The sequence below is a fragment of the Mycobacterium sp. RTGN6 genome (assembly GCF_033804605.1).
In the GTDB taxonomy this organism is placed as follows: domain Bacteria; phylum Actinomycetota; class Actinomycetes; order Mycobacteriales; family Mycobacteriaceae; genus Mycobacterium.
Genome location: NZ_JAPZKZ010000013.1, coordinates 1 through 115343, shown reverse-complemented (window position 1 = coordinate 115343; position 115343 = coordinate 1). Strand labels below are relative to the sequence as shown.

93 protein-coding genes (1 of these 93 running past the window's edge) are annotated in these 115343 nt (G+C 68.0%); 45 read left to right on the top strand and 48 right to left on the bottom strand.

Going from position 1 to position 115343, the window contains the following annotated elements; all coding sequences use genetic code 11:
- Together SLQ33_RS28075 and SLQ33_RS28070 are read left to right on the top strand one after the other, a co-directional pair.
- Positions 1 to 762, top strand: the 3' portion of a protein-coding gene (locus SLQ33_RS28075) for a sn-glycerol-3-phosphate ABC transporter ATP-binding protein UgpC (RefSeq protein WP_319457190.1). It extends 414 nt beyond the left edge of the window; the window shows 762 of its 1176 coding nt (coding positions 415–1176); its start codon lies beyond the left edge, outside the window; its stop codon occupies positions 760 to 762.
- A complete protein-coding gene (locus SLQ33_RS28070) occupies positions 759 to 1364 on the top strand; it encodes a suppressor of fused domain protein (RefSeq protein ID WP_319457189.1) in 606 nt (201 codons plus the stop codon). The genes SLQ33_RS28075 and SLQ33_RS28070 overlap by 4 nt, the downstream gene beginning before the upstream one ends.
- Positions 1365 to 1372: 8 nt before the next feature.
- Here SLQ33_RS28070 and corA read toward each other — a convergent pair whose 3' ends face one another.
- Positions 1373 to 2446, bottom strand: coding sequence for a magnesium/cobalt transporter CorA (gene corA / locus SLQ33_RS28065; RefSeq protein ID WP_413467722.1), 1074 nt, complete (start codon positions 2444 to 2446; stop codon positions 1373 to 1375).
- 185 nt (positions 2447 to 2631) lie between these two features.
- On the opposite strand from corA, the gene SLQ33_RS28060 reads away from it, so the two are divergent.
- Entirely contained in the window at positions 2632 to 3801 is a 1170-nt protein-coding gene (locus tag SLQ33_RS28060) for an NADP-dependent malic enzyme (protein WP_319457187.1), read from the top strand.
- Between the two features lie 7 nt (positions 3802 to 3808).
- A complete protein-coding gene (locus SLQ33_RS28055; RefSeq protein WP_319457186.1) occupies positions 3809 to 4639 on the top strand; it encodes a glycine betaine ABC transporter substrate-binding protein in 831 nt (276 codons plus the stop codon).
- A gap of 6 nt (positions 4640 to 4645) precedes the next feature.
- Here SLQ33_RS28055 and SLQ33_RS28050 read toward each other — a convergent pair whose 3' ends face one another.
- Complete coding sequence (locus tag SLQ33_RS28050; RefSeq protein ID WP_319457185.1) at positions 4646 to 5476, bottom strand: SDR family NAD(P)-dependent oxidoreductase; 831 nt, start codon at positions 5474 to 5476, stop codon at positions 4646 to 4648.
- A gap of 105 nt (positions 5477 to 5581) precedes the next feature.
- Between SLQ33_RS28050 and SLQ33_RS28045 the strand changes: the two genes are divergently transcribed.
- Entirely contained in the window at positions 5582 to 5947 is a 366-nt protein-coding gene (locus SLQ33_RS28045; RefSeq protein ID WP_319457184.1) for a DUF732 domain-containing protein, read from the top strand.
- A gap of 12 nt (positions 5948 to 5959) precedes the next feature.
- Here the strand turns inward: SLQ33_RS28045 and SLQ33_RS28040 are convergent, their stop codons facing one another.
- The gene (locus SLQ33_RS28040) at positions 5960 to 9616 is read right to left on the bottom strand and encodes a multifunctional oxoglutarate decarboxylase/oxoglutarate dehydrogenase thiamine pyrophosphate-binding subunit/dihydrolipoyllysine-residue succinyltransferase subunit (RefSeq protein WP_413467726.1); all 3657 of its coding nucleotides are present in this window, start codon (positions 9614 to 9616) and stop codon (positions 5960 to 5962) included.
- 226 nt (positions 9617 to 9842) lie between these two features.
- Positions 9843 to 10586, bottom strand: coding sequence for a hypothetical protein (locus tag SLQ33_RS28035; RefSeq protein ID WP_319457182.1), 744 nt, complete (start codon positions 10584 to 10586; stop codon positions 9843 to 9845).
- Between the two features lie 155 nt (positions 10587 to 10741).
- On the opposite strand from SLQ33_RS28035, the gene SLQ33_RS28030 reads away from it, so the two are divergent.
- Positions 10742 to 12034 carry a multidrug effflux MFS transporter gene (locus SLQ33_RS28030; RefSeq protein WP_413467721.1) on the top strand — a complete coding sequence of 431 codons (1293 nt, stop codon included), beginning with the start codon at positions 10742 to 10744 and terminating at the stop codon, positions 12032 to 12034.
- 189 nt (positions 12035 to 12223) lie between these two features.
- Positions 12224 to 14341, top strand: a complete 2118-nt coding sequence (locus SLQ33_RS28025; RefSeq protein WP_319457306.1) for an MFS transporter — start codon at positions 12224 to 12226, stop codon at positions 14339 to 14341.
- A 6-nt stretch (positions 14342 to 14347) separates the two neighbouring features.
- Here the strand turns inward: SLQ33_RS28025 and SLQ33_RS28020 are convergent, their stop codons facing one another.
- The 3 genes from SLQ33_RS28020 to SLQ33_RS28010 are packed head-to-tail and all read right to left on the bottom strand — an operon-like array spanning position 14348 to position 19734.
- Complete coding sequence (locus SLQ33_RS28020) at positions 14348 to 15715, bottom strand: FAD-binding oxidoreductase (RefSeq protein ID WP_319457181.1); 1368 nt, start codon at positions 15713 to 15715, stop codon at positions 14348 to 14350.
- Positions 15712 to 19137: a TM0106 family RecB-like putative nuclease gene (locus tag SLQ33_RS28015; RefSeq protein WP_319457180.1), complete on the bottom strand. Its 3426-nt coding sequence runs from the start codon at positions 19135 to 19137 to the stop codon at positions 15712 to 15714. The genes SLQ33_RS28020 and SLQ33_RS28015 overlap by 4 nt, the downstream gene beginning before the upstream one ends.
- Positions 19138 to 19185: 48 nt before the next feature.
- Positions 19186 to 19734, bottom strand: a complete 549-nt coding sequence (locus tag SLQ33_RS28010; RefSeq protein ID WP_319457179.1) for an LppP/LprE family lipoprotein — start codon at positions 19732 to 19734, stop codon at positions 19186 to 19188.
- 72 nt (positions 19735 to 19806) lie between these two features.
- On the opposite strand from SLQ33_RS28010, the gene SLQ33_RS28005 reads away from it, so the two are divergent.
- The 4 genes from SLQ33_RS28005 to SLQ33_RS27990 all read left to right on the top strand — a co-directional run bounded on the left by SLQ33_RS28005 (position 19807) and on the right by SLQ33_RS27990 (position 26009).
- Positions 19807 to 21483 (top strand): DEAD/DEAH box helicase, encoded by a 1677-nt coding sequence (locus tag SLQ33_RS28005; RefSeq protein ID WP_319457178.1) that lies wholly within the window; start codon positions 19807 to 19809, stop codon positions 21481 to 21483.
- 6 nt (positions 21484 to 21489) lie between these two features.
- Positions 21490 to 22626, top strand: a complete 1137-nt coding sequence (locus tag SLQ33_RS28000) for an acyltransferase (RefSeq protein ID WP_319457177.1) — start codon at positions 21490 to 21492, stop codon at positions 22624 to 22626.
- Positions 22627 to 22762: 136 nt separating this feature from the next.
- Positions 22763 to 23482 carry a siderophore-interacting protein gene (locus SLQ33_RS27995; RefSeq protein WP_319457176.1) on the top strand — a complete coding sequence of 240 codons (720 nt, stop codon included), beginning with the start codon at positions 22763 to 22765 and terminating at the stop codon, positions 23480 to 23482.
- A 148-nt stretch (positions 23483 to 23630) separates the two neighbouring features.
- Positions 23631 to 26009: an arylsulfatase gene (locus SLQ33_RS27990; RefSeq protein WP_319457175.1), complete on the top strand. Its 2379-nt coding sequence runs from the start codon at positions 23631 to 23633 to the stop codon at positions 26007 to 26009.
- Positions 26010 to 26012: 3 nt separating this feature from the next.
- On the opposite strand, the gene SLQ33_RS27985 is transcribed toward SLQ33_RS27990, so the two are convergent.
- Together SLQ33_RS27985 and SLQ33_RS27980 are read right to left on the bottom strand one after the other, a co-directional pair.
- Positions 26013 to 26588 (bottom strand): TetR/AcrR family transcriptional regulator, encoded by a 576-nt coding sequence (locus tag SLQ33_RS27985; RefSeq protein ID WP_319457174.1) that lies wholly within the window; start codon positions 26586 to 26588, stop codon positions 26013 to 26015.
- Positions 26588 to 27826, bottom strand: coding sequence for a cytochrome P450 (locus tag SLQ33_RS27980; protein ID WP_319457173.1), 1239 nt, complete (start codon positions 27824 to 27826; stop codon positions 26588 to 26590). The genes SLQ33_RS27985 and SLQ33_RS27980 overlap by 1 nt, the downstream gene beginning before the upstream one ends.
- Before the next feature lie 132 nt (positions 27827 to 27958).
- On the opposite strand from SLQ33_RS27980, the gene SLQ33_RS27975 reads away from it, so the two are divergent.
- The gene (locus SLQ33_RS27975; protein ID WP_319457172.1) at positions 27959 to 30511 is read left to right on the top strand and encodes an ABC transporter ATP-binding protein/permease; all 2553 of its coding nucleotides are present in this window, start codon (positions 27959 to 27961) and stop codon (positions 30509 to 30511) included.
- The gene (locus tag SLQ33_RS27970; protein ID WP_319457171.1) at positions 30508 to 32247 is read left to right on the top strand and encodes an ABC transporter ATP-binding protein; all 1740 of its coding nucleotides are present in this window, start codon (positions 30508 to 30510) and stop codon (positions 32245 to 32247) included. Before SLQ33_RS27975 ends, SLQ33_RS27970 begins: the two co-directional genes overlap by 4 nt.
- A gap of 89 nt (positions 32248 to 32336) precedes the next feature.
- Here the strand turns inward: SLQ33_RS27970 and SLQ33_RS27965 are convergent, their stop codons facing one another.
- Genes SLQ33_RS27965 through SLQ33_RS27950 form a run of 4 tightly spaced genes read right to left on the bottom strand, consistent with a single transcriptional unit; the run spans position 32337 to position 35331 of the window.
- Positions 32337 to 33701, bottom strand: a complete 1365-nt coding sequence (locus SLQ33_RS27965; protein WP_319457170.1) for an FAD-binding oxidoreductase — start codon at positions 33699 to 33701, stop codon at positions 32337 to 32339.
- A 16-nt stretch (positions 33702 to 33717) separates the two neighbouring features.
- Positions 33718 to 34107: a nuclear transport factor 2 family protein gene (locus SLQ33_RS27960; protein ID WP_319457169.1), complete on the bottom strand. Its 390-nt coding sequence runs from the start codon at positions 34105 to 34107 to the stop codon at positions 33718 to 33720.
- Entirely contained in the window at positions 34104 to 34583 is a 480-nt protein-coding gene (locus SLQ33_RS27955) for a DUF3237 domain-containing protein (RefSeq protein ID WP_319457168.1), read from the bottom strand. The genes SLQ33_RS27960 and SLQ33_RS27955 overlap by 4 nt, the downstream gene beginning before the upstream one ends.
- A 16-nt stretch (positions 34584 to 34599) precedes the next feature.
- Positions 34600 to 35331 carry a maleylpyruvate isomerase family mycothiol-dependent enzyme gene (locus tag SLQ33_RS27950; protein ID WP_319457167.1) on the bottom strand — a complete coding sequence of 244 codons (732 nt, stop codon included), beginning with the start codon at positions 35329 to 35331 and terminating at the stop codon, positions 34600 to 34602.
- A 78-nt stretch (positions 35332 to 35409) separates the two neighbouring features.
- Between SLQ33_RS27950 and SLQ33_RS27945 the strand changes: the two genes are divergently transcribed.
- Positions 35410 to 36060 (top strand): helix-turn-helix domain-containing protein, encoded by a 651-nt coding sequence (locus SLQ33_RS27945; protein ID WP_319457166.1) that lies wholly within the window; start codon positions 35410 to 35412, stop codon positions 36058 to 36060.
- A 3-nt stretch (positions 36061 to 36063) separates the two neighbouring features.
- Here SLQ33_RS27945 and SLQ33_RS27940 read toward each other — a convergent pair whose 3' ends face one another.
- Complete coding sequence (locus tag SLQ33_RS27940) at positions 36064 to 37299, bottom strand: MFS transporter (protein ID WP_319457165.1); 1236 nt, start codon at positions 37297 to 37299, stop codon at positions 36064 to 36066.
- A 74-nt stretch (positions 37300 to 37373) separates the two neighbouring features.
- On the opposite strand from SLQ33_RS27940, the gene SLQ33_RS27935 reads away from it, so the two are divergent.
- Positions 37374 to 38198 (top strand): uracil-DNA glycosylase, encoded by an 825-nt coding sequence (locus SLQ33_RS27935; RefSeq protein ID WP_319457164.1) that lies wholly within the window; start codon positions 37374 to 37376, stop codon positions 38196 to 38198.
- Positions 38199 to 38273: 75 nt separating this feature from the next.
- Entirely contained in the window at positions 38274 to 39326 is a 1053-nt protein-coding gene (locus SLQ33_RS27930) for an LLM class flavin-dependent oxidoreductase (RefSeq protein ID WP_319457163.1), read from the top strand.
- Here SLQ33_RS27930 and SLQ33_RS27925 read toward each other — a convergent pair.
- From SLQ33_RS27925 to SLQ33_RS27915, 3 genes are read right to left on the bottom strand one after another with little or no spacing between them, the layout of a single operon-like run.
- Positions 39323 to 39760 (bottom strand): nitroreductase family deazaflavin-dependent oxidoreductase, encoded by a 438-nt coding sequence (locus SLQ33_RS27925; protein WP_413467725.1) that lies wholly within the window; start codon positions 39758 to 39760, stop codon positions 39323 to 39325. The two genes, SLQ33_RS27930 and SLQ33_RS27925, sit on opposite strands and share 4 nt — an antisense overlap.
- 19 nt (positions 39761 to 39779) lie before the next feature.
- A complete protein-coding gene (locus SLQ33_RS27920) occupies positions 39780 to 40214 on the bottom strand; it encodes an HIT family protein (RefSeq protein ID WP_319457161.1) in 435 nt (144 codons plus the stop codon).
- Between the two features lie 21 nt (positions 40215 to 40235).
- Positions 40236 to 40703 (bottom strand): VOC family protein, encoded by a 468-nt coding sequence (locus tag SLQ33_RS27915; protein ID WP_319457160.1) that lies wholly within the window; start codon positions 40701 to 40703, stop codon positions 40236 to 40238.
- 27 nt (positions 40704 to 40730) lie between these two features.
- Here SLQ33_RS27915 and SLQ33_RS27910 point away from each other — a divergent pair, with 27 nt between their 5' ends.
- Complete coding sequence (locus SLQ33_RS27910) at positions 40731 to 41558, top strand: helix-turn-helix domain-containing protein (RefSeq protein WP_319457159.1); 828 nt, start codon at positions 40731 to 40733, stop codon at positions 41556 to 41558.
- A 16-nt stretch (positions 41559 to 41574) separates the two neighbouring features.
- Positions 41575 to 42960: an amidase gene (locus tag SLQ33_RS27905; protein WP_319457158.1), complete on the top strand. Its 1386-nt coding sequence runs from the start codon at positions 41575 to 41577 to the stop codon at positions 42958 to 42960.
- Positions 42961 to 42966: 6 nt separating this feature from the next.
- Here SLQ33_RS27905 and SLQ33_RS27900 read toward each other — a convergent pair whose 3' ends face one another.
- The 3 genes from SLQ33_RS27900 to SLQ33_RS27890 form a co-directional block, all read right to left on the bottom strand.
- The gene (locus SLQ33_RS27900) at positions 42967 to 43908 is read right to left on the bottom strand and encodes a hypothetical protein (RefSeq protein ID WP_319457157.1); all 942 of its coding nucleotides are present in this window, start codon (positions 43906 to 43908) and stop codon (positions 42967 to 42969) included.
- A 123-nt stretch (positions 43909 to 44031) separates the two neighbouring features.
- Positions 44032 to 44985: an alpha/beta hydrolase family protein gene (locus SLQ33_RS27895; protein WP_319457156.1), complete on the bottom strand. Its 954-nt coding sequence runs from the start codon at positions 44983 to 44985 to the stop codon at positions 44032 to 44034.
- Positions 44986 to 45045: 60 nt separating this feature from the next.
- On the bottom strand, positions 45046 to 45528 hold the full coding sequence (locus SLQ33_RS27890) for a DNA-deoxyinosine glycosylase (protein WP_319457155.1): 483 nt from the start codon (positions 45526 to 45528) through the stop codon (positions 45046 to 45048).
- 40 nt (positions 45529 to 45568) lie between these two features.
- Between SLQ33_RS27890 and SLQ33_RS27885 the strand changes: the two genes are divergently transcribed.
- Both SLQ33_RS27885 and SLQ33_RS27880 read left to right on the top strand, forming a co-directional pair.
- Positions 45569 to 46711 carry an adenylate/guanylate cyclase domain-containing protein gene (locus SLQ33_RS27885; RefSeq protein WP_319457154.1) on the top strand — a complete coding sequence of 381 codons (1143 nt, stop codon included), beginning with the start codon at positions 45569 to 45571 and terminating at the stop codon, positions 46709 to 46711.
- Between the two features lie 33 nt (positions 46712 to 46744).
- Positions 46745 to 47359: a GIY-YIG nuclease family protein gene (locus SLQ33_RS27880; protein ID WP_319457153.1), complete on the top strand. Its 615-nt coding sequence runs from the start codon at positions 46745 to 46747 to the stop codon at positions 47357 to 47359.
- A gap of 9 nt (positions 47360 to 47368) precedes the next feature.
- On the opposite strand, the gene SLQ33_RS27875 is transcribed toward SLQ33_RS27880, so the two are convergent.
- Genes SLQ33_RS27875 through SLQ33_RS27865 form a run of 3 tightly spaced genes read right to left on the bottom strand, consistent with a single transcriptional unit; the run spans position 47369 to position 50617 of the window.
- Positions 47369 to 49486: a heavy metal translocating P-type ATPase gene (locus tag SLQ33_RS27875; RefSeq protein WP_319457152.1), complete on the bottom strand. Its 2118-nt coding sequence runs from the start codon at positions 49484 to 49486 to the stop codon at positions 47369 to 47371.
- Positions 49483 to 49686, bottom strand: coding sequence for a cation transporter (locus SLQ33_RS27870; protein ID WP_319457151.1), 204 nt, complete (start codon positions 49684 to 49686; stop codon positions 49483 to 49485). Before SLQ33_RS27870 ends, SLQ33_RS27875 begins: the two co-directional genes overlap by 4 nt.
- A gap of 52 nt (positions 49687 to 49738) precedes the next feature.
- On the bottom strand, positions 49739 to 50617 hold the full coding sequence (locus tag SLQ33_RS27865; protein WP_319457150.1) for an AIM24 family protein: 879 nt from the start codon (positions 50615 to 50617) through the stop codon (positions 49739 to 49741).
- 110 nt (positions 50618 to 50727) lie between these two features.
- Between SLQ33_RS27865 and SLQ33_RS27860 the strand changes: the two genes are divergently transcribed.
- Positions 50728 to 50940, top strand: a complete 213-nt coding sequence (locus tag SLQ33_RS27860; protein WP_319457149.1) for a hypothetical protein — start codon at positions 50728 to 50730, stop codon at positions 50938 to 50940.
- Between the two features lie 69 nt (positions 50941 to 51009).
- A complete protein-coding gene (locus SLQ33_RS27855) occupies positions 51010 to 51576 on the top strand; it encodes a hypothetical protein (RefSeq protein WP_319457148.1) in 567 nt (188 codons plus the stop codon).
- A 66-nt stretch (positions 51577 to 51642) separates the two neighbouring features.
- On the opposite strand, the gene SLQ33_RS27850 is transcribed toward SLQ33_RS27855, so the two are convergent.
- Together SLQ33_RS27850 and SLQ33_RS27845 are read right to left on the bottom strand one after the other, a co-directional pair.
- Complete coding sequence (locus tag SLQ33_RS27850; protein ID WP_319457147.1) at positions 51643 to 53544, bottom strand: ABC transporter ATP-binding protein; 1902 nt, start codon at positions 53542 to 53544, stop codon at positions 51643 to 51645.
- Entirely contained in the window at positions 53541 to 55277 is a 1737-nt protein-coding gene (locus SLQ33_RS27845; protein WP_319457146.1) for an ABC transporter ATP-binding protein, read from the bottom strand. The genes SLQ33_RS27850 and SLQ33_RS27845 overlap by 4 nt, the downstream gene beginning before the upstream one ends.
- Positions 55278 to 55472: 195 nt before the next feature.
- Between SLQ33_RS27845 and SLQ33_RS27840 the strand changes: the two genes are divergently transcribed.
- The 7 genes from SLQ33_RS27840 (at position 55473) to SLQ33_RS27810 (ending at position 62552) form a co-directional block, all read left to right on the top strand.
- The gene (locus SLQ33_RS27840) at positions 55473 to 55997 is read left to right on the top strand and encodes a DUF3558 domain-containing protein (protein WP_319457305.1); all 525 of its coding nucleotides are present in this window, start codon (positions 55473 to 55475) and stop codon (positions 55995 to 55997) included.
- Between the two features lie 35 nt (positions 55998 to 56032).
- The gene (locus SLQ33_RS27835) at positions 56033 to 56554 is read left to right on the top strand and encodes a DUF3558 domain-containing protein (RefSeq protein ID WP_319457304.1); all 522 of its coding nucleotides are present in this window, start codon (positions 56033 to 56035) and stop codon (positions 56552 to 56554) included.
- Positions 56555 to 56711: 157 nt separating this feature from the next.
- Positions 56712 to 58013, top strand: a complete 1302-nt coding sequence (locus SLQ33_RS27830; protein WP_319457145.1) for an NtaA/DmoA family FMN-dependent monooxygenase — start codon at positions 56712 to 56714, stop codon at positions 58011 to 58013.
- Positions 58013 to 59314 carry an NtaA/DmoA family FMN-dependent monooxygenase gene (locus SLQ33_RS27825; RefSeq protein ID WP_319457144.1) on the top strand — a complete coding sequence of 434 codons (1302 nt, stop codon included), beginning with the start codon at positions 58013 to 58015 and terminating at the stop codon, positions 59312 to 59314. Before SLQ33_RS27830 ends, SLQ33_RS27825 begins: the two co-directional genes overlap by 1 nt.
- Before the next feature lie 2 nt (positions 59315 to 59316).
- Positions 59317 to 60468: a 3,4-dihydroxy-2-butanone-4-phosphate synthase gene (gene ribB, locus SLQ33_RS27820; RefSeq protein WP_319457143.1), complete on the top strand. Its 1152-nt coding sequence runs from the start codon at positions 59317 to 59319 to the stop codon at positions 60466 to 60468.
- Entirely contained in the window at positions 60468 to 61682 is a 1215-nt protein-coding gene (locus SLQ33_RS27815; protein ID WP_319457142.1) for an MFS transporter, read from the top strand. Before ribB ends, SLQ33_RS27815 begins: the two co-directional genes overlap by 1 nt.
- A gap of 93 nt (positions 61683 to 61775) precedes the next feature.
- Entirely contained in the window at positions 61776 to 62552 is a 777-nt protein-coding gene (locus SLQ33_RS27810) for a GntR family transcriptional regulator (protein ID WP_319457141.1), read from the top strand.
- Positions 62553 to 62572: 20 nt separating this feature from the next.
- On the opposite strand, the gene SLQ33_RS27805 is transcribed toward SLQ33_RS27810, so the two are convergent.
- Positions 62573 to 63889, bottom strand: a complete 1317-nt coding sequence (locus SLQ33_RS27805) for an NtaA/DmoA family FMN-dependent monooxygenase (RefSeq protein ID WP_319457140.1) — start codon at positions 63887 to 63889, stop codon at positions 62573 to 62575.
- A gap of 297 nt (positions 63890 to 64186) precedes the next feature.
- Here SLQ33_RS27805 and SLQ33_RS27800 point away from each other — a divergent pair, with 297 nt between their 5' ends.
- Complete coding sequence (locus SLQ33_RS27800) at positions 64187 to 64966, top strand: GntR family transcriptional regulator (protein WP_319457139.1); 780 nt, start codon at positions 64187 to 64189, stop codon at positions 64964 to 64966.
- Here SLQ33_RS27800 and SLQ33_RS27795 read toward each other — a convergent pair.
- From SLQ33_RS27795 to SLQ33_RS27735, 13 genes are all read right to left on the bottom strand, one after another.
- Positions 64938 to 68777 (bottom strand): ABC transporter ATP-binding protein, encoded by a 3840-nt coding sequence (locus SLQ33_RS27795; RefSeq protein ID WP_319457138.1) that lies wholly within the window; start codon positions 68775 to 68777, stop codon positions 64938 to 64940. The two genes, SLQ33_RS27800 and SLQ33_RS27795, sit on opposite strands and share 29 nt — an antisense overlap.
- A 75-nt stretch (positions 68778 to 68852) precedes the next feature.
- Complete coding sequence (locus tag SLQ33_RS27790) at positions 68853 to 69848, bottom strand: ABC transporter permease (RefSeq protein WP_319457137.1); 996 nt, start codon at positions 69846 to 69848, stop codon at positions 68853 to 68855.
- A gap of 16 nt (positions 69849 to 69864) precedes the next feature.
- Positions 69865 to 70749: an ABC transporter permease gene (locus SLQ33_RS27785; protein WP_319457136.1), complete on the bottom strand. Its 885-nt coding sequence runs from the start codon at positions 70747 to 70749 to the stop codon at positions 69865 to 69867.
- Positions 70750 to 70896: 147 nt separating this feature from the next.
- The gene (locus SLQ33_RS27780; protein ID WP_319457135.1) at positions 70897 to 72033 is read right to left on the bottom strand and encodes an MFS transporter; all 1137 of its coding nucleotides are present in this window, start codon (positions 72031 to 72033) and stop codon (positions 70897 to 70899) included.
- Positions 72034 to 72081: 48 nt separating this feature from the next.
- Positions 72082 to 73398, bottom strand: coding sequence for an NtaA/DmoA family FMN-dependent monooxygenase (locus tag SLQ33_RS27775; protein ID WP_319457134.1), 1317 nt, complete (start codon positions 73396 to 73398; stop codon positions 72082 to 72084).
- Between the two features lie 38 nt (positions 73399 to 73436).
- Entirely contained in the window at positions 73437 to 74753 is a 1317-nt protein-coding gene (locus SLQ33_RS27770) for an NtaA/DmoA family FMN-dependent monooxygenase (RefSeq protein ID WP_319457133.1), read from the bottom strand.
- Between the two features lie 36 nt (positions 74754 to 74789).
- Positions 74790 to 76100 (bottom strand): NtaA/DmoA family FMN-dependent monooxygenase, encoded by a 1311-nt coding sequence (locus tag SLQ33_RS27765; protein ID WP_319457132.1) that lies wholly within the window; start codon positions 76098 to 76100, stop codon positions 74790 to 74792.
- 139 nt (positions 76101 to 76239) lie between these two features.
- Positions 76240 to 78228 (bottom strand): ABC transporter ATP-binding protein, encoded by a 1989-nt coding sequence (locus tag SLQ33_RS27760; RefSeq protein WP_319457131.1) that lies wholly within the window; start codon positions 78226 to 78228, stop codon positions 76240 to 76242.
- 184 nt (positions 78229 to 78412) lie between these two features.
- On the bottom strand, positions 78413 to 80011 hold the full coding sequence (locus SLQ33_RS27755) for an ABC transporter substrate-binding protein (RefSeq protein WP_319457130.1): 1599 nt from the start codon (positions 80009 to 80011) through the stop codon (positions 78413 to 78415).
- 200 nt (positions 80012 to 80211) lie between these two features.
- Positions 80212 to 81537, bottom strand: coding sequence for an NtaA/DmoA family FMN-dependent monooxygenase (locus SLQ33_RS27750; RefSeq protein WP_319457129.1), 1326 nt, complete (start codon positions 81535 to 81537; stop codon positions 80212 to 80214).
- Between the two features lie 99 nt (positions 81538 to 81636).
- Positions 81637 to 82914 (bottom strand): MFS transporter, encoded by a 1278-nt coding sequence (locus SLQ33_RS27745; protein ID WP_319457128.1) that lies wholly within the window; start codon positions 82912 to 82914, stop codon positions 81637 to 81639.
- Positions 82911 to 84203 (bottom strand): MFS transporter, encoded by a 1293-nt coding sequence (locus SLQ33_RS27740; RefSeq protein WP_319457127.1) that lies wholly within the window; start codon positions 84201 to 84203, stop codon positions 82911 to 82913. The genes SLQ33_RS27745 and SLQ33_RS27740 overlap by 4 nt, the downstream gene beginning before the upstream one ends.
- A gap of 173 nt (positions 84204 to 84376) precedes the next feature.
- Complete coding sequence (locus SLQ33_RS27735) at positions 84377 to 85693, bottom strand: NtaA/DmoA family FMN-dependent monooxygenase (protein WP_319457126.1); 1317 nt, start codon at positions 85691 to 85693, stop codon at positions 84377 to 84379.
- 165 nt (positions 85694 to 85858) lie between these two features.
- Here SLQ33_RS27735 and SLQ33_RS27730 point away from each other — a divergent pair, with 165 nt between their 5' ends.
- The gene (locus SLQ33_RS27730; protein WP_319457125.1) at positions 85859 to 86341 is read left to right on the top strand and encodes an NAD(P)H-dependent oxidoreductase; all 483 of its coding nucleotides are present in this window, start codon (positions 85859 to 85861) and stop codon (positions 86339 to 86341) included.
- Complete coding sequence (locus SLQ33_RS27725) at positions 86338 to 86835, top strand: flavin reductase family protein (RefSeq protein ID WP_319457124.1); 498 nt, start codon at positions 86338 to 86340, stop codon at positions 86833 to 86835. Before SLQ33_RS27730 ends, SLQ33_RS27725 begins: the two co-directional genes overlap by 4 nt.
- 17 nt (positions 86836 to 86852) lie before the next feature.
- On the opposite strand, the gene SLQ33_RS27720 is transcribed toward SLQ33_RS27725, so the two are convergent.
- From SLQ33_RS27720 to SLQ33_RS27710, 3 genes are all read right to left on the bottom strand, one after another.
- Complete coding sequence (locus tag SLQ33_RS27720; RefSeq protein WP_319457123.1) at positions 86853 to 88481, bottom strand: ABC transporter substrate-binding protein; 1629 nt, start codon at positions 88479 to 88481, stop codon at positions 86853 to 86855.
- 137 nt (positions 88482 to 88618) lie between these two features.
- A complete protein-coding gene (locus SLQ33_RS27715; RefSeq protein ID WP_319457122.1) occupies positions 88619 to 89932 on the bottom strand; it encodes an NtaA/DmoA family FMN-dependent monooxygenase in 1314 nt (437 codons plus the stop codon).
- A gap of 98 nt (positions 89933 to 90030) precedes the next feature.
- Complete coding sequence (locus SLQ33_RS27710) at positions 90031 to 90543, bottom strand: SixA phosphatase family protein (RefSeq protein ID WP_319457121.1); 513 nt, start codon at positions 90541 to 90543, stop codon at positions 90031 to 90033.
- 31 nt (positions 90544 to 90574) lie between these two features.
- Between SLQ33_RS27710 and SLQ33_RS27705 the strand changes: the two genes are divergently transcribed.
- From SLQ33_RS27705 to SLQ33_RS27685, 5 genes are all read left to right on the top strand, one after another.
- Positions 90575 to 91102: a hypothetical protein gene (locus tag SLQ33_RS27705; protein ID WP_319457120.1), complete on the top strand. Its 528-nt coding sequence runs from the start codon at positions 90575 to 90577 to the stop codon at positions 91100 to 91102.
- 108 nt (positions 91103 to 91210) lie between these two features.
- Positions 91211 to 92617, top strand: coding sequence for a PepSY-associated TM helix domain-containing protein (locus tag SLQ33_RS27700; RefSeq protein WP_319457119.1), 1407 nt, complete (start codon positions 91211 to 91213; stop codon positions 92615 to 92617).
- Between the two features lie 102 nt (positions 92618 to 92719).
- The gene (locus tag SLQ33_RS27695; RefSeq protein WP_319457118.1) at positions 92720 to 93871 is read left to right on the top strand and encodes an exonuclease SbcCD subunit D; all 1152 of its coding nucleotides are present in this window, start codon (positions 92720 to 92722) and stop codon (positions 93869 to 93871) included.
- Positions 93868 to 96480: an AAA family ATPase gene (locus SLQ33_RS27690; protein ID WP_319457117.1), complete on the top strand. Its 2613-nt coding sequence runs from the start codon at positions 93868 to 93870 to the stop codon at positions 96478 to 96480. The genes SLQ33_RS27695 and SLQ33_RS27690 overlap by 4 nt, the downstream gene beginning before the upstream one ends.
- Positions 96481 to 96510: 30 nt before the next feature.
- Entirely contained in the window at positions 96511 to 98055 is a 1545-nt protein-coding gene (locus tag SLQ33_RS27685) for a GMC family oxidoreductase (protein ID WP_319457116.1), read from the top strand.
- Between the two features lie 58 nt (positions 98056 to 98113).
- Here SLQ33_RS27685 and SLQ33_RS27680 read toward each other — a convergent pair whose 3' ends face one another.
- Positions 98114 to 99328: an acyl-CoA dehydrogenase family protein gene (locus tag SLQ33_RS27680; protein WP_319457115.1), complete on the bottom strand. Its 1215-nt coding sequence runs from the start codon at positions 99326 to 99328 to the stop codon at positions 98114 to 98116.
- Positions 99329 to 99442: 114 nt separating this feature from the next.
- Here SLQ33_RS27680 and SLQ33_RS27675 point away from each other — a divergent pair, with 114 nt between their 5' ends.
- Complete coding sequence (locus tag SLQ33_RS27675; protein ID WP_319457114.1) at positions 99443 to 100693, top strand: alpha/beta fold hydrolase; 1251 nt, start codon at positions 99443 to 99445, stop codon at positions 100691 to 100693.
- Positions 100694 to 100697: 4 nt separating this feature from the next.
- On the opposite strand, the gene SLQ33_RS27670 is transcribed toward SLQ33_RS27675, so the two are convergent.
- From SLQ33_RS27670 to SLQ33_RS27655, 4 genes are read right to left on the bottom strand one after another with little or no spacing between them, the layout of a single operon-like run.
- A complete protein-coding gene (locus SLQ33_RS27670; RefSeq protein WP_319457113.1) occupies positions 100698 to 102368 on the bottom strand; it encodes an ABC transporter family substrate-binding protein in 1671 nt (556 codons plus the stop codon).
- A gap of 52 nt (positions 102369 to 102420) precedes the next feature.
- Positions 102421 to 104238, bottom strand: coding sequence for an ABC transporter ATP-binding protein (locus SLQ33_RS27665; RefSeq protein ID WP_319457112.1), 1818 nt, complete (start codon positions 104236 to 104238; stop codon positions 102421 to 102423).
- The gene (locus tag SLQ33_RS27660) at positions 104235 to 105119 is read right to left on the bottom strand and encodes an ABC transporter permease (RefSeq protein ID WP_413467724.1); all 885 of its coding nucleotides are present in this window, start codon (positions 105117 to 105119) and stop codon (positions 104235 to 104237) included. Before SLQ33_RS27660 ends, SLQ33_RS27665 begins: the two co-directional genes overlap by 4 nt.
- 44 nt (positions 105120 to 105163) lie before the next feature.
- Entirely contained in the window at positions 105164 to 106141 is a 978-nt protein-coding gene (locus SLQ33_RS27655; protein WP_319457110.1) for an ABC transporter permease, read from the bottom strand.
- A 245-nt stretch (positions 106142 to 106386) separates the two neighbouring features.
- Here SLQ33_RS27655 and SLQ33_RS27650 point away from each other — a divergent pair, with 245 nt between their 5' ends.
- Complete coding sequence (locus tag SLQ33_RS27650; protein ID WP_319457109.1) at positions 106387 to 106608, top strand: hypothetical protein; 222 nt, start codon at positions 106387 to 106389, stop codon at positions 106606 to 106608.
- A gap of 8 nt (positions 106609 to 106616) precedes the next feature.
- Here the strand turns inward: SLQ33_RS27650 and SLQ33_RS27645 are convergent, their stop codons facing one another.
- Entirely contained in the window at positions 106617 to 107069 is a 453-nt protein-coding gene (locus SLQ33_RS27645; protein ID WP_319457108.1) for a hypothetical protein, read from the bottom strand.
- A gap of 172 nt (positions 107070 to 107241) precedes the next feature.
- Between SLQ33_RS27645 and SLQ33_RS27640 the strand changes: the two genes are divergently transcribed.
- The 6 genes from SLQ33_RS27640 to SLQ33_RS27615 are packed head-to-tail and all read left to right on the top strand — an operon-like array spanning position 107242 to position 115243.
- Complete coding sequence (locus SLQ33_RS27640; RefSeq protein WP_319457303.1) at positions 107242 to 107946, top strand: response regulator transcription factor; 705 nt, start codon at positions 107242 to 107244, stop codon at positions 107944 to 107946.
- Entirely contained in the window at positions 107924 to 109564 is a 1641-nt protein-coding gene (locus SLQ33_RS27635) for a HAMP domain-containing sensor histidine kinase (RefSeq protein WP_319457107.1), read from the top strand. The genes SLQ33_RS27640 and SLQ33_RS27635 overlap by 23 nt, the downstream gene beginning before the upstream one ends.
- Before the next feature lie 23 nt (positions 109565 to 109587).
- Complete coding sequence (locus tag SLQ33_RS27630) at positions 109588 to 111465, top strand: glycosyltransferase family 39 protein (protein ID WP_413467720.1); 1878 nt, start codon at positions 109588 to 109590, stop codon at positions 111463 to 111465.
- A gap of 47 nt (positions 111466 to 111512) precedes the next feature.
- Positions 111513 to 112769, top strand: a complete 1257-nt coding sequence (locus tag SLQ33_RS27625) for a bifunctional glycosyltransferase family 2/GtrA family protein (RefSeq protein ID WP_319457106.1) — start codon at positions 111513 to 111515, stop codon at positions 112767 to 112769.
- Between the two features lie 22 nt (positions 112770 to 112791).
- The gene (locus tag SLQ33_RS27620) at positions 112792 to 114702 is read left to right on the top strand and encodes a glycosyltransferase family 39 protein (RefSeq protein ID WP_319457105.1); all 1911 of its coding nucleotides are present in this window, start codon (positions 112792 to 112794) and stop codon (positions 114700 to 114702) included.
- A gap of 49 nt (positions 114703 to 114751) precedes the next feature.
- A complete protein-coding gene (locus tag SLQ33_RS27615) occupies positions 114752 to 115243 on the top strand; it encodes a carbonic anhydrase (protein ID WP_319457104.1) in 492 nt (163 codons plus the stop codon).
- Positions 115244 to 115343 lie beyond the last annotated feature (100 nt).

The window sequence follows — 115343 nt, the reverse complement described above, 5'->3', positions numbered from 1 at the left end:
CAGCGGCAGCGGGTGGCGATGGGCCGCGCGATCGTGCGCAACCCGAAGGCCTTCCTCATGGACGAGCCGCTCTCGAACCTCGACGCGAAGCTGCGCGTGCAGATGCGATCGGAGATCGCCCGACTGCAGAATCGGTTGGGCGCCACCACGATCTACGTCACGCACGACCAGACCGAAGCCATGACGCTCGGTGACCGCGTCGTGGTGATGTTGGCCGGCGTGGCTCAGCAGATCGGCACACCCGACGAGCTCTACAACCGGCCCGCCAACCTGTTCGTCGCCGGTTTCATCGGTTCACCGGCGATGAACTTCTTCCCCGCGTCGCTGACCGACGGGGGCGTTCGGCTGCCCTTCGGCGACGAGATCCTGCTCTCCCCAGAGGCTCTCGAGACGCTGGCCAAGCACCCCAGGCCCGAGAACCTCATCGTGGGCATCCGTCCCGAACATCTCGAGGATGCGTCGCTCATCGACACCTATGCGCGGATCCGGGCGTTGACCTTCGGCGTCACCGTCGACGTGGTGGAGTCGCTCGGCGCCGACAAGTACCTGCACTTCCGCTCCGAGGGCGAAGGCGCGCGATCGGCGCAGCTGGACGAGTTGGCCGCCGACTCGGGTGTCGGTGAGAACGAGTTCGTGGCAAGGGTTTCCGCTGAGTCCACCGCGACCGTCGGGCAACAGATCGACTTGGCGCTCGACACCACCAAGCTGACGTTGTTCGATGCGGACTCGGGAGTGAACCTGTCGATCCCGCCCATCGAGTGAGCGACGTCCGGGCAAGGGTTCGCGCGCACCTGCTCGAGCACTTCGCCGGGGCGGGCATCACATCGGAGCCCGACGTGGCCAGCGTGACGTTCGTCGGAGTCGAGCCCATCGACGTCTTGCGCTTCGGCCCGGACGCGCGCCCCGGCTTGAAAGGCGTCCATCACCATGTGTCGCTTGGCTGTTCGCGCCATCCCATGATCGAGCCGACCGACTTCCTGGCCGATCCGCACCAGGGTCCGCGAGCCGAGGTGATGGTGTCGCTGCGCGGACCGACGCCGACGGGGCTGTCGCAGTCGATCGCCGTGCTCGCCGCTGCGCCGTCCGTCGAGGGGCTGGTACTGGTGGCCGACGCGCTGATCGACATGGAGGCGCCGTTGTGGCAGGGTTCGCCGTTCACCGCGATGTTGTTGGGGCCCAGTGACATCGAGGACGTCGCGCTATCGCCGCCCAATGACCCGGTGACGTTTCTCGCGGCGACGCCGATCACGCCGACGGAGGCCGCATGGGTGCGGCTCAAGGGGGCCGAAGCCATGCGTGAGGCCTGGCGCACCGATCGCGTCGACGTACTCGATCCTCGGCGCCCCGCGGCTCAGCCCCGCTAGGAGTTCGGCTACAGCCAGTGGTTGCGCCGGAAGGTCATGTACAGCACGGTGCACACCGTCGCCATCACCAGAAGCACTGCGGGGTATCCCCACACCTGGTGCAGCTCGGGCATGTGGTCGAAGTTCATCCCGTAGATGCCGGCCAACGCCGTGGGCACGGCGGCGATCGCCACCCAGGCGGAGATCTTGCGCATGTCGATGTTCTGCTGCATCGACACCTTGCCGACGGCCGCCTGAACCAGCGAGCTCAACACCTCGTCGTAGCTGGCGATCCGATCGGAAGCCTGCGTGTTGTGGTCGAGCACGTCGCGCATGTACCGCCGCACCTCCTTGGAGATGAGGTCGTTGTGGTCGGTGCCCATGCGTTGCAGCGCCAGGGTGAGCGGGCTGACCGCCCTGCGCATCTCGACGACCTCCCGCTTGAGCATGTAGATGTGCTCGATGTCGGTGGTGGTGGTCGGGGAGAAGACGTTCTCCTCCATGGAGTCGATGTCGAACTCGACGAGATCGGTGACCTCGAGGTACGAGTCGACGACGTGGTCGGCGATCGCGTGCATCACCGCGTACGGGCCGAGCGCGCAGTTGGCGGGGGTGCTGTCCATTCGCTTGCGCACCCCGGCCAGCCCGCCATGATCGCCATGGCGCACCGTCACGACGAAGTCCGGTCCGACGAAGATCATGATCTCGCCGGTCTCGACGATCTCGCGCGCCAGGGCGACGGATTCGTGTTCCACGTAGGTGATGGTCTTCAGCACCAGGAAGAGCGTGTTGTCGTAGCGCTCGAGTTTGGGCCGCTGATGGGCGTGCACCGCATCCTCGACGGCCAGTTCGTGCAAGCCGAAGACGTCGGCCACCGCCTGCATCTGGTGTTCGTCGGGTTCGTGCAAGCCGATCCACACGAAGGCGGTGACGCCGTTCTGCTCGAGTTCGCGGACCTTGTTCAGCGCGGCGGCGTGGGTGTATTTGCCGGGCAGGCGGGTTCCGTCGGCGTAGACGCCGCAGTCGACCATCGCGCGTGCGACGGGCACGTGGATGGCGGTGACGTTGGGCGTCACGTTGCGGCGGGAAGGCGCCCGGAGCATCGATGGTTGTAAGGCGCGGAACGACGGCACTTCGGACCTCCCGTCGACATGCGGAACAGCCTTCGGCGGGGCCCGAAGGATAGGCGAATGGTACGCCCAAAGGCTGGCAGTCTTCTCGTCGTCGAACTCCTCACGAGTGGGGAACCCGCGCGGGTGAGAAGTTGGTGTGACGTACTCTGACGCCCGTGGCTGAACTCGTACGCACACCCCAGGTCGTCATCGATGACGCCGAGATCTTCGCCGCTCACGAAGGCGGCAAGCTCTCGGTGGCGCTGAAGTCCCCACTGGACACCCAAAGGGCGTTGTCAATCGCCTACACCCCCGGCGTGGCCCAGGTGAGCCGGGCCATCGCGACGGACCACACGCTGGCCGCGAAGTACACGTGGGCCAACCGGTTGGTTGCCGTAATCAGCGACGGCAGCGCCGTACTCGGCCTCGGCGACATCGGGCCTGCGGCATCGCTGCCCGTGATGGAGGGCAAGAGCGCGCTGTTCAAGACGTTCGGCGGGCTGGACTCCATTCCGATCGTGCTCGACACGAAGGACACCGACGAGATCGTCGAGACGATCATCCGGCTGCGCCCGACGTTCGGCGCGGTCAATCTCGAAGACATCTCGGCGCCACGGTGTTTCGAGATCGAGCGCCGCGTCATCGAGGCGCTGGACTGCCCGGTCATGCACGACGATCAGCACGGCACGGCCATCGTCGTACTGGCCGCGCTGCTGGGTGCCGCCAAGGTGCTCGAGCGCGACATGCACACGTTGAAGATCGTCATCTCCGGCGCGGGCGCCGCTGGCATCGCTTGCGCGAACATCCTGTTGGCCAAGGGCATCAGCGACATCACGGTGCTCGACAGCCAGGGCATCGTGCACACCGGCCGCGGCGACATGAACCCGTTCAAGGCCGAACTGGCCACCAGGACCAACCCGCGCGGGCTCACCGGTGGCATGGCCGAAGCGCTCGCCGGCGCCGACGTCTTCATGGGCGTCTCGGCAGGGCTAGTGCCCGAGGAGTTGATCGCGACGATGGCACCAGGCGGCATCGTGTTCGCGATGTCGAACCCCGACCCGGAGATCCACCCCGACGTGGCGCGCAAGTACGCGGCCGTCGTGGCGACCGGGCGCAGCGACTTCCCGAACCAGATCAACAATGTGCTCGCCTTCCCCGGCGTATTCCGCGGGGCGCTGGACGCAGGCGCCCGCCGCATCACCGAGAAGATGAAGGTGGCTGCCGCCGAGGCGATCTTCTCAGTGGTCGGTGACGACCTTGCCGTCGACCACATCGTGCCCAGCGCGCTCGATCCGCGAGTCGGTCCGGCCGTCGCGGCTGCGGTGGCAGCAGCGTCCGAGGTCTGAGCCACCCATGCGCCGGTCGGCGGTGGCGCTTATCGCGCTGCTGATCGCCGGCTGTGGAGGTCAATCGGCAGCGGAGTCGATCGCCGTCGGCGCCGGTCCCGATCCCGAATCTGGGGTCTTGGCCCACCTGTACGCCGCGGCGCTGCGCTACTACGGCAGCGCGGCTCACGTCGAGCAGAGCAAGGATCCGGTCGGCGATCTGGACGACGCCGATGTCGAGGTGGCCCCTGGTTTCACCGGTCGGCTCTTGCAGCGCTTCGATCCGGGCGCCGTTGCCCGCGGTGACGAACAGGTCTACCGCACCATGATCTCCGCGTTGCCCGAGGGGGTCGCCGCGGGGGACTACGCGCAGTCCGCAGGCGACAAGCCCGCACCCGCGGTGTCAGAGCGCACGGCGGCGGCGTGGGGCGGACGCCAGGTGTCGGCCCTGGTCCAGCATTGCGCCGGGCTGAAGGTGGGGGCGGTGGCCGGTGCGCAGCCGCCGTCCGTGATCGGCACGTGCCGGTTGCCGGCCGTTCGCGAGTTCCCCAACGCCGCAGCGCTGTTCGCGGCGTTGCGTTCGGGCCAGGTGGACGTCGCGTGGACGTCGACGGCAGCGCCGGACGTCCCGGACGACGTCGTCGTACTTACCGACCGCACGTCGCTGATCCGGGCCGAGAACGTGGTGCCGCTGTACCGGCGCAACGAGCTCGCCGAGCGACAGGTGTTGGCGCTCAACGAGATCGCCGGTGAACTGGACACCGGGACGCTGGCCGACATGCGGCGTCAGGTCGCCGAGGGCGCCGATCCCGGTGCCTTGGCCGCCGAGTGGCTGAACGCGCACCCGTTGGGCCACTAGCCTGCGTCAGTGCACCGGCGGCATCAACTTCGACGTCGCCAAGGAGAACAGCTTCTGGTAGCCCGAGCCGGTGACCCGCACGATGAGGTCGAGTGCCTTGGCGTCGGCACCGACGAGCACGCGGGCCTTGTTCTTGTGGACCGCCTCGAGGATGATCTTCGCGGCGTCCTCTGGGGTGGTCCTGGTGAGCTTCTTATCGAAGAAGTCGGTCAACGTCGCGGTGTCCACGCCGTCGGCGGCCGTCGCGTTGCGCATGATGGCGGTCTTGATCCCGCCGGGGTGCACCGTCGTCACCTTGACGGGGTGCTTGGCCACGTCCATCTCCTGGCGCAGGGCCTCGGTGAAGCCGCGGACGGCGAACTTGGCCGCGTTGTAGGCGGCCTGACCGGGCACGGAGAACAGCCCGAAGACGCTGGAGACGTTGACGACGTGCCCGTCGCCGGACTCGATGAGGTGTGGAAGGAAGGCCTTGGTGCCGTTGACGACGCCCCAGAAGTCGACGTCCATGACGCGCTCGATGTCCTTGAACGGGGTGACCTCGACGTCGCCGACGTAGGCGATGCCCGCATTGTTGTAGATCTGGTTGACCTTGCCGAAGTGGGCCTTGACGGCGTCCGCGTAGAGCTCGAACGCCTCGCGTTCGGTCACGTTCAGCCGGTCGGCCTTCACGGGGGCGTCGATGGCCTTCAGGCGCTCCTCGGTGACCGCGAGGCCCTCGGTGTCGACGTCGCTGATCGCGACCTTCGCGCCCGACCGGGCCAGTTCGACTGCCAGCGCCTGCCCGATGCCCGATCCGGCGCCGGTGACGACGCAGACCTTCCCGGCGAAGCCCTCCATGGACACTCCCTTGTATCGTTATTCGACTCGTGTGGAGTCTAGCCAGTACCGGCGGTATCACGATCGGCGGGTAACGACTGGTCCTTGGACAGCGATGGGAACACCATGAAGCTAACGCGCACCGCGCTGCTTGCCGTCTCCACCGCCGCCGTAGCGGCCGCCACGTTCGGGGCCGCCCCTGCGCAGGCGGATACCGTCACCGACGAGTTCCTGTCGAGCTTGACGTCGGCGGGTCTGACGGACATCGATCCGGCGACCGCTACCTCGGTCGGCCAGGAGGTCTGCCCGATGTTGTCCGAACCTGGACAGCAACTGGCGGACGTCGCCGCCGACGTCTCCGACGCCATCGGCAAGCCGCTCGGCCCCGCCACGATGTTCACCGGACTCGCGATCACGCTGTTCTGCCCGGGGGCCGTCTCGTCGCTGGCCAACGGAAACATGCCGATTCCGCTGGACCTGTTCGGCATCTAAGCGCCGAAGCGCTTAGCCGAACGCCTCGTCGATGATCTCCTGCTGCTCGACGGCGTGGACCTTCGACGAGCCCGATGACGGCGCCGACATGGCGCGCCGCGAGATCCGCTTGATACCGGTCAACTTGTCCGGCAACAGCTCCGGCATCGACAGCCCGAACGTGGGCCAGGCGCCCTGATTGGCCGGTTCCTCCTGAACCCAGAAGAATTCCTTGGCGTTCTCGTAGCTGTTGATGATGGTGGGCAGCCGCCGCTTCGACAGCGGGTAGAGCTGCTCGATGCGCACGATCGCGACGTCGTCCCGGTTGTCCTTCTGCTTACGCGCGGCCAGGTCGTAGTAGACCTTGCCGCTAGTCAGCAGCACCCGCGTCACCTTCGACCGGTCGCCGTCCCCGTCGGTGTAGGCAGGCTCCTCCATGACCGAGCGGAAGTTCTGCTCGGTGAAGTCGCGGATGTCGCTGACGGCGGCCTTGTTGCGCAGCATCGACTTCGGCGTGAACACGATCAGCGGACGGTGGATGCCGTCCATGGCGTGCCTGCGCAGCAGATGGAAGTAGTTGGCCGGAGTGGAGGGCATGGCGACGGTCATCGAGCCCTCGGCACATACCTGTAGGAAACGCTCGATGCGACCCGACGTGTGGTCGGGGCCTTGACCCTCGTGGCCGTGGGGGAGCAGTAGCACGACGTCGGACAGTTGGCCCCACTTGGCCTCACCGGAGCTGATGAACTCGTCGATGATCGTTTGGGCGCCGTTCACGAAGTCGCCGAACTGCGCCTCCCACAACACCATTGCGTCGGGGTCGCCCACCGAGTAGCCGTATTCGAAGCCGACCGCCGCATACTCGGACAGCGCCGAGTCGTACACCATGAACCGGCCGCCCGACGGGGTGCCGTCGGTGTTGATGGTCAGCAAATCGAGCGGCGTGAACTCGGCGCCAGTCTTGCGGTCGAGGATCACCGCGTGCCGTTGGGTGAAGGTGCCGCGCCGGGTGTCCTGACCGGTCAGCCGCACCGTCTTGCCCTCGGCGACCAGCGTGCCGAGCGCGAGCAGTTCGCCGAACGCCCAGTCGGCCTTGCCCTCGTAGGCCATCTCGCGCCGCTTGTCCAACACCGGCATGACGCGCGGATGCACGGTGAAGCCCTCGGGGAACCCGAGGTGTGCATCACCAATGCGGGCCAGCAGCGACTTGTCAACGGCGGTACTGAGTTTCGCGGGCAACAGCTGGTCGGACTCGACGGACTCGCTGGGCTCGATCTCGTGCTTCTCGAGGTCGCGAACCTCGTTGAACACTCGCTCGAGTTGGCCCTGGTAGTCGCGCAACGCGTCCTCGGCCTCCTTCATCGAGATGTCGCCGCGGCCGATGAGGGCTTCGGTGTAGGTCTTGCGGACGCCACGCTTGGTGTCGATGACGTCGTACATGTACGGCTGAGTCATCGACGGGTCGTCGCCCTCGTTGTGCCCGCGGCGGCGGTAGCACAGCATGTCGATGATGACGTCCTTCTTGAACTCCTGACGGAAGTCCATCGCGAGGCGGGCCACCCACGAGGAGGCCTCGGGATCGTCCCCGTTGACGTGGAAGATCGGCGCGCCAACCATTTTCGCGACGTCGGTGCAGTACTCGCTGGACCGCGAGTCCTGCGGCGACGTGGTGAAGCCGATCTGGTTGTTGACCACGATGTGAATCGTGCCGCCGGTCCGGTAACCGCGCAGTAGCGCGAGGTTCAGCGTCTCCGCGACGACGCCCTGCCCGGCGAACGCGGCGTCCCCGTGCAGCATCATCGGAACGATCGAGAAGCCTTCGGGCCCATCGCCCTTGTCGAGGAGATCCTGCTTGGCGCGGACCAGGCCCTCGAGCACCGGATCGACGGCCTCCAGATGGCTCGGGTTGGCCACCAGCGACACCTCGATGTCGTTGTCGCCGAACATCTGTAGATACGTGCCCGTCGCGCCGAGGTGGTACTTCACGTCGCCGGAACCGTGGGCCTGCGACGGATTCAGATTGCCCTCGAACTCGCTGAAGATCTGCGAGTACGGCTTACCCACGATGTTGGCCAGCACGTTGAGCCTGCCGCGGTGCGGCATGCCGATGACGACTTCGTCGAGGCCATGCTGGGCGGCTTGGTCAATCGCGGCGTCCATCATCGGGATGACGGTCTCCGCACCTTCGAGCGAGAATCGCTTTTGCCCAACATATTTCGTTTGCAGGAAGGTCTCGAAGGCCTCGGCCGCGTTGAGCTTGCTCAGGATGTACTTCTGCTCGGCGACGGTCGGCTTGTCGTGCTTGACTTCGACGCGCTCCTGAATCCACTTCTGCTGGTCGGGTTCCAGGATGTGGGTGTACTCGACGCCGACGTGGCGGCAGTAGGCGTCGCGCAGCACCGAGAGCACGTCGCGCAGCTTCTTGTACTCCGCGCCCGCGAACCCGTCGACCTTGAACACGCGGTCGAGGTCCCACAACGTCAGCCCGTGGGTGTTCACGTCGAGGTCGACGTGGCTGCGGAACCGGGTCTTGTCCAGCCGCAGCGGGTCGATGTCGGCCATCAGGTGTCCGCGGTTGCGGTACGCCGCGATCAATTCGATGATGCGGGCGTTCTTGTCGAAGATCGAGTCGGGGTTGTCGGTGCGCCAGCGCACGGGCTCGTACGGGATGCCCAGCTCGCGGAAGATCTCGTCGAAGAAGTCGTCGGACAGCAGCATCTGGTGGATCGTGCGCAGGAAGTCGCCCGACTCCGCGCCCTGGATGATGCGGTGGTCGTACGTCGACGTCAGCGTCATCAGCTTGCCGACGCCCATCTCGTTGATGCGTTCCTCGCTGGCGCCCTGGAACTCGGCGGGGTACTCCATGGCGCCCGCGCCGACGATCGTGCCCTGACCGCTCATGAGCCGCGGCACCGAGTGCACCGTGCCGATGGTGCCCGGGTTTGTCAGCGAGATCGTGACCCCGGCGAAGTCCTCGGCGGTGAGCTTGCCGTCCCTGGCGCGGCGCACGACGTCCTCGTAGGCGGCGATGAACTGGCCGAACTGCATTGTGTCGCAACGCTTGATGGCCGCCACGACGAGCTGACGCTTGCCGTCCTTGCCCTGCAGGTCGATGGCCAGACCCAGGTTCGTGTGAGCTGGTGTCACCACGTTCGGCTTGCCGTCCACCTCGGCGAAGTGGCGGTTCATGGCGGGGAACGTCTTGACCGCCTGCACGATCGCGTACCCCAGCAGGTGGGTGAACGAGATCTTGCCGCCGCGCGTGCGCTTGAGGTGGTTGTTGATGACCGTGCGGTTGTCGATCATCAGCTTGGCCGGGATGGCCCGCACGCTGGTGGCCGTCGGCACGTCAAGCGACGCGTTCATGTTCTTGACGACGGCGGCGGCGGCGCCACGCAGCACCGCCAGTTCGTCGCCCTCGGCTTGTAGGGCACCGGCGGGCGCCTTCGGCTTGGCGGGTTCGGCCGTGGCGGCGACGGGCTCGGCCTTGGCCTTGGCGGGCTCAGCCTCGGGGGTGGCCGGCTCGGGCTTGGGCGTTGGCGGGGTCGACTGGCCGTTGGTGCCCGCCCGCTGCGCGGGCGCCGGGGCGGAAACCGTTGTGTCGTTGGTTGGTTCGGGGGAGTAGTCGACGAGGAACTCGTGCCAACTCGGATCCACCGACGAGGGGTCCTCGCGGAACTTGCGGTACATCTCCTCGACCAACCATTCGTTCTGACCGAATGGTGAAGGTGAAGTGCTCACGACGGCTGCTCGCCTCGATTCCTTCTGCCTGCGAGCGTCGCTCGCGGCGCCCGCCATCTTGTCTGCGGTTGCCCGCAATATGCCGCCCTAAAGGCTAGCCCCTCCGCTCAGGATGGGAACGCCCAACGGCACTTGTCTACTCGGTCGGCGTCGATGGCGGCCGAAGGGTCTCCCGCTACTGCTCTGGAGCGGGCAGCACGTGCAACGTCGACGGAAAGCGCGGCGGAGGCGCGCCGAAGGCGACTTGCGCGTTCTTGATGATCTTGCGGCCCATCATCCGGTTACCGACGCCGCCGACGACGGCTCCGATTCCGACGGGAAGCAGCTTGCCGAACGCGATGGCCCCGCGCTTGAGTGCGTAGCGCTTCACGAAGTACCGGAGCAGCCGGTTGTTGAGCTGCGACACCGCGGGGAGCGGCAACGACGCCGCGCCGTCGGCCATCCAGGCCCCGCTGGTGCGGCCGGTGCCGATGAGGTCGGCGATCGCATGCTTGCTGTCCTCGCCGACCAGCACGGCGAGCACCAGGGCGCGCCGCCGCTCGCGGTGTTCGGCGGGGATCCCGTGGACCTCGGCGACGGCGAGCACGAAGACCGCCGTCGCCTCGAGGAACACCACCGTCTCGCCCGCGACCGCCGACAGGGCCACCAGCGTGCCGATCCCGGGAAAGGCGGCCGCAGAGCCCACCGCGGCGCCGCTGGCCATCACGGCCGCGAGGTAATACTTCTCGAGCTTCGCCACGATCTCGGCGGGCGTGGCGTCGGGGCTGTGTTCGCGCAGCCGCTCCACGTACGCCTTGACCGCGGGCCCCTGGACGCGAGCACCGCGTTCGATGATTTGGGAGAGGGCGCGCGCGGCCATGCTCGGATCGTCGTCGACGACAGCAGGCACCTGGCTCTTGGCGCTGGAACGAGCGCTCATGGTCTCGGCCTCCCCTAACACGTTCAGACGAGCTTTCAGGCTAACGCCTACTCAACGAACGCCGACGGGCTCGTGGTGCCCGAGGGTGATGTCGCTCACGTATGGACGTTTGGCCTGCGGGAAGAAAAAACTGATATGCATTGCTAATCATTTGCATGGCAACATCGTTTGACGTGGACCTCGCTTGCGCTGACTACAACATGTCGGGCGGAGTACCTGATCAGCCGGTGCCCAGTCGGGTCCGCATGATCGTGGTGCTCGGACTGCTCGTCGCGCTGGGGCCGCTGACCATCGACATGTATCTGCCCGCGTTGCCGCGAATCGCCGACGAGCTGTCGGTGTCCTCGTCCGTGGCGCAGCTGACGCTGACCGGGACGCTGGCCGGGCTGGCCCTCGGGCAGCTGGTGATCGGGCCGTTGTCGGACTCGCTGGGCCGCCGCAGGCCCTTGATGGCGGGCATCGCGCTGCACATGGTGGCGTCGTTGTGCTGCCTGTTCGCACCCAACATCGCCACGCTCGGCGTGGCCCGGGGACTGCAGGGTGTCGGCGCGGCCGCGGCGATGGTGGTGGCCATCGCGATCGTCGGCGACCTCTTCGCCGACTCCGTCGCCGCGACGGTGATGTCGCGACTGATGCTGGTACTCGGCGTCGCACCGATCGTCGCGCCGTCGCTGGGGGCCGCGGTGCTGCTGCACGCGTCGTGGCACTGGGTGTTCGCCGTGCTGGTGGTGCTGGCAGGCGCGCTGCTGCTGCTCGCCGCGCTCGCGCTGCCCGAGACGCTGCCCGTATCGCACCGTCGCCCGCTCAAGGTGCGCGGCATCCTCGCGACCTATGGCGAACTGTTGAAGGACACGAAGTTCGTCATCCTCGTGCTCGTCGGCGCGCTCGGCATGTCCGGGCTGTTCGCGTACATCGCGGGTGCGGCGTTCGTGCTGCAGGGCACTTATGGGCTGGATCAGCAGACGTTCGCGCTGGTCTTCGGCGCGGGTGCGGTCGCGCTGATCGCTGCGACGCAGTTCAACGTCGTGCTGCTCAAGCGCTTCACGCCGCAGACCATCGTGGTGTGGGCGCTCGCCGCCTCGGCGCTGACCGGCATCGTCTTCGTCACCCTCGCGGGCGCGGGCGTCAACGGGCTGGCTGCGTTCCTGGTGCCGGTGTGGGTGATCCTCGCCGCCATGGGCTTCGTCATTCCCAACGCGCCTGCGGTGGCGCTGTCGCGGCACCCCGACGCCGCCGGGACTTCGGCCGCGTTGCTCGGGGCCGCTCAGTTCGGTTTGGGTGCGGCCGTCGCCCCGCTGGTGGGGCTGCTGGGCAACGGTGAGTTCGCGCTGGCGCTCGTCATGACGGTCGGTGCGGTAATCGCCCTGTTTGCCCTGCTCATCGCGGGGGTAACTGGCTCGAATGAGGACGTCGACGTCCCCGCGGGAGTGGTGGTCGATCCGGTGTGACCGGCGGCGATGCCGCCTGCCCGACTTGTCGGGACAAGACCCGGTACGTAGCGTCGCCTGGATAGGTTCGTTACGCATGGTCGAATAGATGCCGCAAACACCCGTCGCTCCGCACGTCCGCCGCGCCCCCTGGCGTGGGGCGCTGACCTGCCCCGTCGTGGGTGAGGTGACCCGGTGACGGCGGCCCTGATGGAGCGGTACGACGACCCACAGCGGACGCAGAATCCGTGGCACGCGCTATGGGCCATGATGGTCGGCTTCTTCATGATCCTGCTCGACGCCACCATCGTGGCGGTCGCGAACCCGGAGATCCTCGAACACCTCGACACGGACTACGACGGCGTGCTGTGGGTGACGAGCGCGTATCTGCTTGCGTACGCGGTGCCGCTGCTCTTGGCCGGCCGGCTCGGCGACCGCTTCGGGCCCAAGAACCTCTATCTCGTCGGCCTCGCGGTGTTCACCGCGGCGTCCCTGTGGTGCGGTCTGGCGGGCTCGATCGAATGGCTGATCACGGCCCGTGTCGTTCAGGGCATCGGCGCGGCGCTGATGACGCCGCAGACGTTGTCGACGATCACCAGGATCTTCCCGCCCGAGCGACGCGGCGTCGCATTGAGCGTGTGGGGTGCCACGGCCGGGGTGGCCACGCTCGTCGGTCCGCTGGCCGGCGGGTTCCTCGTCGACGGCCTCGGCTGGCAGTGGATCTTCATCGTCAACGTCCCGATCGGCGTCATCGGGCTGGCGCTGGCATTCTGGTTCGTCCCCGTGCTGTCCACCGAGCGCCACCGGTTCGACGTGCTTGGCGTGTTGCTGTCGGGCGTCGGCATGTTCCTGATCGTGTTCGGGTTGCAGGAGGGCGAATCCCACGACTGGGCGTGGTGGATCTGGGCCGTGGTGACGGTGGGGCTGGCGTTCATGGGGGGCTTCGTGTACTGGCAGTCCGTCAACCGCGACGAGCCGCTGATCCCGCTGAAGATCTTCCGCGACAACGACTTCAGCCTGTCCAACCTCGGCATCGCGGTGATCGGCTTCGGGGTGACGGCCATGATCGTTCCGGTGATGTTCTACGCGCAGGCGGTGCGCGGACTGTCGCCGACCGGTGCGGCGCTGCTGGTCGCCCCGATGGCCGTAGCGTCCGGCGTGCTCGCTCCGTTCGTCGGCAAGATCGTCGACCGCACCCACCCGCGTCCCATCGTCGGGTTCGGCTTCTCTGCGGTCGCGATCGCGCTGACGTGGCTGTCGATCGAACTGACGCCGACGACGCCGACGTGGCGGCTGGTGCTGCCGCTCATCGTCATGGGCGTGGGGATGGCGTTCATCTGGTCTCCGCTGGCGGCCACCGCGACCCGCAACCTCCCGACGCAACTGGCGGGCGCGGGGTCGGGTGTCTACAACACGACGCGTCAGGTCGGCAGCGTGCTGGGCAGCGCAGGCATCGCCGCGTTCATGACGTCGCGGCTGGGCGCCGAGCTTCCCGGGATGAAACTGGGCGGGGACACGACGGAGGGGACCGTGGCCGAGCTGCCCGCGTTCCTGAAGGTCCCGTTCTCGGCGGCGCTGTCGCAGTCGCTGCTGCTGCCCGCCTTCGTCGCACTGTTCGGCGTCGTCGCGGCGCTGTTCCTGCGCGGCTCCGGCGCCGAGGGGTACCGCCCGGCGCCGCGTGACGTGATCGACGACGGGCCCGACGAACTGGACACGTTCACCGCCGCGTTGCGCACCCCGGGGTATCGGTTCGCGGCGGCCGGAGGGCACGACGTCCTCCCGCCCGCCGCCGACGTCGACTACTTCCCCGATGACGACGAGTACGTCGAGTACACCGTCGAATGGGACGAGGAGCCCGCGCCGGAGACCGAAGCCGAGCGGACGTTGGTCCTCGACGCGATCGACGCCATCCCCGCCGACGACAGCCTGACCGAGCCCATGGCCGTGCACGTCGAACACCCGCTGCACGCGCCAGCGGACACGTGGCACAGCGGGCCGGTGGAGTCGTGGCATTCGCTGCTCGAAGACGAACCCGAGCCCCAGCTGGATCCCGTCGCACCGCCGCCGATGGCCGCCGTCACGAACGGACACGACCCATGGCACCGCAGCCTCGACGAGCTGCTCGCTGATCCGCCTCCGATGCCCGCCGCGCCGCCACCGTCGCCCGAGCCGATCGGATTCGCCCACAACGGTTTTCACGTCGACGCCGATGACCACCTTCAGGTGCCGCCACCGGCTCCGCCGCCCCCGTCGGGAGGTAGGCATTCACGCAGCAGCGACGACGACGCGGGGACCTACGGCAAGCACTCGATGCGGTTCCGCGACTGACCGTATTCAGCGCTCGCGCGTGAAGAGCACCGCCGGATTGAGGTAGCCGTCCGGATCGAACGCGGCCTTCACCGCGCGCATGGCGTCGATGTCGGCCTCGGTGCGTGACATGGACAGGTAGTCGCGCTTGCGGCTGCCCACCCCGTGCTCGGAGCTGACGTTTCCGTGGTGCGTGGCGATCAATGCCATCATCGCCGCGTACAGCTGCCGCTCCCGATCCCCATCCAGTGCGCAGCGCACCAGATTGAGGTGCAGGTTGCCCTCGCCGACGTGGCCGAACAACACCGGGATCGCGTCGGGAGCGTGCTCGGCGACGAGCTCGTCGGCCGCCGCGGCGAACGGCTCGATCTCCGACAGCGGCAGGGAGACGTCGAACTTCAGCGGCGGACCGTGGATGCCGAGGATCTCCGCGACCGACTCGCGCACGGCCCATAGTCGGCGCTGCGCCGCGACGTCCACGCCGACGGCGGGCTCACCGACCAGCTTCGCGCCGTCCAAGGCATCGGCGAGCCGCTCGGTGTGGTCGGTGTCGCCGGCCAGTTCGATGAGCAGCAGCCAGGCGCCGTCGACCGGGGCGGCGATGCCGAGGTGCTCGGCGGTCAGCGCGCTGGCCCGCGCGTCGATCAACTCGAGCGCGGCGATGCCGTCGGCGTCGCGGAACTCCCGGCCGACGTCGAGCAGGGCACCCAGTTCGGCGAACCCGACGACGGCGGTCACGCGATGCGCGGGCGCGGGATGCAGCCGCAGGTCCAGCGCCGTGATCACACCGAGGGTGCCCTCGGAGCCGACGAACAGCGACGCCAGGTCGTATCCCGTGTTGTCGCTGCGTACCTCGCTGTGCCTGCGCACCACTGATCCGTCGGGCAGCGCGACGTCGAGCCCGAGGATCTGCTCGCCCATGTTCCCGTAGCGCACGGTGCGCAGTCCGCCTGCGTTCGTCGCGGCCATACCGCCGACGGTGGCGCTGTCGCGGGATGCGAGGTCGACGCCGAACACCAGCCCCGCCTCGGCGGCGGCCTTCTGCACTGCCGCGGCCGTGGCCCCGGCGCCCACCCGCACGCGTCGTTCCTTCGTGTCGATGGGGCCGATATCGGTGAGCCGTTCGGTGGACAGCAGCACGTCGTCGTGTTCGGGCACGGTGCCCGCGACCAGTGACGTCCGGCCACCCTGCACCGTCACGTACGTCTTCGCCTCGCGGCACGCGGCGAGCACCGCTGCCACCTCGTCGGCCGAGCCAGGTCGCACCAGCAGCGAGGCGTTGCCGCGATACCGCCCGGTGTGGTCGACGCAGCGCCCGGCCAGCACGTCGGAATCGGCGCTGACGTGGCTGGCGCCGACGATGGCCGTCAGCCGGTCGGTCAGCGAATCACTCACTCCGTGGGTGTATCACACGAGGCCAACGACAAGAACGCGCCGAGCTCGATCAGGCGGTCCGGCGTGGCCGGCAGGTAGTCGGTCAGCAATGCAGATCGGACGATGACGGCGGTGTGCTTGGCCCTGCTGACGGCCACGTTGAGCCGATTCCTGTTGAACAGGAACGAAACTCCGCGCGGCACGTCCTCGGCCGAGGACGCCGTCATCGAGACGAACACGACCGGTGCCTGCCTGCCCTGGAACTTGTCGACCGTGCCCACCTCGACGTCGGTCAGCCCGGCCGCGTCCAGCCTTCGCCGCAGGGTGACCACCTGCGCGTTGTACGGCGTCACGACGAGCACGTGGTGCTGCGACAGCGCAGTGGTGCCGTCCTCGTCGGTCCACGAGGTGCCGAGCAGTGCCTGGATCTCGGCGACGATCGCATCGGCCTCCTCGGGGCTGTCGGTCGAGTTGCCGTCGTGGTCGACGGTCAGCACCCGCACGCCGGGCGCGACCCCCTCGAGTCGGCGGGCGGCGCTGACGTCCTCGCGCGCCCGCAGTCGGCCGTCGTAGGACAGCCGCGACACCTGTCGGCACACCGCGGGGTGCATGCGGTACGAGCAGTCCAGGAAGTAGCCGCGTTCCTCGGGCAGCGTGTGGTGACCTTCGACCAGCCAGCCCAGCGCGGACTCGTTGACCGGTTCGGGATGGGTGCCCTGGCTGACCTGGGGCAGCTGCTGCGGATCGCCGAGCAGCATCAGGTTGCGGGCCGACGGGGCCACCGCAATGGTGTTGGCCAGGCTGTACTGGCCGGCCTCCTCGACGACGAGCAGATCGAGCGCCTGTCGCGGAATCTTGTTGGCGTTGGCGAAGTCCCAACCGGTTCCGCCGACCACGCACCCGTCGTTGTTCGCGATGAAGCCCGCGAACTCGGGGTTGGTGAGCTCGGTCCAACCCGGGTTGACGGTGTAGAGCTTCTTGCCGACCCGCGCGCCGTCGACCCCGGCGGCCATGATGTCGCGGAAGAGGTTCTCGACCACGGCGTGCGATTGCGCGACCACGCCGACGCGCCACCCGCGCTCGGTCACCAGGCGGGCGATGACCCGGCCCGAGGTGAACGTCTTGCCCGTGCCCGGTGGCCCGTGCACGGCCAGGTACGACGAATCGAGGTCGAGCAGCGCCGCGGCGATGTCGTCGGCGACGACGCCGGTGCGGGGGAGTGGGCCGCCGCTGACGGTGCGCGGGGGGCGTCGCAGCAGGATGTCGGTGACGGCGTCGGCGGGCAGGTTGGGAAGCCCGGCGGCGACCGCCGCGGCGGTGTCGGCGATGGACTCCTGCAGCGGTTTGGTGTTGATGGGTGGCCCAGGCGTCAGGGCGAACGGCAACTGGTCGAACACGTCGCCGTCCTTGGGTTGCCGCTCGCAGATGACGACCTCGGTGGGCACCTCGGGGTCGTTGCACTCGAGCACCGTCGCCGACCCGAACGCCCGACGGTCGGGGTCGTCGGCGAGGCCTGCCGGGGCGGGCGGGTCGTACAGCGCGTACATCTCATGTGCGAGTTCGCCGTTGGCGAGTTCGCCGGTGAGCCTTACGTGCCGCTGTGGCTTGCGCGCCCGCGGCGGCTGATGCCAGTCGGCGACGACCTCGGCCTTCTCGGCGATGAAGACGTCGCCGTTGTCCGACCACTCGTCGACGGGATTGTTGACGCGGTCGAAGTGGGCCCACCAGAACGGCTTGTCCTCGCGCTGGTGAAAACCCCTCGCGGCGGCCACCATTGCGACGGCGGTCTGCTCGGCGGTGCGTTCCTCGATGCCGTCGCCCGCGAACTTGAGCAGTCGGCGCTCGAGGTCGTCGACCGGCTCGACGGCGCCGCCGTCGCGCACCGGCTGTGGACCGCGCGGCGGGACGCCGGACTCGATGGCGCGCGCCATCATCCAGTCGCGCAAGCGTCGGGTCGACCGGCAGTCGTAGCGGTTGTAGTCCTCGATGTCCTTGAGCACGATCGCCGCTTCGTCGGCGCGGCCGTCATCGCGCAGCGCGCAGAACTTGGCGTACTGCGTGATCGAGTCGGTGGCCGTGGTGACCTCGCCACTGCGGAGCTCGTTGCCCATGTACAACGGTTCGAGGTACTTTATGCCGTAGCTCTCGGTGCCGACCCGAATGCTCTTGCGCACCAACGGGTACAGGTCGACGAGGACGCCGTTGCGCAGCAGCTCGTCGACGTCGTGCTCGCCGACGCCGTAGCGCCCGGCCAGCCGCAGCAGCGTGCTCTTCTCGTAGGCCGCGTAGTGGTAGACGTGCATGCCGGGGTGTTTCTTGAGCCGCTTGCGCACCATGGTGAGGAAGTCGCCGAGGGCTTGGCGTTCACTGGCCCGGTCGTGCGCCCAGTACGGGGTGAACTCGTCGCCTGAGGTCAGCACGCCCCACAGGTATTCGAGACCCCACTCCCGGCCGTCGACCGTCCACAGCGGGTCGCCCTCGAAGTCGAAGAACAGATCGCCCTTGTCGGCGTCGGGCAGCACCATGAGCGGCTGTGCGTCGACCACTTCGTACGGCGGCTTGCCGTCCACCCGGTCGGCGACTTGAAGCCGGGCCTGTGCGGTGAGCGCCTTGACCGTGCGCGCCGACAGTTCGGGTACTGGCCCGGCGTGCTCGGCCAACTCGCGGCGGGTGGACACGCCGGCGTCCAGCAGTCGGGCGCGCTGACTGACCCGCATCCCGGCGACGAGCAGCAGGTCGTCGTGTTCGCGTACCTTCGCGGTGCACTCCGGGCAGCGGAAGCAGGCGCGGACCTCGGCGTCCTCCCACGACACGGCCACGCCACCAGCGAGGTGGCCGTCGAGCAGCCGCTCCAGCGCTGCGCGGCGGGGTTGATAGACCGGCATCAGTTCGTCGGTGCGGTAGCTCGCCACGGCCCCGTCGCCCAGCACCAACTCGACCTCGGGGGCCACCGGAACGCCGGCCCGGGCCAGCGTGTCCGCGTACGCGGCGAGCTGCAGCAGCGCCTCGACCTTGACCGACCGGGCCAGCTTCGTGTCGCGAAGTCGGTACCGGTCGTCGTCGAGCACCAGGAAGTCGGCGAAGCCGAGGAAGCGGCCGTCGAACATGGCGGCCTGGTAGATGACGGGCGCGCGGCGCTCGACGGCCTCGCGCGTGGCTTTGGCGGCCGCAGTCAGGCCGGCCAGGGTGTACGCAGGCCGGCCGATGACGACGACGTTCTGCTCCTGCTCCGCAGCGCGGAGTTGGTCCAGGTGCCGCTGCTCGTGCTCGTCGCCGAGTAGTGCGGTGCGGGCGAGCAGTTCATCATCGGCGGATACGTCGGGGCCCCAGCCGAGCCGCGCGTCGAACGAGCGCAGCAGGGCGTACTCGCAACGCGCCGCGGCGGCGAGGTCGGAAGCGCTGTAGACGACGCGGCGGTCGGTCCCCTCCGAAGCCACGAACACGATTGCCACTGTAGGTCAGCGGTCCGACGCCCCACCCCCGCGCCGAAGTCAGCCGCCGGTGTTGCCGACGAGCTCGACGCCGTTGCCGTTCCAGTGGAACCGCACGACGCTCCGCAGGTCGGTGCCGGGGCTGGCATAGATCAGCGCGACGGTGTCGCCGGTGCTCACCGAGTTGTCGACCCCGTTGAACCCGAAGGTGTCCGGTACGCCCGTCGGGATGAACTTGCCGAGGTGGAACATCACCGCGCGCGTGTTGGGGTTGTCGGCGTTGGTGTTGGCCTTGACGATCACCACCGACAGCTGGGCGCACTCGTTGTAGTTGCCTGCAAGCGGTTCTGGGTTCCACGGCTGGTCGCTGCGCGGGTCGCGCGGCAGTTCGGACACGGCCTTGGCGATCTCGGGCGCCGCGAGGTTCACCGCGCACGGGTCGACGGGCCCCGCCGTGGTGGTCGGGCCAGCGGCGACCGTCGGCGGGATGTTGGGGGAGGTGTTCGGCGCCGTTGTCACGGTCGCCTCGGGGGTCTTGGAAACGGTGGAGTCGCCGGACCCACAACCCGCGAGCGTCAACACCGCCGCCAGGAGCGCGACCCACTTCACAACCCGAACCGTACCCGCCGCCGCGGCGGCGAGGCGGGGGCAAGCCTCATCTACCCGTAGACTGCCAACTCGATGACGTCGCCCGAACCGGACGCAACCAGCGCCCAGCCCACCTTCGCCGACCTGCAGATTCACCCATCGGTGCTGCAGGCCGTCGCCGACGTCGGCTACGAGTCGCCGTCGGCCATCCAGGCCGCCACGATCCCCCCGATGCTGGCAGGGTCCGACGTGGTCGGGCTCGCGCAGACCGGAACCGGCAAGACGGCGGCGTTCGCGATCCCGATCCTGTCGAAGATCGATACGTCCAGCCGCATCACCCAGGCGCTGGTGCTGGCGCCGACGCGCGAGCTGGCGCTGCAGGTCGCCGAGGCGTTCAGCCGCTACGGCGCGCATCTGCCCGTGAACGTGCTGCCGATCTACGGCGGATCCCCGTACGGCCCCCAGCTGGCCGGGCTCAAGCGTGGCGCCCAGGTCGTCGTCGGCACTCCGGGCCGGGTCATCGACCACCTGGAGAAGGGCAGCCTCGACCTCTCCCACCTCGACTACCTGGTGCTCGACGAGGCCGACGAGATGCTGCAGATGGGCTTCGCCGAGGACGTCGAACGCATCCTCGAGGGCACCCCCGAGTACAAGCAGGTCGCCCTGTTCTCGGCGACCATGCCGCCCGGGATCCGCAAGATCACCACCAAGTACCTGCACGACCCGGTCCAGGTGAAGGTCGAGTCGAAGACCGCGACCGCCGACAACATCACGCAGCGGTACTACCAGGTCTCCGGGCATCGGAAGATGGACGCGCTGACCCGGCTGCTCGAGGTCGAGCAGGGCGACGGGATGATCGTGTTCGTCCGCACGAAGCAGGCCACCGAGGAAGTCGCCGAAAAGTTGCGTGCCCGTGGGTTCTCCGCGATGGCCATCAACGGCGACATCGCGCAGGCGCAGCGCGAGCGCACCATCGCATCGCTCAAGGACGGCAAGCTCGACATCCTGGTCGCCACCGACGTCGCCGCACGCGGACTCGACGTGGATCGCATCTCACACGTGCTGAACTACGACATCCCGCACGACGCGGAGTCCTACGTGCACCGCATCGGGCGGACTGGTCGGGCCGGAAGGTCAGGCACCGCAATACTGTTCGTCACGCCCCGCGAACGGCACCTGCTCAATTCGATCGAGCGAGTGGCCCGCCAGAAGCTCGTCGAGGCTCAGCTGCCCTCGGTCGACGACGTCAACGCGCAGCGCGTGGAGAAGTTCCGCGAGTCGATCACCACCTCACTGGGCGCGCCGGGAATCGACTTGTTCCGCAGGCTGATCGAGGACTACGAACACGACAACGACGTGCCGCTGGCCGACATCGCTGCGGCGCTGGCACTGCTGAGCCGCGATGGCGACCAGTTCCTCATGACCGAACCGCCACCCGAGAAGCGCCGCGAGCGGGACGACCGTCCGCCGCGCGAGGCTGGAAAGGGTCGCCCGCGCGAGAAGCGCGACGACCTCACGACGTACCGCATCGCCGTGGGCAAGCGGCACAAGGTCGCCCCGGGCGCCATCGTCGGCGCGATCGCCAATGAGGGCGGACTGCATCGCAGCGACTTCGGCCACATCACCATCAAGGTCGATCACTCGCTCGTCGAACTGCCGAAGAAGCTGTCCCCGCAGACCCTGAAAGCCCTTGAGCACACCCGTATCTCGGGCCAGCTGATCCACCTCGAACCCGATCGCGGGCCCAAGGCGCGCCACAAGCCCCACTAGGTCGCCGTGTCGCTGTCCAAGGGGCTCGACGTCCAAGGCGGACTGGAGTCGACGTCGGCCGGGCGGGTCGACGCGCTCACCGGCATCCGTGCCGTCGCGGCGATCCTGGTGGTGTTGACGCACGCGGCGTACACCACCGGCAAGTACACCCACGGCTACGTCGGACTCATGTACTCCCGCATGGAGATTGGCGTGCCGATCTTCTTCGTGCTGTCGGGTTTCCTGTTGTTCGCGCCGTGGGTGCGGGCCGCGGCGACGGAGCGACCGGCGCCGTCGGTGCGTCGCTACGCCTGGCACCGGGTGCGACGCATCATGCCGGCCTATGTCGTCACCGTGCTGGTGGCGTATCTGGTGTACCACTTCCGCATGGCGGGGCCCAATCCCGGCCACACCTGGATGGGGCTGTTCCGCAACCTCACGTTGACGCAGATCTACACCGACGAGTATCTGTTTTCGTATCTGCACCAAGGACTTACGCAGATGTGGAGCCTTGCGGTCGAGGCCGCGTTCTACGTCGCTCTTCCGCTGATGGCGTGGCTGTTGCTGGTCGTGTTGTGCCGAAGGCGTTGGCGTCCAGGGCTTCTGCTCGCCGGGTTGGCGGCGCTGGTCCTCGTCACTCCGGCGTGGCTGGTGCTGGTGCACACCACCGACTTCCTGCCCGACGGTGCGCGCCTGTGGCTGCCGACGTACCTCGCGTGGTTCGTTGGCGGCATGCTGTTGGCGGTGCTGCAGGTGTTGGGCGTGCGCGGGTATGCGGCCGTGTGCATTCCGCTCGCAGTGGTCTGCTTCTTCATCGCTTCGACCCCGATCGCCGGCGCGCCAACGACGTCGCCGTCGGAGCTGCGGGAGAGCTTGTTCAAGGCTGCGTTCTACGCGGTGATCGCGACCTTGGCCGTGGCGCCGCTGGCGTTGAGTCACAGTGGTTGGTACGTCCGGGTGATGGCGAGCAGGCCGATGGTCTTCCTTGGCGAGATCTCCTACGAGATCTTCTTGATCCATCTGGTCACGATGGAGTTGGTGATGGTGGAGCTGCTGCATCAGCCGATCTACACGGGGTCGATGTTCTGGCTGTTCGTCGTGACGATGGTGGTGACGGTCCCGCTCGCGTGGCTGCTGCACCGTCTCACCCGGGTGCGGACGTAACCGCGCCGTTCCCATCCGCCGAGACTGCGGTCAGATCGCGATCTGGGCGCCGAACGCGATCTCACCGCAGGGTCGGCGTACCCATCGCGACAGAAAGTTAGGCTACCCTTACTTTAATCGAGTGATGAGGTGAGAGATGACCGAACAGAAGCCGTCGCGTGGATTCTCCGGCGCCATCGTGAAGTTGTGGCGGGGCGGCGACTACGAGTTGACCGTGACGGGGCGGACCGAACTCACGCCGAACTATCTGCGGCTGCACTTCAGAGGTGAGGCGCTGCTCGCCGAACGTCCGATCCATCCGACGATGTGGGTGCGCGGCTGGTTTCCCGACGGGGCGAAGTCGCACCAGCGCGGCTACACGCTGGTGAATCCCGATCCCGCCAAGGGCACCGTCGACATCGACTTCGCCATGCACGACGGGCTCGCGACGCGCTGGGCCAAGCAGGCGGCGCCGGGCGACACCCTGGAGGTGACGGTGCTGGGAAGCAACTTCACGCTGCCCGATCCCGCGCCCACCGGCTACGTCATCGTCGGCGACACCGCGTCGGTGCCCGCGATCAACTCGCTGCTGACCGCCATCGGCGACACGCCGGCCCGCGTGTTCCTCGAGGCCGCGCACGACGACGACCGCGAGGTACCGATCGGCAACGCCTCGGCCGAGCTCGTCTGGATCGACCGCAAGAACGACGGCCAGGCGCTCGTCGAGGCCGTCGCCGCGGCCGCGTTCGATGCCTCCGACCACTTCGCTTGGGTGGCCTGTGACAATCGCACCACGCGGTCCGTCGCCAAGGTGCTCCGCGAGGACTACAGCATCCCGCGCAAAGCCATGAAGGCCCAGGCGTACTGGAGCGCGTGACCGACCGTTGAACGCTTCGTGTCGAGATCGACACGGCCGTCAAAATCGCGCCGCGCCTCGACCCTCCGCATAGGCTGTGCCCCTCGGACTCGAGCAGAGTGGTTCGAGATCGCCCGGTGTGGCGATTACTTCGGCGAGCGGACGTGTCATGAGTTCTTCCGATCAAGCGCCGGTGGTTCGGCGCGACATGCTTCCCATTCCGGACGTGGCGCACGTCGGCTTGACGACGTATGACGCGAAGGATCCCGACACGAGCTACCCGCCGATCAGGGACGTGCGTCCACCCGAGGGTGCGCCCAACGTCGTCGTCATCCTCATCGACGACGTCGGGTACGGCGCCAGTAGCGCGTTCGGCGGGCCGTGCCAGACGCCGAACTTCGAGAAGCTGGCCTCGGGTGGGCTGAAGTACAACCGCTTCCACACCACGGCGTTGTGCTCGCCGACCCGCCAGGCACTGCTGACTGGCCGCAATCACCATTCGGTCGGCATGGGGTGCATCACCGAGGGCGCTACCGCTGCACCGGGCTACACCTCGGTGCTCCCGAACACCAAGGCGCCGCTTCCGTTGACGCTCAAGCTCAACGGCTATTCCACGGCGCAGTTCGGCAAGTGCCACGAGGTGCCGGTCTGGCAGACCAGCCCGGCCGGGCCGTTCACCGGATGGCCTACGGGCGGTGGCGGGTTCGAGTACTTCTACGGCTTCATCGGCGGGGAGAACAACCAATGGGACCCGGCCCTGTACGAGGGCACCACCCCGATCGAGCCCCCGAAGACGCCAGCCGAGGGCTATCACCTGACAGAAGACCTGGCCGACAAGGCGATCAGCTGGGCCCGCCAGCAGAAGGCACTCACGGGTGACAAGCCGTTCTTCATGTACTTCGCGCCAGGAGCCACCCACGCTCCGCACCAGGTCCCCCCGGAGTGGATCGAGAAGTACAACGGCAAGTTCGCCCATGGCTGGGACAAGCAGCGCGAGCTCACCTTCGAACGTCAGAAGGAACTCGGCGTCATCCCCGCCGACGCCGTGCTCACGCCGCGCCACGCGGAGATTCCGGCCTGGGACGACATGGATCCCGCGCTCAAGCCCGTACTGGAGCGTGAGATGGAGGTCTACGCAGCGTTCATGGAGCACACCGACCATCACGTCGGACGGCTGTTGGATGCCCTGGAACCCGTTATGGACAACACGCTGGTGTACCTGATCATCGGCGACAACGGCGCATCGGCCGAAGGCACACTGCAGGGTGCGTTCAACGAGATGGCCAACTTCAACGGCATGGCCGCGATCGAGACGCCCGAGTTTATGATGTCCAAGCTCGACGAGTTCGGCGGTGAGGGTTCATACGGCCACTACGCCGTGGGCTGGGCATGGGCGATGGACGCGCCGTATCAATGGACCAAGCAGGTGGCCTCGCACTGGGGCGGCACCCGCAACGGCACCATCGTGTCGTGGCCCGCCGGGATCACCGAAAAGGGTGGCCACCGCAACCAGTTCACACACGTCATCGATCTGGCTCCCACCGTGCTGGAGGCAGCGGGCATTCCGGAGCCGACACTGGTCAACGGTGTCCTGCAGAGCCCGTACGAGGGCACCAGCATGCGGTACAGCTTCAACGACGCGCACGCTCCCGAGCGGCACGAGACGCAGTACTTCGAGATGTTCTGCAACAGAGGCATCTACCACAAGGGGTGGAGCGCGGTGACCAAGCACCGCACCCCCTGGGAGATGAGCGGGGCGGTCATGCCAGCGTTCGACGACGACGTCTGGGAACTCTATGACGGCACCTCGGACTGGACGCAGTCCAAGGACCTGTCGAAGGAAAATCCGGAGAAACTTCACGAACTGCAACGGCTTTGGCTGATCGAGGCGGTCAAGTACAAAGTACTTCCGCTCGACGACCGGCAGATCGAGCGCTTCATCCCCGACATCGCCGGACGGCCCACCCTCATCAAGGGCAACACCCAGCTGCTCGTCGGCGGCATGGGTCGGCTGTCGGAAAACTGTGTGGTCGACATCAAGAATAAGTCGTGGGCCGTCACGTCCGACCTGGAGGTGCCTGCCGCCGGTGCCGAGGGTGTGATCATCGCCCAGGGTGGCCGGTTCGGCGGCTGGGCTCTGTACGCCAAGGACGGTCGGGCGAAGTTCTACTACAACGTGCTGGGCATCACGGCGTTCGCGATCGATGCCACCGCGCCGATTCCGATAGGCGCCACGCAGGTGCGCATGGAGTTCGCCTACGACGGCGGCGGAATGGGCAAGGGCGGCAACGTCACGCTCTACTGCGATGGCAAGGAAGTCGGGGCGGGCCGTGTCGACCAGACACAGGGCGTCGTCTTCTCGGCCGACGAGACGACGGACATCGGCCGCGAGACCGGCACGACCGTCAGCCCGGACTACACCGCCCACACCAGCACGTTCAACGGCAAGGTCAACTGGGTGCAGATCGACCTCGGCGATGACGCCAAGGACGCCGACCACTACATCGACCCGGAGGAGCGGTTCCGGGTCGCGATGGCCCGGCAGTAGGGGTCAGCGCGTCGGGTCGGACAGTGGCGGCAGGACCATCGGGAGTACGAAGTCCTCCAGCATGGCTCGCTCGTCGGATTCGTCGCGGCCGGGGAACACTAGCAGCGAGACGATCACGCGCACCATCCAGCGCGCGCGCTTCTCGACGTCATCCACGCCGAGCGCGCGCAGGTACGCCTCGGTCAGCGCCTTGATGACCTCGGAGCGTTCGGCCATCTCGCCGCCGATGGGTCGCTGTGTCGGCGCGAACCACGAAGACAGCGCCGGACTTTCGCGGACCTGGCGCAGCGCCGCGATGATGCCCTCTACCAGTTGCGCGCCGGGGTCAGCTGTGCCGCTGAGAGTTTCGCCCAACTCGCGGAACACCCGGTGGGCCTCGCGGTGCACGTACGCGGTGTACAGCGCATCGCGGTTCTCGAAGTAGCGGTACAGCGTCGCGCGGGAACATCCGGAGGCCTTCGCGATGTCGTTCATGCCGACGCTCGCGGCGCCGTGCCGGGCGAACAGATCTTCCGCCGCGTCGAGGATCTTCTCGGCTGCGACGTCGCCGCGGTTGGCCGCCAGCCAGTCTCCCGCCATCAGTTCACCGTGAACGGCACCGACAGCGGGCGCCGCACGTAACTTCCTCCGGCCCATACGATCCCGTCCTCGTCGACCTCGAAGTCGGGGATGCGGGCCATGAGTTCCTCCAACGCCACCCGCGACTGCATGCGCGCGGCGGCCGCACCCAGGCAGTGGTGGGCGCCGTGGCTGAATGTCAGGATGTTGCGCGGCGCGCGCGTCACGTTGAGTTCGCCTGCGTCGTCGCCATACTGGCGTTCGTCGCGGTTGCCCGAGCCGTAGAGGAACATCACGCGACGGCCCTCGGGGATGGTGACGTCGCCGACCGTCACATCTCGGGTCACGGTGCGGCCCAACATCTGTACGGGGGAGGTGAGCCGCAGGAACTCGTCGACGGAGTCACCGATCAATTCGGGGTGCTGAGCCAGCAGCTTGCGTTGGTCTGGCCGCTGGTGCAGCAGCTGGACCGACCCGCCGAGCATGCCGGTGGTGGTGTCGTTCCCGCCGGTGACCATCGTGAACGTGAACGCCAGGATCGACAGCACGCCCGCGATGTCGCCGTCGGCGCCGACGCCCGCGGCCACCAGATGGGACACGGTGTCGTCCTCGGGTTCGACGCGGCGGCGCTCAATCAGCGCGGTGAAGTACGCCATCATTCCGCCGAGCGCGTCACCGAGTGTCTCGAGCGCCCCGCCGATGCCACCCTCGGCGGTGTTGGCGGCGACGATCGCCTCGGTCCACCCGTCGAATTGGCTGCGGTCCTCCTCGGGTACGCCGAGGTAGTGCGCCACCACCATCGACGGCAGCGGCTTGAACAACTCGGCCACGATGTCGCCACCGCCGTTGGAGCGCAACCCCTCGATGCGCTCGACGACGTACTCGCGGACCTTCGGCTCGACGGCCTCCACCTGACGCGGCGTGAACCCGCGCGAGACCAGCCTGCGGAACTCGGTGTGCACCGGCGGGTCCTGCATGACCATCGGCGGGTTGTCGGCCAGCCCGATGAGCTCGAGTTCGCCGTAGTTGACCGTCAGCCCCTGTGCGGAGGAGAACGTCTCGTGGTCGCGGGCGGCGGTGAAGATGTCGGCGTGCCGGGACAGCACGTAGTAGTCGTGGTCGGGCTTGTCCTCGGGCACGACGTGGTGGACGGGGTCGTGGTCGCGCAGCGCCCGGTACATCGGCCACGGGTCCGGCCAGGTCGCGGCAGTGGCCAGCTGAAATCGCGCCGGAGTCTCGTGAGACAAAGTAGCTGTCATGTCTTATGAATACGACACGGACCGTCTCATGTCAACCACCGAGGCCCCACGTGGAAGCCAGCTAAGGCTAGCCTTAGCTCAGTCGATCGATGGCGTCGCCGCAACCTGTGACGACGCGAAAGGGGAGCGCTGATGGCCCGCGGATTCCAGGGCGCCATGATGCGTGGCTTCGGCGCGCGTGACCACGAAGCGACGGTGCTCGGGACCGAGTGGCTGGCCCCACACTTCCGGCGCATCCGCATGGTGTCGCCGACGGTGTTCGAGGACTCGCTGGCCGAACCGACGTCGTGGCTGCGCTTCTGGTTCCCCGACCCCGACGGCTCCGACACCGAGTTCCAACGGGCGTACACCATCACCGAGTCCGACACCGACACTGGCCATTTCGCGGTCGACGTCGTCCTGCATGAGCCGTCGGGACCGGCGTCGGCATGGGCGCGCAACGTCGAAGCCGGGGCGACGATCTCGGTGATGTCGATGGGGTCGAAGGGCTTCAGCGTCCCCGACGACCCCGTCGACCGGCCCGCCGGCTACCTCCTGATCGGCGACGCGGCGTCTACCCCCGCCATCAACGGCATCATCGGCGCGGTCCCGCACGACATCCCCATCGAGGGCTACCTCGAGCAGCGCCATGACGACGACTTGCTCATCCCACTCGCCGAACACCCGCGGCTCGTCGTGCACCGGGTGGTTCGGCGGGACGCGACGTCTCTCGCCTCGGCCATCGAGTCCCGCGACTGGTCGAACTGGCACGCCTGGGCGGGGCCCGAGGCCGGCGCGCTCAAGCACCTCCGCACCCGACTGCGTGACGAGTTCGGCTTCCCCAAGCAGGAGCTCCACGCGCAGGCCTACTGGACCGAAGGCCGCGCGATGGGTACCAAGCGCGGTGACGAGGAGGCCAAACCGGACGCGCCCGCCGCGGCTCCGCCGGAAGCCGCCCCCGGTACTTGGCGTGCGCAGGCCGCGGGCCGACTGCTCGCCCCGCTGAAGACGCCGTTGATCGTCTCCGGTGTCCTTCAGGGCCTGATTACCTTGATCCAGCTGGCGCCGTTCGTGCTGCTCGTCGAGCTCGCCAGGCTGTTGCTGGCGGGCGCTGACGCGGCCCGGTTGTGGACGCTGGGCATCGCCGCGGTGGCGCTGCTCGGCACCGGAACCACGTTGGCGGCCGCGCTCACGCTGTGGCTGCACTGGATCGACGCCCGCTTCGCCCGTGAGCTCCGCGGCAAGCTGCTGACCAAGCTGTCCCGGCTGCCGCTCGGCTGGTTCACCGCGCGTGGGTCGGGGTCGATCAAACAGCTGGTGCAGGACGACACGTTGGCCCTGCACTACCTGGTCACCCACGCGATCCCCGACGCCGTCGCCGCGGTCGTCGCCCCGGTGGCGGTGCTCGTCTACCTGTTCGTCGTCGACTGGCGCATCGCACTGGTGTTGTTCGGCCCGGTGCTCGTCTATCTAGTCCTGATGTCGGTCATGACGATCCAGTCCGGGACACGCATCGCTCAGGCCCCACGCTGGGCCGAGCGGATGAGCGGCGAGGCGGGCGCATACCTGGAGGGTCAGCCGGTGGTCCGCGTGTTCGGCGGCGCGGCGGCGTCGAGCTTCCGGCGCAGGCTCGACGACTACCTCGCGTTCCTGGTGTCCTGGCAGCGGCCGTTCATCGGCAAGAAGACCCTGATGGATCTGGTCACCCGGCCCGCCACGTTCCTGTGGCTCATCGTGGTGGTCGGCACGCCGTTGATCGTTGCGGGCCTGATGGATCCGGTGGACTTGCTCCCATTCCTGTTGCTGGGCACCACCTTCGGGGCCCGGCTGCTCGGCATCGGATACGGCCTTGGTGGCATCCAAGCCGGAATGCTCGCCGCGCGCCGGGTGCAGTCCGCGCTCGACGAGCAAGACCTCGACGTCCGCGAGGGTGGCGCTGGCGAAACGTCCGAAGGCGACGTCGTCTTCGACCGAGTGACGTTCGGCTACCGCCCCGAAGTGCCGGTGATCAAGGACGTGACGTTGACGCTGCGGCCGGGCACCGTGACCGCGCTCGTCGGCCCCTCGGGCTCGGGCAAGTCCACGCTGGCCGCCCTGCTGGCACGTTTCCACGACGTCCAACACGGTGCAATCCGCATCGGGGGCAAGGACATTCGGACATTGACCGCCGACGAGCTGTACCGCCACGTGGGGTTCGTCCTTCAGGACACCCAGCTGGTGCACGGCACCGTCGCCGAGAACGTCGCCCTTGCCGACCCCGACGCCGACGTCGCGAGGGTGCACGCGGCGGCCCGCGAAGCGCAGATCCACGATCGCATCCAGCGCATGCCCGACGGCTACGACACCGTGCTCGGCGCAGGCTCCGGGCTGTCGGGCGGCGAGCGGCAGCGGCTCACCATCGCCCGCGCAATCCTGGCCGACACGCCGGTGCTGATACTCGACGAGGCCACCGCATTCGCCGATCCGGAGTCGGAATACCTTGTCCAGCAAGCACTCAACCGGCTCACCCGGGATCGCACCGTCCTCGTGATCGCGCACCGGCTGCACACCGTCACCCACGCCGATCAGATCGTCGTGCTCGACGACGGGGTGATCGCCGAGACCGGGACCCACGACGAGCTTCTCGCAGCGGGCGGGCGCTACCGCACGCTGTGGGACTCAGCACGGCCCGTCACCGCAGGCACGGCGCAGGAGGCCCGTCGATGATCCGCACCCTGCTCGCGCTCATCCCAGCCGACCGGCGCGGCAAGGTCGGCGCATACACCGTGCTGACGATCGGCTCGGTACTGCTTCGCGCCGCGGCCGCCGTGCTGCTGGTCCCGCTAGTGGCGGCGCTATTCGGCGACACACCGGAACGCGCGTGGGCATGGTTGGGCTGGTTGACCGCGGCCACGGTGGTCGGCTGGGTAATCGACACCACCACGGCGAGAATGGGTTTCGAGCTCGGGTTCGCCGTGCTCGACAACACCCAGCACGACGTGGCCGACCGACTCCCGAACATCCGACTGGACTGGCTGGATCACGAGCACACCGCCACCGCGCGACAGGCCGTCGCCGCCACCGGGCCCGAACTCGTCGGCCTCGTCGTCAACCTGCTGACACCGCTGATCGGTGCCGTACTACTGCCCGCGGCCATCGCGGTGGCGCTGGTGTGGGTGGCGCCGGCACTGGGGCTGGCGGCCCTTGCCGGCGTGGTGGTACTGCTCGGCGCGCTGTGGACCGCGGGCAGGCTCACCCGCACCGCCGACGCGGTCGCGGACGCGACCAACTCCGCGTTCACCGAGCGCATCATCGAATTCGCCCGCACTCAACAGGCATTGCGGGCCGCCCGGCGCGTCGAGCCGGCTCGCAGCCTGGTGGGCAGCGCGCTCGACGCCCAGCACGGCGCGAGTCTGCGGTTGCTTGCGATGCAGATTCCCGGGCAGTTGCTCTTCAGCCTCGCCAGCCAGCTGGCGCTGATCCTGTTCGCGGGCATGGCGACACTGCTCACGGTGCGCGGCACGTTGGGCGTCCCCGAAGCGATCGCCTTGATCGTCGTCATCGCCCGCTACCTCGAGCCGTTCACCGCGCTGAGCGAGTTGGCGCCTGCCCTGGAATCCACCCGGGCCACGTTGGGCAGGATTCAGGCAGTGCTGGACGCCCCCGTGCTGGCCGCGGGCGACGCCTCACCAACCGACGCGAACGCCCCGCCCCGCGTCGAGTTCGACGACGTCGGATTCGGCTACTGCGACGAGAAGCTGCTCGACGGACTGAGTTTCGCGTTGGAGCCCGGCACCACAACGGCCATCGTCGGGCCGTCGGGCTCGGGGAAGAGCACGATCCTCGCGCTGATCGCTGGACTCCACCAACCGACCCGGGGCAGGGTGCTGTTCGACGGCGTCGACCTCGCGACGCTGGATCCCGACGCCCGGCGAGCCGCGGTGAGCGTGGTGTTCCAGCATCCGTATCTGTTCGACGGCTCGTTGCGCGACAACGTCCTGGTCGGCTGGCCGTCGGCCGATGCCGAGACCGTCGCCGGTGCGATGCGGCTGGCCCGCGTCAACGAACTCACCGCCCGGCTGCCCGACGGCGACCAGACCGGAGTCGGCGAGGCTGGTGCGGTCCTGTCGGGCGGCGAACGTCAGCGGGTGAGCATCGCGCGCGCCCTGCTGAAGCCCGCACCCGTGCTTCTTGTCGATGAGGCGACGAGCGCGTTGGACAACGAGAACGAGGCGGCCGTGGTCGACGCGCTGACCGCCGATCTGCGGCCGCGCACGCGCGTGATCGTCGCTCACCGTTTGGCCAGCATCAGGCACGCCGACCGGGTGTTGTTCGTCGACGACGGCCGCGTCGTCGAGGACGGCACGATCGACGAATTGCGAGCCGCTGGTGGTCGTTTCGACGAGTTCTGGAATCAACAGCGCGCGGCCGCCGACTGGCAGCTGGCCGCCAACCCGACCTGAGCACCCCTCGCCACCCCTCCGCGAGCGCGCGTGTCTGCGGCCGACACGCCGAGGCAAAGCCCGAGTTTGCGCGCGCTCGCGCCAGTGGTCTAGATCGCGGCCCCGGGGTTGAGAATGCCGTCCGGGTCGAGCGCGGCCTTGATCCGTTGGTTGAGCTCCATCGCCTCGGGGCCGAGGTAGCCCGCCAGCCACGGCCGCTTCAGCCGCCCGACGCCGTGCTCGCCGGTGATGGTGCCGCCGAGCCCGACGGCCAGGTCCATGATCTCCCCGAAGGCGAGCTGGGCGCGCTGCGTCATCGCCGCATCAGCGGGGTCGTACACGATCAGCGGGTGGGTGTTGCCGTCGCCTGCGTGGGCGATCACCGAGATCAGCAGGTCGTGCTGCGCGGCGATCTTCTCGACGCCGGACACCAGGTCCGCCAGCGCAGGCAACGGCACGCCGACGTCCTCGAGCAACAACGCACCCTTGGCCTCCACCGCGGGGATCGCGAACCGGCGCGCGGCCACGAACGCCTCACCCTCCTCCGGATCGTCGGTCGAGAACACTTCCGTCGCACCGTGTTCGGTGAACACCCGCGCCATGTACGCCGCGTCCTCCGCGCCTGCGGCACCGCGGTCGTCGGACGCGGCGACCATCATGGCAGCGGCCGTGCGATCGAGGCCCATCTTCAGTTTGTCCTCGACGGCGTTGATGGCGACGGCGTCCATGAACTCCAGCATCGACGGCCGGATCTTGCCGGTGATCGTCACGACCGCCTCGGCGGCCGCCGCCACCGAGGCGAACGACGCGACGACGGTGCAGCCCCGGTGCTGTGCGGGCAGCAGCTTCAGCGTCACCTCGGTGACGATGCCGAGCGTGCCCTCGCTGCCGACGAACAGCTTTGTCAGACTCAGTCCCGCAACGTCTTTCAGCCTCGGGCCCCCGAGCCGTACCGCGGTGCCGTCGGCCAGCACCACCTGCAGGCCCAGCACGTAGTCCGTGGTGACGCCGTACTTGACGCAGCACAGCCCACCCGCGTTGGTGGCGACGTTGCCGCCGATGCTGCATATCTCGAACGACGAAGGGTCCGGCGGATACCAGAGCCCGTAAGCGGCGACGGCCTTCTTGACCTCGGCGTTGAACAGGCCTGGTTGGGTGACGGCGGTGCGGGTGACCGGGTCGACGGTGATGTTGCGCATGCGCTCGGTCGAGAGCACGATGCCACCGTCCAGCGCCGTGGCGCCGCCGGACAGGCCGCTGCCCGCACCGCGCGGGACGACGGCGACGTGGTGGGCGGTCGCCCACCGCATCACCGTTTGCACCTCCTCGGTGCGGACCGGCCGTACGACGGCCAGCGGCGTGCCCGCACTCGGGTCCGCGGCGCGGTCCTGACGGTACGAGGCCAGGATGTCGGGATCGGTGACGACGGTGCCGTCGGGAAGCTCGGCGATCAGGTCTGCCAACGCGGACTGCATCGCTCGATCGTAGGCTTCAGCCCGCGAGCGCCCGTTCGAACTGCACGCCATCGAGGAAGGTGTCCTTGCGGGCGACGCGCCAGTCGTCGGTGACCGTGACGAGGTCGATGCAGTCCCATTGCGCGGGTTCGCCGGTCGGCAGCCTGCTCGTCAGCGTCCAGTCCAGCACCCAGTGGTGGGGGCCGAATTCGGTGCGGTGGATGACGAATCCGAAGTCCGGCAGGGCCGCGAACATCGCGGCGAACGCATCCCGCACGGCGCCGGACCCCTCGACCGCCGGTTGGCCGTGGTGCAGCCAGAACGTCGTCTCCGGTGCGTGCAGCGCCACGATCGCGTCGGGATCGTGTGCGGCCCAGGCCGCGACGTAGCGCTCGTAGAGCTCGGGTAGCGAGCGGGGCGCGCTCATCGGACCGCGAAGACGCGGTAGTGCACCTCGGTCAGCGAGACCTGGTTGATCGCGACGGTGTGGACGGCGTTGAGCCATCGATAGCGCTCGTCGTCGGTGTCGAACAGCGGACTGGAGCGAGCCACCATCTCGTCGTGCCGGATCAGCTCACCGGCGGCGAACCTGGCGGAGGCGTCTTGGTCCATCAGCACGCGGCCCGTGTTGCTGATGTGTATGAGTGCGCCGTCGTCGGTGCGCAACGTCGCTCGCACGTCGAGGCGGGCGACACGGTCGGTGCCGACGAGGATCCAGTCGCCGCCGCCGGGCACGATGTCACCTGCGATGCGTGGGCCCTCACAACGGCCGTGCTTGACGACGTAGGTCATCCGGGTGCCGACGGGGGTGGCGAAGATCTGCACCGGTTCGAACTCGATGCGGATGTCGAGGAGGTGCTCGAGTGTCGGGCTGACGTCGATATCGACCAGAGTGGTTGTCATGGTGAGCCTTTCGTTCTTACAGGGGTCGGATGGCCGTCGCGAGGACGGGGGCCAGGTGGGTGGGATCGTCGACGGACAACTGGGGGTCGGTGACGTCCAGCCGGCGGAGCATCAGCCGCGCGAGCGCGTCGTCGGATCCCGTGACGACGCACCGGGGCGTGCCGTCGACAGCGCCCCTGGCCCACCTCCGCCCGTCCCAGGTGATCGACATCGTCGACGACGGCGCGTCGAGGGTGAGCGTCATGGGGGCCGCCTCCAGTGGGGCAGCCTGCAGCAAGAGGTAGAGCTCGCCGAAGCCCAGCAGCGCGTCGAGTGTGGCGCGGGAGAACGGAGTGGGATCGCCTATGGCCACCTCGAGATCGTTTCGGTGCGTGCCGAATTCGATGACGAGGCACTGGAGCGCGGCGTCGACGGGGTAGGGGCCGAACGCCATCGGGATCGTCGGCCAGCTCGCAGGCGGACGGTCGAGCGCCGCCCTCAGGTGTTCGATGCTCAGCCGGATCGCCGAGGCGGCGTCGCCCGAGAACGCCAATTCGGCTGGTGCACTGGAGGTTCCGAGTCGGGCCCGGTGAAATGACTCGGCGTCGCGAAAGGCGCCTGACGCGACGTGAGCGGCAAGGTCGTCGATGGTCCAGGCCGCGCACGGCGTCGGTGCGGTGCGATCGGTGGCGTCGAGGCGGTCCAGCAGGTCGGCGAAGGTCAGCGCCTCGGCCGCAACCGCGTCGGCCAGGTGGGTGAGTGATGCCATAGGAGCCACGCTAGATCACTATGCTTGGAAAAAACAAGTAGTAAGTTGGAAAAACCAATCAAAGTGTAGAGTGGCGGCATGGCAGCCCGCTCGTACGGCCAATACTGCGCACTGGCGAAGAGCCTCGATGTCGTCGGTGACCGCTGGACGCTGCTCGTCGTGCGCGAACTGCTCGAGGGCCCGCAGCGCTATGGCGACCTGCTGGCCGCGCTCGCGCCGATCGCCACGGACATGCTCGCCGGACGCTTGCGCGATCTGGAGGCGCACGGGCTGGTGCGCAAGCGCACGTTGCCCAAGCCGGCGGCGGCCGCCGTCTACGAACTCACCGACGACGGGCGGGCGCTGGAGGACGTCATCAACGCCTTTGCGCGGTGGGGCAGGCACCTCATCGAAACCCGTGAGGTCGGTGACGTCGTCCGTCCCGAATGGCTGACGCGGGCTGTGCGCGCCTATGTCCGCGTCGACCGCAGCGGCCCACCGGTCACCGTCAGGCTCGTCACCCCGGAAGGTGGCGCGACGGTGCTCATCGGGCCCGATGCCGTCGACACCGTCGACGACGAGGCGCCTGCCGAAGTCACGCTCACCGGAGCGGCAGAGGCGCTGGCCGCGGCCATGGACCCCGCACGCGTCGGCGAGCTGGTGACCGCGGGTGCCCTGACGATCGAGGGCGATCCCCGCGCCGTTCGCCGCCTCGGGAAGCTGTTCGACGCGCCGCGGGCACGCGGCTGAACGCTAGGTGGCGGGCTGGGGATCGCGGTCCAGCTCGCGCAACGACGGCATGAACAGTGCGCCCAATCCGAGCAGCACCATCGGTAGCGACAACGCGAGGAACGTCGTCGTGAGTCCGGCCGAATCGGCCAAGGGGCCTGCGACGATGAGCCCCAGTGGCCCGGCCGCATACGCGAGCGAGCCCATGACGCCCACGACCCGGCCGCGCAGATGGGCGGGCGCCCGGGTCTGCATCACGTAGTTGTAGATCGGCGCGATCGGCCCGTAGACGAAGCCCACGATCGCGCTCAGCACCAGGATGACGGGCAGCGGCGGCAGGAACGCGATGACCGTCATGGCGACTCCGAGCGTCAGCAGCGCGATCAACATCGTCGTACGGCGCTTCACGAACTTCGACATCACGGCGTAGCCCAGCGCGCCGACCAGTCCGCCGACGGACAGCGCCATCAGCACCCAGCCCAGCTGCGCCGGCTCGTTGCGGTCGGTGAAGTACTTGGGGAATAGGACGGCCTCCATCGGCATGTAGAGCCCCGTCGCGGCCAGGTCGACGAACGCCAGCACCCGCAGCACCTTCGAACGCCAGACGAACGACAACCCCTCGCGAACGCCGGCCCACACGTTGGACGGCACGGCGTCGAGGTTCGGTTTGCCCGCGCCCTCGAGCCGCAGTGTCGAGATCGCCACGATGGACAGGCCGAAGGCGCCGGCCGTCACCCACATCGTGTTGATGCCACCGAGCGTGGTGATCAGCAGGCCGCCGATGCCCGGCCCGACGATGTAGCTGAGGTTGAACGTGGCCTCGTAGACGCTGTTCGCGTGATCCAGCGTCCAGCCCGCCCGCTGCGCGGCTTCCGGGAGCATCGTTTCGCGCGCCGTCATTCCGGCGGGGTCGAAGAACGCTCCGAGCGCGGCGAGCGCCGCGAGCACCGTCACGTTGACCGCGTCGACCCCGAAGGACAGCGCGATCACCGGCACCGCGATCACCGACAGCGCGGACAGGGCGTCGGAGATCATCGACACCCGTTTGCGGCCAAGGTAGTCGACCGCCGCACCCGCGATCAGCGTGGCCACCAACAGCGGCAGTGTGCCCGCCATCGCGACGATCGACGCGTCCAACGCGGACCCGTTGCGCTGCAACACCAACCACGGGAAGGCAATCAGCGAGATGCCGTTGCCTGCGCCTGCCATCAGGGCGGCGAACAGAATGAGCAGGACGGGGCCGTACTTCTTGGTGCTCATGAGGTATCGCGGCGAATGTAGCAGCGCGGCCGCCCGCCCCGCGACCGGTTTTCGGCAGCGGGCACAGTGGTGGCGTGACATTGCCGCATCCGCGATCCGGCGCGAGCTTCGGTTCTCCGGTGCCCGCGGGCACGGGTTGGCCGGGGGATCCGGCGGCCCAGGACACCGTCGTCGCGACGACGCCCGCGCGGGTGCGGTCGGCGGCCAGTCGTGCGTCGTCGGTCGAGTCGCTCGATGCCGCGGTCAGCGTGTGCCGGGCGTGTCCGCGGCTGGTGACGTGGCGCGAAGACGTCGCGGGGGAGAAGCGTCGGTCATATGCCGCCGAACCCTATTGGGGCAGACCGGTGCCGGGCTTCGGCGCGCCCGCGCCGGCACTGCTGATCCTCGGGCTGGCGCCCGCTGCACACGGGGCCAACCGGACGGGCCGCGTGTTCACCGGTGACCGCTCCGGCGACGTGCTGTTCGCGGCGCTGCACCGAGCCGGGCTCGCGAATGCGGCGCTGAGCATCGACGCGGCAGATGGGTTGGTACTCAACGACACTCGGGTGGTCGCGGCGGTACGGTGCGCGCCGCCCGACAACAAGCCGTTGCCCGAGGAGCGGTCGACGTGTGCGCCGTGGCTCGACGCCGAGTGGCGGCTGATCCGACCGCACGTGAAGGTGATCGTCGCGCTCGGCGGGTTCGCGTGGCGGGCCGCGCTCGACATGGTGCGCGCCGGTGGTGGCGTCGTGCCGTCGCCGATGCCGAAGTTCGGCCACCTCGCGTCGGCACGGCTCGGTGACGTCACGCTGATCGGCTGCTATCACCCCAGCCAGCAGAACACGTTCACCGGCCGGTTGACCCCGGCGATGCTCGACGACGTCTTCGCCGCCGCCAAACGTACGATTTCGGCGCGCTGACGGACGGTGAGCGGGTGAAACCGCGCCGAAGTCGCTGGGGGAACGGATCAGGGCGCGATGGCGTTGACTTGAATCGTGCGCCTCTCGGTACTCGATCTCGTTCCCGTCCGCAGCGACCAGACCACGTCGGACGCGCTGGCCGCCACCGTGCGGCTGGCGCAAACCGCCGACGCGCTGGGCTACACCCGCTACTGGCTGGCCGAACACCACAACATGCCCGCTGTCGCGGCCACCAGCCCGCCCGTGCTCATCGGCTACCTGGCCGGGCTGACCACGCATATCAGGCTCGGGTCCGGCGGTGTCATGCTGCCCAACCACGCGCCGCTCGCGGTCGCCGAGCAGTTCGCGCTGCTCGAGGCGGCGGCGCCTGGCCGCATCGACCTCGGCCTCGGACGCGCACCGGGTAGCGACCCGGTGACGTCGATCGCGCTGCGCGGGCCTGCGGGCCGCTCCGACGCCGACATCGAGCAGTTCCCGCAGTACCTCGACGACGTCGCCGCGTTGATGAGCGCCAAGGGCGTGTCGGTGTCCATCCAGGGCCGCAGTCTGTTGGACCAGGACTACGTGCTGAAGGCGACGCCCGCGGCGGCCAGCGAGCCACCGCTGTGGCTGCTCGGTTCGTCGATGTACTCCGCGCACCTGGCCGCCGCAAAGGGGCTGCCGTACGTCTTTGCCCACCACTTCTCCGGCCAGGGCACCGAGGAGGCGCTCGCCGCGTACCGGGCCGAATTCCGGCCGAGCGACCTGGCGGCCGAGCCCACCACGTTCATGACCGTCAACGCCGCTGTGGCGCCCACCCGCGAGGAGGCCGAGGCGTTGATGCTGCCGAACCTGCACATGATGGCGTGGCTACGCACCGGCCAACCGCTGCGCCCGCTCGACCTCGTGGAGGACGCGCAGGCGAATCAGTTGACGCGCCAGCAGCAGGCGATCGTCGACGCCGGGCTGTCCCGCGCCATCGTGGGCACTCCCACCGAGGCCGCCGCGCAGGTACGCGAACTGGCCGAACAGTTCGGCGTCGACGAAGTCATGGTGAGCCCCGTGGCGTCGGCCTACCGCGGCGTCGACCCCCGCACCGCGCCGGGGCGCGAGCGGACGTTGGAGTTGCTCGCCAAGGAGCTTCTCTAAGGCGTCAACGCGATGATCGGAATGGGTCGCGTGGTGCGCGTCTGATAGCCCTCGTAGACGTGGTTGTTGTTGTCGTTCACCAGCTTCCACTGCCGCGCGTAGTCGGGGTCGTCGGCCCCGACGATCTTCGCGGTGACGGGAAAGCGCTTCGGACCGACGTTGATCTCGACGTTCGGGTTGGCCTTCGCGTTGAAGTACCAGCCGGGCGCCTTGGGATCACCGCCCTTGGACGCGACCACCAGGTAGGAGTCGCCGTCCTTCGCGTAGCTCAACGAGTTCGTCCGCTGGGCGCCGGTCTTTGCGCCGACCGTGTGCAGCAGCAGAATCGGCGCCGTGCCAGGGATCTTGTGTCCGATCCGGCCGTTGGTCCGCTTGTAGATCTGGTCGTGCAGCTTCAGCAGTGGGAGTCCGACATAGCGCTCCCACGGCGGCATGAATTCGTTGCCCATGGTCTTACTCCTTCACCGCGTCGAGTTTGGCCAGCGCGTCACGCAGGATGCGTCCCGTCGCTTCCCGGTCTGGGTCGCGCCGCACGACGAGCCCCTTGGCGAACGACAACTTGTCGCCGGAATGTCGTGGCGCGACGTGCAGGTGGATGTGGAACACGCTCTGGAAGGCAGCCTTGCCATCGTTGATGGCGATGTTGTTGCCGTCGGCCTTCAACTCCGAGGCCCGGGCCGCCTGCCCGATGCGCTGCGCGATGCGCGTCATGTCGGCCAGCGTAGAAGGCGGGGTGTCGGTCAGGTCGACGGTGTGCTTCTTCGGCATGACCAGGGTGTGGCCACGCACGATGGGCCGCACGTCGAGGATGGCGAGGTAGTCGTCGTCCTCGTAGACGCGCACCGCGGGCGCGTCACCGTTGACGATGGCGCAGAACACGCATGACATGTCGCCACCGTAGCGCTTGGCTCAGACGTTCTCCTTGGCCCACTCGGCCAGGCGGCGGTCGCGCTCTGCGGCATCGACCTCTTCGACACGGGTCATCACGGCCCAGCGCTGACCGAACGGGTCGACGATCGACGCGAACCGGTCGCCGGTCACGAACGTCGTCAGCGGCTCCCGGATGGTGGCGCCCGCTGCCTCCGCCCTGGCCACGACCTCGTCGACGTCGTGGCAGTACAGCACGATCGAATGCGTGACGGACTCCTTGCGTTCCGGCGGCTCGAGCCCGTAGTCGGAGTTCGAATCGGACAGCTGAAGTCGTCCGTTGCCGAAGTCGAGCTCCGCGTGCGCGATCGAACCGTCGGAGCCGTCCATCTTCTCGATCAGCTCGGCGCCGAAGACGGCGCAGTAGAACTCGATGGCCTTGGCGGCGCCGTCGACGACGAGGAATGGGGTGAGGCTGGTGTAGCCGTTCGGAATGGGCTTGACGGTCATGTCGCCCAGTTTCGTAGGGTTTGCGTTGTGGACGCTTGGAAAAACGCGCCACCCGACGAACCTCAACTCGGAGTGGTGGGGCGTGCCGGCACCACGAACGTGTTCGACCTGACGCGATGGCCCCCGTCGGATGACGCCGCAACGTGGGTCGAGCACTTCTGGTCGGTGAGTTGGGACCTGCGCGGGCGCGACCCGTTCGACAGCATGGTCATCACGTTTCCCGCCATGCACGTCACCCACGAGTGGGGCACCGACTCGCCCCGGCACGGATATCGGTTGCCCACCAACCTGATCCAGGGTGTCGTCGAGCAGGTGTTCACCACGACGCTGACCGAACGGGGCGCCGTGGTGGGAGCGCGCTTTCGGCCTGGCGGCTTCGCGGCCCGCTTCGATCGCGACGCCGCCTCGTACACGGGCCGTGCGGTCCCGGTGGACGACGAGTTGTTCGGTGCGCCATTGGTTCTCGAGGACGACCGAGAGGTTGCCGCGGCGGACTTGGACGCGGCGATCGCGACCGAACGTCCCGTGGATTCGACGTATGGGGCGCTCACCGTCCTCCTGGACCGCATCCGCGACGACGACGGTCTGCACCGCGTCGAGCAGGTCATGGAGCTCTCGCCGTGGAGCACGCGCACCACGCAACGCGTCTTCAAGCGCTACGTGGGCGTCCCCGTCAAGTGGGTGCTGTGCCGGTACCGGTTGCAACAGGCCGCGTTGGAGCTCGAGACCGATCCGACGCTCGACTGCGCCGAGCTCGCCGTACGGCTGGGCTGGTACGACCAGGCGCACTTCATCAACGACTTCCGGTCGATGCTGGGATGCACGCCGGGGGAGTACGTCCTGCGTCACGGCTAAGCGCACAATGACGAGCATGGACCCTCGCGAACTCGCCTTCGCTGGCGCCGCCGAACAGGCCCGGCTGCTGGCGGCGGGCACCATCACCGCGCCCGAGTTGCTCGACGTCTACCTCGAGCGCATCGCCCGCATCGACCCCGAATTGCGTTCGTACCGCATCGTTCTCGCGGACTCGGCCCGGCAGGCCGCCATCGCGGCGCAGGCCAGGCTCGACGCGGGGGAGCGGTTGCCGTTGCTGGGCGTGCCCATCGCCATCAAGGACGACTCGGACGTGGCAGGCGAGGTGACCACCTACGGCACCAGCGCGCACGGCCCGGCCCGCACCGAGGATTCCGAGGTGGTGCGCCGACTGCGCGCGGCCGGGGCGGTGATCCTGGGCAAGACCGCGGTGCCCGAGATGATGATCTGGCCGTTCACCGAGACGATGACGTTCGGTGCGACCCGCAATCCGTGGCACACCGACTACGCGCCGGGAGGCAGCAGCGGCGGCAGCGGGGCCGCCATGGGTGCGGGCCTGGCCGCCATGGCGCTCGGCTCCGACGGCATGGGTTCGATCCGCATCCCGTCGACGTGGAACGGGCTGTTCGGGATCAAGCCGCAGCGCGATCGCGTGCCCATCGCACCGCACAACGGAGCGTGGTGCGGACTGGAGGTCATGGGGCCCATCGCGCGCACCGTCGAGGATGCCGCGGTCTTCCTCGACGTCACGGCCGACGATGTGCCCGAGGGTGGCTTCGCCGCAGCGGCAGGGCGCGACCCGGGCCGGCTACGAATCGCGTTGAGCACCAAGGCTCCACTGCCCCTGACGCGGGTCGGCAAGGCGCAGCAGGCCGCGGTCGCGGAGGCGGGTGCGCTGCTACGCGAACTCGGACACGACGTCGTCGAGCGTGATCCGGACTATCCGCCGGGCGCGGTGTTCGGCAACGCGATTCCACGGTACTTCCGCGGCGTGTACGACGACGTCCGCGCGCTCCCGCACCAGCAGCGCCTCGAGCGTCGCACCCGCACGTTCGCCCGAATTGGCCGACTGGTGTCCGACCGGCGGCTGGACGCCATGCGGGTGGCGGAGGCCGAGATTTCGGCGCGGGTGCAGGCGATCTTCGACGACGTCGACGTGGTGATCACGCCGGGCACGGCGACGGGTCCGTCGAAGGTCGGCGCCTACCAGCGTCGCGGCGCGCTCTCGACCTTGACGCTGGTGGCGTCGCGGGTGCCGTTCGGCGCCATGTTCAACGTGACGGGACAACCCGCCGCGGTGGTCCCGTGGGGCCTGGACGGTGACGGCATTCCGACGTCGATTCAGTTGGTGGGTAGACCGTTCGACGAGGCGACGCTGCTGTCGCTCGGCGCACAGCTGGAGTCGGCCCGGCCGTGGGCCCAGCGCAGGCCGCCGGACTGCTGACGGGCGTCAGACCCGCGCCGGCTCGGCCTGAGTCGGTGGCACGTACACCAGGTCGCCCGTCGTCTCGGTCCCGTCGTTGAACAGGGCGACGACGTCGTCGGGCATGGGCGACAGATCGGCGACGCAGATGAAGTCGCGAATCGACGAGCCGGTGCAGAAGCTGTCGACGTTGCGCGCGCCCGCACCGGCCCGGATGTCGTCGACGTCGACGGTCCTGAAGTCGATCGAGAAGCGGGTTCGCCCACTGGTGTTCGGAACGCTGGAGTGCAGTTGGTGTCCCGAGAACTGCAGCATGGCGCCGACCGGCGTGACGAAGACGGTGGATGAGGACAGGTCGACCGGCTCGGTCGGACCGGGCAGGGGCCGGGTCTCCTTGCCGACGTTGGCCGTCGCGGCGGACCGGTGCTTGGCGTTCCACTCGTAGTAGTTGTAGACGGCCGAGTCGTTGGCGACGGCGCGGTCGAAGTACTCGGGATGAAACGCCATCGCGTTGTCCGCGCTGACCTCGTACACCGGCATCCAGTGATTGAGCTGCGCCAGCGGCGCCGAGTACCACGTGTCGCGGTGCGGGTGCCACGCGTATGCGATGCCGGTGGTGAGGTAGCCGTCGCTCGTCGAGGTGCGCAGCCGGGGCACGTCGAAGTACGTCGACGCAGGATCGCAGCCACGTTCGACGAGGAGTTGCCGTAGGAGGCGCTTCGATTCGGGGTGGTGGATGAAGCGGGGCTTGAGCGCACCGAGGACGGTCGCGTAGTCATCGACCGACAGCTCGTACTGCGCCAGTTCCGGATCGTGCCCGCCGAACGCCTCCTCGGTCATCTCCCGAGCGAACGTCGCGAACGCGAGAGACGCCGGCGTGGGCGACGTGATGTCGATGGCACCCGCGTAAACCTGAGCCCGTCCAGCCTTGCCGGTGACGGGCTGATCGACGTGAACGGCGATGGACATGCGGTCAGCATAAACGCTCTTGCCAGGTTCGCCACAATATATTTTGCCGACGCTCGTATGAGCATAGGCCGCTTGTTGTCATACTTTTATACTTTGCTGTGGGTGGCGGGCCGCGAGCGCGGCCTACCTGGCGCCGAGAGTGTGCTGGATGTCGGGAATCATCTGTTGCAGTTGCTGACCCCAATACGGCCAGGAGTGGGTGCCGTCCGGCGGGAAGTTGAACGTCGCGTTCGTGCCGCCGGCCGCGACGTACGCGTTCTGGAAGTTCGTATTGGAGCCCAGCGTGAAGCCCTCCAGGAACTGCTGGGGGATGCCGGCCACGGCGCCCGGCAGATCGCTCGGCGTGCCGTTTCCGCAGTACACAAAGATGCGGGCGCCGGTTGCCACCAGCTTGGCGACGTTCACCGTTGGGTCGTTGCGTGCCCACGCCGGGTCGCCCGGCGGGCCCCACATGGCATCGGCCTTGAAGCCGCCCGCGTCATTCATCGCGAGCCCCACCAGCGGTGGCCAGAACCCGTCCGACAGGTTCAGGAATCCGGACAGCGATCCGGCGTAGGAGAACCGGTCGGGGTGGTAGGTCACGAAGTTCAGGGCGGTCGACCCGCTCATGGACACGCCGACCGCCGCGTTGCCGCGCTGCGAGATCCCTTTGTGTTCGGCGAGCCAGGCGGGTAACTCCTGGGTCAGGAACGTCTCCCACTTGTAGGTCTGCACGGTCCCGTTTCCGACCGCCGGCTGATACCAGTCGGCGAAGAAGCTGGACATGCCGCCGACGGGCATCACCGTCGACAGGCCGGACTGGTATAGCCATTCGAAGGCAGGGGTGTTGATGTCCCAGCCGTTGAAGTCGTCCTGCGCGCGTAGCCCGTCGAGCAGGTAGACGGCCTTCGAGCCGCCACCTTGGAACTCGATGCGGACGTTTCGTCCCATCGCCGCCGATGGAACGTCGAGGTACTCGACCGGCAGTCCGGGTCGAGAGAACGCCTGGGCGGTGCCCGCCCCCGTGACACCGGCCAAGCCGAGCGAGACGACGACTGCCAGGCCGATGCCCAGCACGTTTCTGACGAATCTGGTCATGCCATCCGGTTTACCCACGAAATCCGAGCGTCGAACCTCTCGTGCGCTGGGAACTTGCCGTCAGATGACTTCGCGCCACCGGGCGAGCTTGTCCGCAAACGGCATCGGCAGCGCCCCGCTGCTCGACGGAAGCCGCACCGCGGGCAGCCCGGTCTCGACGTGCCGCTCGAACAACTCGAACGCCGTCAACCCGTTCACGAAAACCCGCTCGACCGTGGGATGCTCGGCGAGCAGGACTCCGAAGTCGTTGATCACCAGGGTCTTCCGGTCGATCTTGTTGTCCATGCTGCCTTGCCTGCGACAGCTGTGCACGACGTCCCACAACGCCACCCGGTGCTCCTGCACCGCGGCGATGCGCTGCGTGTAGGACCCGTCGGCGTCGAACCCGAATACCTCGCCGAGAAGCGGCCAGAACTGGTTGCGCCGGTTGGCGTAGTACTCGCCGGCGACCAGCGACCGCTCGCTGGGGAATGAGCCGAGGATCAGCACGCGCGCGTCGGCGCCGACGACGGGTGGTAGTCCCTCACGCATCGGTTCGGTCATCGGTGGGAATGATTCCAGACGATTCGGATACCTTGACCCGGTGACGGCAGAGTTCGACGGAGAGGCGTTCGACGTCGAGGCTTCCGGCCTGCTCGACGGCCTAGAGGGCGAGGCACGGGCGCAACGGGCCGAACTCATTCCCTGGCTGCTGGAACGCGGATTCACCGTGGCCGAGATCCGCGATGCGACCCAGCCGATGCTGCTGGCGTCGCGGCGCTTCTTCGGCGAGGACGGCACCTTCCTGTCGGCGCGGCAGATCAGCGAGCAGGCCGGTCTCGACCTGGAGCTGCTCGAACGAATTCAACGTGCCAGCGGGCTGCCACGGGTGGACGATCCCGACGCCGCCGTCTATCTGCGGACCGACGGCGAGGCGGCCGGCTATGCGCGGAAATTCATGGAGTTCGGCATCACGGCCGACCAGATCGTGCTCGTCGTGCAGGTGCTCAGCGAGGGACTGATCCGGGCGACCGAGGTGATGCGCTCCACGGCGCTGGCCACGATCATGGAAGGCGGGACGACCGAACTCGAGATCGCGAAGGGTTCCGAGCAGTTGATGAGCTCCGTCGCACCGCTGCTTGGCCCGTTGATCACCGACCTGCTCAGGGGTCAGCTGCTGCACCAGATGGAGACCGAGGCGATCACCGCCACCGAGCGGGCCGAAGGACTGTCGCTTCCCGGCGCCCGCGAGGTGACGATCGCGTTCGCCGATCTCGTCGGGTTCACGAAGCTCGGCGAGGTGGTCCCGCCCGAAGACCTGGAGAAGCTCGCGCATCGGCTGACCGACCTGGCCCACGAGGTGGCCACACCGCCGGTGCGCTACGTCAAGAGCATCGGGGACGAGGTCATGCTGGTCAGCACCGATCCGGTCGCCATGCTCGGGGCTTTGCTCGACCTCGTCGACGCCACCGAGGCCATCGAGGACTTCCCGCGACTGCGCACCGGGGCGGCGACGGGCCTGGCGGTCAGCCGCGCCGGAGACTGGTTCGGCAGCCCGGTCAATCTCGCTAGCCGGGTGACCGGCGCGGCGCGGCCGGGGGCGATCCTGGTGGCGGAGTCGACGCGCGAGGCCATCGGTGACGACGAGCGGTTCGCGTGGTCGTTCGCCGGGGCTCGGCGCCTCAAGGGCATCAAGGACGACGTGAAGATGTTCCGCGCGCGACGGGTGAACTCAGCCAACCTCTAAGCTGAGTGATTCGTCACGACCAATGGAGGGCGCATGTCTCGAGGCGCAGACCGCCCCGCGGAATTTCTTGCCGCTCGGCCATTTACGCGTGAGGAAGTGTTCGCCGATCCGTGTCCGGTGCCCAGTGAGCCCGGTGTCCAAGGATGGTGGTTTCGTACCCTGCCCGCGGAAGTCGACGTATCGGGGTGCGAACGACGCGACGGACTGACCTTGCTCTACGTGGGCGTCAGCCCGACTCGGCCACCCGCCGACGGGAGGCGGCGCAGCGCCCAAGACCTGCGCAAGCGCATCCGGTATCACTTCGGCGGAGGCAATGGGGACGCTGAGGGTTCGACGCTGCGCAAGACGCTGGGCGTACTCCTCGCCGACGAGCTCGGCATCCAACTTCGCCGCATCGGTTCGGGGGAGCGACGCACGTTCGCCGGCGGCGAGGCACTGCTCAGCCAGTGGATGGCGGAGCATGTGCTCGTGTCGTGGCTGGTTCACCCCGAGCCGTGGCTGATCGAGGACAAGTTGATCGCGACGCTGGACCTGCCGCTCAACGGTCAGGACAGCAACAAGCGCAATGCGTTCTACTCGCAGTTGAAGCTGCTCAGACGCGATGCCATCACGAAGTCGAACAAGCTGCGCGTCCTCAAGGAGTGGTGAACGCGTCCGCTAGCGCGACGGGTTGAACCGCCGCAGCCGCAGGCTGTTCGTCACGACGAACACGGAACTGAACGCCATTGCGGCCCCGGCGATCATGGGATTCAGCAATCCAAGCGCGGCCAACGGGATGGCCGCAACGTTGTAGGCGAAGGCCCAGAACAGATTGCCCTTGATGGTCCGCAACGTGGCGCGGGACAACCGGATCGCGTCGGGGACGGCGCGTAGGTCACCGGTGACGAGGGTGAGGTCCGATGCCTCGATTGCGACGTCGGTGCCGGTGCCCATCGCGAGCCCGAGGTCGGCCTGGGCCAACGCTGCGGCATCGTTGACGCCGTCGCCAACCATCGCGACCACCTTGCCGTCGGCCTGCAATGCCTTGACGTGGTCGACCTTGTCGGCGGGCAGCACCTCCGCGATCACCTGCTCGATGCCTACCTCAGCCGCCACGGACGCGGCGGCGCGGGCGTTGTCTCCAGTGAGCAGCACGGGCGTCAACCCGAGGGCGCGCAAGTCCGAAATCGCTTCTGCCGCGGACTCCTTCACGGTATCCGCGACGACGACCACGACGCGCAGTGCCCCGTCGACCGCCACCCAAACCGGAGTCTGGCCGCGCGCCTCGGCGTCGGCGGCGGCGGCACTTAGTTCGTCGGGCACCGAAAGCCCCAGTTCGTCGCGCAGCCACGAAATGCGGCCAACGGCAACACTTCTGCCTGCCACCGATCCCGTGACGCCCCTGCCGCCGTGATTGACGAAGTCGGCGACCGGCGCAAGGTCGTCGACCGTCGCGGCGATCGCCCGCGCGATCGGATGCTCCGAGGCATGCTCGAGGGCGGCCGCCAGCGGCAGCAGATCGGCGTCACCGTGGACGTCGACCACGCTCATGCGTCCCGTCGTCACCGTGCCGGTCTTGTCCAGCACCACGGTGTCGACGCGGCGGGTGGACTCGAGCACCTCCGGGCCCTTGATCAGGATCCCGAGTTGCGCGCCGCGCCCGGTACCGACCAACAGCGCCGTGGGCGTCGCCAGTCCCAGCGCGCAAGGGCAGGCGATGATGAGCACCGCGACGGCGGCCGTGAACGCCGCGTTCGCCGAACCGCCGGCGAGCAGCCAGCCCGCCAACGTCAGCAGCGCCAATCCGATGACGACCGGGACGAACACCGCCGACACCCGGTCCGCCAACCGTTGCACCGCGGCCTTGCCGCTTTGCGCCTCGGAGACCAAGCGCGCCATCTGAGCCAGCTGCGTATCCGCGCCCACCCGCGTCGCCCGCACGTGCAACATGCCGCCCGCGTTGACGGTGGCCCCGACCACCTCGTCGTCCGGCCCGACCTCGACCGGCACCGATTCGCCGGTCAACATCGCTGCGTCGACCGCCGACGTGCCCGCCGTGACGACGCCGTCGGTCGCCACCTTCTCCCCGGGCCGGACGACGAAGACGTCACCGACCGCGAGTTCGCCTATCGGAATGCGGCTTTCGATGCCGTCGCGAACGACGGCGACGTCCTTGGCGCCCATGTCGAGCAGCGCGCGAAGCGCAGCACCGGACTGCTTCTTGGCCCGGGCTTCGAGGTAGCGACCCGCCAACACGAACGTGGTGACGACGGCCGCGACCTCGAGGTACAGCTGATGATGCGAGCCGGCCACCAGCTCCCACACCGACCACGTGTAGGCCGCCAGCACGCCGACCGAGATCAGCGTGTCCATGGTGGCCGCGCCGTGCCGCAGGTTCGTCGCCGTCGCGCGGTGGAACGGCCACGCCCCCCACAGCACCACGGGCGTCGTCAACGCGAGTGCCAGCCACGGCCAGCCGGAGAACTGCAGCGCGGGCACCATCGACAGCGCAAGCACAGGCACGCTCAATACGGCGGACACCACCAGTCGCCGCAGGTACTGCTCCTCGGCCGGTCGCTCGACGGGCTTCAGCGTTGCGCCGTAGCCGGTGGCTTCGATGGCCGCCACCAACTCGGCGGTGTCGACGTTCGGCGGCGCCTCGATGGAGGCCTGTTCGGTCGCGAAGTTCACGCTGGCGTGCACGCCCTCGATCCGGTTGAGCCGCTTCTCGATCCGCCCGGCGCACGACGCGCACGTCATGCCATCGATGGCGAGGGTGACGGTGTTCGTGCTCACGCCGAGAGGGCGACGTCGTACCCCGCGTCCTCGATCGCGGCCGCGACGGCGGCGTCATCCGCGGTGCCGGAGACGTGGACGGCACCGTCGGCCAGGTCGACGTCGACGCCGGTGACACCGGGCAGCGCCGACACGGCGGACGTAATGGCCGCGACACAGTGCCCGCAACTCATCCCGCGTACTTCGAAGACCTTGCTCATGTGGTCGAGTATATACCCATGGGGGGTATGGGTAGGGGGCTACCTCTCGGCGCTACTGCGCCGTCGCGATCTGGATGCCCTCCGACGGTTGGACGATGACGAAGCCCTGGCCGTGGAACGACACCTGAAGTGCTTCGCCCGAACCGCGCCCGATCAGCGCGCCCGCCTTGAAGCTCGTCTTCAACTGGGTCTGCAGGCCCGCCGACCACGCGACCACCGCGTTGGTGTCGGCGAACGTCGGGGCCTCGGCGGCGTTGAGCACCACCGGCGGACCGTCGGTGGTCAGCGCCACCCACCCGCTGCCCCGCAGGGTCGTGTTGAAGAGCCCTCCGGTCGCGATGCTGCCGCCCTTCACGCGTTCGATGTTCCAGTCGAGGCTCTGCGAGAAGGCGAGCACGTTCTTGCCGCTGATCGACAGGCCGGTGTTGTTGAGGTTGAGCAGGTGCACGTCGTGGGCCGCCTCGGCGAGGAACACGTCACCCTGACCCTGACAGCGCATCAGCGGAAGGCCCTCACCCGTGAGTGCCTTCTTGAGAAACTTGCCGGCGCCGCCGCCCTCGTAGGCGAAGTCCACGTTGCCCTGATAGGCGACCATCGCGCCCTGTCGGGCCATGAACGGTTCACCGAGCCGCACGCGTAGCAGCTTGGAGTTCTGATTGGCAATCGGCTTGGCTTCCTTCTCGCTGAACCGCCCGTCGACGAGGTCGCCGGTGATGCCCGAGAAGCCGTCACCGGCGGGTTGCCCGACGGCCGCCGCCTGCGGTGGCGGGCCGCCCTGAGCCTGTGCTTGTGGAGGTGCGCCACCCATGGGTGCGGTGCCGGTCCGGCCTTGGTGGGACACCTGGTCCGTCCACTGTCTGCCGTCCCACCACCGGTGTTCGAACCGGCCCTCGGGGTCGGGTTGCCAGCTGCCCTGTCCAGGTCCACTCACCGTTCGCTCCTCGGGTTGATAGCACGTCGTCTCACAGGAACCCTATGGCAATCCGATGAATTCGCAGGTGAGCTCCGGCCAGAGCTGCCCGAAACTGGCATCCTGGGTGGATGGCAAAGGAAATCGACCCGGTGCGGGCCAAGAGCGCGCTCGCGGTCATCAAGCAGCATCCGGGCATGGTGCTCTTCCTCGCGACGCCAGCGCTGGTGGCCGTGGGCGCCATCTGGCTCCTCACCGGCAGTGCCGCGTGGGCGACGCTGGCGTTCGTCGCGCTGGTGCTCGGCGGCGGCGCGCTGGTGTACCGGGGGCTCAAGCAGAGGTAGGGCGGGCGCCTACGTTCACCCGTGGCGAACTCTGCTCTTTTGCGGTTGTAACGGTGTAATCATGTAATCATGAGAACCCATCATCACCGCGGCCGCTCCGGCGGCTGGCAACAAGCACAGCAACCCGACGCGGGCACCGCGCCGGACTGGATCGCAGGTCGGCTGCCCGAAGGGTGGTTCACCGGCGACCCGACCGTCGTCGTCGACCGCGAGGAGCTCACCGTCATCGGGCGACTGCCCGAACCCGACGGCGACGACGAGAGCGAAGCCCGCGCCTCGGGCCGCGCCGCACGCTTCCGCGAAGAGACCCGCTCGGAGCGCATGCACATCGCCGACGAGGCCGAGGCGCGCTACGGCCGCAAGGTCGCCTGGGGCATAGAAATCGGGGCGGTTGGATCCGCTGGATATGAACGGATCCTGTTCACCCACATCGCCGTTCCGGTGATGACGCGGCTCAAGCAGCCCGAGCGCCAGGTGCTCGACACCCTCGTCGACGCGGGCGTCGCGCGCTCGCGTTCGGACGCGCTGGCGTGGTCGGTCCGGTTGGTCGGCGAGCACGCCGACGAGTGGCTGGGCAAGCTGCGCGAGGCGATGTCGACGGTCGACGACCTCCGCACCGAGGGCCCCAACCTCTAGCCCCCTTGCGATTTCGGTGCGGTTTTCGGTCGAAAATGGGCCAAAAGCGCGCCGAAATCGCTGGGGTTAGACCTGGATCATGGACCAGTACTCGCCGCGGCGGGCGAGCAGTTCGGCGTGGGTGCCGCGCTCGACGATCTGCCCGGCGTCCATCACGAGGATCGTGTCGGCGTCGCGGATCGTCGAAAGGCGGTGGGCGATGATGAAACTGGTTCGGTCGCGCCGCAGTTCGGCCGTTGCGAGCTGAATCAGCAGTTCGGTGCGGGTGTCCACCGAACTGGTGGCCTCGTCGAGGATCAGCAGCCGCGGCTGGGCGAGGATCGCTCGGGCAATCGTGATCAGCTGCTTCTCGCCGGCGCTGACGTTGCCCCCGTCGTCGTTGACCCAGGTCTGGTATCCGTTCGGCAGCGTGTGGACGAACCTGTCGACGTGGGCGGCGGTCGCGGCCTCGATCACCTCGTCCTCGGTCGCGTCGGGCCTTCCGTAGGCGATGTTGTCGTAGATGGTGCCGCCGAAGAGCCAGGTGTCCTGCAGCACCATGCCGATCCGCGAACGCAGCTGGTGGCGCGTCATGTTCGCGACGTCGACGCCGTCGATCAATATTCGGCCCGAGTCCACCTCGTAGAAGCGCATCAGCAGATTGACCAGGGTGGTCTTGCCAGCGCCAGTCGCCCCGACGATCGCCACGGTGCTTCCGGGCTCGGCGACGAACGACAGGTCCTCGATGACGGGCGTGCCGGGCCGGTAGGCGAAGTCGACGTGCTCGAACTCGACGCGTCCGGCGAACGGATGGTCGGACGCGGCAGGCGTCGGCGGGTCGGGAATCTGCTCGTCGGCGTCGAGCAGGTCGAATACCCTTTCGGCGCTGGCGATCCCCGACTGCATCGTGTTGTACATCGCCGCCACCTGGGTGAGCGGTTGATTGAACTGGCGGACGTACTGGATGAACGCCTGAATGCTGCCCAGCGTGAGCTGGCCCGTTGCAACCTGGATGCCGCCGACCACTGCGACGGCGACGTAGCTGACGTTGCCGATGAACGTCGTCGCGGGCGACACCAGCCCCGACAGGAACTGCGCGCCGAAGCTGGCCTGATAGACATCGGAGTTGAGCTCGCGGAACTGCTCCTCCGCCATCGCCCGATGCCCGAAGGTCTTCACCACGGTGAAGCCGCTGTAGGTCTCCTCGATGTGGGCGTTGAGCCGACCGGTGTTGCGCCACTGCGCGACGAACAACCCTTGCGAGCGGCGCGCGATCGTGCGCGTCGCCAGCAGCGACAACGGCACCGTCAGCACGGTGAGCAGCGCCAGCAACGGCGAGATGACCACCATCATCACCAACACCGCGACGATGGTCAGCAGCGACGTCAACAGCTGGCTGATCGTCATCGTCAGTGACGTCTGGACGTTGTCGATGTCGTTGGTGACGCGGCTGAGCACCTCGCCGCGTTGCCGAGTGTCGAAGTACGACAACGGAAGTCGGTGAACCTTGTCCTCGACGTCGGCGCGCAGTGCCACCATCGTGCGTTGTACCGCGACGTTGAGTAGCCGAGCCTGCAGCCAGATCAGGAGTGCTGCAACGAGATACAGCCCCAAGGCCAGCAGCAGGGTGCGGCCGATGGCGGTGAAGTCGACGCCATGCCCGGGGATGACGTTCATGCCGGACAGTAGGTCGGCGAAGCTGTCGTCGCCGCGCGCCCGTGCAGCATCGATCGCCTGCTCCTTGGTGAGCCCGGCGGGCAGTTCGCGCCCGATCACGCCGTTGAACAACAGATCGGTCGCGTGGCCGAGCACCCGCGGTCCGATCACCCCGATGGCGATGCCGCCGATGCCCAGCAGCAGCACCGTCGCGGTCAGGGTGCGCTGCGGGGTAAGTCGTTTCACCAGGCGCACCGCCGTACCGCGAAAGTCGCGTGATCGCGTGGCCGGCGGTTCGGTCACGCCGATCGGACGGTTCATCGGGCCGCTCATCGCGCGTCCCGCGCGCCGACCGACTGGGAATCGGCGAACTCGGCGTAGATGGGGCAGTCGGCCAGTAGCGACTCGTGCGTGCCGACCCCGACCACGACGCCGTCATCGATGACGATCACCTGATCCGCCTCGACAACCGTCGAAATACGTTGCGAGACGACGAGTACCGTGGCCATCGCCGACACCTCGCGCAGCGCCGCACGCACCTTGGCGTCGGTGTGCACGTCGAGCGCTGAGAATGCGTCGTCGAACAGGTAGATGGCGGGCCGTCGGATGACGGCGCGCGCGATGGCCAGGCGTTGGCGCTGCCCGCCCGAGAAGTTGTTGCCGCCCTGCGCCACCCGCATGTCCAGCCCGTCGGGGTGCGCGGAGACGAAACCGTCTGCGGCCGCTACCCGCAATGCGTCCCACATCTCGTCGGCGCTGGCGTCGGCCTTGCCGAAGCGGAGGTTCTCGGCGATCGTCCCCGAGAACAGGTAGCCGCGCTGCGGCACCAGCCCGATGGTCGCCCACAGCCGTTCGAGGTCGTAGTCGCGGACGTCGACGCCGTCGATGCGCACCGCGCCGTCGGTGACGTCGAACAGCCGGCAGATGAGGGAGATCAGCGTCGACTTGCCCGAGCCCGTCGACCCGACCACCGCGGTGGTGGTACCCGGTCGCGCAGTCAACGAGACACCTTGCAGCACTGGGCGATCAGCGCCGGGGTAGCAGAACGTGGCGTCGTCCAGCACCAGCTCGCCGCGGACTGAGTCGGCCCGGACGGGATGCTCGGGACTGGCGATCGCGGGGGAGGTGTCCAGCACCGCTGTGATGCGTTCGGCGCACACCGACGCCCGCGGCAGGATCACCAGGATGATGGTCGCCAGCAGCACCGCCATCAGGATTTGCATGAAGTAGCTCAAGAACGCGATCAGCGAGCCGACCTGCATCCGGCCGTCGTCGATCCGCTGGCCGCCGAACCAGATCAACGCCACGCTGGACACGTTGATCACGAGCGTCGTGACCGGCAGCATCAGCGCCTGCCAACGGCCTACCGTCAGCGCGGTGTCGGACAGCTCCTGGCTGGCGGCGCCGAAGCGAGCCCGTTCGAACGGCTCCCGCGCGAAGGCCCGGATGACCCGGATGCCCGAAAGCTGTTCGCGCATCACGCGGTTGATGCCGTCGATCAGTCGCTGCATGGTGCGGAACAGTGGCAGCAGATGCGACACGATCCAATAGTTGCCGAGCGCCAGCACCGGCACGCTGACGAGCAACAACCACGACAGTCCGGCGTCCTGGTGGATCGCCATCGCGATGCCGCCGACGCTCATGATGGGCGCGGTGATCAACATGGTGCACGTCATCTGCACCAGCAGTTGGATCTGCTGAACGTCGTTGGTGGTGCGGGTGAGCAGCGTGGGCGCCCCGAATCGGGCCGTCTCCTCGGCAGACAGTCCGGTCACGTGGTGAAAGATCGCCGAGCGCAGGTCGCGGCCGAACCCCATGCCCGCCCGCGAGCCGAAGTACACCGCGCCGACGGCGCACACCACCTGGCCCGCGGTGACCGCCAGCATCATGCCGCCGAGTTCAGTGATTCTGCCGCTGTCACCCTTGGCGACGCCGTCGTCGATGATGGCCGCGTTGATCGTCGGCAGGTACAGCGACGCCAGCGTGCTGATCACCTGGAGCACCGCGACGATGCCGAGCAAGTTCCGGTACGGCCGCACGTGTGTGCGCAGCAGTGCCCAGAGCATCTCGTAACTGTCGCATACGTTGCTGGCCGGATCGTGTTCGGCCGCGACCCCGCGTGTGGAGCGAAAACGCCAGGTCAATCGGCATGTCGGTGCGTATCGTTCCGGGCTGCCGCTACAGTTGCGGGCGTGAGTGGACGACGTGGCCGCCTGATCAACAGGCCCAATGCGAAGGTGCTGGTCGCAGCGGCCGCGGCGATGATCCCGTTGCTGGCCGCGTGCTCGGGTTCGGGTGACTCGACGGGACCCGACGTTCCCCAGACCGGAGGCCCGGCCCCGGCAGGAGCGGCCAAGCACGGCCCGTCCTTTCCCGAGTGCGGTGGCGTCAGTGATGAAGAGGTCGCCAAGCAGACGCGCGTCACCGGGTTGGTCAACACGGCGAAGAACTCGGTCGGATGCCAGTGGCTGGCCGGCGGGCAGATCACCGGGCCGCACTTCTCCTTCTCTTGGTACCGCGGCAGCCCCATCGGGCGCGAGCGCAAGACCGAGGAGTTGACGCGGACCAGCGTGGAGGACATCAACGTCGAGGGCCACGACGGATTCATCGCCTACAGCGACGACACCAGCCCCGCGACCAATCTCGGCATCAGCCTGTGCGAGGTCGGCATTCAATTCGACGACGACTTCATCGAGTGGTCGGTCAGTTTCGACCAGAAGCCGTTCCCCGACGCCTGCGAGGTCGTCAAGGAACTCACCCGCCAGTCGATCGTGAACGCGAAGTGAGCGCCACGACCGGTCGCCGGGTGCTGGCGGGCGTGATGGCGGTGCTCGCGGCCGCCACGTTCACCGTGGGATGTGGACGCACCGTGGAGGGCACGGCCACCAAGGCCGGCGCCGGTGACGTGCCGCGCAACGACGACTCGGAGAAGAAGTACCCGAACCTGCTCAAGGAGTGCGACGTCCTGACCACCGACATCCTCGCCGAGACCGTCGGGGCGGACCCGCTCGACATCCAGAGCACGTTCGTCGGCGCGATCTGCCGCTGGCAGGCGCTGAACCAGACGTCGGGACTGATTGACATCACCCGGTTCTGGTTCGAGCAGGGCAGCCTGGACAACGAACGCAAGGTGGCGCAGTCGCTGAACTACCAGATCGAAAGCCGCCGGATCAACGGCGTCGACTCGATCGTGCTGAAGACCACCGACGCGAACGGCGCGTGCGGAGTGGCCAGTGACGCGGCGGGCGTAGTCGGCTGGTGGGTGAACCCGCAGCAGCCGGGCGTCGACGCGTGTGGCATGGCGATCAAGCTCATGGAGCTAACGCTCAACACCAACAGCTAAGCGACCCTCGAACATACGGTTGTTGTACAGATCGCCCGAGTAGGGCCGCAAAGAACCGTACTTTCGGCGAGCCTCCACCATTGGGCCGGGCTCAGCGCAATCTCGGTGGTACCGCGAGGACACCTAGCAGTAACGGCTTCCCAGTTGTCTTGACGTCATGACCGACATGTTCCACCTGGGGTGGTTCCTGAACTTCGTCGCCGACGAGTGGAACGGAAACTGGGGCGACGGCGGGCGTGACTTCACCGGCGACTTCTACGTCGAAATGGCAAAGGATCTCGAGCGCGCCAAGTTCGACTACGTCCTGATCGAGGACAAGCTGATGGTGTCGACCGCCTACGGCGGCACGATGGAGCACGACCTCAAGCACGGCGTGAACCCCAAGCACGACCCCGTTCCGCTGGCCGTACTGATGGCCGCCGCCACGTCCCGGCTCGGCGTCGTCCCGACGATGTCGACCAGCTTCTACCCACCGTTCCTCCTTGCGCGGCTGTGCAGCACCATCGACCACATCGCCCGCGGCCGCTTCGGCTGGAACGTCGTCACCTCCGGCGAGGACCGCTCGGCGCAGAACTTCGGCATGGACAAGCTCTACGAACACGACGAGCGCTACGCGATGGCGAGCGAGTACCTGGAAGTCGTCAGCAAGCTGTGGGAGTCGTGGGAACCGGACGCCATCGAACGCGACTACATGACCGGGACGTACGCCAACTACAAGAAGGTGCACACGATCGACTTCGAGGGCAAGTACTACAAGTCCCGAGGTCCGCTGAACACCGCGCCGTCACCGCAGTACCGCCCGACGATCGCCCAAGCCGGCGCCTCGCCCCCGGGGCGTGAGCTGGCCGCCCAACACGCCGACACGATCGTCGCGCCCGCCAACGGCGTCGAGGCGATGAAGGCCTACCGCGATGACATCCACGCCAGGATGAAGGCCAACGGCCGCGATCCCGCGCACTGCAAGCTGCTCTACTTGGTCACCCCGATCGTCGCCGACACGCACGAGGAGGCGTTGGCCAAGCAGGAACGGTGGTTCAACGACCCGCTCTACATCGAGTACATGCTGGCCGAGATCTCCTCAATCACCGAGATCGACTTCGCCCAGTTCGATCTCGACGAGCCGGTGCCGTCGGACGTGTCGACCAACGGCGAGCGCGGTGCCCTCGAGAGCTTCCTGGCCCGCGGCAAGGGTAAGACGCTGCGCGAGATCGTCACCGGCAGTGGACTTTCCGGCAACGTCCCCTTTGTTGGCACCCCCGCCGAGGTGGCCGACGAGATGGGGGCGGTGATGGACGAGGTCGGTGGCGATGGCTTCCTCATCACCAGTCCGGTGATGCGGCTGAATCGCCGCTACGTCACCGAGATCACCGACGGCCTGGTCCCGGAGCTGCAGAAGCGCGGCCTCGTCCGCTCGGAGTACACCACGACCATGCTTCGCGACCACCTGCGTGAGTTCTGATGGCCGACAAGCGATTGCACTTCGGCTGGTTCATGAACTTCACGGCCAACGAGTGGAACACGCCGTTCGGCAACGATGGAAATCCGTGGAACGGGAAGTTCTACATCGAGATGGCCCAGGCGATGGAGAGGGCCTGCTTCGACTACATCATGATCGAGGACACGCTGATGGTGTCCGAGGCCTACGGAGGCAACTCCGAGGTGTACCTGAAGTACGCGACCATGGCGCCCAAGCACGACCCGGCGCCGCTGGCCGCGATCATGGCCTCGGCCACGTCGAAGATGGGCGTCGTCGCGACCATGTCCACGACCTTCTACCCGCCGTTTCTGCTCGCCCGCCTGGCCTCCACCCTCGACAGCATCGCCGAGGGCCGCTTCGGCTGGAACATCGTCACCTCCGGCGAGGACGGCTCGGCGCAGAACTTCGGCATGGACAAGCTCACCGAGCACGACCTGCGCTACGACATCGCCGACGAGTACGTCGACCTCGTCTGCCAGCTCTGGAACTCCTGGGAGGAAGGCGCGGTGATCCGCGACCAGGAGACCAACACGTACGCGGACTTCAAGAAGGTCCACGCAATTCACTTCGCGGGCAAGTACTTCAAGTCCCGAGGCCCGCTGAACACGGTGCGTTCACCGCAGGGCCAACCCACCTTCGTGCAGGCCGGGGGATCACCGAAGGGGCGCCAGTTCGCGGCGAAGTACGCCGACTCGATCATCGCGGTCGCGAACGGAGTGGAGGGGATGAAGGCCTACCGCGATGACGTCCGCGCCAGGGCCGCGGCGCAAGGCCGCAATCCGGACGACATCAAGGTGCTGTTCGTCATTAGCCCGGTGCTCGGCACGACGGAGGCGGAGGCGTGGGCCCGCAAGAAGGCGGCGGCCGAGGACCCGGCGTTCTTCGAGCAGTCACTGGCGAGCATCTCGTCGGTCACCGACATCGACTTCTCGCAGTTCGAGCTCGACGAGCCGCTGCCCGAGCTCGAGACCAACGGGGAGCGGGGATCGCTGGACAAGTTCGCGCAGTGGGGCAGCGGCAAGACGCTGCGCGAGCTGGTGCTCGACGCCGGCGGGACGTCCGACTCGATCGAGCTGGTCGGCACACCCGATCAGGTCGCCGACAAGATCGGCGAGGCGATGGCGGAGGTCGGCGGCGACGGCTTCCTGATCAGCACCCAGCGGGTCAGCAAGCAGTACATCACCGAGATATGCGACGGGCTGTTCCCTGCGCTACAGCGAAAGGGCTTGGCCCGCACCGAGTACACGCACGCTCACCTGCGAGACACGTTGCGCGAGTTCTGAGCATGTCGCTGATCGACTCGACCGTCGACGCCGCCGTCGCCGCACTGCGCGCGGGCCACATGGTGATCGTGGTCGACACCGAGGACCCGGAGGACGACGGCGATCTGGTGCTCGCCGCCGCGCACGCCACACCGGAGCGGGTGGCGTTCATGGTGCGGAACACGAGTGGCATCCTGTGCGTCCCAATGCCAGCCGGTGAGCTCGATCGGCTGCGCCTGCCGCCGATGGTCGCCATCAACGAGGATCCCAAGGGCGCCGGCTATGCGGTGTCCGTGAATGCCCGGACGGGAATCGCGAGTGGCATCTCCGCGGCCGACCGCGCCACGACGATTTCACTGCTCGCCAGCCCCGATACTCAGCCGGGCGACCTGATCCGGCCTGGACACGTGTTCCCGCTGCGCGCCGTCGAAGGCGGCGTGCTGCGTCGGGCCGGGCACGCCGAGGCGGCCGTCGACATGGCGCGGTTGGCCGGGCTGCCGCCGGTCGCCGTGATCGGTGAAGTGATGGACGACGACGGGACGGTCGCACGCGGAGAGCGGTTGCGGGACTTCGCCTCCAAGCGCGGGCTCATCATCGTGACGATGTCCGACCTGATCACCTACCGACGCCGCACCGAGCGCCTGGTGGAGTTCAAGGCCTCCAGCCGCCTGCCAACGCACCACGGCGTATTCACCGCGCACGGCTTCCGTTCCGTGCTCGACGGTCGTGAGCACATCGCGCTGGTGATGGGCGACGTTTCGGGACAGGGTCTTGCGCCGACGCTCGTCCGGGTGCAGTCAGAATGCCTGACGGGCAACGTGTTCGAGTCCGCGCGCTGTGACTGCGGGCCTCGTCTGCAACGTGCCCTGCAGATGGTTGCCGAGGAGGGGCGCGGTGTCGTGCTGTACCTGCGCGGCCGTGAGAGCCACGGCATCGGGTTGATGCAGGAGCTGCATGCGCGCCACCCGCAGGACGCCGGAGCGGATACGGTCGATGCGCGCGACTACGGCGTCGGGGCGCAGATTCTTGGCGACCTAGGCGTGCGACGCATGCGGCTGCTCACGAACAATCCGGTCAAGCGGATCGGGCTGGAGGCCTACGGTCTCGAGGTCGTCGAGACCGTGCGCCTGGCGATCCGCGACACTCCGCACGACTTCGCCTCGGCTTCTGGTTGATGTCCAGCTCCGTCCTGCAAGGGCGCGGGTCGCGGTGGTTCCTGCCCTTGATGGCGGCCAGCGGGGTCACGATGAGCCTGACCGCTCCCCTGGAAGTTCTTTTCGTGCGGGAGTTCTCGCACAGCGGCGCCTACATCGGCATCTTCATGCTGAGTGCGTCCATCGGAGTGATCGTCGTGGACGTGTTCGGCACCAGGTTCGTCCCTGGCCTGGATGCCAGGGCCGCACTCACCGTCGGACTGTTCCTGTTCGGAATGGCGTGCATCGGCATGGGCCTGGCTCCCGGCGGCACCCTACTGATGGGATCGCGGGTCCTGCAGGGCTTCGGTGGCGGGGTGGTGCTCGGCGCCGGGTTGCAGGCCGCCGTGCGAATCCGTCCGAGCACCGCCGCCAATTCACCCGTCGCATCACTGGCACCGTCCGACGAGCTCGCCCGGTCGTTGGCGCGGTTCAACGCAGCGTTCCTGTTCGGCGGCGCCGTCGGCGCTCCCGGTGGTCTGCTCGTCGCGGGGATCGTTGACGGACGGGCGGGTTATCAGCTCGCGTTGGTCGTCACGGGCCTGCTGGCACTGCTGGTCGCCGCGGCCTTGGCCGCAGTACTGCCGAGCCTGGCCGCACCGCCAGGGATGGCGCGCCCGCGGATCGGCCTGCCGCGCTTCGTCAAGTCACCCGGCAGCTCCGGCGCTCTCGTGCTGGCGATGAGCGGCGACTTCCTGCGTGGCGGCGTGCTTTTCACCGCGCTGCCGCTGGCAGGCGCCGCCCGTGAATACTCGACGATCACGATCATGGCGGCGATCGCGCTGATGTCCGGTGTGGAGATCGTCGTGCTGTTGATGGCTTCTCAGCTCATCCGGTACGTCGGGGTGGTCGCCATGCTCACCGCCTCGCTCGTGTTGGGGACGTTGTGCGCGATCCTGCTTGCTGTCATGCCAGGCGTGCCGACGTACCTGGTGGCGTCCGCGCTGTTCGGTGTCAGCCTGGCCGGGGCCACCGCCAGCTTGCCGGTACTGGTGGTTTCCCAGGTTGGGGATTCCTCGGTCGGCCTGGCGAAGTTCCGCATCTCAGCCGGCATCGGGATCCTGGGCGGGTCGGTCGGATGCGCCGTGCTCGGCACCGAGGTCGGGATCGCGGAAGTCTTCGCCGTGGTCGCGGTCGCTTTGCTGGGCAGCGCGGGGCTGGCGCACTTCGTGGGACGGCGGATGGCGGCCGCGTAACTTGGACGAATCATCAACGCCCGCATCCGTTAACAATCGACTGGTCCCATAGAGTCTGGGGGCCTCGACACCGTCCTGAAGGAGCGCTGGGCCATGGCAGCACCCGAACGAGCACTGTACGGAGAGTGCCGAGCGAGGCTCCCAACGAACGGACGGGACCGCCCGGAAGTGATCTATCAGCGGCAGCGGCACAGCCCGGACCGGCTGAACAACTCGACGCGACGGACGTACGACCTGCTCCGCTCGACCCTCGTCGCGATGGGCAGGAGCGTGCCCCTCGTCGAGGGTGAGCTCACCGACGCGATGTCGGCCAGCCGCAGCACAGTCCGGGCCGTGCTGCAGCAGCTCGCTCGCGAGGGCCTCGTCACCCGCGAGCCGAAGAACGGAACTCGGGCCACCGGTTCGCTCCTGCTGCCCATCGACGAACTCAGCCCGATCCAGGCGCGCACTCTCGAATCCCAACTGCTGGGCTGCCCACCGATGGTGCGTGACCGGCTATGTCTGTCGGCCGGGTGGACGGTGCTGATGATCGAGAGTCTCCTCTTGGAAGGTGGTCTCCCGCTGGGGCTTTCGGTCTGCTACATCGCCCTCGGCGAGGGGCAGGAGTCCGACATCAACACCGACGAGCCGGACGTTCTGCTCATCCTCGAGCGGCAACTCGGGATACGCATCGGCGGTAGCCGCACCACCGTCAGCGCGGTCTCCGCCGACGAGCAGTCCGCCGAGCTGCTCGGTGTCGAGGGCGGCGCGCCACTGATCTGGCTCGAGGACGTAATCGAGGACGAGCACGGGCAGCCGCGGGCGCTATCCCAGCTGCGGCTGCGCGGCGACCGAGTTGCCTTCTCCGCCAACGCGCGTCGCTCTGCCTGAGACCGCGTATATCGGCGCGTTCAAAAGCTCGTCAGGTTGCCGCGCAGATGCGGCGAGTCGTAGCTGGTCCGGGCCAGCCCGCGGACCTGCAGCTCGGGCACTAGACCGTCGGCGATCTCGGCGACCACCCGCCGGTTCAGCGGTCCGGCGACGAAGAGCAAGCCGTCGCCGCCGACTTCGGCCACCATTTTCCCCAGCTCGTCGGCCACCTCCGCCGGAGTGCCTACGGGCTCGACGGCGTGAGCTTGCGCCGCCACCTCTCGAAGGGTGCGGCGTGGATCGCCCAGCCGGGCCGCCAGTGAACTTTGGTGGCCGTTGGTCTCGAACGTGGCGGCCAGCTCCTGCAGCGGTGTGTCGACGTCATAGGGCGAGAAGTCGATGTCGGTGATGAAGCCAAGGCCGGCCAGTCCGGCCTCGGGGTTCTCCCACATCTCGTCGTCGTGCCGCTTCTTGCGATCCACCGCCTCGGCGTGGGTCTCGCCCAGGTAGGGCGTGCACAGGAATAGCACCTTGACCTGGTCCGGATCACGTCCCGCTGCCTCGGCCCGGCCACGGACGTCGTCGCGGTACTCCTTCATCTCCTCGACCGATGTCGCCGCCGCGATGATGCTGTCGGCATTTCGGGCGGCGAAGTCGCGGCCAGCGCTCGAGCCGCCGGCCTGGATCAGCGCGGGCCGACCCTGGGGCGGCGGCGTGGTGTTCAACGGCCCGCGGGTCTGGAAGAACCGGCCGTTGAAGTCCACCGGTCGGACCTTGCTGTGGTCGGCGAACATCTCGGCTTCGAGATCGGCGACGACGGCGTCGGCGTCCCACGATGACCAAAGCGCGCAGACGGCATCGGTCATCTCCTGGGCGATTTCGTAGCGCAGGTCGTGCGCGGGCTGGGCCTGCTTGCCGTAGTTCTGGGCCGCGCGATCCGAGCTGCCGGTGACGATGTTCCACCCGGCTCGGCCGCCGGACAGATTGTCAAGCGTCGCAACGAGTCTGGCCAGCAGGTAGGGCTGGTACTCGGTAACCGCCAGGGTGGGCACCACGCCGATGCGCCGGGTGGCGGTGAGCATGACCGTGGCCAGCACTGCCGGATCATGCTTGGGAACCGCCCTGGCGTGCTGGAGGTAATACCGCGTCGACTCCTCGTAGCCGTCGGGTACATACGCCGAGTCCTCGATGATCAGGTAGTCGAAGCACGCGCGTTCGAGCGCGTGGATGAAGTCCACGTGGAACTCGCCGTTCATCCAGTCCGTGGCGGCCGTTCCGCGCCATTGGCTGTTCCAGTCGTGGACCCCGAACCCATTGCCGAGAAACCAGGCCAGGTGCATGCGCCGGTCACCATTCACGTGATGCTCTCCGTCCATTCGGTCGTTGGTCCATGAAATCCACCGCGAGTCATCGGTGCGTGTCGGATGCCGAACGAACCGATTGCGCCGCGCGGACTTCGCAATGGCTACGCAATTTCGCCGCAACGCGCCGGTGGCGCAGGGGTGTGACGGGCACCCCTTCGTCATCTCCGTGTGGTGTCCATCACCAGGCGATATCACCCGCGTAAAGCTCCCGACTCCGTACCGGCGAACGGTGGAAACACACCATTTGTTAGCTAGAGATGTCGCGCCAACCACCTGAAAGGGAGGTTCTTCATGAGGCCCCTACCAACCGGACCCGTGCGGCCCGAGACGCTCTACCAGCGGAACCGGCCGACCCCGGACCGCCTCAACAACTCGCTGCGACGGACCTACGATCTGTTGCGGTCGACCCTGCAGAACGGGCAGAGCGATCAGTCCCTGGTAGAAGGCGATCTGACCGACGCGCTCTCGGCGAGCCGCAACACCGTCCGGGCGGTGCTGCAGCAGCTTGCGAAGGAGGGGCTGGTCACCCGCAGCCCCAAGCGCGGCACCCGGTCGGCAGGGTCGCTGATGCTGCGCATCAACAACCTGTCCCCCGTCAAGGAGTTCGGCGGCGGCGACTCCAGCATCCGCACCGAGCTCAGGACACTCGAGTATCGGACGCTAGGTGGCCTCCGCATGGTGCGCGAACGGCTGCAAATCCCGCCCGGCTGGACGGTGCTCATGATCGAGGCGCTGCTGGTGCAGGTGCAGGACAACGAGCCGCTGGGCATCTCGGTCAGCTACATCGCGCTAGACCCCGATCAGTGCTGCAACCTGGAGGTCGAGGAGCCCGATCCCATCCTCTTCCTGGAGCGGCAGCTCGACGTCAAGATCGCCGGGAGCCGTACCACGATCGGTGCGACCGCGGCCGACGAGCAGTCCGCAGCGTTGGTCGGCGTCGAACTCGGTGCGCCGATGATCTTCCTGGAGGACATCCTCGAGGACGAGAGCGGGCAGCCGCGTGCGCTGTCGCAGTTCAGGATGCGCAGCGACCGGATCGCCTTCACGGCGAGTGCCTCGCGCTCGGCGTGACTCCCGCGAGCTGGCCATTGGCGGACCAGAGCCCGGCGTAGCGGCCGCCCAAGGCGAGCAGTTCGTCGTGGGAGCCGTCCTCGACGATCAGCCCGTTGTCGACGACCAACACCCGTTGTGCGGTACGGGCGGTCTGCAACCTGTGGGCGATGACGATCGTGGTGCGGCCGCGCGACACCTGTCCCATGGCGCGCTGGACCTGTGCCTCGGTGGCCAGGTCCAGGTTGGCGGTGGCCTCGTCCAGCAGCAGGATGCGGGGGTCGACCAGGAGGGCGCGGGCAAGCCCGAGCAGTTGGCGCTGCCCCGCCGACAATGATCTGCCCTGCTCACTGACCGGCGTGTGGTAGCCGTAGGGCAACTCGGCAATGAATGCGTGCGCTCCGACCGCGCGGGCGGCCCGTTCCACCACCAGGTCGGGCGCATCCGGATTGCCGTAGGCGATGTTGGAGCGGATCGTCCCGGAGAACAGAAACGGCTCCTGCGGGACGTAGCCCAGCTGGCGGCGGTAAGCCACCATGTCGAGCTCCTTGATGGGCAGCCCGTCGATCAGCACCGTGCCGGAAGTGGTGTCGTAGAACCGCGCAATCAGCTTGACCAGCGTCGACTTGCCCGCCCCCGTGGTGCCGACCAGTGCGACGGTCTGCCCCGGCGGGATCTCGAGGGACACGTCGTCCATCGCGACTAGCCCGGTGCTCTCGTAGGCGAACGTGACGTGGTCGAGCTGGATCCGGCCCGCCAACCGGTCCGGCCGGACGCCGGTCTCCGCAGCAGGCGTGCCGCTGTCCGTCTGCAACAGCTCGCGCAGCTGGATCAGCGCAACGCGCGCCTGCAGCCACTGGTCGAACACGAACGACAGCTGCTGAATCGGCGTGAAGAACTGGTCCAGGTAGAGCAGGAAGGCGATGAGCACGCCGTAGCTGAGGTCGCCCGCGACCAGGCGGGGCGCCGCGACGGCGATGGCAATCGCCTTCGCGACGGTGCTGAGCAACATGAGGAAGGGGAAGAACCGCGCCATCAGCTCGGCCGAGCGCACCCGCGCCGCGCAATATGCGTCGGCCAGGACCGCGAACCGCACCTCGTTGGCCGGCTGCTGGCAGTAGGCCTGGCTCACGGCCACCCCCGCCAGGCTTTCCTGCATGTTGGCGTAGAGCAGCGAGATCCGCTCCCGGGCAAGCAGATAGGTCCGCCCCGACTCGCGTCGGAACCACAGCGTCGAGGCGATCAGGAACGGCAGCACCGCCGCGGTCGCCAAGGCCAGCAGCGGGTCCAAGATCGCCAGCGCCACCGCGATCCCGGCACAGGAGAGCAGGCTCACCATCGCCGTCAGCAGGCCCTGCTGGAGCAGCTGGGCGAAGGCCTCCACGTCGGAGGTCATCCGGGTCATGATCTTGCCGGCCATGTGCTGCTCGTAGTAGTTCAGCGAAAGCCGTTGCAAGTGAGCGAAAGTGCGCACCCGCAGCCCGAACAGCATTCGCTCCGCCGTGCGCTGGGTGAAGACCACCATCACCCTGGTGTTGATCCAGATGAGCGCCTGCACCGCCAGCAGCACCAGGCACACGGCGCCAAGCGCTTGGTGGGAGCGCTTGAGGACGCCGTGGTCGATCCCATACCGGATCAGTACCGGTGCGGAGATCCACAACACCACGTCGACCACCACCATCACGCCGGCCAGCAGCAGTGGTCGGCGGAACGGCCGGAACACACTGGCCATGGTGAGGTCACGGGTGGGCGCCATCGCTTGCGCAAGCTCGACGTCCGGGTCGTCGCGCAGTGGCGGCAGGGCCTCCACCGCGGCCAGCAGCTTGGGGGAGACGCTGGCCAGCCCGGCCAGCGTCGACGTGTCGGCGCTGACCCCGCCGGGCCCGCCCGATCCCGAGGCCGCCCGGGTGGCGGCTTCGCTGGTGTAGCTGCTCATCTTCGGTGCGCCAAGCCGCGAGACGCCCTCGGGCCAGGCCGCCGGGTCGAGGTGGGTCGCGGGCACGTGCGGTGCCGTCGAATCAGGGGACTCGGCGTCGGGCCCGGTCAGCAGCTCCCGGAACAGCCGGGAGTGAGCCAGCAGCTCCTCGGTCGTGCCGCTGTCCACGATCCGGCCGTGGTCCAGCACGATGACCCGATCTGCCAGCATCAGGGTCGAATGCCGGTGTGCGATAAGCACAGTCGTGCGCCGGGCGAGCACCTCCTCCAGTGAGCGGTGGATGGCCTGCTCGGTGCGGGCGTCGATGGCCGACGTCGCGTCGTCGAGGATGAGCACGGTCGGGTTGGTCAGTGCCGCGCGGGCCAGGGCCAGCCGCTGTCGCTGACCACCGGACAGCGTGAAGCCACGTTCTCCGACCAGTGTTTCGTAGCCTTCGGGCAGGCCGGCGACGAAGCCATGCGCGTGCGCGGCCACGGCCGCGTGCTCCACCTCGTCGTCAGTGGCATCGGGGCGACCGAATGCGATGTTGTCCCTGATCGTCGTCGAGAAGAGGAAGCCCTCTTCGAAGACGATGCCGACGGTCGCGCGCAGCGAGGTCAGGCTGTAGTTGCGGACATCGCGGTCGTCGAGCCTGACCGCTCCGGCGGTGGGGTCGCGGAAACGCGCAATCAGATGTGCCAGAGTCGATTTGCCGGAGCCGGAGGCACCGACGATGGCGATTCGCTCTCCCGGTTCGATGCGCAAGCAGATGTCGTGCAGGACCGGCTCGCCGCCCGGGTAGGCGAAGTCGACGTGGTCGAATTCCACCAAGCCGACTGGCTCGGCCAGGACGATGGGTGCTGGCGACTCCTGGACCTGCGGCTGGACCGACAACAGCTCCACGATCCGCTGCGCTCCCGCACGCGCCTGCTGGCTGGTGGCCATGAGCCCGGACAGGAAACGCACCGGGGCGACGAGCTGCAGAATGTAACTGGCGAACGCCAGGAACACGCCAACGGACACCTGATCGTTCATGACCAGCCAGCCCCCGAGTGCGAGCGCCGCGAGTTGGGTGAGTCCCGGGATCGCGTCCAGTGCTGCGGCGTACACCGCGGTGACTCGAGCGGTGCGCAGCCGGGACTGGAAGAGCTTGCCCGCCTCGTCGTGCAGCGCGTCTTGTTCCTGGCCCTCCTGACCGAACGCCTTGACGACGCGGACGCCCGTGACCGCCTCCTCGACGACTCCGGCGACGGTGCCCTGGAAGCGTTGGTCCATCCAGCTGGCCGGAAAGGACTTGCTACGGAACCGCATTGCGATGAACAGGAAGGTCGGCACCGATACCACCATGATGAGCGCGAGCATGGGGGACAGCACCACCATGACGACCAGGGAGACGATCAGCAGAGTGATGTTGCCGTACGCGACCCCAAGCTGTTGCAGGAACATCTGGATCAGCGTCAGGTCGACCGACGCCCTGGACATGATGTCGCCCGAGCGCATCTCGTCGCGGCGGGCCGCGTCGAGGTACTGCAGATGGTGGTGGACCTTGACCTGCAGATCGCGCTGGACGCGCACCGCGGCCCGCCCCCCGACGGAGCGTCGCAGGTAGTTGAATACGAAGCTGGCCAAGCCAACTCCCACGAGGATGCCTAGCCACAGCGGGAGCGAGCGCTCGCGCGCGACGATCGCGTCGTCGAGGATGACGGCCTGGATGTACGGGATCAGCCCGAGCAGCCCCATCGCGATAATGGCGAGCACCGCGCCAGCCAAGATCCCGCGTCGGTTGCGCCGGCTCAGCACGGGCGCCAGTAGGCGCAGCGTGCCGCGGTCGTAGTTCTGGTGATGCTCCGATTCGACGGGGAGCTCCGCAGGGGTCCCGATGGCTTCTGCTTCCCGCACGTCGAATGGAGTTGTCATGACTCCATCGCACCCGTCGCGCGAGTCCAGCCGGAAACCCCGCCGTTGCAAGCGGATTGCGCTACCGAGGTTTGCTCAGACGGCGACGCGCGGGTCCGCGGCGGCCTGCATGACATCGACGACGATGTTGGCCAGCACGTAGAGCACACCGATGACCAGGGTGACGCCGGCGATGGTGTTGAAGTCGCCCTTGGAGATCGCTTGGGAGATGAACAGGCCGATGCCGGGCCGGGCGAAGATCATCTCGACGACGATGCTGTTGCCGATCAGGCCAGCCAGTTGCAGACCCAGGAGTGCGAACACCGGGCCGACGGCATTGCGCAGCGCGTGCTGGATCAAGATGCGCTTTTCGCCCAAGCCCTTGGCCCGGGCGGTGCGGGTGTATTCGGCCCGCATCGTCGTTTCCAGACTGCTGCGCAGCACTCGGCCGACGGCGACCGCTGGCGTGATGGCGATGCACAGTGCCGGCAGGATGAGGTGTGCGAGCGCGTCAAGGAACAACGCGGGCCGGCCCGCCAGCAGGCTGTCGATGAGTAGGAAATGTGTTGGGCCGCTTGGGGCGTCGTACGCATAGGTCTGCCCTGTGGCCGGCAGGATGCCCAGCCACCGGTAGAAAATCAGCATGGCAAGCAGGCAGGCCAGGAACACCGGCACCGACGCGCCGGAAATCATGACCACCCGCAGCACTCCCGAACCGCGCCATCCCTGGGCGGTCGACAGACCGAGGAAGAAGCCGATCACCGCGATCAGGATGCCGGCGACGAAGACCAGTTCCAGTGTCACCGGCAGGAATTCGAGGATGTTGTGCGCTACCGGCGTGCGCGTCACCGTGGAGGTGCCGAGGTCGCCCTGCACTGCCTTGCCGAGGTAGGAGAGGAGCTGTACCGGCAGTGGGTCGTTGAGGCCCAGCTTCTCCCGAGCGGCTTCGTAGACCTCTGGGGGCGCCTTGTCGCCGATCAGCGCCACCACCGGGTCGACCGGCGCAATCTTCTGCAGCGTGAAGACGACCACGACGAGCGCGAGCAGTACGGGGATGGCACCGAGGAATCGCCGGGTGAGCGTGACGAGCATCGCCGTTTCTCCTCGGTCAGCGGTCGCGGATGCGGTCGCGTAGCGCGTCGCCGGCGAAATTGCTGACGATTGCGATCAGCCCGACCGCGATGGCGGGGAAGATCGGGATCCACCACGCGCTGAAGATGTGGGTCATGCCCTGCGCACTCATCGCGCCCAGTTCGGGCGCAGGCTGCGGCGCGCCAAGACCCAGGAAGGACAACCCCGACAGCAGCAGCACCAGCGCGGAGACGTCGAGGCTGGCGGTGACGATGGTGACCGGGACGGCACCCGGTAGCAGGTGGCGGGTGAGTTGGCGCCACCAGCCGGCCCCGGCGATCCGGGCCGCCTCCATGTGCGGTGAGGCGCGCAGCTTGCGCACCTCGGCCCGGATGATCCGGGTGTAGAGCGGCCACCACACGATCGAGACCCCGACGAGCGTGTGGAAGTAGGACGGACCAAGCGCGGCCACCACCGCGATCGCCAGGATTGGGCCTGGCAGCGACAGGAACACGTCGGTAAACCGCATCAGCATGCTGTCGACGATGCCTCCGCAGGCGCCGGCGACGAGGCCGATGATGCCGCCGATGATCACGCCCGAGGCCACGACGCCCAGCGCGCCCCACCAGCTGGTGGACATGCCGACGAGCACCCGGGACAGCAGGTCGCGGCCCACGGTGTCGGTGCCAAGCCAGTTCGCGGCGCTGGGTGCGGTCATCGGCTTTCCGGCCGGCACCAGCGGGTCGAACGGGGCGAGCGCGTGCGCGAAGATCGTGACGAAGAACATCGCCGCGAGCGCGCCGAAGGCGACCCAGCTCGAGACGGATGTGCCACGGAAGTACTGGTTGAGCGCGAGGGCGACGTTGCTCCGTGAGGGCACCCGAACCAGGGGGACTGGGACGTACGGTTGTGCGATTGCCATGACTTCTCCTGCCGGCGCTTTGTCGGACGTCTGTGGTATGAGTGCACACGCAACGGGTATCGCCAGCAGATCGTCCACGTTGCCGGGCGATTGCGCGCCGGGCCTTGAAGTTTCGGCCGGCGTCACCGGTGCGGGTTACGTGCCGAATCAGCCTGGCGCGGGGAACCGCGGCGTGATGCGCCTGCCGGTGCTGCGGGCGAGTACGACACCGACCGCGAGCACTCCGGACACCACCGTCAGGCCCCCGGCCGCCCCGAGCACGGCGATCAGCAGGTTGACGCTGCCCGCGCCAAGGAAGGACCCCACCCCGCAGGCGATGCGATAGGTCGCCACCCCGGTCGACGCGTTCGGGCTGAGCGCCACGATCAGGACGGGCGGGGCCGACAAGGCGATGCCGTCGACGACGCCGAACAGGGCCGCCGCCACCAAGAACCCGCGCAGGTCCTGCACGGTGGCCAGCACCACCACCGCGCCGATGCCGAGCATGAGCGCGAGCGCCAGGCAGCGCGCCGGTGCAATCCTGTCGAACAACCGGCCGGATATTGCCAACACGCCGATTTCGACCGCGGAGAGGACTCCGAGCGCCAGCCCGATACTCGCGGCCGACAGGCCGTAGGCGTTGCCAACCAGCGGGAGGGCGGTGTTCTCGATGCCGCTACGCAGGTAGTTGCCGAACAGGCCAAGGGATAGCGCCAGGCGCAGCAACGGGGGAACGGCGAAGTCGGGCAGCCCAATTCGGGGCCGGCCGCTGTCGGGTGGGGGCGGCAGCGTCGGCAACAGCAGGATCGCCACGACGGCGACCACCACACCGAGCCCGGCACACACCCAGAAGCTGAGTCGGTAGCCGTCCAGTCCGACGAGCAGGCTGGCGACGAGGCCGCCGGTGGGTGCGCCGAACGCCGCGCCGAGCAGCTGGAGCCCCTGATTGGAACCCAGCACGCGGTGGGGACTGCTGCTGTGCATCCGGACCGCGACCTGCAACGCCGCCCCGGCGATCGCCGCGCTTGCCACCCCCTGAAGAACACGCGAGGCGAACAGGCCGGGCGCTCCTTGAGAGAGGGCGTAGCACCCCTCGCTGGCCGCAAACAACACCAGCCCGGTCGCGACCGTCGCGCGTGCGTCGATGCGGGTGGTGACGCGGGTGCCGAGTACGTCCACGGCGATGGCGCCCAGCGCCGAGACCATGATGAACACCGTCACCTGGGCGGTGGACAGGCCCAGTTTGATGGCGTAGAGCAGTTCGATCGGCGCCGTCATGGCCATGACGAAGCCGACCAGGACCATGGTGACCGAATGGCTCCAGGGTCGGGGGCTACTGATGGTGGGTGCTCATCAGAACTCGCGGAGTGTTTCGCGCAGAGTGGGTTTGGTGTATTCGGTGCGGGTCAGGCCCTGCCGCTGCAACGCCGGGACGAGACCGTCGCAGATCGACTCGATGTACTTGCGCGACAGGTCCCAACCGGGCTTGGCAATCAGGAAGCCATCGCCGCCGACTTCTTCCATGGCCTCGCCCATCTTCTTGGCGACCTGCTCGGGGGTGCCGACGAGCTCCAGGCCGCGCTTGGCCCGGTGCATGACGAGCTGGCGCAATGTCTTTGGGCCGGGGCTGCCGTCGCCGCGCATGAAGTACTCCAGCGAGCCGCGTTCGCCGTTGGTGGTCAAATCGGCAGGCAGCGGCTCATCGAGGTCGAACCGCTTGAAGTCGATCTCGGTGTTCGACGAGATGCTGACCAGTGACTTCTCCACGTACGAGGGGTGATTGAGCAGCCGCTCGACCTCGGCGCGGGCTTCGGATTCGGTGGCGGCGATCGTGGGGGAGACGACGAACAGCAGTTTGATGTCGTCGGGGTTGCGGCCAGCGGCCTCGGCGCGGGCGCGGACGTCGTCGCGGTATTCCTTCATGCCCTCGATCCCGGTGCCGACGGCGATGACCGCGTCGGCGGCACCGGCGGCGAACTGGCGGCCCTTCGGGGAGGCGCCTGCCTGCAGGAAGGTGGGCCGATGTTGTGGGGAGGGAACGGTGTTGAGCGGCCCGCGAGACTTGAAGTACTTGCCGTGAAAGTCGATGGTGTTGACCTTGTTGTAGTCGGCGTAGGTGTGGGTTTCGCGGTCCATCACCACGGCGTCGGCTTCCCACGAGTCCCAGAGATGGGTGACGACGTCGAAGTACTCCTCGGCCACGTTGTAGCGTTCGTCGTGCTCCGGGAGACCGTCGAGTCCGAAGTTCTGCGCAGCCCGGTCTTCGGCCGAGGACACGATGTTCCAGCCGAACCGGCCTTCTGTGATCGAGTCGACCGTCGAGCACAGCCGCGCCAACAGATACGGCGGGTAGAAACTCGTCGAGAGGGTCGCGACCACACCCATCTTGGCGGTGTGGGCCGCGATGAGCACGGCCAGCGGGACGGGGTCGTGCTTGGGTGCGAAAGCCGAATGCTTCAGCGCCCCTTCCATGGTCGCGCCGTATGCGTCGGCCACCATGACGGTGTCCTCGATCATGATCAGGTCGAAGCACGCTCGTTCCATGCTGCGGGCCATGTCGACGTAGAACTGCCCGTTCGGCCACTTCCGCGCGTCTGGCGAGGCGTCGTCGGTGTCCCACTCCGGCGGGATGAAGTTCATGAACCAGCCGAGGTGAAACTTCTTGGTCATCTCGATATCTCCGTCAATCTCGTTGGGCTGCGGGGGCGTTAGAACTCGCGCAGGGTTTCGCGCAGGGTGGACTTGGTGTACTCGGTGCGCATCAGGCCGCGCCGCTGCAGTGCGGGCACTAGGCCGTCGCAGACCTCGGTGATGTACTCGCGGGACAGATCGCGTCCGCCCCTGCTGATCAGGAAGCCGTCGCCACCGATCGCCTCCATGGCCTCGCCCATCTTCTCGGCGACCTGGTCGGCGGTGCCGACCAGCTCGAGACCGCGGGTGGTCCGCTCGTGAGTGAGCTGGCGCAGCGTCTTGGGGCCGGGCGCCCCGTTGCCGCGCATGAAGTGCTCCAGTGAGCCGCGTTCGCCGTTGGTGGTCAAGTCCGCAGGCAGCGGCTCGTCGAGATCGAACTGCTTGAAGTCGATCTCGGTGTTCGACGAAATGCCAACGAGGGCCTTCTCTTCGAAGTTCGGAGCCGCGGCGAACCGGGCCACCTTCGCGCGGGCCTCTTCCTCGGTGGCGGCGATCGTCGGGGAGACGACGAAGAACAACTTGATGTCGTCGGGGTTGCGGCCTGCCGCCTTGGCCCTGGCGCGGACGTCGTCGCGGTACTCCTTCATCCCCTCGACCCCGGTGCCGACCGCGATGATCGCATCGGCCGCGCCCGCGGCGAACTGCCGGCCCTTCGGGGACGCGCCGGCCTGCAGGAAGGTGGGTCGGTGCTGAGGGGAGGGCACGGTGTTCAGTGGCCCGCGCGATTTGAAGTACTTGCCGTGAAAGTCGATGGTGTGGACCTTGTTGAAGTCGGCGTAGGTGTGGGTTTCGCGGTCCATCACCACCGCGTCGGCCTCCCAGGAGTCCCAGAGTTGGGTGACGACGTCGAAGTACTCCTCGGCGACGTTGTAGCGCTCGTCGTGCTCGGGCAGCCCGTCGAGCCCGAAGTTCTGCGCCGCCCGGTCCTCGGCCGAGGACACGATGTTCCAGCCGAACCGGCCCCCCGCAATCGAATCCGCCGTCGAGCACAACCGCGCCAACAGATACGGCGGGTAGAAGCTGGTCGACATCGTCGCCACCACTCCGAGATGCGTTGTGTTGACCGCAACTTGGATCGCCAACGGCACTGGGTCCTGCTTTGGCGCGAAGATCGCGTTCTTCAGCGAGCCCTCCATGGTGCCGCCGTAGGCGTCGGCCACCATCACGGTGTCCTCGATCATCATGAAGTCGAAACAGGCCCGCTCCATGCTTCGCGCCATGTCGACGTAGAACCGCCCGTCGGCCCAGTTGGCTACCTCGGGCGACGCCCACTCGGACTCCCAGTCCGGCGGCGTGAAGTTCATGAACCAGCCGAGGTGAAGCTTCTTGGTCATCTCGATATCTCCTGAATCTCGTTGGGGTGCAGGGTATTAGAACTCGCGGAGTGTTTCGCGCAGAGTGGGTTTGGTGTATTCGGTGCGGGTCAGACCGCGCCGCTGCAACTCGGGCACCAGGCCGTCGCAGATCGATTCGATGTAGCTACGGGTCAGCCCCCGCCGCCAGACGAGGAAGCCGTCGCCGCCAATCTCGGTGATGGCGGCCTCCATATCGTCGGCGACCTGCGCGGGGGTCCCGATGAACTCCATCCCGAAGGAGGATGCGGCGACGGCGAGCTCACGCAGCGTCTTGGGCCCGGGGCTGCCGTCGCCGCGCATGAAGTGTTCCAGCGATCCGCGTTCGCCGTTGGTGGTAAGGCCCTGTGGCAGTGGCTCATCGAGCGGGAACTGCTTGAAGTCGATCTCGGTGTTCGACGAGATCGCGACGAGGGCCTTTTCGACGAACCGGTCGGACGCGCCGAACCGATTGTGTGCCGCGCGGGCCTCTTCCTCGGTTGCGGCGACGGTCGGCGACACGACGAAGAGCACCTTGATGTCGTCGGGGTTGCGGCCGGCCGCCTTCGCCCGCGCGCGAACGTCATCGCGGTACTCCTTCATTCCTTCAATTCCGGTGCCGACGGCGATGATCGCGTCGGCGGCACCGGCGGCGAACGCCCGTCCCCGCGGGGAGGCGCCGGCCTGCAGGAAGGTCGGTCGATGTTGTGGAGACGGCACGGTGTTGAGCGGCCCGCGGGACTTGAAGTACTTGCCGTGAAAGTCGATGGTGTGGACTTTGTTGAAGTCGGCGAAGGTGTTGGTCTTTCGATCCATCACCACCGCGTCGGCTTCCCAGGAGTCCCAGAGTTGGTTGACGACGTCGAAGTACTCCTCGGCCACGTTGTAGCGCTCGTCGTGCTCGGGCAGCCCGTCGAGCCCGAAGTTCTGCGCCGCCCGGTCTTCGGCGGAGGACACGATGTTCCACCCGAATCGGCCCTCTGCGATCGAGTCGACGGTCGAGCACAGCCGTGCCAATAGATATGGCGGGTAGAAGCTCGTCGACATCGTCGCGACCACCCCGAGATTTGTGGTGTTGACCGCGACCTGGACGGCCAGCGGCACCGGGTCCTGCTTGGGCGCGAAGATGGCGTTCTTGAGTGAGCCCTCCATGGTGCCGCCGTAGGCGTCGGCCACCATGACGGTGTCCTCGATCATCATGAAGTCGAAACAGGCGCGCTCCATGCTGCGGGCCATGTCGACGTGGAAGCGTCCATTCGCCCAGTCGGTTACATCCGGCGAGGCCCACTCGGATTCCCAATCCGGCGGGATGAAGTTCATGAACCAGCCGAGGTGAAATTTCTTGGTCATCGCCGCTCCTGGGTTCGCCCGTCCCTTCCGAAACCATCACAGCGCCCGCGGATGTCGCAGTGAATGCGCCACCGTGGCGCCTCTATTGCGCCGACGTTTCGGGGATTTCGCCGGCAGCAGGCACGACGACGACCGCTCGTTAGGAGGCGGCCCGCTCCGGGCGATCCCGATCCCTGTCGGTCAGCAGGCAGGCCGCGAGGCGGCTACTGGTGCCGTCGAGCGAGTACAGGATCGGCGCTTCGGTGGCGCACTCGTCGATCCGTTCCGGGCACCGTGGATGGAAGGAGCACCCCGATGGCACTGCGAGCGGGCTGGCCGGCTCGCCCGGCAACCGGACGGGCGCCGTGCCAGGTGACGGGATCGCGGCCAGAAGCGCTTTGGTATAGGGGTGTTTCGGGTTGCTGATGACTTCCACGGTGGGGCCGACCTCGACGATCTGGCCGAGGTACATGACCGCCGTGCGGTCGGAGATGAACCGGGCGGCGGCGAGGTCGTGCGTCACGAACATCACGGCCATGCCGAGCTCCCGACGCAGCTCCTGCAGCAGGTTCAGCACGGACGCGGCCAGCGACGCGTCCAGCGCGGACGTGGGCTCGTCGCACAGCAGCAGTTTGGGCGGCACGATGATCGCCCTGGCGAACGCCGCGCGCTGCCGCTGGCCGCCCGACAGCATGCCGGCCTTGACGTCGGCAACCTCGGGCGGCAGGCCCACCTGGCGCAATGCCCGGCCGACGCGTTCCCGCCGCTCGGTCCGGCCGGTGGTCTTGATCAACCGCTCTCCGACGATCTCGCCGACTGTCAGCCAGGGAGTCAAGGACGCGCCGGCGTCCTGGAACACCATCTGCGGCTGGCCGCCGGGGCGGTCGACGGTGCCCCGCTCTGGCTTCATCAGCCCGGCCACGACCCGCAGAAGGGTGGACTTACCCGATCCGGATTCCCCGACCACGGCCACCGACTCGCCGGGGGCGATGTCGAGGATGATGTTGCGCAACGCGTGAAGCTTGTCCTTGTGCAGTAGCCCGCGTCGCACGTCAAACTGCTTGTCGACGCCGTTGATTCGGGCCGCGGGCTGTGTGTCGTCCGGCTCGGCCATCGGCGCGAAGGACTCGGTTTCGGCGAGGCTGACGATCGCTTGAGTGGCGTCGGGGATCACGCATGCGGTCACGCCGTCATGGGTGGCGGCCGGCCGGGGGGCGGGTACGGATTCCAGACATGGCTCGGCTGCGGATGGGCAGCGGGGCGCGAAGGCACAGCCGGGTGGGTGCGCCCGAGGGTCGGGCGGCTCGCCGGGCAGCGAGGGGATTGCGTGGCCGATCGGCAGGTCCAGGTTGAGTCGCGCCTTGAGCAGGCCGACGGTGTAGGGGTGCGACGGCGCCCGGAGCACGCTTCCCATCTGGCCCTCCTCGGCCAGTCGGCCGCCGTACATGACGGCGATGCGATCGCACACCTGCGAGGCCACGGCGACGTCGTGGGTGACCAGGATGAAGGAGGTGCCGAGCTGGTCGCAGAGGTCGCGGATCAGGCCAAGCACCTGAGCCTGGACGGTGACGTCGAGGGCCGTGGTCGGCTCGTCGGCGATGACGAGATCCGGCTTGCCTGCCACCGCCATGGCGATCATCACCCGCTGCCGCAGGCCGCCGGACAGTTCGTGTGGAAACGCCTTCATGCGCCGAGCTGGGTCGGGGATGCCGACCAGGTCGAGCAGGCGCAGCGCCTCCTCGTCTGAGCCCGCGGCTTCCTTGACCTGGCGACCCACCCGCATCGTCGGGTTGAGCGAGGTCATCGGGTCTTGAAAGACGGCGCCCAGGTGTGCCTTTCGGACCTCGCGCCGCTCGTCGTCGGAGGCCGCGACCATGTCCACGCCGCATACCTCGGCGCGACCGGTGATCTTGGGCATCGGCTCGCCGGATAGCAGCCCGAGCAAGGCGAGCCCCATCACGCTCTTGCCCGAGCCGGATTCGCCGACCACGGCCAGGATCTCGCCCGGGTTGATGTCCAGCGTGACACCGCGCAACGCGTTGACCGCGACCCCGCGTCGTTCGAACGAGACGGTCAGGTCCTCAACGCGGGCGCGCGGGACGTTCGGCGCATCGGTTGGAGCGGCGGCGACATCGCGCAATGTGGTCATGGACGCTACCTCTTCTGTGGTGTGTCACGATGAAAACCCGACCGCGTGACGCGGATGGGTCGCCGCGATGCCTGCCAGATTGCGCCGTGTTTCGAGCAGCGTCGCGATCCAAGCGCCGAAGGTACGGTTGTTGTACAGATCACCCGAGAAGGGCCGTAAACAACCGTACTTTCGGCGAACCTTTTTACACGCGCTTGATGGCTCCCGCGTCGAAGATGGAGGGAAGGTAGGAGTTCGGTAGGATCCCGTCGATCCCCTTGTGGCGGATCATGTTTTCCGGCCGCCGGCACAGCGGCACCCAGAGCGCTTCGTCTTCGATGAGCTCGGTGATCTGCACGTATGCCTGGTTGGTGTCGTCGATCGTTGGCTTGGTGATCGCTTCGTCCATGAGCCGGTCCACCGTCGGGTTGCCGTACTGGAAGTAGTTGAGCGGTTTGGCTCCGGTGCGCAGGAAGATGCGCAGCACGGTGTCGAGGTGCAGCGCGTCGCCGCCGATTCCGGCGACCATGAGGTCGGGGCGCTTCTCGGCCGGCTGGTTGGCCAGGTCGAAGGACTCCGCGCTTGGCATGGCGCGCACGGTGATGTCCAACCCGGTCGGGGCGAGCTGGGTCTGGATCAGCTCGGCCACCTGTTGACCCGGCGCGCCGTACGACGTCACCCAGGCGAGGTCGATCTTCTTGGACGGCAGCGTCGGCACGATCGCCTTGAGTGGTTCGAGGTCGAAGTCGGTCGAATACGGCGTCAGCCCAGCGGGAAAGGTGTTCTCGGGCCAGAAGTTCTCGGCCACCTGCACGACGCCCTGGAAGGCGGTATCGACGATCGAGGTGCGGTCCAGGGCGGTCATCATCGCCTGCCGCAGCGCCTTGTTGGTGAAGGTGCCTGCGCTGAAGTTCATCCACAGCACGATGATCGAGGAGCCGAGCACCGTCGTCGTGTTGAAGTCGGGGTTCTTCCGGTAGCTGAGCACGTCGGGGATCGCGAAGCCCTTGGCGACCAAGTCGAAGGCGCCCTGGTCCAATTGCAGCTTCTGCGTGGCGATCTCGGGGACGATCTCGATGCGCACGGTTTGGAAGTACGGCTTTTCGCCCCAGTAGCCGTCGAAGCGCTCCAGCGTGTAGTGGCTGCCGGGGACGAACTCCTTCATCACGTACGGCCCGGTGCCGGCGTCGTTGGTCTTGAGCCACTCCTGGGCCAAATCGCCTCCGGTAGCGTTGGTTTGGACCGCGGTCGGACTCACCGCGAACATCTGCCACGGGCAGGCCGCGTAGTGCAGGAATGCGTTGTTGGGCTCCTTGAGCGTCACCACAAGCGTAGTCGGGTCGGGCGCAACAGATTTGGCGATGCCCTCCACCATGTAGGCCGGTCCCTCCTTGACCGCGAGCCGGCGCTCGAAGCTCTTGATCCAGGCCGCCGCGTCGGCAGGGGTGCCGTCGTGGAATTTCACGTCGGGCACCAGTTTGAAGGTGTAGGTCAGCTGGTCGTCGGACACCGTCCAGGACTGCGCCAGCGCGGGGATGATCTCGGAGGTGCCCGACTTGTAGTTGACCAGGCCCTCGTAGCAGGACTTCATCACCTGCACGCCCTCGCCCTCGTACATGATGTCGGGGTCAGGCACCTGCATGTCCTGCAGGAATGGCATGCGCAGGGTCAGCGTGCCCTTGCCGTCGTCGGTTGCCGAGCCACCGCACGCTGCGAGGAAGTTCGCCAGGGCGAGTCCGCCAATGGTCAGGCCGCTGGCCCGCAGGAAGGTACGGCGGTCCAGGTCGATCGGGGCAAGGGTCACGGGTGTCTCCTCAGGCTGCGGTGCTGGGGTCTACGACGCGGCAGTCGACGGCGCGGCGGCGGGTGAGGCTCGGCCCTGGGACAGGGCAGATGTATCTGTGAGTTCCCATCCAAACCGCTGTACGTGACAGAACGGGGTCGTCACCGTGGTCTTTCCATTGCGCCGCACGGCTCCGCGCATTGCCCGTGTAACCGATCGCTTTAGAACTCGAGCAGGTTGTCGCGAAACATCTCGTAGCGATAGTGCTCCCGGGTGAGGCCGCGCTTCTGCAATTCCGGCACTAGGCCGTCGGTGATCTCACTGATCGAGCGACGGGTGAGCACGTCCTGGGTGATCAGGAAGCCGTCGCCGCCGACCTCGGCCATCACCTCGCCCATCTGCTCAGCGACTTCCGCTGGCGTACCGAGGAACTCGACCCGCTGCCCGGCGCCGTACGCCGAGTTCGAGGCGACTTCCCGCAGCGTCCGGTCGAGGTTTTGCCGGACGAACGAGGCCAGGGAACTCTGGTGTCCGTTGGTGACCATCTGGTCGGCGAGCTCACGGATGGGGACGTCGAGGTCGAACACCGAGAAGTCGATGTCGGTCGCGTACCCCATCCCCGCGAGCCGGAACCGCGGATCGACGGCGGCGTCGGCAACCATCTGCTCCTTGCGCTCCACCGCGTGCTGGTGCGTCTCGCCGAGGATGGGGGAGATCAGGAAGAGCACCTTGACCTCGTCGGCCTTGCGTCCGTGGCCCTCTGCGCGGGCGCGAACGTCATCGCGGTACTCCCTCATCTGGTCGACTGTGGTGGCCGACGCAATGATCGAGTCGGCACACCGCGACGCGTACGCCCGACCCTTCTCCGAGCCGCCGGCCTGGACGATCACGGGTCGACCCTGCGGGGATCGCGCGGAATTGATCGGGCCGCGCGACTTGTAGAAGCGGCCGTCGAAGTCCACCGCATGCACCTTGTCGGGATCGGCGAACATGCCGTCCTGGTCGACGACCATCGAATCCGGCTCCCACGACTCCCAGAGCTGGGTGACGAGGTCGGTGAACTCCTCGGCCATTTCGTAGCGGACGTCATGGTCCGGTTGCGCGTCGTGCCCATAGTTCTGGGCGGCGCGGTCGGAACTGGCGGTCACCATGTTCCAGCCGGCGCGGCCGCGCGACACGTGGTCCATCGTCGACACCAGTCGCGCAAGGAGGTACGGCGGGTACTCGGTGATCGCCAGCGTCGTAACGATGCCCAGCCGGTTGGTGTTCTGGGTGAGGATCGACGCCAGGACGGCGGGGTCGAATTTCGGCACCGCATAGGCATTCTCGAGATAGAAGTCGTGCTTTCCCTCCCAGGCATCGGGAACGAACGACGAGTCCTCGAGGATGAAGTAGTCGAAGCAGGCCCGCTCCAGCGATCGCGCCATGTCCACGTAGAAGTCGGGCAGCATGCCCTCGGACTTCTGCGTGCCGATCCACTGGTCGCGCCAGCCGTGGACCCGGTAGCCGTTCATGAACCAGCCGAGATGGAACTTCGTCGCCTGCATCCGTGCCTCCTCGCGTCTTTCCGTCGGGGTTGACCGAAACGTAGTGACGCGTGGTTGCGGTGCCGGATCGCTCCCGTTCCCGCGGCATTGCGCCACGGCTCAGGTGGGCTCCGGCGCGGCCGGCTGTGGGTTGGGGCCCAACAGATCCCGGCGCCGCAGCACGATCGCGCCAAGTGCAGCCAGGCCGACTACCGACGCGATCAGCAGCGCCGCCCGGGTGCCGAGCAGCTCCGCGCCAACGCCGATGGTGGCCATGCCGATGGGGAGCGCTCCGATGGCGGTGCTGAGCATGCCGAGCGCGACGCCACGCTCGCTGGCACCCGCGGACTCGATGGCCAGCAGGCTCTGCATCGAGCCGAACCCGGACTGGCCGATACCGGAGACGAACAGTGCGACGAACGCGACGCCCAGCACTGGCACCGTGGCGAAGACGAATAGCCCGAGCAGGGCGATGGCCGAGCCGCAGGCGAACACCAGGCCGTGCCGGCGCAGCGGTCTGGTGCTGAGCACCATGCCGGCGGTGATCTGGCCGAGGCCGGGAGCCGCGGCGAGCGCGCCTGCGAGCACAGCGCTCTGCGCGAATCCCTCGGCGACGACCGGTATCAGCGGGATGTAGCCGAACATGCACAGGTTCATCACGACCGTGATCGCGAGCATGGCGACGAATCGCCTGCTGCGCCGTACCAGGTTCGCACCGGCCGCAACCTGATCTCGCAGCGAGACCGAACCCGCCGCGAGTGGGGCACCGTAGCGGGGTTGGGGGACGAAGGCGAGCAGCACCGTCGACACGCACAGCAGCGCGCCCATCCCGGCGAAACCGGCGCCCATACCGAGCTCCTGGATCAGCACACCGCCGACGAGGGTGCCGAACATCGCCGATCCCGCCTGCGCCGTTGACTCGATGGTCATGGCCTGGCTGGCCAGCCGCGGTCCCACCGTCTCGTAGATGAGCGGGCGCTGGGCGGTCATGTTCACCAGGCCGCCGATGCCGATGAGGAACATGAACGGGAACGTCATCCACACTTCGACACGGCCGGACTGCACCACGGCGAACATGACGAACTCGACCGGGATGAGCACCAGTTGCACGACGAGGATGAACCGCTTGCGCTCGAACCTGTCGCTGATCACGCCGGCGAAGAATCCGCCAATCAGCATCGGGGCGAAGATGAGCGCTCCGACGACCTGGTTGAGCATCGGCGAATCCGCGATCTGAGTGAGCAGGTAGCTGGTCGTGAAGAGGCCGCCCCAGCGAGTGGTGTGCCAGATCAACGAGCTCACGAACAGGTTGCGATAGCCAGGCACCCGCCACAGGGCGCGGAGTTGCGGCCGGTCAGCTGCGTCGCCGGGAACGGCGATCAGGTCGTCAGCGGTCATGCGGCGGCAGCGGACCTGGCCGCGGTGCGGCGCGTCAAGTGCACGCCGACCAGGACCGGGAGAGTGAGCGCGGCGGAGCCGAGCGCGAGGGTGGCGAATCCGACCCAGTCCATGACGAACCCGCAGACCACGCTGGCCAGCCCGCCGCACACGGCGGTCGTGAGGTCCACGGCGCCCTGCACCGGAACCCGGTGATCCAGGGGAATGTGCTCGATCAGCAGGCTCGAGCCGCCGATGAGGGCGAGCGTCCAGCCCAGTCCGAGTGCGAACATCGCCGCGAACATGAGTGGCACGTTGTCGGAGGAGAGCGCCGAGAGCCCGCAGGCCGCTATCAGCACCAGTGCACCAGCGCGCAGCGAGACGAGCCTCCCGCGGCGGTCGGCGTACCGGCCGACCAGCGGGCTGAACGCGAACATGCCGGCGATGTGCACCGAGACCACCAGCGAGCTCACCGCCTCGTGGTCGTGGGCCTTCATGGTGATCGGCGCCATCGCCATCACCCCGACCATGACCGCTTGCGCGACGACCATCGCCAGCAGGGCCAGCCGCGCCATCGGTGAAGCGGCGATGGCACGCGCCGACTCCCGCAGCCGCACCGGCCGGCGCTCGGTGCTCAGGCCGTGTTCGGCCGCCACTACCAGTAGCGGGTCGGGCCGCAGCCGGACCGCCACGTTCACTGCGGCGCAGGCGAAGAAGAACGCGCTGAACAGCCATGGGCCGGCGTAGTGGTGGAGGCCGAACCAGACCGCGCCCAGGTGCTCGGCGGGGACGACGAGGGTGGGACCGAACACGGCGCCGAAGGTCGACGCGAACAGGATCCGGCCCATCGCGCGGCCGCGCTGGTCCGGCTCGGCCAGATCGGTGGCGGCGTAGCGGGCCAGCAGGTTGGTCGCCGACCCGGCCCCGTAGAGCAGCAGGCCGACGAGAAACACTGGGAGCATTGACAGTTGGACCCCGACGCAGGCGATCACGCCGCCGACGACTGCCAGGCCGTAGCCCAACTGCATGCCCGAGCGCCGGCCGTAGCGGCGCATCACCCGCGACAGGATCATGGCCATCGTGCCCGAGCCGGCCGTGACCGCCGCGGTCGAGACGCCCACCCACGGCGTTCCGACGCCGACGATGTCCTCGACGACGAATCCGCCGACGGTGATGGCGGCGCCAAGCGCGGCGGCGCCGACCACCTGGCCCATCACGAGCACGCGCAGCGTACGCCGCTGCAGCGCAGCCCTTTCGGCCGTCGGCATGGGGTGCGCCGGGGAGATCGGATCGACCCTCTTCGTCGTCATCTCTCGCCCTCCTTGGCGCGCCATGTGGGGTGACCGTGCGACAGCCCGTTGGGCAACGTACTAAGCCGGCGTGACGGCGTCGGATCCGCGCGGTTCCCTGGCGATTGCGCCGGACGACGTGGACCTGACGAGGCCCGCAATGGCGCAATCAACGGTTAACTCCCGATGGCCCCTTAGAACTCGCGCAGCGTCTCCCGCAGGGTCGACTTGGTGTACTCGGTCCGGGTCAGGCCAAGGCGCTGCAGCTCGGGCACCAGGCCGTCGGTGATCGACGCGATGTAGTTCCGGTTCAGATCCCAGCCCGGCTTCATGATCAGGAAGCCATCACCGCCGATCTCCTCCATCGCCTCGCCCATCTGGCGGGCGACCTGTTCGGGCGTGCCGATGAACTCGACGCCGGTGGTGGCCCAGTCGATTGCGAGCTTGCGCAGAGTCTTTGGCCCCGGCGTGCCGTCACCGCGCATGAAGTGCTCGAGCGAACCCCGCTCGCCGTTGGTGGTCAGACCCTCAGGCAGCGGCTCGTCCCAGTCGAACTGCTTGAAGTCGATTTCGGTGTTGGACGAGATCCCGACCAGCTGCTTCTCCACGTAGCTCGCCCTCGCGGTGAGCCGGTCGACCTCCGTCCGCGCCTCGGCCTCGGTCGGCGCGACCACGGGCGACACGCAGAACATCAGCTTGATGTCGTCGGGATTTCGGCCCGCCTCTTTTGCGCGGGCCCGAATGTCGTTGCGGTACTCACGCATTCCCTCGACACCAGTGCCGACGGCGACGATCGAGTCGGCGGCGCGGGCGGCGAACGCCCGCCCGCGCGGGGACGCCCCGGCTTGCAGGATCGTCGGCTTGTGCTGCGGGGAGGGCACGGTGTTGAGCGGACCCCTTGACTTGAAGTACTTGCCGACGAAGTCGACCGTGCGCACTTTCTTGAAGTCGGCGTAAGTATGGGTTTCGCGGTCCATCACCACTGCGTCCGCGTCCCATGACTCCCAGAGCTGGTTCACGACGTCGAAGTACTCGTCGGCGACGTTGTAGCGCTCGTCGTGCTCGGGCAGGCCGTCCAGACCGAAGTTCTGCGCGGCCCGGTCTTCGGCCGAGGACACGATGTTCCAGCCGAACCGGCCCTCGGCGATGGAATCGACCGTCGAGGCCAGCCGGGCCAGCAGGTACGGCGGGTAGAACGACGTCGACATCGTCGCCACCACGCCCAGCCGCGACGTGTGCGCTGCGATCAGCACCGCCAGCGGAATCGGATCGTGCTTGGGCGCGAAGACGGAATTCTTGAGCGAGCCCTCCATCGTGCCGCCGTAGGCATCGGCCACCATCACCGTGTCCTCGATCATGATGTAGTCGAAGCAGGCCCGCTCCATGCTCTTGGCCATGTCGACGTAGAACCGGCCGTTGGGCCACTGCGCCACGTCCGGTGAGGCCCAGGGCGTATCCCATTCCGGTGGAATGAAGTTCATGAACCAGCCGAGGTGGAACTTCTTCGTCATCGCCATGCTCCTTTGAGTCGCTTCTGGAACATCAAACGACCGCTCGGTGTCCCACCGGATTCGCCGCCGTAGCATCGGCATTACGCCACTGACGAGATCCGCGGCGCAATGCAGCTTTTACTGCCATGGTCGACGTCCGAAACTCGTGCCCCGTTGACTGCAACGATGACCGTCGTAGTCGTAGGAAATCCCAAGCCGATGTCGCGCACGCGAGCTGCCGCTGAATTGGTCGCCGAGAAGCTGACCGGCGTTGCGCCCCAACACGTGATCGATGTCGTCGACCTCGGCCCCGCCCTGCTCGGTTGGGGTGACCCGAAGGTGGCCGAGGCCAAGGAGATCGTGAAGTCCGCCGATTCCCTGGTGGTGGCCTCTCCCACCTTCAAGGCCACTTACACCGGCCTGTTGAAACTGTTCCTCGACCAGTTCGGAGCGGGCGAGCTCGGTCAGCTCACGACGTTCCCGCTCATGCTCGGTGGCTCCTATGCGCATGCGCTGGCTCCCGAATTGACGCTGCGCCCAGTGCTCGTCGAGATTGGCGCCAGCTGTCCCGCGCCGAGTCTGTATCTGCTCGACTCCGAGTACGAGACGTCACCAGATCTGGACAAGTGGCTCGAGGTCGCTCGTCGGTTCGTCCCGGTGTCGTCATGATCGCCATCGACGACGAATTCGACCAGGCGTTGTTGCGCAAGGCCTTCGGCTGCTTCCCCACCGGCGTCACGGCCTTCTGCGGCCTGCTCGACGGCGCGGCCGAGGGGATGGCGGCGAGTTCCTATACCTCAGTCTCGCTCGAGCCGGCCTTGGTGTCGGTGTGCGTAGCCAATACCTCCACCACCTGGCCGAAGCTGGCGACGCTCGACCGTCTGGGGCTCAGCGTCCTGGCCGGTGACCATGCACCCATCGCGCGGGCGCTGGCGTCCAAGACCGGCAACCGGTTCGACGGGGTCGACTGGATGGCGACCGACAGCGGAGCCGTCTTCGTGCACGGCGCGACGCTGTGGTTGGAGTGCGCGCCGTTCAAGCATGTCGAGGCGGGCGACCACGAGATCGTCGTGCTGGAGATCGTCGCGCTGGCAATGTACCCGGACGTGGCTCCGATGGTGTTCCACCGCAGCAACTTTCACGAGTTGGCGCCCACCGCCTAGGCGGTGGGCGCCATCCGTCAGGCCCGCTTGAGGGACTGCGGCCAGAAGATCGGCGGATAGAACGAGTTGTCCTCGACGCCCGTCACGTAGTTGTGTGAGATCGTCGAGTTCGGTGGCAGGCACAGCGGGATCCAGACGGCGTCGTCCAGGACGATCTGACTGCACTTCTGGTAGACCGCGTCCGTCAGCGCCGTCGTCGGCTGCTTGATCGCGTCGTCCATCAACTTGTCGAGCTCCAGGTTCGAGTACTGATAGAAGTTCAACGGCTTGGCGCCGGTCCGCAGCAAGATCCGAAACGTGGTGTCCAAGTGCAGGGCGTCACCACCGAGGAAGGCCACCATCATGTCCGGCCGCTTCTCGGGTGGCTGGTTGGCAAGGTCGAACATCTCGGCCGTCGGTAGTGTCCGCACGGTGACGTCGAGCCCGACGGCGGCGAGCTGGCTCTGCACCAGTTCGGCCATCTGCTGGCGCGGCGCCCCACCGTCGGCGGCCCACGCAAGGTCGACCTTCTTGGACGCAAGCTTGGCCACCAATGCTGCGAGCGGCGCGGTGTCCACCGCAGCTGGGAACGGGGCTAGCTTCGGGTCGAGGGTGTTCGGCGGAAACATCCCCTCCTGCACGGTCGTCAACCCGCCCCACGAGGTGTCGACGATGGACTTGCGGTCAAGGGCCGTGAGCAGGGCCTTGCGTAGCGCCTTGTCGGCGAAGATGCCCGAGTTCGGGTTCAACCAGACTGCCTCGCCGACACCGCCGAACGAGTTGACCACGGAGAACTGCGAGTTCTGTTGGTACTGCAGCACGTCCGGGATCGCGAAGCCCTTCGTCACCATGTCGAACGCACCGGAGTCGAGCTGCAGTTTCTGGGTCGAGATGCTCGGCGTGATCTCGATGCGAATGGTTTGGAACGCGGGCGGTCCGCCCCAGTAGCCGGGAAACGCCTCGAGCGTGTAGTGGCTCCCGGGGACGAACTCCTTGAACGTATAGGGCCCGGTGCCGGCGTCGTTGGTCTTCAACCAGTCCTGCGCGAGGTCGTCGCCCTTGGCGTTCTTGGCCACTGCGGTCGGGCTCACCGCGAACGGCTGCCACGGGCAGGCCAGGTAGTGCAGGAATGCGTTGTTGGGTTCTTTGAGCGTGACGACGAACGTCGTCGGGTTTGGCGCTGCGGTCTTGGCCACCCCCGTCACCATGTAGGCCGGGCCCTGATTGATCTTGCCGCGGCGTTCGAAGCTCTTGATCCAGGAGTCGGCATCGGCGGGGGTTCCGTCGTGGAACTTCACGTCGGGTTGCAGCGTGAAGGTGTACGTCAGTAGGTCGTCCGACACTGTCCACGACTTCGCCAGCCCGGCGATGATCTCCGGCGTGCCTGACTTGTAGCGGACGAGTCCCTCGTAGGCCGACTCCATCACCTGGACGCCCTCGCCCTCGTACATGATGTCCGGGTCGGGAACCTGCATGTCGGCGAGGAACGGCAGCCGCAGGGTCAGCGTGTCACTGCTCGATCCGCCGCCGCCGCCACCGCACGCCGCGATCAGGGCCGCGAGGCTGATGCCGCCGACCGTCAGACCGCTCGCCTTCAGAAACTTGCGACGGTCCCATTCGGCCGGCGAACCAGATGGGGTGCCGTGAGAGTGTGCTGTGTCGAACACGAATGCCTCCTGCTTGGGTCAACGCTTGACCTGGGAAGCACGGCACTCGCTGGCGCGCTTTCGTCATGAGTAAATCGGCGTCGCGTGTCGCATCTGCGTCGCGTCAGTACCTCTCGTATTACGCCGACATTTCGGGCCTAGAACTCGAGGAGGTTCTCCCGGAACGTGCTGTGGTTGTAGCCGTCCCTGATGAGGCCGCGTTTACGCAACGCCGGTGCCAGGCCGTCGGCGATTTCGGCGATGTTGCGCCGGGTGACGGTCGGCGACAGGAGGAAGCCGTCGCCGCCCACTTCCTCCATCGCCTCGCCCATCTTCGCCGCAACGGTTTCCGGCGACCCGACGAAGGCCAGCCCGGCGTGGGTGTCGACGGTGGCGATCGCTTCGCGCAGTGTCTTGCCGCGGGCCCCTTCGATGAACGTCCGCAAGGTGCTCGTCTCGCCGTTGCCCCACACGTCGGGGACCTCCTTGTCGAGATCGAACGTGGAGAAGTCGAATTCGCCGCCCGAGGTGTAACTGAGCCCCCACAACCTTCGCTCGATCGCCTGATCGCTCCAGGCTGCGGCTTTCATGTCCTCCTCGCGGGCCTGCGCGACGCGGTCGGTGTCGCCGAGGATCGGGTCGATGAGGAACAAGATCTTCAGAGTGCTCGGGTCGCGCCCGTACTCCTTCATCCGGCGGTGCATGTCCAGCCGGAACGCCTTCATGCCCTCGAGGCTGGTGCCGTGCGCGAGCATCGATTCCGCGTACTTGGCGGCCAGATCGCGCCCGGCCGGCGAGGCGCCTGCTTGTACGATGACCGGTCGGCGCTGAGGGCCGGGGATGGTGTTCAGCGGCCCGCGCGTGCGGAAGTACTTCCCCTTGAAGTCGACGGTGTGCACCTTCGTGTGGTCGGCGTAGCGCGGCGTCTCCTGGTCCACCAGGACGGCGCCGTCCTCCCACGAATCCCAGAGCGCACCAACGGCTTCCATCCACTCCGCGGCCATGCCGTAGCGCTCGCTGTGCAGCATCAGCCCGTCGTAGCCGTACTGCTGCGCGGCGCGGTCGGAACTCCCGGTCACCACGTTCAGGCCGACGCGGCCGTCGGTCAGGTGGTCGAGCGTGGTCATCGTGCGGGCTGCCATGTACGGGTGGTAGAAACTCGTCGACAGGGTGACGGCGATGCCGATGTGCTTCGTGCGCTGCGTCAGGAGCGGGATCAGCGGGACGGGGTCGCACTTCGGCGCCAACAGCCCGTACTTGAGCGTCGTCTCCATGGAGCGGCCATACGCGTCCTCGACCATGCTGGTGTCCTCGACCAGCAGGTAGTCGAAGCGCGCGCGCTCCAGCGACGCGGCCAGGTCGACGAACAGGTCGCCCTTCATCCAATCGTGGCCAGTGTTTCCCGCCCACGGATCGTTCGCCCAGGTCTGGACGCTGAATCCACTGCCCATGAACCAACCAAGATGAAACATCCCACCTCCTCAAGATGGGACCAATGTCGCGCGCAGATGTTTCGTTGCTACTGGGCAGACGATGCCGCCTGCATTACGCCGCAGCGTGACTAGAGCAACTACCGCGGCACGTGGAACGCGGCCAGCGTCGCGCCGCCCAACTCCAGGCGATCCCACGCCGCGGTGGTGCGAAGCATCGCGATCGCCGACGTCGGGTACTTCAGCGACATCGCTTCGATGGCCGCGGGGTCGCCGTCGGCGGCGAGCCGCAGCGCCAGCTCCGAGGTGGTGGGCTCGTGCCCGACGACCAACAGCGTCTGGACGTCGCCGTCGAATAGCGCGCCGACGGTGTTGATCACGTCGAGCGTGCTGCCCGGCGTCGAGTCGTAGAGCCGGTCGACGAACTGGGTGGGCGCGTCGATGCGCGTGCGGGCCAACGTCTCCCGGGTGCGGGTCGCGGTCGAGCAGAGCACTGCGTCGACGGCTGGCGCGTTCGCGCGAATCCAGTCGCCCGCCAGCCCGGCCTCCCGGATGCCGCGCGGGGCCAGCGGTCGCTCGTGGTCGGAAACTCCGTCCGGGTAGTCCGACTTCGCATGTCGCATCAGCAGCACTGTGCGTTCCGGGGTGCTCATCGGCTCCACCGTAACCGGTACGCTCTGGCGCGTGACCGCCGCACGAACACGGGCCGCGCGGCTGCGCGGGGTTTTCGTTGGCGCCATCGCAGGCGTCACCGCCGTGGCTGGCCACGGGCTGGGCGGCGCGACGATGCCGGGCAGCGTGGCAGTCGTCATGGTGGTGCTCTGCTCGGCCGTGGTGGGTGCCGCCGCCTCCGTCGATGCCCCGCGTCGCGTGCCCGTGGTCATGGCGTATCTGGCGGCCGGACAACTGCTGGGCCACTACCTCCTCGGGCTTGCCTCCGAACACGCACACGCGACCCAGTGGTCGGCGCCGATGCTGGCGGCCCACGCGGTTGCGGCGGTGGCCGCTGGCGCGCTGATCTGCACCGCCGAGCGGCTGTTCGCCGCCGTCGCCGCAGCGGTCTGGCGGCTGATCCTCGTTCTGGTGGCCGTGCGCGACGCAGGTCGGCGACGCAGACCCAGCGCCGGCTGGTGGGCCGCCGCACTCGCGATCCGTACCCGGGCAGGCTCGGGGCGCGTCACCCGCGGGCCGCCTTCGTTCGTCGCCGCGTAACCGCGCGACACATCTCTTCCTGGACGGTGCCTACGCGCCGTCCCGCATTGCGCCGTCCGCGCGCCAACCGCGCCGACGAGCCCCGTTCGCGAACGAAGGAAAACCTCCATGTCCTCATCACTGTCCCAATCCGACGACACCCTCGACGACCCGCCGACCGGGCCGCCGGGCCACGCCAGGCGCGGCCTGCTCCCGCTGATCCGGCGCCTGCACTTCTACGCGGGCGTCCTGGTGGCGCCGTTCATCCTGATCGCGGCGATCACCGGGGCGCTCTACGCCGTCGCCCCGACCATCGAGCGCGTCGTGTACCGCGACGTGCTGTTCGTCGAGCCCGGCGGCGAGGTATTGCCGCTGTCCGCGCAGGCCGCCGCCGCCCAGGCAGCGGTGCCCGACCTGACGATGACGGGCCTGCGACCCGCGGCGGGCACCACCGACTCCAGCCGCGTGCTGTTCGCCGACACCGCACTGGGTGAGGAGTTCAGCCGCGCGGTGTTCGTCGACCCGTACAGCGGAGCGGTGCTTGGCCAGGAGCCGACGTGGTTCGGCTATCTGCCGCTGAGCACCTGGCTCGACGGTCTGCACCGCCATCTCCAACTCGGTGAGCCGGGCCGGGTGTACAGCGAGCTCGCCGCGTCGTGGCTGTGGGTGGTCGCGCTCGGTGGGTTGGTGCTCTGGTGGGGAAGGCGGCGCGCCGAGCGTCGTCGCGGTCGACCGGGCCGGCTGCTGACCGTGGACCGAACCACCGAAGCACGCGGACGGACGTTGAACTGGCATGGCGCCGTTGGTATCTGGATTCTGCCGATGCTGCTGTTCCTGTCGGCGACCGGGATCACGTGGTCGACGTATGCGGGCGAATGGGTGACGGACCTGCGCACGCAGTTCGACTGGGCACGACCGCAGCTGGACACCGCGGGGAGCGGCGCACACCAGGGGCACGATGGCGCGATGGCGCCAGCCGAGGCCGGCCCGATGGACGTCGACGGAATCGTGCGGGCCGCCAACGCGGGAGGCGTCGTCGCGCCGCTTGAGCTCACGCTGCCCGCCGCGCCGGGGGAGGCCGCGTCCGTCACCGAGCTCGACGAGCCGTATCGGCTGACCACCAACTCTGCCGCGGTCGATCCCGCCACGCTGCAGGTGCGCGGCGTCGTCGACTATGGCCGCGACTACTCGCTCATCGCGAAACTCGCGGACTGGGGCATCCGCATGCACATGGGCTTCCTGTTTGGGTGGCTCAACCAGTTGGTGCTGTTCGTCGTGGCGTCGGCACTGGTGACGGTCATCATGCGCGGGTACCGGATGTGGTGGCAACGAAGGCCGACGCGCGGCTCGCAGTGGGCCGTGGGCCGGGCGCCCATGCGCGGGCTGCTGAGCCGTCAGCATCCCGCCGTGCTCGCGGCGGTGGCGGTGTGCGCGGTGGTCGTCGGCGTGTTCCTGCCGCTGCTAGGCATCAGTCTCCTGGCGTTCTTGCTGCTAGACGTGATCTTGGGTCGCGTTAAGGCGAGCCAGCCGGGTTGACTTCCGAGTGCTTTGGCACATGCCGAGTGAGGTCCGCGGACTTGTCGGTTCGCGGACCTACACTCGCGATGCCCCACGAACATGAGGAAGGAGGGTCATCCGATGCGTTTCATTCACACCGCCGATTGGCAGCTCGGCATGACCCGACACTTCCTCAACGGTGAGGCACAGCCAAGGTATTCGGCCGCCCGCCGAGACGCGGTCGCGGGGCTCGGCGCCCTGGCCGCCGAGACCGGCGCCGAGTTCGTCGTCGTGGCCGGCGACGTGTTCGAACACAATCAGCTCGCGCCACACGTCGTCGGGCAGTCGCTGGAGGCGATGCGTGCCATCGGGGTTCCGGTGTATCTGCTTCCCGGCAACCACGATCCGCTGGACGCGGGGTCGGTGTACACCAGTGCGCTGTTCACCTCCGAGCGTCCCGACAACGTGGTGGTGCTCGACCGCGACGGGGTGTTCGACGTACGTCCCGGCGTGCAGCTCGTCAGTGCCCCTTGGCGTTCCAAGAAGCCGACCACCGACCTGGTGGGCGCGGCGCTGGAGGGGTTGCCCGCTGATGGGGTCGTGCGCATCGTCGTCGGCCACGGCGGGGTCGACGTGTTCGAGCCCGACCGCGACAAGCCGTCGCTGATCCGGCTGGCAGGCATGGAGACGGCGCTCCAGCGCGGGGCCGTGCACTATGTGGCGTTGGGGGACAAGCACTCCCGGATGCAGGTCGGGTCGTCCGGGCGGGTGTGGTACTCGGGCTCGCCCGAGGTCACCAACTACGACCACGTCGAGTCCGACCCGGGCCACGTGCTGGTGGTCGACGTCGACGAGGCCGACCCGGACCACCCGGTGCACGTCGACGGCCGCCACGTCGGCCGCTGGCGGTTCGTCACGCTCAAGCACACGGTCGACACCGCAAGGGACGTCGTCGATCTCGACATCAACCTGGACAACCTGCCGGACAAGGAGCGCACGGTCGTCCAGGTGGGGCTCACCGGCACGGTGAGCGTCACGGACATGGCCGCCCTCGACGAGTGCCTCGCCAAGTACGGTCGGCTGTTCGCCGCGCTCACCCCGTGGGACAAGGAGACCGACCTCGCGGTGATGCCCGCCGACGGCGAGTTCGACGACCTCGGGGTCGGCGGCTTCGCGGCCACCGCCGTCGACGAATTGGTCGACATCGCGCGCGCGGGCGGCGCCCAGGCCGACGACGCCCAGGCAGCGCTTGCGCTGTTGCGGCGGCTCGTCGACAAGGGGAGCGCCGCATGAAGTTGCACCGGCTGGTCCTGACCAACTATCGCGGAATCACGCACCGCGACATTGAGTTCCCCGACCGTGGGGTGGTCGTGGTCAGCGGGCCCAACGAAATCGGCAAGTCGTCGATGATCGAGGCGTTGGACCTGCTGCTTGAGGCCAAGGATCGCTCGACCAAGCAGCAGGTCAAGCAGGTCAAGCCAACGCACGCCGACGTCGGCGCCGAAGTCACCGCCGAAATATCCACTGGCCCTTATCGCTTCGTGTACCGGAAGCGGTTCCACAAGCAGGCGCTCACTGAGCTCACCGTGCTTGCTCCGCGTCGTGAACAGCTGACCGGCGACGAAGCACACGAACGCGTGCTGGCCATTCTCGACGAGACCGTCGACGTGGAACTCTGGCGCGCACAGCGTGTCCTGCAGTCCGCGTCCACGGCCCCGGTCGACCTCTCCGGCAGCGACGCGCTGTCCCGCGCGCTCGACGTCGCCGCGGGTCAGGTGGTGGCGCTGTCGGGTTCCGAGCCGCTGCTCGTCGACCAGATCGAAGTCGAGTTCCGGCAGTACTTCACGGCCACCGGCAGGCCCACGGCCGAGTGGCTGGCCGCCACCAAACGGCTCCAACAGGCCGCCGACGAGGTCACCCGGTGCGCGGCGGACGTTGCGGAGGTCGACCAGGCGGTGGCGCAGCACGCGGAGCTCACCGAACGGCTCGCACGCCTGTCGCTCGACCGTGCCGCCGCGCGACTGCGGCTCGAGACGGCACGTCAAGCCGCCGATGCAGTCGCCACACTCACCGACCGGGCGGGTCGAGCGCGCACGTTGGCCGATGCCGTGGACGCCGCTAGTGCGGCCTCCGTGCTCGCCGTCCAGCAGCGCATGGAACTGCGCGACGAGGTCGACCTGCGCGCCGCCGCGATCACCGAACTCGACGCGTCCGAGCAACGAGCGGTGGCCCAGCAAGCGCAGACACTCGCCGCCAGCGAAACCGCCGCGGCAGCAGCAGGTGCCGCGCGCTCCGCGACGGAACTGAGCGACACCCGGGTGCAGACCGCCCGGCGCGCGTGCGAAGCCATTGCGCGCCGCGACGAAGCCACCCGGCTCGCGGCCCGGGTCACGAAGACCGATGCGATCCGCGCCGAACTGAGCGACTGCGCGGCGACACTCGCGGCGATCACGTTGTCGGCGCCCGTGATGAAGGCGATCGAGACGGCCAATTCGGCGGTCGAACGCGCGGGCTTGCAGGCCGAATTGGCCTCGGCGCGAGTGGAAGTCACCGCACTCACCGACATCGCGGTGACCATCGCCGGCGAACCCGTCGAGCTCGCCGCGGGTTCGGTTCACTCGGTCGTCGCCGGTGCCACCACCGACGTGGACGTGCCGGGTCTGTTGACGGTGCGGGTCGTGCCGGGTGAGCCCGCCGCGGATTCGGCGGCCCTTTTCGACGCCGCGCGCCAACACCTCGCCGCACTGCTGGACGACGCCCACGTGCCCGACGTCGCCGCGGCCCGCGCACTCGACGAGCGGCGCCGCGAGCTCACCGCCGACCGGGACAGGCTGCAGGCCACCTGCGACGCGCTGCTCGGCGACGATGACGTCGAGACGCTACGGGCTCGGCTGGTCGCGTTGCACGCCGACGAGCCGGACGACCACACCTGCGACGCCGCTGCCGCGCGCGTCGAGCTCGAAGCCGCAGTCGCCGCTCACCGCGAAGCCGTCGGCCACTCGGATGTGATGCGTGCGGCGGCCGAACGGGCAGCTGCCGCGGCCGCCGAGCAGACCACCCTTGCGACCGTGCTGAGTCAGAAGGTGGCCTCGGCGCGGGCCGAATTGGCCGTCGCCTCGGACAAGCTCGTGCAGCAGCGTGAGTTGGTCACCGACGATCAACTCGCTGCGACGGCCGACGCCGACGCGGAACGCGCGCGGGTGGCCCTGGCCGACGCCGAGGCCGTGGCCGCCGAATTGGCCGGATTGGCACCCGCCGCCGTCGCCGCGGAATTCGAGGAGGCCGGGCGAGTCGCTGAAACCCTCGTCGAACGGCACGAACAGGTCGGTGAGCACCTGCGGGACGTCGCCGCACAGTTGAAGGTCTACGGCAGCGAAGGGCTTAAGGGCCGACTCGACGCCGCCGAGGCCGAACGTCAACACGCCCACGCCGAGCACGCGCGGTTGCAGCGTCGCGCCGGCGCCGCGGAGCTCCTGCGGTCGGTGATGGGTCGGCACCGGGACGCCGCGCGGCTGCGCTACGTCGATCCGTTCCGTCGCGAGGTAGAGCGGTTGGGCCGCATCGTGTTTGGTGACGACTTCGAAGTGGACATCGACGGCGACCTGCGCATCCTCAGTCGCACGCTGGCGGGCGTCACGGTCGGCTACGACTCGCTGTCGGGTGGTGCCAAGGAACAGCTCGGCATCGTCGCGCGGCTTGCCGGGGCGGCGTTGGTCGCCAAGGAGGACGGGGTGCCGGTCATCATCGACGACGCGCTGGGGTTCACCGACGCGGTCCGCCTGACCAGGATGGGCGAGGTGTTCGACGCGGTCGGCGGCGACGGCCAGGTCATCGTGCTGACGTGCAGTCCCGAGCGCTACGCCGCGGTCGGCGACGCGCGACATGTCGAATTGAGCGCCTAGCAACCCCGAACCCTCCTACACTGTCGCGTCGTGATCGCCGACTACATCGTCGTGGGGACTGGATCCGCAGGATCCGTGGTAGCAAACCGGCTCAGCAAAGCTCCGGGTGTGCAGGTGACGGTGCTTGAGGCCGGCCCACCGGACAAGGACAAGTTCATTCACATCCCGGCGGGCTTCCCTCGGCTGTTCCGCACGGAGACCGACTGGAACTATGCGACCGAGCCGCAGAAGGAACTCGACGGGCGAGAAATCTATTGGCCGCGCGGCAAGACGCTCGGCGGATCGTCGTCGATGAACGCGATGATGTGGGTACGAGGCTTCGCCGCGGACTACGACGAATGGGGCGAGCTCGCCGACCAGTCATGGGACTTCGCCCACGTTTCGAAGTACTTCGGCCGCATCGAGGGTCGCCGGTTGGTGATCTCCGAGCAGCGCAGCCCCCGTAGCTCGACGGCGTCCTGGCTGACCGCCGTCGCCGAATGTGGATACCGCCTCGAAGCGCCCAATCTCGATTCCCCGGAAGGGTTTTGCGAGACCCGCGTGACGCAGCGTCGAGGCGCGCGGTGGAGCACCGCCGACGCCTATCTCAAACCGGCGATGCGCCGACCCAACCTGCGGCTGCTGACCAACGCCACGGCGACGCGCGTGGTCATCGAGGACGGCCGCGCGGTCGGGGTGGAGTTCGAGCAGGACGGACGACGGCAGGTGGTGCGGGCTCGTCGGGAGGTCGTGTTGTGCGGCGGCGCCATCAACTCCCCGCAGCTGCTGATGCTGTCGGGTGTCGGCGATCGGGAGCGCCTCGCCGATCAGGACATCGACACCGTGGCGCACCTGCCGGAGGTCGGCCAGAACCTGATGGATCACCTCATCGTCCCGATGGGTTTCGACGTCGGTCACGACACGCTCTTCGCGGCCGAGAAGCCGCTGGAGTTGGCAAACTACTTGATCCGCAGACGCGGGATGCTGACGTCCAACGTCGGGGAGGCGTATGGCTTCGTGCGCAGCCGCGCCGACCTCGCGCTACCCGATCTCGAGTTGATCTTCGCGCCTGCCCCCTTCTTCGACCAGGGCATCGGCGATCCCCATCCCCGCCATGCCGTCGTCATGGGGCCCATACTGCTCAAGCCCAAGAGCCGCGGGTCCGTCACGCTGCGGTCCGCCGATCCGCACGACAACCCGGTCATCGACCCGCAGTACCTCAGTGACGACAAGGGCGCCGACCGCGAGACGCTGATGGAGGGGCTGAGGATCACGGCCCGCATCGCACAGGCACCCGCCATGCAGTCGGTGCTCGGCGCCATTGCACGCCCGGCCGGTGCCACCGGGTTGACCGACGACACGCTGGAGACGGCGCTCAAGACGGAGTCGCACACGCTGTACCACCCGGTGGGTACCTGCCGGATGGGTAGCGACGACGCCAGCGTGGTCGACCCGCAACTCAGGGTGCGGGGTATCGACGGGTTGCGGGTGGCCGACGCCTCGGTAATGCCGACGATCATCCGCGGCCACACCCACGCCCCGAGCGTGTTGATCGGGGAGAAGGCCGCCGACCTCATCCGCCTGGCCGACCGCTAGTGCGATTTCGGCGCGCTTTTGACCGTTTCAGGGGCCAAAAGCGCGCCGAAATCGCGGCTCAGAAGTAGGCGTTCGCGGGTACCGGGGCGCCGTGCAGCAGGTTGAGCCCGACCACGCGCGCCTTGTACGCGACCGGATTGTGAAGCGTGATCGTCCGGATGTTGCGCCAGTGCCGGTCGAGGTTGCGCGTCCGGCTGGCCGCGCTGGCGCCTCCGAGTTCGAGCAGCCGGGTCGCCGCCTCGGGGGCGACGTCGTCGAGGTGCACCTTGACCTTGGCGACCTTCAACTGCGCATCGGCGGCCAGCGCCGGATCGGGCACGCCATCGAACTGTGATGCATCGGCGGCCTCGATCGCGGCCGCTGCGTCCAGCACCGCGGCCCGCGCGACGTAGGCGGTGCTCGCCAATTCGCCGAGCTGGCGCTGATACAGCGGATCGTCGACGGGGCGCTCCGTCAGCGCGTGGCTGAAGCTGCGGTCACGGGAGCGGAGCAGGGCTACGCCGTCGTCGACGACGTTGGCCAGAATGCCTGCGACGACGGCGTGGATGTACAGCTGCAGTGCCGCGTACTGCACCGTCGGAGTTGGCGCGGCGTCGTACTGGGCGTCGGAGAGCACCTCGTCGTCGGACACGGCCACGCCCGCGAACGTGGTGGTTCCGGTACCGGTTCGGCGCTGGCCGAAGCCGTCCCAATCGTCGACGAGCCGCACCCCGTCCCGGTCGGCGGGCACCACCACGGTGGCAACGGAGTCGTGGTCGGTGGTGGCGGTCACGGTCAGGTAGTCGGAGAACAGGGTGCCCGTGCTGTAGTACTTCTCGCCGTCGAGGTGGAAGCCGCCCACGGGGTCGGGGAGCAGTCGGGTGTTGAACACCAGGCTTCCGACCGCTGCCGAGCCCTTCTCGCTGAACGCGTTGCCGACGATCTTGCCGTCGGCGACCTCGCGCAGCCAACGAAGCGAAACGGGGTCCGCTTGTGTGCGCAGCCGCTCCTCGGTGAACCAGAAGTGCGTCCGAAAGATGTGAGCCACAATGGGATCGGCTCGTGCGACGTCGATCACTGCGGAGAACAGCTGCGGGACAGTCAAACCCGCTCCGCCGAGCTCGTGGGGCAGACGCAGCGCGCCGAAGCCGGCCCGTTTCAACTGCGCGACTTGGTCGAAGGGATTCTCGTCGTTGAGGTCTCGGTCCTTGGCGCCCGCGGCGATCCTGCTCAGCAGCTCGGTCCACTCAACGGATCCGGGCACGGTCGAGGAGATGTCTTCTACGGTGGTCACGCCTGAAGTTGTATCCAACTCCGCGCCCCGCGGCACTGCTTTGTCTCGTGCAGAACGTAAGGCTCGCGTTCTTGCATTGTCGGCAGGGGAAGGGGACGAGCAGAATGGCAAGCGATGACCATGAACGCCAGGCGCCGCAGGGCACACGCCAGGCTCGCCGCCCTTCCGGGCGTGCGTCCGGTGCGTAGGCCCAGTGGACCCGGCGGTGGTGAGTTCGACCTGTTCTACGTGCGAGCGGGCCGCAAGTCGGCGCATCCCGTGGTGATCATCCCCGGCGGCCCAGGGGCGGCGTCCATCGCGCTGTACCGCGGACTGCGCAGGCGGGCGGCGGTCGACGGGCTCGACGTCATCATGGTGGAGCACCGCGGCGTCGGCATGTCCCGCCACGACGACGACGGAGCCGACCTGCCCGCCGAGGCGTTGACCATCGAACGGGCGGTCGACGACATCGCGGCGGTGCTCGACGACGCGCAGGTCGATCAGGCGACGTGCTACGGGACGTCGTACGGCACGTATCTGGCGGCCGGCGTCGGTGTCCGGCACCCGGGCCGCGTGCACGCGATGATCCTCGACTCGCCGCTGCTCTCGGCCGACGACATCGACGTGGTGCGACAGGCCACCCGCCGGTTGCTGTGGGACGGGGACGATCCGGAGACCGCCGAATTGGCGTCCAAGGTGCGGCGCCTCGTCGACGACGGGGTGCTGACCCCGGACGCGGCACAGCTCGCGGTGGGCATGTACGGGCTCGTCGGCCCGGACGTGCTGCGCCGCCAGCTCGACCTACTCCTGAGTGGCCGGGACTGGATGTGGGCCGCCATCGGGCAGAGCGCCAAGCGGTTCCTGGCGCACAAGACGCCGTATCACCACGAGCCCGATCTGGTGGAGCGCATCGGCTATCGCGAGTTGAACTACGGGGCCATACCCGATGGCCAACCGCTGGACCCGGCGGTGTCTTTCCGCGAATTCGCCACTGGCGACGTGAATTTCGAGGCTGAGCCGTTCGACTTGATCGGCGAGATGCCGAAGTTCAGCTGGCCCACCGCCGTCATCTCGGGTGCGCGCGACCTAACCACTCCGCCTGCGGTGGCCAAGCGGATCGCCGCGCTGATCCCCAACTCCGTACTGGTCGAAATCCCCTCGGTGGGACACAGCCTCATCGACACCAAGGAGCGGGCCGCCCTCGACGTGATGAAGGCCGTCGTTTCGGGTCGCATGGGCGACCTACCCGATCGGGCGGCCCAACTCGGGGCCGCCCCGGACGTCTTCAGCGTCCGGATGCTGTCCCTGGCGATCGGGGTCGGGGCGGTGGCCGAGTCGGCCATCCCCGCTGCCGTCCCGCGACTGGTCCGTCGCGTCGCGCACTAGACCGTCAGACCTTGGTGAATCCGATCGCGGTGTAGATCACGTCGGCGAGCCCCGCGGCGCCGAAGTTGGCCAGATTGCTTCGCACGGCCACGTTTCCCGACGTCTGGGTCAACGGCAGGCTGAAGCCCTCTGCCCAGATCAGCTTGTCGAGTTCGTTGGCCAGCGCGCGGGCCTTCACCGGGTCGAGTTCCTCGAGCGTGGCTTCGATCTTCGCGTCGATCTCGGGGCTGCCGACCTTGCCGAAGTTGCTTTCCCCGGTGGACAAGTAGATCTGGGTGAGCCCAGAGAACGGGAATGCGTCTGCACCCCAGGCGAATTGAGCGATGTCGAAGTCGCCCGGGATGACGTACTGGCTGAAGAATCCGGTGCCCGCCTTGGCGTCCAGGATCAGTTTGACGCCGATCTGGGCCAGGTTGTTCTGCGCGATCTGCCCGAACTGCCGGGTGCTCTGCGCGTCGTAGAAGACGTCGCGGATGACCAGTTGCCTGCCGTCCTTCTCCCGGAACTGGCCGTTCATCTTCCAGCCCAGCTCATCGAGCTCGCGCTTGGCCGCCTCCGGGTCGAAGGCTACGACTCCGCTGTTGTCCTGGTAGCCCTCCTGGCCCGCGACGTAGATGTGATTGTTGAGCGGAGCCGGGTTGTCGACCAGGCCACGCTGGGTGATGTTGGCGATCGTCTGCCGGTCGATGCCCTTGGAGATGGCCCGGCGCAGCGCGGGATCGGCGAGGATCGAGCCGGGTGCGCCATTGAAGGTGAAGTGGTACCAGGACAGCCCGGGCGCCCGCCGGATCACGATGCCGGGGGTGTTGCGCGCGATGGTGAGTTCGTCGAGCGAGGCGAGTCCGCTGGCATCGATCGCGTTGTTCTGCAGCGCGGGAATGCGGGCGGCGTCGTCGAGTACCAGGAAGGTGATGCTGTCCAGCCGCGGCGGGGTGCCCCACCACTTCGGGTTGCGCGTCAACGTGATTCGTTGTGCGGTCTTGTCGATCCCACTGATGATGAACGGCCCCGCCGATGGAGGGGGACCGTTGAGGAAGCCCTTGTTGAAGGTCTCCGGGTCGGACGTGACGGACTTGGGTACCAGTATTCCGTTGCCTGCGAAGATGCCCTTCCAGTCGGCGTAGGGCTTGGCGAACGTCATGATGGCTTGGCGGTCGTCGACACCGCGCGTGACCGACCCGACGCGGTCGCAGCCGTTGGGGGACCCGATTACGAACGCCTTGTTCTTTCCGTTCTGTGACTCGACCTGAGCCTTGATGTCCTCCCACGTGATCGGCGTGCCGTCGCTCCACACCGCCTTGGGATTGATCGTGTAGGTGACCACCTGCGGGTTGGTACCCGTCAGCTCGACGTTGGTGAAGTAGTCGTGGTTGACCGTTGCCGAACCGTCTGCCCCGATGATGAACGCGCGCGGCATGGTCGGCTTCATGAGGGCGAACATGTCGCCGTCGTTCCCGTCGATGTGTAGCACGTTGTAGTTCTCTGGGAAGCCGCTCAGCGCCAAGCGCAGCGCGCCACCGTCTTGCAGCGTGGCGGGATCCTGTGGGTTCATGTCGTTGGTCGTGCCGACCGTCGCGTCACCGCCGACCGGAGGCGGCGCCTGGTCGCCACTGGAGCAGGCGGTGAGGGTCAGGGCCGCGGCCAGCGCGGCCACGGTCAGGCGTCGCAAGATCATTCCGCGATGTTAGCGGTCGTTGGGTGGCGGCCGGACGATTCGTCGTCCGTGGCTAGGGCTGGGGTACCGCGTCCAACAGCCGCCGGGTGTACGCGTGCTGCGGGTCGGCGAACACGTCGTCGGCATCACCCTGCTCGACGACCTCACCCCGAAACATCACCGCCACCTGGTGCGCGAGGTGCTTGACCACCGAAAGGTCGTGCGAGACGAATAGGTACGAGAGCCCGAAGCGGGCCTGCAGATCGAGTAGCAGATTGATGATTCCGGCCTGGATCGAGACGTCCAGCGCGGACACCGGCTCGTCGAGGGCGAGGATCTTCGGTTGCGTCGCCAACGCGCGCGCGATGCCGATGCGTTGCTTCTGCCCGCCGGAGAACTCCGCAGGGTATCGGCCGGCGTCCTCACGGCGCATCCCGACGGTGCTCAATAGCTCCGCCACCCGGTCGTCGACCCGATTCTTGTCGAATCCGTTGGCGGTCAACGGTTCCGCAAGTACCTCGAAGACCGGCAGCCGCGGGTCCAGCGACGCGACCGGGTCCTGGAAGACCACCTGCAGGTCGGCGCGCAACGCACGTCTGCCGCGGCGATCCAGCGTGGCGACGTCGTGGCCGAGTATCTCGATCGAACCACCTTGCGGGGCAGTGAGTTCCAGGATCTGGTGCAGCGTGGTCGACTTGCCCGAACCGGACTCGCCGACGATGCCAAGCGTGCGGCCCTGCCGCAGCTCGAAGCTGATGCCGTCGACGGCGCGTACCTCGCCGATCTGACGGCGGAACACCACGCCCTTGGTGAGCGTGAACGTCTTCACCAGATCCTGGACGCGCACCACGACGTCGCCGGGGCTGGGGGCGTCTTCGAGTGGCACGGTCGAGACGCCGTAGATCTCGGCCGCCGTGCGGCCGGCGACCTGGTCGGTGCGGATGCAGGCGGCGGTGTGCGCGGTGTCCACCGACACCAGCTCCGGTTCGGCGGTGCGGCACTCGTCGATCGCGAGCGGGCAGCGCGGTGCGAACGGGCAGCCTTCCGGCAGGGCCGCAAGCGATGGCGGCGCCCCGGGAATGGGCACCAGCCGGGTGCCCTGCGGAGCTTCGAGCCGTGGAACCGACCCAAGAAGTCCTGCGGTGTAGGGCATTCGGCGGTCCCCGTACAGCGTGGCCACCGGCGCCACCTCGACGGCGCGGCCCGCGTACATCACCAGGGCCCGATCCGCGAACTCCGCGACGACGCCGAGGTCGTGGGTGATGATGAGCACCCCGGCGCCCGTCACGTCGCGAGCGGTCTTCAGCACCTCCAGGATCTGCGCCTGCACCGTGACGTCCAGCGCGGTCGTCGGCTCGTCGCAGATGATCAGGTCGGGATCGTTGGCGATCGCGATGGCGATGACGACGCGCTGTCGCTCGCCCCCGGACAATTCGTGAGGAAACGCGCGGGCGCGGCGCTCGGGTTGGGCGATGCCAACGAGTTCCAGCAGTTCGACGGCGCGCGCCTTGGCCGCCTGGTTGCTCAGCGTGCGTTGATGGGTGCGCAGCCCCTCGGCGATCTGGTCGCCGACGGTGTAGACGGGCGTCAGCGCGGACATCGGGTCCTGGAACACCATGCCGATCTTCGCGCCGCGTATACGTGACATCTGTTGGTCGCCAAGGCCGATGAGCTCGTCGCCGTGCAGCCGGACCGAACCGGATACCTCGGCGTATGCGGGCAGCAGGCCCGTCACCGCCATCGCGGAGGCCGACTTGCCTGAGCCGGACTCGCCGACGATGGCCAACACTTCGCGTGCATCCACCCGGAAGTCGAGCCCTCGGACCGCGGTGACGACCTCAGCGTCGGTCTGGAAGGTGACCCGCAGGTCGGAAACCTCGAGCAGGCTCATTTCTTCTTGTCCCGCCGTGGTTTCCGGCTGTCGGGGTCGAGCGCGTCCCGCAGGCCGTCGCCGACGAGGTTGGCGCACACGACGATCGTGACGAGCACACCGCCGGGGAACAGGAACAGCCAGGGAAAGGTGGTGGCCGACTTGGTGCCGGCGGAGATCAGCGTGCCGAGCGAGATGTCGGGTGGCTGAATGCCGAACCCGAGGAAGCTCAGACCGGTCTCGCCCATGATCGCGACGCCGACGTTGAGCGCGGTGTCGATGATGAGGATCGACGCCACGTTGGGCAGCACGTGGCGCAGGATGATGCGAGTGTTGCTGACGCCCATGTACCTTGCAGCCGTGACGAACTCGCGCTCGCGCAAGCTCATCGTCAGGCCCCGCACGATGCGCGAGCTGATCATCCAGCCGAATATCGAGAAGAGCACGATCAACCAGAGCACCCGGTCGGATTGTCCGAGCCGCGGTGTGACGATCGCGATGAGGATGAAGCTGGGCACCACCAGCAGCAGGTCGACGATCCACATCAGCGTGCGGTCGCGCCATCCGCCGAAGTAGCCGGCGATCGAGCCGACCGTCGCCGCGATCAGCGTGGAGGCGAACGCGACGCACACGCCGATCAGCATCGACTTCTGCATGCCGCGAAGCGTCTGAGCGAACAGGTCCTGACCCAACGCATTCGTGCCGAACCAGTGCTTGAGCGTCGGCGGCTGTTGCAGCGCGTAGTAGTCCAGTTCGTCATACCCGTAGGGCAACAACGGCGGCAGGGCGTAGCAGCCGACCAGCAGCACCGCCAAGATGACGAGTGCGACCACGGCCGGGCGGTTGCGCACGAACCTGCGCAACACCAACGTCCCGCGCGACGCGAATTTCTGCGCCGCGATGCCCGACTTCGCAGTCGAGGCCGACTCGGTGGTCACGGGTTCGGTCACGTCACCCGCACCCGCGGGTCGAGTGCGGCGTAGAACACGTCGGAGAGCAGGCCGCCCAACAGGATCGTGACGCCGGAGAACACCGTGAACGCGGCGACGATGTTGACGTCCTGTGTGGCGATGCCGCGCAGCACCCATTCGCCCATGCCGTGCCAGCCGAAGATCTGCTCGACGAACACCGCGCCGGTGACCAGGCCGCTGACGCCGTACGCAAAGAGCGTCGCCATCGGGATCAACGCCGTGCGCAACCCGTGCTTGAACAGCGCCTCGCGGCGCGTCAGGCCCTTGGCGCGGGCGGTGCGGATAAAGTCCTGACCGAGCACGTCGAGCATCGCGTTGCGCTGATAGCGGCTGTACCCGGCGATGGCGAATAGCGCGAGCGTCGTCGTCGGCAACACCAGGTGCTGCAGCCGGTCGACGAACCCGGCCCAAGCGCTGGGCGGCGGCGTGCTGGACGTCGCCCCGATGTACTCGAACAGTTGAAATCCCAGCAGCGCGTTGACCCTGTCCGCGGGCAACATCAGCAGCGGGGCGAGCACGAACGTCGGTGTGCTGATCAACAGCAGCGAGGCGGCGGTGATGAGGCGATCGGACAGCCGGTACTGCCGTATCGCGCCCCAGGCACCGATGATCACGCCGAGCACCGTGCCCATCAGAGCGCCGATGGACACCAGCTGCAGGCTGATGCCGACGCGGCGCCACAGCTCGTCGGCGACCGGCTGGCCGGCGATCGTGGTCCCGAAGTCCCCATGCACCGCCCCGGACACCCAGTGCGCGTACCGGATGACGATCGGCTGGTCGAGGCCGAGTTCGACGCGCTTGGCGTCGATCGTGGACTGGGGCGGCCGCGGGTTGCGCTGTTCGAGGCTGTCGAGGGGCTTGAAGCTGTACGAGGTGAGCGCGAACGTCATGAACGAGGCCAGCGCCAGCAGCACCACGTAGTTCAGCAGCCGACGAGCCAGGAAGCGCGTCACGTCGCTCCCGCCGCACACTGCATGCGCACAGGGTAGGAGATCGGCGATCAGGACGCCGCGAAGTGGGCTTTCTGGCGCGGCGAGGCCCCGCTAGCCAACTCGTACCGGCGGACAAGCCCGCTCACAGTCGGCGGGCGTTGACTCGAAATCGGGTCGGCGCGCAGTGGGGCGGGCGGCCCGACAGTCAGTGACGGGATTCACAGACGGGATGTGCAATGAATTCGACAAGTCGACGCAACGTGAGAATGGGGGCTGCCTTCGTGGGCGGCAGCGCCATCGTGGCCGTGGGTGCGCTAAGCGCCGCCCTCGGGACCATGGCCGGCGCAAACGCGGCGGTGATAGACATCGGCTCGACCACCACGATGGGGCCGCCGCCGGCCACTGAAACGATCACCGAGGCCGTGCCCGCGATCAGGGGCCCGGCGCCGTTGTGGGCTGGTGAGGCGCCCGACTCCAACCCGCAGTAGTTGCCCGCTTAGTGCAGCGGTGGCCGGATGGTCGTGACGGTGGCGTCAGCCCCGCTGCGCGTCGCGCGGATGGTCACCTGATCCCCGACGTTGAACGGCGGCGCGGTCGCGGCCGCGGGGATGACGTAGGTCTGGCTGTAACCGTCGGCGCTGCGGGCGGATACGGACGTCGCGTCGATCGCGGTGATCGTGCCGGTCTGGGATAGCTCCGTCGTGAAGCCGCCGCTGCCGTCGGACACCACCGACTCACCGTGCAGAGCCGACGCGTCGACGGCGTTCGGGCCGGGCCGGTCGTGTGCCGGTGGTCCGCCGCCCGACTGCGGTGGGGCTGGGGCACTGTGTGCACCCATGACGTGTACGTCGCTGCCGGTGGCCGCATAGATCGCGGCACCACCGACACCGGCGATGACGGCCGCCACGCCGACGGCCGCCAAGGTGCCGCGCAGACCCCAGGTGTTCATGGATGTCACTGTGCGCGTGTTGCTCGTGCGACGGCTGTGAGCAGGCTCTGCTCCGGGTGTGCGTCAAGGTTCACAGCCCGCGCATAGGATTGGCACAGTGTTCGCCCATGACCTGCGCGAATAATCAGCTCCCGTGACCAACGCGAACGGGACAGACAACGACCGCGTCGTCATGCGCCGGGCCGACGGCAAGCCGATCAACGTGCTGGTCGTCGACGACGAGCCCGTGCTCGCCGAGCTGGTCTCCATGGCCTTGCGCTATGAGGGCTGGGACATCGCGACGGCCGGTGACGGCGCGTCGGCGATTGCATCGGCCCGGGAGAACCCACCCGACGTCGTCGTGCTCGACGTGATGCTGCCCGACATGAGCGGGCTCGACGTACTCCACGAGCTGCGCCAGCAGATCCCGGGGTTGCCGCTGCTGCTGCTGACGGCGAAGGACTCCGTCGAGGACCGCATCGCCGGGCTCACCGCCGGCGGCGACGACTACGTCACCAAGCCCTTCAGCCTCGAAGAGGTGGTGCTGCGGCTGCGGGCGTTGCTGCGCCGCACTGGCGTCGCCGACGAGACCGGCGGCGCGCAGCTGGTCGTCGGGGACCTCGTACTCGACGAGGACAGCCACGAGGTCAGCCGCGCGGGGGAGCCGATCACGTTGACCGCCACGGAGTTCGAACTGCTGCGCTTCATGATGCGCAACGCCAAGCGCGTGCTGAGCAAGGCGCAAATCCTGGACCGGGTGTGGAGCTACGACTTCGGAGGGCGGTCCAACATCGTCGAGCTGTACGTGTCGTATCTGCGCAAGAAGATCGACAGCGGCCGCGACCCGATGATCCACACACTTCGGGGCGCCGGGTATGTCCTCAAACCCGCGCGCTGAGTCGCGGACGCGGTTCTGGTCGCCGCGGACGTGGTCGCTGCGCGTCCGTCTGCTCGTCACCATGGTGGCGTTGCTCGCCGTCGTGTGCGCCGCCATCGGCATCGCGACAGAGGCTGCGCTGCACCGCTTTCTGATGCACCAGCTGGACACCCAACTGCTCGAGGCCGGGCGTCGTTCCGCGATCATCTTCGACACGCCGGGGTTTCCGCCGCCGTTGCCCGGCATGCCACCGATGCCCGACATGCCACCGGGGGGCCATGTCGTAGTGGCGGGGCCGCCGCCGGGATTCCCCCCGCCGAATTTTCCCTACCGCGAGCGCTTCGATCCGGAGGCCGGGCCAGGCCCCGGGTTCCTCAACGCACCGGGGCAGGCCACCCGCACCGTCGGCGCGGCGCTGCTGCGCGACGGCACCGTCGACGCGGGTGTCATCACCTCCGACGGTGGCCGCGCGGAGGTCAGCGCCGCGGCGCAGGCCCAACTCGCCTCGGTCACACCGGATCGCAAACCCCGCACCGTCGAACTCGATGGGCTTGGGAGCTACCGGCTGATCGCGCTGCACGCCAGGCACGGCGGCGAGACCATCGTCACCGGATTGCCCACGACCGACGTCGACCGCACGTTGCTGTGGGTCGTCGGCATGTTCTGTGTCGTCGCCGCGGTCGCGCTGCTCGCCGCCACCACAGCGGGCATCGTTCTCATCCGCCGCCAACTGGCGCCGCTGTCAAGGGTTTCCGCTGCTGCCCGGAACGTCGCCGATCTCGAACTCGATCGCGGCGAGGTGCACCTGCCCACCCACATCGTGCGCGTCGACCCGGCTGCCGCGCACACCGAGGTGGGTCAGCTCGGCTCGGCGCTCAACCGCATGCTCGACCGCATCGCGGGAGCACTGTCGGCCCGGCACGCCAGTGAGACCCGGGTCCGTCGCTTCGTGTCGGACGCGAGCCACGAGCTGCGCACTCCGTTGGCCGCGATCCGCGGCTACACCGAACTGGCGCAACGCAAACGTGACCAACTGCCCGACGACGTGGCGCACGCGATGAGCCGCGTCGAATCCGAGACCGAGCGCATGACCCATCTCGTCGAGGACATGCTGCTGCTGGCCCGCCTCGACGAAGGGCGTGCGCTGGCCCGCGAGTCGCTGGATCTGTCCCCGTTGGTGCTCGACGTGGTCAGCGACGCGCACGTCGCGGGCCCCGACCACGAATGGTCGCTCGACCTGCCCGACGAACCGGTGCTCGTCGTCGGCGACGAGGCCCGGCTGCACCAGGTGCTGGCGAACCTGCTCGCCAACGCTCGTGTGCACACCCCGGCCGGGACGACGGTGACGACGTCGCTGGTGACCAACGGCGCCGGGGCGGCCGTGCTGACCATCGCCGACGACGGACCGGGCATCCCGGACGCGCTGCGACCGGAAATCTTCGAACGATTCGCGCGCGGTGACTCGTCGCGCTCGCGTCGCGGCGGCAGCACGGGGCTTGGGTTGGCGATCGTCGCGGCGGTGGTCAAGGCGCATGACGGCACCATCGACGTGCGAAGTGTGCCCGGCAGCACCGAATTCGTCGTGACACTGCCCGGCAGTTCACAGCCGACCCACAGTGCGGTCAAATCCGACGCCTAGGGTCGCGCGTGAGAATCGGGTGGATGACTGCCGTACTGCCGCGCCCGGATGCCGTGGACGCCACCCGGTCCGAAGTCGCGACGGCACGGTTTCCGATGCCGGGGCGCGAGCGGGTGGCGCTCGGCGTGCTGCTAGTCGCGACCGCCGCGCTCTACCTGTGGAACCTGTCGGCCAGTGGCTGGGCCAACGCCTTCTACTCCGCTGCCGCGCAGGCGGGTGCCGACAACTGGACGGCCATGCTGTTCGGGTCCAGCGATGCGAGCAACGCGATCACCGTCGACAAGACGCCCGCAGCCCTGTGGGTCATGGACCTCTCGGTGCGCCTGTTCGGGCTGAACTCGTGGAGCGTGCTGGTGCCGCAGGCGCTCGAGGGCGTCGGCGCGGTCGCGTTGCTCTACGCCGCGGTGCGCCGTGCGAGTGGTCCGGCCGCGGCGTTGCTCGCCGGCGCGGTGTTCGCGCTGACGCCCGTGGCGGCGTTGATGTTTCGCTTCAACAACCCGGATGCGCTGCTGGTGCTGATGCTCGTCGCGGCCGCGTACTGCGTGCAACGGGCGTGCGAAGAGGACGCGAGTCGGTGGTGGATGGTCGGCGCAGGTGCGGCCGTCGGGTTTGGCTTCCTCGCCAAGATGCTGCAGGCGGGCTTGGTACTGCCTGGCTTTGGGTTGGCCTATCTGGTGTGCGCGGCCGCGCCGCTGCGGACCCGGCTGCTGCGGTCGGCGGCCGCGTTGGGCGCGCTCGTGGTGTCCGCCGGCTGGTATCTGCTGCTGGTCGAACTGTGGCCGTCGTCGTCGCGGCCCTACATCGGTGGGTCGCAGCACGACAGCATCGTCGAACTGGCATTGGGCTACAACGGGTTCGGACGACTGACGGGCGACGAACCAGGGGGCCTCGGGAATCTGAACTTCGACGTCGGTTGGGGCCGGTTGTTCGGCAGCACCATGGGCGCCTATGCGGCGTGGCTGCTGCCCGCGGCGCTGGTGTGCCTCGCGGCGGGGTTGATCCTCACCCGGCGGGCTCCCCGCACCGATCCGACGCGGGCGGCCCTGATCCTGTGGGGTGGGTGGCTGGTCGTCACGGCAGTGGTCTTCAGCTATGCCAACGGCATCCTGCACCCGTACTACACCGTCGCGCTCGCCCCTGCGCTGGGCGCATGCATCGGGATCGGTGCGATCCTGTTGTGGCGCAACCGCAGTGACGTGCGGGTGGCCGCGGCGATGTCTGCCACGGTGATCGTCACCGTCGCACTGGCGGCGGTCCTGCTGGGCCAGCACGGGGACTGGCTGCGGTGGTTGCGCGCCGTCGTCGCGATCGGGGGAGTCGGCGCCGCGGTGCTCCTGTTGGTCGTCGCGCGGTTGCCGCGACGCGCGGCCGCGGCCGCGGCCGCGCTGGCCGTCGCCGCGTGCCTGACCGCCCCCGCTGCCTACTCGGTGGCCACCGCGGCGAGTGCACACAGCGGAGCCATGCCGTCAGTGGGTCCGGCGCGCGTACACGGCAGCATGGCCGGATTCGCTGGGGGACTGCTGGATTCGCCCGATGCCGGACCCGCGCTGAAGTCGATGCTGGCCGACGGAGCCGACCGCTACACGTGGACCGCGGCCGTCGTCGGCTCCAACAACGCCGCGGGCTACCAACTGGCGGCAGGCGCACCGGTGATGGCGGTCGGCGGCTTCAACGGAACCGACCCGGCGCCCACGCTGGCGGAATTCAAGGACTTCGTGGCGGGCAAGCACATTCACTACTTCATCCGCGGCCGGTCGATGATGGGCGGCTTCGGCGGACACGGCGGCAGCGGCAGTCGCGAGGCCGCGAACATCGCCGCATGGGTGCAGGCCAACTACGCCCCGACCAGGGTCGACGACGTCGTGATCTACGACCTGACCGCCGCGCCGAAGAACTCATAGCGGGCGCATAGCCTCCGCCAACGGCCGACACACCGACGAGTCCGACGATGGATTTCATGACCGACCTCGCCATTGAGCGCCCCTCCCGATTCGAGTCCCGACCCAATGCGGCGCTCGTCGCCCGCGCACTCGCGGTCCCGGTGCTCGACGTCGTCGTGCCCGTGTACAACGAGCAGGGCGCCCTGGCCGATTCGATTCACCGGCTGCACCACCACCTGCGCGAGAGCTTCCCGTATCTGGTCCGGATTACGATCGCCGACAACGCCAGCGTCGACGACACGCCACGCATCGCGGCCGAGCTCGCCGCCGAACTCGACGACGTGCGGGTTGTCCGGCTCGAGCAGAAGGGCCGCGGTCGCGCGTTGCACCAGGTGTGGGCCTCGTCCGACGCGCAGGTACTGGCCTACATGGACGTCGACCTGTCGACCGATCTCGCCGCACTTGCCCCGCTCGTCGCGCCGCTCATCTCGGGGCACTCCGACCTCGCGATCGGCACCCGGCTCGGACGCGGCTCGCGCGTGGTGCGCGGCGCGAAGCGGGAGTTCATCTCGCGTTGCTACAACCTGATTCTGCGCTCGACGCTCGCTGCGCGGTTCTCCGACGCTCAGTGCGGGTTCAAGGCCATCCGTGCCGACGTGGCCGAGCGGCTGCTTCCGCACGTCGCCGACACCGGGTGGTTCTTCGACACCGAACTGTTGGTGCTGGCCGAACGCAGCGGGCTGCGCATCCACGAGGTGCCCGTCGACTGGGTCGACGACCCCGACAGCCGGGTGGACATCGTCGCCACCGCCGCCGCCGACCTGCGGGGCGTCGGGCGGCTGCTGCGCGGGTTCGCCAGCGGCACGATCCCCGTCAATGCCATTGCCGCCCAGCTGAGTTCGTCGCGACGGGCCGCGGCGCCGGGTTCGCTGTTCCGGCAGGTGGTGCGCTTCGGAGCCGTTGGCGTCGCGTCGACGCTGGCCTACCTGCTGCTGTTCATGCTGTTGCATTCGTCGCTCGGCGCGCAGGCCGCGAACCTGGTGGCGCTGTTGGTCACCGCCATCGGCAACACCGCGGCCAACCGGCGCTTCACCTTCGGGGTGGGCGGTCGCGACAAGGCGGCGCGCCATCACGTCGAGGGGCTCATCGTCTTCGCGATCGCACTGGCGATCACCAGCGGCGCGCTCGCCGGGCTGCACGCCCTTGTCGACCAACCGCACCGATTGCTCGAACTCACCGTGCTGGTACTGGCCAACCTGGTGGCCACCGCCGTGCGCTTCGTCCTATTGCGCGGCTGGGTCTTTCACCCGCGCCGCTCCCACTGACCGATCTGGAGAACCGATCACCATGACACTCACCGTCGACGCTCCATCCGAGCCCGCCGCCGTCGCGGCCGCCCCGCCGGAACCCCGCTGGGCCCGGCCGGGCCTGCTCGCGCTGCTCGCCGCCACGGCCGTGCTGTACCTGTGGGGCCTCGGTTCGACGGGCTGGGCCAACAGCTACTACGCCGCCGCCGCGCAGGCGGGCACCCAGAGTTGGAAGGCGTGGCTGTTTGGCTCGCTGGACGCGGGCAACGCCATCACGGTCGACAAGCCGCCCGCCGCCGTGTGGGTGATGGGCTTGTCCGGCAGGCTCTTCGGGTTCAACGAGTTCACCATGCTGCTCCCGCAGGCGCTGATGGGCGTCGCCGCGGTGGCGGTGCTGTACTTCACCGTCCGGCGGTGCAGTGGGCCGGGCGCGGGGCTCATCGCGGGCTTGGCGCTGGCCGTCACGCCGGTGGCCGTGCTGATGTTCCGCTACAACAATCCCGATGCGCTGCTCGTGCTGCTGCTTGTCGTGGCCGCGTACTTCACGGTGCGGGCCATCGAGACCGGTGGCACTCGGTGGATGGCGTTGGCGGGCTGCGTGATCGGGTTCGCGTTCCTCACCAAGATGCTGCAGGCGTTCCTGATCGTGCCTGGGCTCGCGGTGGCATTCCTGATCGCGGCGCCGACCGGCCTGTGGAAACGGTTGGGCGCGCTATTGGTCGGCGGCGTGACGATGATCGTCTCGGCCGGCTGGTACATCGCGCTGGTCAGCCTTTGGCCCGCCGACTCTCGGCCCTACATCGCGGGCTCCACCGACAACAGCCTGTTGCAGCTCGCATTGGGCTACAACGGAATTCAACGCATCACCGGCGGTGGCGGTTCGCCAGGTGGCGGTGGCGGGCCCGGCGGTGGCGGTCCCGGCGGGGCCAACCTGTTCTTCGGCGGCGAGCCAGGCCTCACCCGGATGTTCGGTCCGTCCTTCGGTGCCGAGGCGTCGTGGCTGCTGCCCGCCGCACTCATCGGATTGATGGTCGGGCTGGTGTTGACCTGGCGTCGCGCACGCACCGATCGGCTTCGGGCCAGTGTGTTGTTGTGGGGCGGCTGGCTGGTGGTGACCGGCGGAGTGTTCAGCTTCATGGACGGCACCGTGCACCCGTACTACACGGTCGCACTGGCACCGGCGATCGCCGCACTGGTCGGCATCTCCGCGGTCGAACTCTGGCGGCGGCGCGGCTCCTGGCTGGCCCGTGGCACGCTCGCCGTCATGCTCGCAACGACGGGGGTGTGGGCGTTCGAGCTCTTGAACCGCACTCCGGACTGGCTGCCCGTAGTCCGGTGGGTGGTGCTCGTCGGAAGCATCGCGACGGCCGTCGTGCTGGCCGTCGGCGTGCACCGGTGGCGCCGGGTCGCCGCAGCGGTCGTCGTCGCGGCAGCGGTCTTCGGGCTCGCGGGCAGTACCGCGTTCGCGGTCTACAACGCCACCCAGTCGCACAGCGGACCCGGCACCATGTCGGGCCCCGTCAAGGCCGGCGGTTTCGGCGGTTTCGGTGGGCACGGTCCGGGTGGCGCACGCGGGGACAATGCCGAACTCCAAGCGCTCGTCTCGGGCCTCGACAACCGTTGGGCGGCAGCGGGTATCGGCTCGATGGAAGTGAGTGATCTCGAGTTGAAGACCGGCGCATCGTTGATGGCGATCGGCGGCTTCACCGGTGGCGACCCGTCACCGACGCTCGCGCAGTTCCAGCAGTACGTCGCCGACGGTCAGGTGCGGTACTTCATCGCCAGCGACCGCGGCGGACCCGGCGGCTCGGGTGGTCCGGGCGGCGATCGGGACAGCGTCGCCAAGGACATCACCGCGTGGGTGGAGCAGAACTTCACCAAGCGTGACGTCGGCGGCACGACCGTCTATGACCTGGAATCACCGCGATTGTCACCCTCTGCCAGCGGGTAGTCGTTGACTAGCGTCATCAGTCGACGTATGTCCGCGCATAGGAGGTCCCATGTCCGTCACCGACGAGTACCTCAAGAACAACGAGGCCTACGCCGCTGAGTTCAACGGCCCGCTGCCGTTGCCGCCCAGCAAGCACGTCGCGGTGGTGGCGTGCATGGACGCGCGGTTGGACGTGTACCGCGCCCTCGGTCTGGCCGAGGGCGAGGCGCACGTCATCCGCAACGCGGGCGGCGTCGTGACCGACGATGAAATCCGTTCGCTTGCCATCAGTCAGCGGCTCCTTGGCACCAAGGAGATCATCCTCATCCACCACACGGACTGCGGGATGTTGACGTTCACCGACGACGGCTTCAAGAAGGACATCCAGGACGAGACGGGACTCAAGCCGGAGTGGGCGGCCGAGGCGTTTGGTGATGTCGACGAGGACGTGCGTCAGTCGTTGCGCCGCATCGAGGCCAGCCCGTTCGTCACCAAGCACGAGTCGTTGCGTGGCTTCGTGTTCGACGTGGCGACCGGCAAGCTCAACGAGGTCACCCTGTAGCGATTTCGGCGCGGCAAAGCGCGCGCCACCCCACATTACGCCGCCCAATCCACCCCCCCGCCCGCGCCGCCGGCGACAGTGTGGGGAGGGGGCATACGAC

Excerpts from the sequence above, each read along its gene's own strand:
- SLQ33_RS28005 (WP_319457178.1), top strand. The coding sequence starts at position 19,807 with ATGACGTCGCCCGAACCGGACGCAACCAGCGCCCAGCCCACCTTCGCC.
- SLQ33_RS27845 (WP_319457146.1), bottom strand. The coding sequence starts at position 55,277 with ATGCTCTGGGCACTGCTGCGCACACACGTGCGGCCGTACCGGAACTTG.
- SLQ33_RS27915 (WP_319457160.1), bottom strand. The coding sequence starts at position 40,703 with ATGACCGTCAAGCCCATTCCGAACGGCTACACCAGCCTCACCCCATTC.
- SLQ33_RS27870 (WP_319457151.1), bottom strand. The coding sequence starts at position 49,686 with ATGAGCAAGGTCTTCGAAGTACGCGGGATGAGTTGCGGGCACTGTGTC.
- SLQ33_RS27650 (WP_319457109.1), top strand. The coding sequence starts at position 106,387 with ATGGGGGCTGCCTTCGTGGGCGGCAGCGCCATCGTGGCCGTGGGTGCG.
- SLQ33_RS27750 (WP_319457129.1), bottom strand. The coding sequence starts at position 81,537 with ATGCAGGCGACGAAGTTCCATCTCGGCTGGTTCATGAACGGCTACCGG.
- SLQ33_RS27785 (WP_319457136.1), bottom strand. The coding sequence starts at position 70,749 with ATGGCAATCGCACAACCGTACGTCCCAGTCCCCCTGGTTCGGGTGCCC.
- corA (WP_413467722.1), bottom strand. The coding sequence starts at position 2,446 with ATGCTCCGGGCGCCTTCCCGCCGCAACGTGACGCCCAACGTCACCGCC.
- SLQ33_RS27695 (WP_319457118.1), top strand. The coding sequence starts at position 92,720 with ATGCGTTTCATTCACACCGCCGATTGGCAGCTCGGCATGACCCGACAC.
- SLQ33_RS27830 (WP_319457145.1), top strand. The coding sequence starts at position 56,712 with ATGACCGACATGTTCCACCTGGGGTGGTTCCTGAACTTCGTCGCCGAC.
- SLQ33_RS27945 (WP_319457166.1), top strand. The coding sequence starts at position 35,410 with ATGGCAGCCCGCTCGTACGGCCAATACTGCGCACTGGCGAAGAGCCTC.
- SLQ33_RS27800 (WP_319457139.1), top strand. The coding sequence starts at position 64,187 with ATGAGGCCCCTACCAACCGGACCCGTGCGGCCCGAGACGCTCTACCAG.
- SLQ33_RS27635 (WP_319457107.1), top strand. The coding sequence starts at position 107,924 with ATGTCCTCAAACCCGCGCGCTGAGTCGCGGACGCGGTTCTGGTCGCCG.
- SLQ33_RS27900 (WP_319457157.1), bottom strand. The coding sequence starts at position 43,908 with ATGTCCATCGCCGTTCACGTCGATCAGCCCGTCACCGGCAAGGCTGGA.
- SLQ33_RS27995 (WP_319457176.1), top strand. The coding sequence starts at position 22,763 with ATGACCGAACAGAAGCCGTCGCGTGGATTCTCCGGCGCCATCGTGAAG.
- SLQ33_RS27790 (WP_319457137.1), bottom strand. The coding sequence starts at position 69,848 with ATGCTCGTCACGCTCACCCGGCGATTCCTCGGTGCCATCCCCGTACTG.
- SLQ33_RS27770 (WP_319457133.1), bottom strand. The coding sequence starts at position 74,753 with ATGACCAAGAAGCTTCACCTCGGCTGGTTCATGAACTTCACGCCGCCG.
- SLQ33_RS27835 (WP_319457304.1), top strand. The coding sequence starts at position 56,033 with ATGGCGGTGCTCGCGGCCGCCACGTTCACCGTGGGATGTGGACGCACC.
- ribB (WP_319457143.1), top strand. The coding sequence starts at position 59,317 with ATGTCGCTGATCGACTCGACCGTCGACGCCGCCGTCGCCGCACTGCGC.
- SLQ33_RS27960 (WP_319457169.1), bottom strand. The coding sequence starts at position 34,107 with ATGAGCGCGCCCCGCTCGCTACCCGAGCTCTACGAGCGCTACGTCGCG.
- SLQ33_RS27860 (WP_319457149.1), top strand. The coding sequence starts at position 50,728 with ATGGCAAAGGAAATCGACCCGGTGCGGGCCAAGAGCGCGCTCGCGGTC.
- SLQ33_RS28035 (WP_319457182.1), bottom strand. The coding sequence starts at position 10,586 with ATGAGCGCTCGTTCCAGCGCCAAGAGCCAGGTGCCTGCTGTCGTCGAC.
- SLQ33_RS27630 (WP_413467720.1), top strand. The coding sequence starts at position 109,588 with ATGACTGCCGTACTGCCGCGCCCGGATGCCGTGGACGCCACCCGGTCC.
- SLQ33_RS27775 (WP_319457134.1), bottom strand. The coding sequence starts at position 73,398 with ATGACCAAGAAGTTTCACCTCGGCTGGTTCATGAACTTCATCCCGCCG.
- SLQ33_RS27700 (WP_319457119.1), top strand. The coding sequence starts at position 91,211 with ATGTCCTCATCACTGTCCCAATCCGACGACACCCTCGACGACCCGCCG.
- SLQ33_RS27710 (WP_319457121.1), bottom strand. The coding sequence starts at position 90,543 with ATGAGCACCCCGGAACGCACAGTGCTGCTGATGCGACATGCGAAGTCG.
- SLQ33_RS28055 (WP_319457186.1), top strand. The coding sequence starts at position 3,809 with ATGCGCCGGTCGGCGGTGGCGCTTATCGCGCTGCTGATCGCCGGCTGT.
- SLQ33_RS27810 (WP_319457141.1), top strand. The coding sequence starts at position 61,776 with ATGGCAGCACCCGAACGAGCACTGTACGGAGAGTGCCGAGCGAGGCTC.
- SLQ33_RS27615 (WP_319457104.1), top strand. The coding sequence starts at position 114,752 with ATGTCCGTCACCGACGAGTACCTCAAGAACAACGAGGCCTACGCCGCT.
- SLQ33_RS27745 (WP_319457128.1), bottom strand. The coding sequence starts at position 82,914 with ATGACCGCTGACGACCTGATCGCCGTTCCCGGCGACGCAGCTGACCGG.
- SLQ33_RS27895 (WP_319457156.1), bottom strand. The coding sequence starts at position 44,985 with ATGACCAGATTCGTCAGAAACGTGCTGGGCATCGGCCTGGCAGTCGTC.
- SLQ33_RS28030 (WP_413467721.1), top strand. The coding sequence starts at position 10,742 with ATGGCAACATCGTTTGACGTGGACCTCGCTTGCGCTGACTACAACATG.
- SLQ33_RS27735 (WP_319457126.1), bottom strand. The coding sequence starts at position 85,693 with ATGACGAAGAAGTTCCACCTCGGCTGGTTCATGAACTTCATTCCACCG.
- SLQ33_RS27965 (WP_319457170.1), bottom strand. The coding sequence starts at position 33,701 with ATGCAGTCCGCGTTGGCAGACCTGATCGCCGAGCTTCCCGACGGCACC.
- SLQ33_RS27670 (WP_319457113.1), bottom strand. The coding sequence starts at position 102,368 with ATGATCTTGCGACGCCTGACCGTGGCCGCGCTGGCCGCGGCCCTGACC.
- SLQ33_RS27625 (WP_319457106.1), top strand. The coding sequence starts at position 111,513 with ATGGATTTCATGACCGACCTCGCCATTGAGCGCCCCTCCCGATTCGAG.
- SLQ33_RS27740 (WP_319457127.1), bottom strand. The coding sequence starts at position 84,203 with ATGACGACGAAGAGGGTCGATCCGATCTCCCCGGCGCACCCCATGCCG.
- SLQ33_RS27765 (WP_319457132.1), bottom strand. The coding sequence starts at position 76,100 with ATGACCAAGAAATTTCACCTCGGCTGGTTCATGAACTTCATCCCGCCG.
- SLQ33_RS27825 (WP_319457144.1), top strand. The coding sequence starts at position 58,013 with ATGGCCGACAAGCGATTGCACTTCGGCTGGTTCATGAACTTCACGGCC.
- SLQ33_RS27955 (WP_319457168.1), bottom strand. The coding sequence starts at position 34,583 with ATGACAACCACTCTGGTCGATATCGACGTCAGCCCGACACTCGAGCAC.
- SLQ33_RS27645 (WP_319457108.1), bottom strand. The coding sequence starts at position 107,069 with ATGAACACCTGGGGTCTGCGCGGCACCTTGGCGGCCGTCGGCGTGGCG.
- SLQ33_RS28045 (WP_319457184.1), top strand. The coding sequence starts at position 5,582 with ATGAAGCTAACGCGCACCGCGCTGCTTGCCGTCTCCACCGCCGCCGTA.
- SLQ33_RS27950 (WP_319457167.1), bottom strand. The coding sequence starts at position 35,331 with ATGGCATCACTCACCCACCTGGCCGACGCGGTTGCGGCCGAGGCGCTG.
- SLQ33_RS27985 (WP_319457174.1), bottom strand. The coding sequence starts at position 26,588 with ATGGCGGGAGACTGGCTGGCGGCCAACCGCGGCGACGTCGCAGCCGAG.
- SLQ33_RS27760 (WP_319457131.1), bottom strand. The coding sequence starts at position 78,228 with ATGACCACATTGCGCGATGTCGCCGCCGCTCCAACCGATGCGCCGAAC.
- SLQ33_RS27920 (WP_319457161.1), bottom strand. The coding sequence starts at position 40,214 with ATGTCATGCGTGTTCTGCGCCATCGTCAACGGTGACGCGCCCGCGGTG.
- SLQ33_RS27855 (WP_319457148.1), top strand. The coding sequence starts at position 51,010 with ATGAGAACCCATCATCACCGCGGCCGCTCCGGCGGCTGGCAACAAGCA.
- SLQ33_RS27815 (WP_319457142.1), top strand. The coding sequence starts at position 60,468 with ATGTCCAGCTCCGTCCTGCAAGGGCGCGGGTCGCGGTGGTTCCTGCCC.
- SLQ33_RS27850 (WP_319457147.1), bottom strand. The coding sequence starts at position 53,544 with ATGAGCGGCCCGATGAACCGTCCGATCGGCGTGACCGAACCGCCGGCC.
- SLQ33_RS27665 (WP_319457112.1), bottom strand. The coding sequence starts at position 104,238 with ATGAGCCTGCTCGAGGTTTCCGACCTGCGGGTCACCTTCCAGACCGAC.
- SLQ33_RS28025 (WP_319457306.1), top strand. The coding sequence starts at position 12,224 with ATGGAGCGGTACGACGACCCACAGCGGACGCAGAATCCGTGGCACGCG.
- SLQ33_RS28040 (WP_413467726.1), bottom strand. The coding sequence starts at position 9,616 with ATGTACCGCAAGTTCCGCGAGGACCCCTCGTCGGTGGATCCGAGTTGG.
- SLQ33_RS27980 (WP_319457173.1), bottom strand. The coding sequence starts at position 27,826 with ATGACAGCTACTTTGTCTCACGAGACTCCGGCGCGATTTCAGCTGGCC.
- SLQ33_RS27990 (WP_319457175.1), top strand. The coding sequence starts at position 23,631 with ATGAGTTCTTCCGATCAAGCGCCGGTGGTTCGGCGCGACATGCTTCCC.
- SLQ33_RS27620 (WP_319457105.1), top strand. The coding sequence starts at position 112,792 with ATGACACTCACCGTCGACGCTCCATCCGAGCCCGCCGCCGTCGCGGCC.
- SLQ33_RS27795 (WP_319457138.1), bottom strand. The coding sequence starts at position 68,777 with ATGACAACTCCATTCGACGTGCGGGAAGCAGAAGCCATCGGGACCCCT.
- SLQ33_RS27840 (WP_319457305.1), top strand. The coding sequence starts at position 55,473 with ATGATCCCGTTGCTGGCCGCGTGCTCGGGTTCGGGTGACTCGACGGGA.
- SLQ33_RS27970 (WP_319457171.1), top strand. The coding sequence starts at position 30,508 with ATGATCCGCACCCTGCTCGCGCTCATCCCAGCCGACCGGCGCGGCAAG.
- SLQ33_RS27940 (WP_319457165.1), bottom strand. The coding sequence starts at position 37,299 with ATGAGCACCAAGAAGTACGGCCCCGTCCTGCTCATTCTGTTCGCCGCC.
- SLQ33_RS27725 (WP_319457124.1), top strand. The coding sequence starts at position 86,338 with ATGATCGCCATCGACGACGAATTCGACCAGGCGTTGTTGCGCAAGGCC.
- SLQ33_RS27925 (WP_413467725.1), bottom strand. The coding sequence starts at position 39,760 with ATGCCGCCGTGGGAGCGCTATGTCGGACTCCCACTGCTGAAGCTGCAC.
- SLQ33_RS27715 (WP_319457122.1), bottom strand. The coding sequence starts at position 89,932 with ATGTTTCATCTTGGTTGGTTCATGGGCAGTGGATTCAGCGTCCAGACC.
- SLQ33_RS27730 (WP_319457125.1), top strand. The coding sequence starts at position 85,859 with ATGACCGTCGTAGTCGTAGGAAATCCCAAGCCGATGTCGCGCACGCGA.
- SLQ33_RS27890 (WP_319457155.1), bottom strand. The coding sequence starts at position 45,528 with ATGACCGAACCGATGCGTGAGGGACTACCACCCGTCGTCGGCGCCGAC.
- SLQ33_RS27640 (WP_319457303.1), top strand. The coding sequence starts at position 107,242 with ATGCGCCGGGCCGACGGCAAGCCGATCAACGTGCTGGTCGTCGACGAC.
- SLQ33_RS27675 (WP_319457114.1), top strand. The coding sequence starts at position 99,443 with ATGACCATGAACGCCAGGCGCCGCAGGGCACACGCCAGGCTCGCCGCC.
- SLQ33_RS27780 (WP_319457135.1), bottom strand. The coding sequence starts at position 72,033 with ATGGTCCTGGTCGGCTTCGTCATGGCCATGACGGCGCCGATCGAACTG.
- SLQ33_RS28050 (WP_319457185.1), bottom strand. The coding sequence starts at position 5,476 with ATGGAGGGCTTCGCCGGGAAGGTCTGCGTCGTCACCGGCGCCGGATCG.
- SLQ33_RS27975 (WP_319457172.1), top strand. The coding sequence starts at position 27,959 with ATGGCCCGCGGATTCCAGGGCGCCATGATGCGTGGCTTCGGCGCGCGT.
- SLQ33_RS27690 (WP_319457117.1), top strand. The coding sequence starts at position 93,868 with ATGAAGTTGCACCGGCTGGTCCTGACCAACTATCGCGGAATCACGCAC.
- SLQ33_RS27880 (WP_319457153.1), top strand. The coding sequence starts at position 46,745 with ATGTCTCGAGGCGCAGACCGCCCCGCGGAATTTCTTGCCGCTCGGCCA.
- SLQ33_RS27905 (WP_319457158.1), top strand. The coding sequence starts at position 41,575 with ATGGACCCTCGCGAACTCGCCTTCGCTGGCGCCGCCGAACAGGCCCGG.